Origin of the sequence: Actinoplanes sp. NPDC049316, assembly GCF_040677315.1 — a bacterium.
Classification (GTDB): Bacteria; Actinomycetota; Actinomycetes; order Mycobacteriales; family Micromonosporaceae; genus Actinoplanes.
This window is the reverse complement of sequence record NZ_JBFAQM010000011.1, coordinates 35,579-147,482: the sequence shown is the minus strand read 5'-3', so window position 1 is coordinate 147,482 and position 111,904 is coordinate 35,579. Positions and strand designations below refer to the sequence as shown.

Genomic DNA, 111,904 nt, shown 5'->3' with positions numbered 1-111,904 from the left:
GACCCGCCGCAGCCGCTTCAGGTAGTCGCCCTTGTCCGTGATGTATCCGTGCGCCATGACTCCGCTCCCGTCGCCGATCCGTACCGTACCCCCCTATGGTATCTCGCGCCAGCGGCGCCGCGGCCGGTGTGACGCGACGCGCAACGTGGCAGAAGCCTTGACGGCGTATACCCCCTGGGGGTAACAATGGCGACCGACGCCAGATACCCCTAGGGGGTACTAAGGAGGTTCGGACATGTTCCGCAGTTCTCTACGGTGGTGGGCCCTCGCGCTCATCGCCCTCGCCCAGTTCATGGTCATCATGGACACCTCGATCATCGGCGTGGCCCTACCGCGCATGCGCGAGGACCTCGGGTTCTCACCCGGCGAGTTGTCCTGGGTGTTCAACGCCTACGTCGTCGCCTTCGGAGGCCTGCTGCTGCTCGGCGGGCGCCTGTCCGACCTGTTCGGCGCCCGGCGCATCTTCGCCACCGGCTGGGCGGTGCTGATGGCCGGCTCGGCCGCCGCCGGCCTGGCCGGTACCGTCGAGGTCGAACTGGCCGCCCGCGCCGTGCAGGGTGCCGGCGCTGCACTGATCGCCCCGTCGGCCCTGACGTTGCTGATGATGCTGTTCGGTGGTGAACCGAAGGAACTGACGAAGGCTCTGGCCCTGTACGGCGCGGCCGCCCCGGCGGGCGGCACCGCCGGTGTGTTCCTCGGCGGCGTCATCACCGAGTACGCCAGCTGGCCCTGGGTGTTCTACCTCAACATCCCGATCGCCGCGCTCGCCCTGATCGCCACCCCCGCGCTGATGCCCGCCGGTGGTGCCCGCCGCGGCAGCCTCGACGCGGCCGGCGCGCTGAGCGTCACCGCCGGTCTGGCCACCGCCGTCTACGCCATCGTCCGCGCCCCCGAGATCGGCTGGAACTCCGGACGGATCTGGACCGCGCTCGCCGGCGCGGCGGTCCTGCTCGCCGCGTTCCTGGCCATCCAGGCCAAGCGGCGCGAACCGCTGATGCGGCTGTCGCTGTTCGCCAACCGCAACCTGTCCGCCGCGAACCTCGCCCAGCTGCTGCTCGGCGCGGCGTGGATCCCGATGTGGTTCTACCTCAACCTCTACCTGCAGCAGGTCCTCGGCTACAGCGCCTTCCCCAGCGGCGCCGCCCTGCTGCCGATGACCGTCCTCATCATGATCGGCATGATCGCGGTCGCACCCCGCGCGATCGCCCGGTTCGGTCCCAAGACGATGATCGTCGCCGGTCTGGCCGTGCTGGCCGCCGGCCTCGGCTGGCTCGCCTTGATCCGTCCGACCGGCAGCTACCTCGTCGACGTGCTGCCCGCCTCGCTGGTCGCCGCGATCGGCATGGCGCTGGCCTTCATCCCGTCGCTGGGTACCGCGCTGTCCAGCGCCCGGCCCGAGGAAGGTGGCCTGGCCTCCGGCATCGTCAACACCAGCTACCAGGTCGGCTCCGCGCTGGGCCTGGCCGCCATGACGGCGCTCGCCGCCGCCCACGGCGCCGATGAGCTCGGGGACCTACCCGCCCTCACCAACGGCTACTCCGCGGCGCTGCTCGGCGCCGCCGGTATCGCCGCAGCGGCCGCTGTCCTGGCCGCCATCACTCTCAAACCCCACCCGACGCCGACCGCCGCGCAGGCCGAGACGGCTTCGGCGACCCGATGACCCACGACGGCTGTCCCGAGGTACTCCGCTGATCCGTCGGCATGCGGTTCAGCGGAGTACCGGACACCGCGCCCGCTCCGCTGCCTTCTCACCAGAATGACCGTGACGAAAGAGATGATCGGCATGTCCAGTCTCGCGACAACCGCCTCCATCGCCCCATCCACCACCGCGGTTAACCACCCCTCGAACATCGGCAAGCGCGCCGCGCACGCCGGACTGTGGGCACTGCCGGCCTACGGGCTGCTGCTGGGCCTGAGCACGCTCACCCACCAGCCACCGGTCGCTGACTTCGACGCCTACGCCCGCTACACCACCACCGGCGTGTTCCTGCTCAGTCACCTCGGCGCCAGCATCTTCGGCGCCGGCCTGGCCATCATCGGCGCGATCGCCGTAACAGCACTGATCGCGCACGGCCGCGCCGCCCGCACCGCCATCGCCGGGTTGGCCCTGACCACCATCACCAACGTCTTCATGGCCTCCACGTTCGGCAGCGCCGCCTTCGTACAGCCCGGCATCGGCCGCGCTCACCTCGCCGGCGTCCCCGGCATGCCCGCCCTCAACGCCGACACCGCCTACGGACCCGCCTTCTTCGCCACCGCCCTGACCGCCACCGCCTTCCTCATCGCCTCCGCGATCGTGCTCGGCACCGCCATCGCCCGCAGCCACCGGCGACTGCGGCCCTACGGCGTCGCCTACGCCGTGCTGATCGCGGTGTTCGCCCTGTCGGGATTCGTCCTGCAGCCGATACAGGCGGCAACCGGCTTCGCCCTGGCCGTGGCGACCGCGGTGCTGGCCGTACGGCTACCACGAATCGCCGTACCCCCGGCGAAGCCCGAGGGCCGAGGGCCACGCGACTTCCGCCAGGCGTAGCCGTCGCAGCTGAGCGCGATGCCGGCAGACCGCCCAGACGACACCAGCGCAGAAAAGCTCGCCCCCGCGCAACCATGACGTTGGTCGAGCGTCCGCCCCCGGGCGATCACCCGGAGCCAGAGCCCGAGCCCACCCGGCCTTGCGCCGGAGGGCTCGAGCGCATGCCCCGCCCCGGAGGCCGCGGCACGCGGCGCCCGCGTGCACATGGGGCCGGTGGTGGTGGCGCGACGTCACGGCCCTGTCATGACGTGGGTTTGAAACCCCAGTGCCAGGGCTCACGAGGGGTGTCCTCGTGGAACCCGAACTTCGGGCCGTTGGCGCGCATCCACGCCTGCGCCCTGGCGTTGAGATCCAGGTCAGCCGCCATGCCCCACCCGTGGTCGCTGGTGCCCGGCTTCGCGGCGAGGCCGCCCTGGGAGTAGAGGCCCTTGCGGCGCACCAGGTCGACCTGCTCGGCGTAGGGCCGGTAGGAGTCGGTGATGCCGATCGTCACGCCGTCACGGCGCGCCGCGGCAATCAACCTCTCCAACGACTCGGCAGCGGGTGCCCACAGGCGGTGGCGGGTGTTGCCCACTTGGCTCAGAGCATGTTCGGGCACCTTGCCGTTGCCGTACACGGCGGGGCTGGCCGGCACACCGTCGGCGTTGATGGCCGTCGACCCGCTCGTGGCGGTGGTAGAGGCGAGGGCGTTGTTCAGGGCAGCGGCGAACGAGGTATCCGAGGTGCCCGACATGGTCGGTGGTGCGATCGCGGGCGGCGCTATCGCCGCCATGGTTGCTTGAATGTGTGCGATGCGGGCAGTGACTCTTTCGATGCCTTGCAACAGACCTGACCTCCGGCAGCGATCTATCCCAGGTACCTCATCGCCGGTTGCGTGCTGCGGCTGAGGGTGGCGCTCGTCGCAGGATCACGGATGATGCTGCTGCTCGGCGTCGGCGTTGGAGGCGCGACGGATGACGGTGCGTGCGCCGAGCAGACCCCCGGCCGCCAGGGCAACGGCGGCGGCGGTCGAGGCGATGAACGCCGGTGATGTGGGCGCTGTGGCGTTGGCCCCGAGCACGGCGTACAGCGTGGTGCCGGGGACGATGCCCAAAAGTGTGCCGAGCACGTACGTCCATACCCGGACACCGGTAGCCCCTAAGGCGTAGCTGACCAGCCCGAACGGGGCGATGGGCAGCAGACGCAGAATCAGCACGCTGAGAAGACCGCGCCGTTGCAGGAGCCGGTCGACCGCCGCGCCACGCGTCCGAGAGCGAACGAAGTCGCGCCCCAGAACCCGCCCGGTGCCGAACGCGATGACGGCACCGAGCAGCGCCCCGGCCAGCACATACACGGCGCCCTCGGCCGCCCCGAACACCGCGCCCGCCGCAGCGGCCAGCACGGTCCGGGGAACCATGGCCGACAGCAGCAGTGCTGTTCCCCCGACAATGACCAGCGGGGCGAAAGCCCCAGCACGCTGCGCCAGGTCCGCCACCGTGGCGGCGCTCGGCGTCAGACCGGACATCACGGCCGTGACCAGCCCTACGATCAGCGCCACCAGCAACACGAAGCGCCACGTCACTCGTGTGGGCTTCCCCGTGCTCGAGGGCTCATCCTCCTGGGCGTCAACGACGCTCGTGGTGCCGGTCATCGCTCAAGCATGACGAGTGCTCAGCCGGCACCCGCCGCCCCGGTCCCAGATCCTCGTACCCCTGTGACTGGTGGTGCTGCTGGGCTGACCAGGCCGGCGTGAGCAGCGACCTACCGGGCCACAGGCACACCCGCAGGTGTTCGCACGCGGCCTTCTACCGTCCCTGTCTAAGTGCCCGCCCTGCGGCCGAACGTGCGCACCGTGGCACCCATGTGCAGCTGATTCCACATTTCAATGGCGTCTTTGCGGAGCAAGTTGACGCAGCCGTGCGAGCCGAGTGTGGCGTCGTGGATGTAGGTCGTCGACTCGTGGAAGCCGATGCCGCCGACGAAGCGCTGCCAGTACGGCAGCCAGACCTCGTACGGATCCGACCACTCGCGGAGCTCCCGCTTGTTGATCTTGTAGGTGCCCGCAGGTGTGGCGTATCCGCGGAAACCTGTCCGTACGACAGTCGGTCCGAATACCGGTTTTCCGTCTCGGAGCACCCACACGGTTTGCAGGCTGAGGTCCACGCACGCGGTGATGCCCGGGCCCGCGCCGCATCCCTGCAGGTGCTGTGGGGTGGAACTGGTCGCGATCCGGCGGGCGACGTCCGCCGTGGTCGCATCGGCACTGCCGTTCGCCGGCTCGATACCGAAGCGCTGCTGGAAGCGACGGATGACGGCGCAGTCGCCGGGCGACTGCCGCCCGTCGACCGTGACGTCGCGGTAGGCCTCAAGCGACGACAGGGCGGCTTCGACCTCGCGTTGACGCACCGTAGTGGCACACGGCGCGGCCGCCGGGGAGGGCTGTGTCGCGGTGCGCCCGTCGTCCGTTGCGGTGGTCTTCGAGCCCACGACCTTGATGAACGGGGCGGCCGCTTTACGCGATGGTGAGGACGCAGGCCTCGGAGCTTCCGCGGTTGCAGCTGCCATCTGCGATTGGATCGCGCCAGGCACGTCAACGGCGTACGCGGTGGCGCCCAGTCCGAGAAGCGCCGCGAGGACCCCCGCGATGGCTCCCACTCCGGACATCAACACCCCCTCCATCGCACGGCGACTCATCTGCTCATGCAGCTGAATCGACCGCCCGGCTGGCCGCTTCAAGGGGTTCTCGGTAGCGAGGCAGTATCAGCCGTGCACCGCCGAAGCGGGCTGGAGCGCCTGCTCCAGCCCGCCTAGCCGATACCGCCGGTCGATCAGCGCCGCGCTGCGCCGACGACTTGAACGGCTGGCGCACCCTCAGCCGATGGGCTGCTCAAGTGACCGCGCCGGTTCAGTGAGGCAATCGCCGCGGCACAGATCAGGCCGGTCAGGGTGAGTGCCATCCATGGCAACGCGGGAATGCCGTGATCACGGCCGGTGTCCAACGCCAGGCCGGTGAGCAGGTTGCCGGCCGCGATCCCGATCCCGGCCAGGGTGTTGTAGAAGCCGTAGTAGGTGCCCACGGTTCGTTCACCGGCGAGATTCACGATGGTCGCCATCTCGAACGGATACACGATCATGGTGGCCAGGGTGAGCAGGACCGTGCTGATCATGACTGGCGCGACGGCGACGACGTAGGACCACCCGCTCGGCGGTCCACTGGTGCTTGTCACGGCCGCGGTCAGGGCCAGCGGCAGGAACGCTGCAGCCATGAGAAGCAGGCCTCGGCTGATTGCTTGCGCCGGCGTCCATCGGGCTTTCGCCCACGTGGTGAGCCTGACCTGCCCGAGCACGGTGAGCAGCCCGGAGACGGCGAACAGGACCGCGACGCCGGCCGCGCCCCCGGTGACCCGGCGCACCTCGATGGGTAAACCCAGGTAGACCTGGAAGTTCAGCACGTACGAGCCGATCATGGCCAGCGAGAACAGCAGGAACGATCGGTGGCCGACGACGTGGCGCCAGTCGGCCAGCATGCTGCGCCCGGGCCGCTCGCTACCGCCGCGGCGTGCGGGCAGCGCTCTGGACTGGGCAATCAGCAGCATCAGGAACAGCACCGCGGCGACCAGGCACACCCAGCGGAACGCAAAACCGAGCAGGGCCAGGCCGATCAGCGGGCCGACGAGGATGCCGGTCTGGTAGAAGACGTTGAACAGGGCGAACGCTTCCACCTTGCGGTCCCCGGCCTCGGCGGCCAGGTAGGCGCGTACGGCGGGGTTGAACAACGCTCCGGCCAGCCCGGTCAACGCTGAGGCGACGATCAGGCCGGGCAGGGATTCGACCAGGCCGAGCATCGCGAACCCGACGACGCGCAGACCCAGCCCGGCGAGGATCATCGGCTTGTAGCCGATGCGGTCGGCGAGGCTGCCGCCGAGCAGGAACATGCCCTGTTGGCTGAGGTTACGCATGCCAAGAATCAAGCCGACTGTCCAGGCTGCCAGAGCCAGTTCGTTGGACAGGTAGCCGGCCAGGTACGGCATGAGCATGTAGAAGCCGATGTTGATGGTCAGCTGGTTGACCAGCAGCAGCTGCACCGGCCGGTTGAACGAGCCGATCTGGGTCATGGTCGCCTTCACACCGCCTCCCGCGCGGGTGTGTCGGCTGCCGGGTCGACCACGGTGGTGCACCGGGTCCAGCGGGTCACCTCACGCTCGGTCGGGTGAACGATGCGGTCCGGGTGACGGGCCGGTGGCCGGTCGAGCAGGTTGTGCTGGCGGCAGTAGTCGTCGCTGTAGACGGTCTCGGCGTAGCGCTGCGGGCCGTCCGGGAACACCGTGGCGATGCGGGTGTCATCCGGCAAGGTGTCGGCCAGCCAGGACGACACCAAAGCGACCGCGCCGACGCTCCAGCCGCCGCTGACGTAGCGGGCAGCCGCCAGCCGCCGACACGCCCACACCGATTCGTTGGGCGCGACCCAGTGCACCTCGTCGAATGCGGCGTAGTCGACGTTGCGGGGGTGGATGCTGCTACCCAGCCCGCGCATGAGCCGTTTGCGGGCGGGTTGGCCGAAGATCGTCGAGCCGATGGTGTCGACCCCGACGAGCCGTAGCTTCGGGAAGAATTCCCGCAGTACCCGCGAGACGCCGGCGCTGTGCCCGCCGGTACCGACGCTGCAGACCAGCACGTCGACACGCCCCAACTGCGCGGCGAGTTCCAGGGCCAAGCCCTGATAGGCGTCGACGTTGTCGGGGTTGTTGTACTGGTCGGGGCAGTAGGCGCCGGGGTGCTCCGCGAGCAGTTGCGCGACGCGGTCGCGGCGGGCCTGCTGCCACCCACCCGTCGGGTGCGGCTGATCCACCAGGTCGACCCGGGCGCCGTAGGCGGTCAGCAGGTTGAGCATCAGTGGTTCCATGCCCGGGTCGGTGACCAGGGTGACCGGATGCCCGTAGACCTGCCCGGCGAGGGCCAAGCCTAGGCCCAGGGTGCCGGACGTGGATTCCACCACAGGGGCGCCGGGGGCGAGGTCGCCGCGTTCCCGGGCTCGGTTGATCAGGTGAAGGCCGGGGCGGTCTTTGATGCCGCCGGGGTTGTGGCCTTCGATCTTGGCCCAAAAGCCGCGCGGCGAGCCTCCCCGAATGTCCGCGGTCCAGAGGACCGGGGTGTTGCCGACCAGTTGGTCGAGTTCGTGGCAGGTGGAGCTGGAGATCAGCTGGCTCGGGGTGGGCAGGCCAGCCGGACGGGTGGAAGCAAGGTTGACCACGGGGGTCCTTTCTGCGACGTGACAGTGGCGGCGCGTTCTCACGCTGGGAGCAGGCGAGGGCGGCGCACCGGTCATGGGCAGCGCTGAGGTGCATGTGCCGGTAATTGCGCCGCGGGATGCGGCGTCGACGGCACACGCAGACGTCGGAGCGGGGTGTTAGGAGAGCCCGGCTCCGGCCAGAGAACGCTTACCGGTCACGTGCGGCTGATGCATTGCAGCAGCAGCAGACATCGCCCTGATGCCGCGGCTTGGGTGCAGGCAGCCGGTGTGTCGGCTTCGGCCGGCGGAGCCGGCGAGCCCGTGTGCACCAGCGGTAGGACCACCACGGCCTGGGAGCGGTCAACGGACGACCGCGGATCGCAGGAAGCGCCGTGCGGGTGGTGGTGGTCGTGGGCGTCCGCAGCTGCGGACGGGATCTCGTCGCCGGCGGCTGTGGCGTCGGCGGCGGAGAACATCGGCGAGTGTCCGGACGTCGCCGCAGCCGACAGAGGGGCGGCGTCGTCATGCCACCCATGCGCGGTGAGGACGCAGACCAGCACAGCGAGCACCATGGCGACTCGCACGAACGGTCGATGCATCGAAGACCTTTCGGTCACGGTGTCCTCATCCGGATGGCGCGCCGCCGACTGTATCTTGTCATTTGTCCGTCGCCAACAGACGGCGCCGATCGTGACAAGTTGTCATTTTCTCGGCGTCGGCCGCAGTTCCGACCGTATGGGTCACTGCGGGCCACAGCCCAGCGCTTCGACTGCCTTCGCGGCGCATCGAGCGGCGCCTAGGCAAACGCCGGTGCCGGGGTGTCGCGGGCGCCAAGCCTGCCGGCCTCGGCGGCCCTGTCGTCCAGACGCCTCCGCCAGACGGTGCCAGGTTGCCGGCTCAACGTAATCGGTCGGTCGCCACCGACGCCGAGAACTCCCGCCTCCAAGGGGCCAGGGGCGGACGGGGGTGACGGCATAAGTGCGGCGTAGCCGGTCGATTCGGGCTCAAGGGGACTGGTTCATCCCCGGACCGGAGACGGGAGTGCCGATGCTCCGCTTCGCCACGCCGCGCGGGATCTGGGCACAGGCTGCCAAAGCCGCTCAGTGGTGAGGATGGCGGGGCAGCACCGCGGATGGGGCACCCACGCGATCGCTATGAAGCGAGGCGGCCACTCTGTCGGAGTTCGTCCTCGAACTCACCGAGGACCAGTTCGACATAGTCGGCGATGCGGTCGAGGGTTGCCATCAACGGGCGGCGCTCCACCAACGCAACTGAGGGCATGACCGCGCCGGCCTCTTCAATGCTGACTCGCTGCGCATGTTCGCTGGTCATCCTGTAGCGGACCACTTCAGCGCCGATCTCGACGAGGTAGGAGGTGTGGTCGAAGTTCGGCGGCGCGGCGTATGGGTTCGGTTCGTTAATCTTCTCTACGTCCATCGTCCATTGACCAGCTCTCTTCACAAGCCATGGCGGATGGCCGCCCTCTACCGGGATGGTGGAGAACCGCGACGACGTCAGAAGCACCAGAGACAGCTGGCGATGCTTGTCGGTGTTAGAGAGCTCTTGCAGGTGGGCGAGTTGATGGACGTACGCGCCGGAGTACGAATCTGACCGCCCGTTCAATCCAAGGAAGGGCTGGTACGTCTCGACCCGAGCCCAGTCGGCAGGCTCGTAGCAGCCAGCCGTCCGATTACCCCGGAACTTCGCCGGGTCATCGTGGATCGGAAATTGGATAGCCCGTTCCTGCTGCTCCGTCATCGGGCCGTGTGCGCATGCCAGCTGCCACGCGAGGTGGTCGAGGGCGCCACGCAATCCGTGGACGATGTCACCAACGTGGAGGCTGATTGCCTCGATCACTGTGCTGTAGTCGGGAACGGCAGTGATGCGGAAGATGTGCTCGCCAGTGTCGGGTTCCAAATCGGCGCTCAGTAGAGCCCAGGCTGTCGGATCCTTGAACGCCTTGTCGATGTACCCGTGCAGGCGATCGCGGTGTTCACGCGCCCACCGGAGCTTGGCCTTACCGCTGGCAAGATCAACCTTCGTCATGTCGAACTGCGACCTCCAATGCACGCCGGCGCTTCGCACACACTGTACGAAAGGTCGCGGCGACAATCCGCGTCGCTACCTGGGTCATTACGCCTGTACATCGGTCTCGGGAATCCCAAATCTCCGCCGGCGGACGGAACCAGGTTCTGGGCAGCATGAGCTTCCCTCCCGTCGTGGAGTCTGGGGTTCGGCATGTGAAGACGGATCCAGGCAAGCTGAACGGCCGCCAACGTGGGAACTCGCCTCGGGCGGCAGGGCCGGGCAGCGGTGGCGTTCCGGGAACATGAATTACGCCGTCACCGGCCTCGCGGCTCAGATCGCCGAGAAGAACCTGACCGTCACGGTCGACGTCCCCGAGCACCTCGACCTGTGCGCCGACAGCAGCCGCTGCAACAAGTCGCCGACAACCTCATGTCCAAAGCCGTCAATCGTTTGCCGCATCGGCCACGTCCAACAATGCCCGGACCACGCGCGGGTCGAACCGCTCGTCCCACCGCCAAGGTGGCACCTCAGTCGCCTTCATGTTCCCGAGGTTGCCTGCCGACGATCTCAGTCGCTGCCCGGAATCGGCGAGGCGAGACGCCTACACCACGGCGCGCAAGCGTTGCCTTTCAGGACCGTGGGCTGACCTCGGGAGAGTTGCAGAGGGGATGATCAGTTACGCCTGCCGTCGGCCGGGTACGTTGTCATCGTGGGCGACGCAAGGGTCCGCACAGTGCGGCCTCTGACAGCCCGCGAAGGAGCAGACATGACTACAGGCACCGTGAAGTGGTTCAACGCCGACAAGGGCTTCGGCTTCATCACGCCGGACGACGGCGGCGCCGACGTCTTCGCCCACTTCTCGGCGATCTCGACGAGCGGCTACCGCAGCCTCGACGAGAACCAGAAGGTCGAGTTCGACATCACCCAGGGCCAGAAGGGCCCCCAGGCGTCGAACATCCGCCCGCTCTGACCCACACTCCGCGAACGGCGGCCCGACTGATTCAGCGGACCGCCGTTCGGCGTCTCATTCAGTCACTCGACGGCTCGGCCGTCCACGGTGGCGGCTCGCAGCCCGGAGGGCTGCGGTGCACCTTCGGCGCTGGCCAGCTGCTGCACGTCGAAGACGTCGAGGATCTTGCGTACCGGCGCGCTGGGCGCCATCTTTAGCTCCCGCCCCGCGTGGCGAAGACGAGCGTCGGCAGCTACTCCTCCCAGGCCATGGAGACGTAGAGGTGCCGGGTAGAAAAGGACCCGGCGAAGCTGAGCAGTCAACAGCGCCTCGCCTTGGCCGCGGTCACGGGCACCGGGCAGCGGTGGTGCTTCGGTAACCTGAGCCATCGGCCCCGCGATCAGGCCATCGCCGCCCTACGCGAGGAAACCACGGACCCGGTCGTCCTCGGCTTCGCCATGGGCAGCGCCCTGGCGACGCTGGAGATCGATGAGTGCGATGCAAACCCCCGATGGGTGGCGTGTCGAGGTCGTACGTCGGGGCCGCAGCCGCTGGTACCCATCGTGCACGGCGACGACGTGATCGACTGGCTTTCGATCGCCGGTGTGCAGCGCATCCTGACCGAGGCCGGCGTCGACCTCGCGGAGCTGGAGACCGTTGCGGACAAGCCGACGGACACCATCACGGCGCCGCTTGAGCCGGTTCAGCTGTGAGGCGGTCAGGCGGCGGGCGCGGCGGCCGACAGCCGAAGCACGGCGTTCCCGGCGTACCGGTACTCTTCACCCCAGAGACCCGAGCAAGTTAGATCTACGGAACGTGACCTTCGGCTGATGTGGCCGTGCTCAGCAGCGATGGCCTGGCCATCGCCTCGCCCCGCGCCGTGTCGTATACGTGTCGTTGGCCGATCTTTATACTCGGGGCTCGTGGCTGCTAACGCAGCTCAGGAGGGCTCGCCTAGTGGCCGATGGCGCCGGTCTTGAAAACCGGTGAGGCGTTCCGCGTCTCCGTGGGTTCGAATCCCACGCCCTCCGCCCTGTGATGTCTCAAGACATTGGAACCCCTGAACCCGAGGTTGTGGGTTCAGGGGTCTTCTTTCCGGTGCGGGTCCGGGTGGTCGGCCGGTGGGCTGGTAGCGGGCGAAGCCGGCCTGCCAGCACTCGTTGGGCTGCTCGGCCTGGAACCGGATGTGGGGACGCTTTGGTCCTTTATCTCCCTCGGTCACGATCAGACCCTGGGCGGCCAGGTGCCGCGCGATCGTGGCCTGCGAGGCGGTGACGTGGTGAGTGTGGTGCAGGTGCCAGCTGATCGTGTCCGGGCCGGCGTCCAGGCCGCGGTCGATCTCCGAAAACGCCCGGCTGACCCGAACGTCCCTGGACCGCGTCGCTTCCGGTGAGGACCTCATCGCGTCGCGATCCGTGTTGTGGGCGGCCGGCGTGTGGTGCGCCCCCGGTTTCGGGTGCCTTCGCCGGGATCGCCGCCAGCCTTTGCGTCTCGGTCAGTGCCTCGGCCACCGGCGATCGAGGCGACTTCGGAGAGCAGCGTCACCGCCGCCGCGATCGGTTCGTCCGCGACCCGGACGCTGAACTGCCCGAACGCGTGGCCGGCCGACACGGCAGCCGGCCCGGCAGTGCGGTGTCGTTCGCCGACCGGGCCCAGCTGACCGCCAGCGAGACCCGCGAGTAAGGTCCCGGCTCGGGCCAGCGCATATCGCGAACCAGCGCCGGGTCGCCCCGGTACGAATGCGTCCGTCCGCAGCCATTACTCGGACCGTATGAGGCCCAGTGGCGGCGAACAAAGTGATGGAAAGTGGATCACCGCGCAGGATCCGGGCGGTCAGGACTCCGGCGCACGCCCCGAGGCGATCGCGACGGCCAGCGCGGACATGGCATTCGCTATCGCGAGCTGGGCGTACACCAGTCCGGAGTTCCCGGAGCCGGCGATGGCTCCCGTGGCGTTCTTGCGCGCCTGCGAGGCGAAGTCCTCCGCCCGATCCAAATACTTCCGCAGTTCCTCGTCCCCCGTAGCCGTGTCTGCCACCGTGGCCTCCGATCGTTGCCGAGCAATGGTGTCGAACGTCCGAACGGCATAATCTTGCGCCGGACGTGGCCGGAACGCATCGGGGCAAAACCTTAGGGGTCGTACACCAGCGATCGGTGGCGACGAACTCAGGCGAGAGAGCTCAACCCGCCGCGCCGAACGGACCTGAGGAATGCCACCGCCGCAACGATCGCCCAACAGGCGGCGACGATGAACATCTCCTCGCTCGTGACCGAGATGGTGAACCTGCCGGTCACCTCGACCGGGAGGGCGGACCACAAGGGTGCCGGCGGGCTGAAATGGGCGATGCCGGCCACGGCGCTCTGCGGTCCGAAGGCGAGCAGGACGAAGAAGACGACGATCAAGCCGTAGTTGGCGGCAAGGCCGCGCAGCCGCCCGCTCGCATTGACCGCGATGCCGGAAGCCAGGGCGAACGTGTAGGCCGAGGTCGCAGTCAATGCGATCAGCGGGAGGACCAGCCGCCCGACGCCGCCCACCGGATCGGACATCCGCAAGCCGTCCCCCAGCCCGGTGAATGCTCCAGCCACCAGGGCGCCGGCGACCAGCACGCCCCATTGCAGAAGCGCGACACCACAGGCACCACCGCGAAAACGCGCCGGTGCAACTCCACTCAGGAAGTAGGCGACGGTAATCCGGTTGTCGTCCTCCTTACCCACGGCGGACGACACCAGAAACGGCAGTATCAGCGGCGCGCACACCGCTGAACCCGCACAGGCCGCGCCGATGCCGCCGAAGAGACCTGCTCCGCCGGGATACACGGTGAAGCCGGACGGCACCAACGCCGACAAGAATCCGAGGATCGCGCCCGCAGCGGCCAAGCTCCGGCGGAGCCGCAGCGCTTCCGACGCGCGGCAGGCGAGCCAGGAATCACCAGCCATCAGCGAAATCCTTGCACTGCAGGTTGGGCCGCATCGCGATGATCCGCCAGCCGCTTTCGTCACGGTTGAGGCACGCGACCAACTCCTCGCCGTTCCCGGAACTCGGCAGGATCGCCACCTCGCCCGGCCGGTCAGCACCCGTGACGTCGAAGATTTCGTGCCCAGGGTCGAGGGATTTGAGCTGCGCGACATACTGCCGCGCCTGCCGATATCCAGCGGCAGCGAAATAGCGCTGATCGAGTTTCCCGCTCTCCCGGAGGTTGTCGACCATGTCTCGGGTGACATCGGCGGGGGCTAAGTGGGCGGCCACGTCGTGGCGCCAGTCGAAGGTGTATTGCCAGGGAACCTGCCGGGCGGCCAGGGGCGGCACCAGCCAGCCACCTGCGATCATCGCCGCCGCCACAGGCGGGAGGCCGACCAGCCACGCGGCGCGGCGCGGGACTGAGCGGGCCGTTGCGGATGACGGCTTGCGGCGACCGGCGCCCTCTCTGAACCGCAACCTGGTCGCCGCACAGAGCAGCAGAACCCAGACGACGAAGCAGGCGAAACCGACGGCCGGGTTGGCTGAGCTCTGCGGAAAGTCCGGGATGCCACGGCCGGTGAGCACGACATTGGCAGCTCCCCAGGGCGAGAGCTGCCATATCGCGCGAACTGCCGGGTAGGTGACGGCGGTGCGTTCGAGGATCTCACCGGTGGCGAAGAACAACAGCGCTGCGGCCGTCCCTGCCGATCGGCTGCCGACAACGGTTCCCAGCGCGGCGCCGAACAATGTCCACAGCGCCGAGCCGATGACAAGGGTCAGCGCCAGATCGACGGACGTCGTCGCGACAGCCGGATGCAGCACGGGCATTGCGGCTACGGGAACAGCAGACCGGATGAACAACGACGCCGCTAGGCCCAGGGCGCACGCAAGGCAGAGGACGGCGCACACCATCAGGAAGCAGGCGCCAGCTCCGTACCCGACGATGTCGCGGCGTCTGGCCGCGGCGAGGTACAGCGTGTGGCGGGCCGTCGATTGCGAATGCGCGCCGATCAGCAAGGCGGCGGAAGCAGTCGCCGCCACGGCGGAGGCGACGCGCACACCGTCGGTCAGGTCGGCGAGGATGTCGCCGAAAGTCACCGACCCCGTGGCTTCGCGCGTGCGAATCAACACCTGCCCGACAATCCAGATGGCTGCGCCGGCATTGATCGCGAGGACGATGCGGCTGCGGACCAGCAGTCGGGCGTGGGCCGACGTCGCCAGGAGCGCGCTCATCGGGTACCGGAGTCGATGAGGTCGAGGTAGACGCTCTCGAGGCTTTCGTATCCGGAGCAGACGGACCCTGTCTCGCCGGCCAGGAGGACCCGCCCGGCGGAAACGATGACCAGCGTATCGGCGATCAGTTGGAGCTCGTGGAGCAGATGACTCGAGACGACGATCGTCGTGCCCGAGCCGGCCAGGTTACGCAGAAGATCCCGAAGCCAGCGGATGCCCGCGGGGTCCAGCCCGTTGGTGGGCTCGTCGAGCAGGATGAGCCGTGCCCGGCTGAGCAGCACCCGGGCGAGACCGAGCCGTTGCCGCATCCCCTGCGAGTAGGTATTGACTGCCTTGTCTGCGGCGCCGGCGAGTCCCACCTCGTCCAGCGTGGCGTCGATCCAGTTGACCCGGTCGCGGTCGCTGCCGGCGGCGAGCCGGAGGTTGTCCCGCCCCGATGCCCAAGCGTAGAAGCCGGGCTCCTCGACCATGGCCGTCGTCCCGGCGGGCAGGTGGCCGGGGCGTACCGGGACACCGTCGATCTCGATCGCACCGTCGTCGACAGTCGCCAGGCCGGTGACCATCCGAAAGGTGGTGGTCTTTCCGCTTCCGTTCGAGCCGACAAGGCCGACGATCTGACCGACCCGTGCGGTGAAGGAAATCGGTCCGATCTGCCGGCCGCCACGGTAGTTGTGGACGGCGCCATCAATCGCGAGGCGAACCGGCGCGGTCGCGGAGTCGGTGGTCATCGCCGCGACACCGTCGCATCCGGATGTAGCAGGACCAGGGACCCGTCCTCGGCGTACCGCGCGCCGACGACGCCGTCCACGGCCTGCTGGTCCTCCGCGGTGCGAATCGTCGCGACGTGGCCCTGGACGACTACCGCCTTCGTCCCGGTCGGGTCGAGATCGGATGACACACTGTCGGCGCTGTTCACCGTCCAACCGGTTCCCTTGCGGACGTCCCAGTAGCGGACGACCGAATTGCGGCCCGCCGGTCCGGTGCTCATGGTCTCCGCCAGCAGGCTCGTCCCGGCTACGTGGCAGGCTCCGATGTGCGGCTGGTCGAGGACCACGGTGTGCCCGGACAGCTCGTCGACGAAGGTCGCACGCTCGGCTGAGGCCACGGCGTGTACATCGGGCCCCGCGCAGCCGACCTGGGCCGTCCGGTCCGGGACCGGCGTGATCTTCCAGCCGGCGGAGCGCCGGGCCACGACGAACGTCGCCGTCCCGGAGGAACTGCGGCTGACCACGGCGAGCGCGCCGCCGGGGCCCGGGTTGATCTGTGGCATGCCTGGACCCGGCAGGGCGAAGCGCTGGGTCTGTTTGCCTTTCTGATAGCTGATGATGGCCGGGTTCGCAGCCTGAAGATCGAGTTCGACGCGAGTGCCCGGCTCCTTCTCCAGAAGGATGACGCCGTTCTGATTCGCCCGAGTGGTCACCGCTGCCCCTGACCGCACGATCCTCGGCTCGCCGACGGTGTTCTGGTCGAGGAGGGACCCCGATGCGACGACGTTCGGACACGTCGCCACGCAGGTGACATACGCACTCTTCGCCATTGCGGCATCCTGCCAGACGGACTTTCCAGCGCGGTCATACCCGATGATCACGTTCCGCTCGAGGTCGAAAACCACGGAACCGTGCGAGTCGGCGGCCAGGATGAAAGGCGCGGGCGTCGGTGGAACCGGCATCGACTGCCTATCGGACGACGAATGGTTTCGTGCGAGACCGTAAGTCCCCCCGGTCAGGGCGACTGCCGCGACAACGCCCAGCGTCACATATTTCAATCGCACATTCATCCCGATCGTCGTGCGCTCCAGATGAGTGGCCGCCGCTCAGCGGGCGCCTTGCGGCAGCCACTCACCGGCAGCTACATGTAAGCGTAGGTGCTGCAGTTCGGGTCCGAACCCGACTGGTCGAAGATTGCGTTCGTCTTCATGTACGGGCTGCCGCTCTTCGGGACGTTCTCGTTCACCGCGTACTGATACGACTGGCCGCCGTGGACGTCGTCCCCGCTGGTGAACGCCCAGTAGGTGTTCGCCCCGCCGTTGTTGCGAAGACGCATGTAGACGTTGTTGTGCTGCGCCGTGTTGTCGGACAGGTTGAAGCTGTTCGACTCGACGAACCAGTAGCTGCCATTGGAGGAGTAGTACACCGTGGTGTTGAGCTCGTCTCCGCCCGCCGAGCACTGCTTGTAGATCGAGCTCGCGTTGGCGGGCGCGGCCACCGTCACAAGCGAGACCACCGATACGGAGAGGGCGACGAAGCCCAATCGCACGGCCCGCCGGATACTACGTCTTGAAGTCATGCGTAAAGCCTCCTGAACTGGCCGATCTCTCGAAGTCAGACTGGCCTCGAGGACTTGCCTTGCAGGGGGATGCGGCGACTTTCGAACAATGTCGACATAATCGATCAACGCTAGAATCCCCCGTGATTCACATGCAGCGCTGCTGGGTGATGACTATATTCGCGACCATCACTTGACCGCGACCCCCTTTGTGCGTCGGCAATGTGATACACATCACTTTTTTAGGTTCGATCTTGACTGTGCGGCGAGACCGGGGTCGCTCGTTCTCTGGACCGAGCCTGCGTCCCCGGCGGACGACGAATCGCATCCCTTCCGGCCATTTCGCCAAGGTGAGCAGGCCGGTCAGTTCGGCCACCTCGGCCTCACACACGCTGCCGTCGGCGGCCTGCGCCGGCGTCCAGGGTGGGGCGATCGGAGGTGGGCCGTCGCGCGGCGAGTGTCAGCTCACGACATCGGAAACCCCTGAAGCCGCATTCGCGGGTTCAGGGGTGCTCCCGGCCGGACGGGCCGGTGAACCCAGGTCGTCAAGACACCGGCGAAATCCCCTTCAGAAGCCCCTTGAAGGCGGATGGACCGAACCGCTGCCGAGGGTCGCGCCGGCCCGTGCGATGCGCTCCTCCGGCGAAACGGTGTTCGGGTCGGGGTACAACCGTTCCATTTCCTCCTGCCCGTGACGCAACCAATGGAGCCATCCGCGGGCCTTGTGCCAGGCGCTCCGCCCGCTCTCAGTCAGCCGAGTCATCGCCAACCGCCTCGCTTCAGCTGGACCGGTCGTCCAGGCCGAGAGTGACCTGGGCGAGGCGAGTGGCGACAGAGCCCAAGTGCCCCATCGACCGCGGGATGTCAGGATTGTCAGCCGCGCGGCCAGGCACCTTGTGGATCGGCTGGTGCGGGCCGCGGTCGGCTGAGCAGGGCGTGGGCGTGGCTCAGCACGTCGTCGGTGCGGAAGGGCTTGAACAGGAATTCGTCGGCGCCCGCGGCGAGGCCGGCTTCGATCTCGCTGGGCACGGCGCACGCCGAGGTGAGGATGATGGCCGCGGTGGCGCTGCCGGGGTCGCCTCGGATCGCCCGGCACAAGTCGACGCTTCGCAGGGCCGGGGAGCAGGCGTCGAGGATCACGAGGCCGGGCCGGGTGCTGCGGACCAGTTGCAGGGCGGCGAAGTGATCGCCGGTGGTCACGATGTGGTGGCCCACCCGGGTGAGGACACGGGTCAGGGCCTGGCGCACCTCCGTCGATTCGTCGGCGATGAGCATGATCACCATCTCACGGCCCCCTTCAGCTCGCTTGTGGGGGTTTGACCGGTAGTTGAATCGTGAACGTCGGCCCGCGCGATGCGTGGCGGTGATGTCATGGGCGAAGGCGTGGAAGATCGGCCCGGCGGGGGAGTCCGTCCGAGTCTGAGTCATCTCGATGCGATGTACGCCTCCAGCACCGCCGCGAGCACCGCGTCGGCGTCGTGGAACACACGGTCATCACAGCTCACGTCCCCGCCCCGCTTTGTGTCATGGTGTCCCCTCACGGGATCTGAGCGGCCGGCGCGCGAACGGCGCGAGCGCTTATGGCGCCGCACTGCAAGCAGGGCCGCATCCCTCTGACGTTTCTCCCTCTCGTCGGGAGGCGGCGTGACTTCCCCTGAAAACACAACGTAAACCCGCAATTTGCGTCGGCCCGGCGGCGCGGCGATCCGCACGGCGCCCCGTCCACGGGCGGTGCGGGATCTCGGTCACCCTGAGGCCAACGCATCGATGCCTGCCGACGCCCGTTCGGTACCCTCTTACACGCTCTGGCACCGTTTGACGACGGCTTCTGACATGGGGGACGGATGGAAGACCAGCGTGCTGCTGCCGGGTCCATTCAGGACGGTATGGCCGCCGAGAGGTTCGCCGAACAACTCCGTACGTTGCGGACCGCCGTAGGCAATCCATCCTTCCGGAGGATGGCCGGTTTGTCCGGCCGGATCTCCCACACCACGCTGCACGAGGCCGCCGCCGGGACGAGGTTCCCCTCCTGGGAGACCACCCGGGAGTTCGTCCGGGCCTGCGACGCCGACGAGACCGAGTGGCGGCGGCGGTGGGAAGACGCTCAGCCCGGCGAGAACGACCTGAAGGTGACGAAGGCGCCGGCTGCGAAGGAACAACCGGCCGAGGACCCGCCGGAGGACGAGGTCGCGGGCCCGCGACGCCACCGGCTGCCGTGGCTCGCCGCTGCGGCCGTCGCGGTGGTGGTCACCATGGCCGCCGCCCTGGGCTTCGCTCTGCGCGGCCGGTCGGACGCCGACGGCTCCGCCGGCGCGGCGTCGGTGCCGCCGTCCTCGCCGGCGTTCTCCGATTCGATGATTCCCGGGGACGCGAGCAAGTTCGTCGCCGACGTCACAATCCCGGACGGTACGCGCGTGAAGGTCGACTCCCACTTCGTGAAGGTGTGGGCGCTGGCGAACGTCGGGACCGTGGCGTGGCACAACCGCTTCCTCGAGCGGATGAACCCCACCGGTGACGAAGAGGGGTGCCGCGTGCCGGACCGGGTCGCGATCGGCGACACGCCGCCCGGCGAGCAGGTGATGATCAGCGTGCCGGTGACCGCGCCGAAGCGGCCGGGGAAGTGCTGGGTCAGCTGGAAGATGGTCGACGAGCACGGGCAGGCGTTCTTCCCGAGCCGCCGGCCGGTGTACTTCATGGTCACCGTCACCGCCTGACCATCTGACAACACCGCGTCCGCGCAGGTCAGCGGCCGCCTGACGGATCTGACAGTACGACCGGGTACCGAACACGAGGCCCCTCCTCGCAGGGTGATGTCCGTTCAGCAAACGCGACTCACCACCTACGAGGAGGATCGGCGATGCGCCGTCCCTGGTCAGCCGTCGGGTTCGCCGCGCTCTGCGTGGCCCTCGGCGTCCCGGCCCATGCGTGGGCCTCGACATCCGGCCCACCCGCAGAGCGAGCTTTCACCACGGCCGCGCGGCCCGTGGTCGACATGGAGGCCACCGTCCTGGCCGCCCAGATCGACCCTCGCCGCGCCGACCACACCCTGACCCCGGGGGCGAAGAGCTCCGTCCTCGCCGTCGAGCAGGCGCTGCAGGACCGGAACCTGCTCAACGCGCAGTGGGTCGACGGCTACTTCGGCACGGAGACGATCTCGGCGTACGCGGCGTACCAGCGTTCGCTGGGCTACACCGGTCTGGCCGCGAACGGGCTGCCCGGCACGACGTCGCTGACGAAGCTCGGGCAGAACCGGTACACCGTCGGCAACACCATCGGCCCGGGCGCGAAGGTGCAGCGTGACGGGTACGTCGTGGACGCCCGTACGCAAGCGATGCTCGCGGAGGCCCAGCGACTGATCGGCACGACGCTCGTGCTCGAGCAGGGCTCGTACAACCCGGGTGGCGACCCGACGTCGGCCGGCACGCACGACGGCGGCGGCGTGGTGGACATCTCCGTCGCCGGCATGACCTCGGCCAAGCGCACCGCCGCCGTGCGCGCGCTGCGGCAGGTCGGTTTCGCCGCCTGGCTGCGTGACCCCAGCCAGGGTGACTGGCCGTGGCACATCCACGCCGCGGCGATCAACGACACGGACCTGTCCAGCCAGGCGCAGCACCAGGTGGGCGACTACTACCTCGGCATGAACGGCCTGGCCGACCGCGGTCCGGACGACGGTCCCCGGATCCCGATCAAGACCTGGGAGCAGTACCAGCGCGGGCAGTGACCCGCACCCGACCGACCGACCATCACTCACTGTTCACGAGGGGAACCATGAACATCCGGAAGAGTCTCGCCGTCGTCGGCGCCGCGCTCGCCATGGGCACGTCCGTCCTGAGCTTCGCCTCGCCGGCCTCGGCCGCGGCCCGTGACGGGGACTGCGACAGCGGCGAGTTCTGCTACTACTACAACAGCAACCAGGCCGGCTCGGTCTCGGACTTCACCGAATCGATCGAGGACTACGGCACGACGCAGCCGTCCTGCTACGAGTTCAAGGGCGACGGCGCCGGCAAGGGCGTCTGCGTCAAGAACAACGCCGCCTCCGTCTGGAACCGCACCGGCAAGACCGTACGCGTCTACTTCAACAGCAACTTCGGCGGAGCCAGCCAGGACTTCGCCTCCGGCGCCAAGGGCAACCTCAACGCCACACTGAAGAACAACAACGCCTCGCACGACATCGGCGGCTCGGCCGGCGGCACGTACCCCGCCGACCCGCGCGCTTCCGAGGCGGTCGCGTTCGCGAAGGCGCGGCTGGGCCACACCGACTGGAACAACGAGTGCGAGCTGTTCGTCGAGCGGGCGTTCGGCACGAGCGGCCGGTTCGCCACGGCCCGTACGCACTACCAGTGGCAGAAGGACAACGGCCGCATCCACACCGGCTCGGTGCCGCCCGCCGGTACGGCCGTGTTCTTCACCTCGACCACCTCGGCCGGGCACGTCATGCTCTCGATCGGCGGCAACAGCGCGATCAGCACCGGGCCGACCGTCTACCAGACCAACACGTTCCGGCAGCGCGACGACTACCTGGGCTGGGCGTACGTCCCGAGCAGCTGGTGACCGCGATGATCAGCATGAGAAGGGTTCCGGCCGTGCTGGCCGTCCTCGTGGCGGCGCTGGTCGGCGTGACGGTGGCGCCGGGCGCGGCATCCGCCGCAGACCGTGACGGCGACTGCGACAGCGGCGAGTTCTGCTACTACTACAACAGCAACCAGGCCGGCTCGGTCTCCGACTTCACCGACTCCCTGGACGACTACGGCGCGACCCAGCCGTCCTGCTACGAGTTCAAGGGCGACGGCGCCGGCAAGGGCGTCTGCGTCAAGAACAACGCCGCCTCCGTCTGGAACCGCACCGGCAAGACCGTACGCGTCTACTTCAACAGCAACTTCGGCGGAGCCAGCCAGGACTTCGCCTCCGGCGCCAAGGGCAACCTCAACGCCACACTGAAGAACAACAACGCCTCGCACGAGCTGGTGAGCTCCGGCGGACCGTCGGGCTGCAGCACCGACGGCACCAACACCAAGCTGCCGAGCACGATCCTGGTCTACCGGACCGGTCTCGGACGGGTCGACCGGGTGGACTTCAAGACGTACGTCAAGAACGTCCTGCCGAACGAGTGGGTGACGAGCTGGCCGGACGCCTCGCTGGAGGCCGGCGCCATGGCCGTGAAGAGCTACGGCTGGTACTGGGCGCTGCACTCGACCCGCAAGACCTCCGGCGGCCAGTGCTACGACGTCCGTGACGACACCGCCGACCAGGTCTACCGGCCGTCGTCGGCGCAGTCGTCGACGTCCTCCGCGGTGGACCGGACGTGGTCGGCGCGGATGACCCGCAGCGGCAACATCCTGCAGGCGCACTACTGCTCGACCACGACGGCGTGCGGCGGCTGGGTCGACGGGGACTGGCTGTCGCAGTACGGCTCCCGCGACCTGGCGAACGCCGGCAAGAGCTACCAGACGATCCTGCGCCACTACTACGACGACGTCGCTCTTTCCTGAGCGGACCACGTGCCGCCCGCCGCAGCCCGCGGCGGGCGGTGCGCGCGTCGTCAGGCCGGCGGATTGACGATCATCTGGGCGCCCTGCCCGCGTTCCGCCAACCGGTCCTTCGGGTTGATGAGGTTGCACCGCTGCAGCGACAGGCACCCGCACCCGATACACCCGGTCAGCTGGTCCCGCAGCCGTTCCATCATCGCGATCCGGTCCTCGAGCTTGCGCCGCCACCGGGCCGACAACCGCGCCCAGTCGGCCTTGGTCGGGGTCCGGTTCTCCGGTAGCGCCGCCAGCGCCTCGCGGATCTCCTCCAGCGACATCCCGACCTGCTGGGCGATCCGGATGAACGCCACCCGGCGCAGCTCGTGCCGTTCGTAGCGGCGCTGGTTGCCGCCCGTACGGGTCGAGCGGATCAGCCCCTCGCGCTCGTAGAAGCGCAGGGCCGACGGGGCGACACCGCTGCGGGCCGCCATGTCGCCGATCGTGAGGAGCTCCACACCCGCATCCCTTGAGTTGAAGTGAACTTCAAGTTGCACCGTGAGCGTATGACCGTGACCGCCGTGGAACCAGAGTTGTTGACCCGCATCACCGGGGACGAGAAGCACTCGCCGAGCGCGTACTCGACGCTCGATGTCCTGTGGGTCCTCTACGACCGCGTGTTACGCGTGTCGCCGGAGACCGTCGACGAGCCGGACCGGGATCGTTTCCTGCTCTCCAAGGGGCACGGGCCGGCCGCCTACTACGCCGTCCTCGCCGCCAAGGGCTTCTTCCCCGTCGAGTGGCTGGACGACCTCGCCGGGCCGCGCAGCCGGCTCGGGCACCACCCCGACCGGGTGCTGATCCCCGGGGTGGAGATCGGCACCGGGTCGCTCGGGCACGGACTCGGCCTCGCGGTCGGGACCGCGCTCGGCCTGCGCGCCCAGGGGTATGACGAGGCGCGGACCTTCGTGCTCGTGGGCGACGCCGAGCTGGACGAGGGCTCGAACCACGAGGCGATCGCGTACGCGGCGGCCGTCGGGCTGCCGCTGACCACGATCGTCGTCGACAACCAGTCCGCCACGCACGGCTGGCCGGGCGGGATCGCGAGCCGCTTCGTCGGCTGGGGGGTGTCCGTCGTGGACGGTCGCGACCACGCCGCGCTGGAGGCCGCCCTGCTGCCGCGCCGCGACCGCCCGCACGTCGTCATCGCCGTCGTCGAGCCGAAGGGAAGCTGATCATGCGAGAGACGTTCGTCGCCACCACCACCGCGCTGCTGGAGGAGGACCCGCGGACCGCCGTCGTACTCGCCGACATCTCCTCCGACGCCTTCGGGCCGGCGATGCGGCGGCACCCCGACCGGGTGATCAACGTGGGGATCCGGGAACAGCTGATGACCGGCGTGGCGGGCGGGCTAGCGCTCACCGGGATGCGGCCGTACGTGCACTCGTACGCGCCCTTCGTCGTCGACCGCGCATACGAGCAGATCAAGCTGGACCTCGGTCACCAGGACGCCGGGGCGGTGCTGGTCAGCATCGGCGCCTCGTACGACGCGTCGGCCGAGGGCTACACCCACCAGTCACCCGGAGACGTGGCGCTGCTCGACACGCTGGACGGCTGGACCGTGCACGTCCCCGGGCATCCCGACGAGGTGCCGGGCCTGCTGCGGGCGGCCGCGCACCACGACGACCGGGTGTACGTACGCCTGTCCTCGCAGCAGAACAGCCGTGCCCACCCGGGCGACGACCTCAAGGTCATCAAGCGCGGGCGTACGAGGGCGGTGGTGGTCGTGGTCGGCCCGCTGCTCGACGCCGCGCTGGAGGCGACCCGCGACCTGGACGTCACCGTCGCGTACACGCACACGCCGCGGCCGTTCGACACCGACGGGCTGCGCGCCCTGCGACCGGCCGAGGTGGTGATGGTGGAGCCCTACCTCGCGGGGACGTCCAGCCGGATCATCGCCGCGGCGCTGGCCGACGTACCCCATCGCGCTCTGCATCTCGGCGTGAGCCGGGCCGAGGAGCGGCGGTACGGAACGCCGGCGGACCACGCCCGGTGGCACGGTCTCGACGCGACCGGCCTGCGCCGATCGATCACCGGGTTCCTGCGCTGAGGCTTACGCCGCGATCTGCAGGCCGGAGCGGCGCTCACGGAAGACCTGCTTGAATCGGGCGTCGAAGTGCCAGACCCGATCGGGTTCGCCGACGCGCACGCGGAAGCGTTCGCGGACGCCGTCCACGGCGGTCGCGGCGACGTCCACGGCGGCGAGCCGCAGGTCGGTGTTCCAGGTGACCTCGCTGAGGTGGCGGAGGTTGGCGTTCAGGTGCAGCCGCAGCCGGTGCAACAGCCGGGTCTCCTGCGTGATGACCAGCCGGCGGTACGTCAGCAACATCAGGTACTCGCCGGACATCGGCCGGTCCGGGTTGACGCACCGGGTCACCAGGACCGTGGAGTCGTCGGGCTCCACGCAGCGCCGGAAGATCGGCATGTGCCGGCTCACGGTCGCGATGGCCACACCGGCTTCGGCGGCGGCGGGAAGGAACGTACGGGAGAACACGTCCATGTGGCGTTTAACGGCGACGTCCGGGGGAAGGCGCGGCCATGCCACGATGAATATCGAATTACAGGATCTCGACGATCGTGGCGTTGGCCATTCCCCCGCCCTCGCACATGGTCTGCAGGCCGTACCGCACGCCGGTCTGCCGCATGTGGTGCAGCATCGTCGTCATGATCCGGGCACCGGACGCGCCGAGCGGGTGTCCGAGGGCGATCGCGCCGCCGCGCGGGTTGAGCCGGGACGGGTCCGCGCCCGTCTCGGCGAGCCACGCCAGCGGTACGGGCGCGAACGCCTCGTTCACCTCGTACACCCCGATGTCGTCGAGGGTGAGCCCCGACTTCGCGAGCGCCTTCTCGGTGGCCGGGATCGGCGCGGTCAGCATGATGACCGGATCGTCGGCCGCGACGACCGCGGTGTGAATCCGCGCGAGCGGCGTCAGGCCGTGCGCGGCCGCCCAGCGTGAGGTCGTGACGGCCAGCGCGGCCGCGCCGTCGGAGATCTGCGACGCCGAGCCGGCCGTGACGACGCCGTCCTCCTTGAACGGCGTCTTGAGCCCGCCGAGCTTCTCCAGCGTGGTGTCGCGCCGGATGCCCTCGTCACGGGCCGCCTCACCGACCGGCGAGATCTCGGCGTCGAACTCGCCGGCGTCCTGCGCCTTCGCCGCGGCCGCGTGGCTGGCCAGGGCGTACTCGTCGAGCTGTCCCCGGGAGAAGCCCCAGCGCGCCGCGATCATCTCGGCGCCGACGCCCTGGTTGAACCCGGTCGTGCCGTAGCGCTCCCGGATCGCCTCGCCGTACGGGTCCTGCCCGGCGGCGCTGGACCCCATCGGCACCCGGCTCATCGATTCGACGCCGCCGGCCACCACGAGGTCGGCCTGGCCGCAGAGCACGGTCGCCGCGGCGAAGTGCAGGGCCTGCTGGCTGGAACCGCACTGCCGGTCCATCGTGGTGGCGGGCACCGACTCCGGCCAGCCCGCGGCCAGGACCGCGTTGCGCCCGATGTTCCACGACTGCTCGCCCACCTGCGACACGCAACCCCAGAAGACATCCTCGACGTCTGCCGGGTCGAGCTTCGAGCGTTCGCTCAGGGCCCGGAGCACCTCGGCCGACAGATCAACCGGGTGTACGCCGGAGAGCCCGCCGTTACGCCGTCCCACCGGGGTCCGCACCGCTCCCACGATCACCGCATCACGCATACTGCCGACGGTACGCCGGGCTGCCATAGTGGTGCCCATGCCGAATCTCGAGTGGCGGGTGAAACCCGCGCTGCCGGTGACGAAAATCCTCGGCGCGGTCGCGCTCATGGTGCTCGCCGCGGCGTTCGGCGACGGCGACCCGGTGCGCTGGGCACTGGCCCTCGTGGCGGCGGCCGGCCTGACGAGCTGGGCGGCCCGCGATCTGATCCGCCCGGTCCGGCTGACCGCGGACGCCGACGGCGTGACGGTGGTCAGCGGCTTCGCGGCCCGCCGGCGCCTGCCCTGGTCGCGGATCGAACGGGTACGCGTCGACAGCCGCACCCGCCGCGGCCTGCGCAGCGAACTCCTGGAGATCGACGCCGGCGAGAGCCTGCACCTGTTCAGCGGGCACGAGCTCGGCACCGACCCGCAGGAAGTCGCGCAGGCCCTGAACGACCTGCGCGCCGCCGCCCTAGCTCAGGGAGATCGTCCGTAGCACCGCTAGCACCAGCAGCACCACGAACACGGCCGCCAGGCCCACGCCCTGCACGACGTTGCGGATCCGGGCCGGAGCGTACGCGAGGATCGCCGCCGCGATGAAGCCGGTGACCAGGCCGCCGAGGTGGCCCGCGACCGAGATGCCGGTCACCGCGAAGGTGAACACGACGTTGATGACGATCACCGGGAGGATCGGCGCGACGCTGAGGTTGAGCCGGCGCAGCAGCACGAACATCGCCGCCATCAGGCCGAAGACCGCGGTGGAGGCGCCCGCCGTCATCTGGTTGGGCGCCGAGAAGACGTACGCCGCCACGTTGCCGCCGAGGCCCGCGAGCACGTAGAGGCTCACGTACCGCAGCGGGCCCAGGACGCGTTCGAGCTCGCGACCGAGGATCCACAGGGCGTACATGTTCATCAGCAGATGCAGCACGCCGTAGTGCAGGAACATCGCCGTGACCAGGCGATACCACTCGCCGTTGCCGGCGATGCCGTGCAGGGTCGCCGCGCCGACCGGGCCGTACACGGCGCGGCCGAGCACCGCGCCCCACTCGGTGAGCGGGGTGCCGCTGCCCAGCAGGCCGCCCCAGCCGCCGCCGGCCACGGCGGTGGAGCCGCCGGACAGGATCGAGACGAGCATGACCAGGACGTTGATGCCGATGAGGGTCTTGGTGGCCGTCCCGGCGCGGCCGGCCGCGCTGCCGCCGAAGGCGGTGCGAGCCGGCCGCTGTGTGCGTCGCCCCTGAGCCACGCACTCCGGGCACTGATGGCCTACCGAGGCCTCGTTCATGCAGTCCGGGCAGATGTACCGCTCGCAGCGGGTGCACCGGACATAGGTCTCCTTGGACGGGTGTCGGTAGCAGACGGGAGCCGTCACCGGAGACTCACTCATGGTTCAAAGGTACCGGGACGGGTGATTAACCGGCGACCCGCTCGATCTCCACGCGCTCGATGACGACGTCCTCGCGCGGGCGGTCGCCCGGGCCGGTCGGCGTGGTGGCGATGGAGTCCACGACCTTGGCCGACTGCTCGTCGGCGACCTGGCCGAAGATGGTGTGCCGCCGGTTGAGGTGCGGGGTCGCGCTGACCGTGATGAAGAACTGCGAGCCGTTCGTGCCCGGGCCGGCGTTCGCCATCGCGAGCAGGTACGGCCGGTCGAACTGCAGCTCCGGGTGGAACTCGTCGGCGAACTGGAAGCCGGGCCCGCCGCGACCGGTGCCGGTCGGGTCACCCATCTGGATCATGAAATTGGCGATGACCCGGTGCGAGATGGTCCCGTCGTAGTACGGGCCGCTGCCCTTCTGGCCGGTCCGGGGGTCGACGTAGTCCTTCGTTCCCTCCGCGAGCTCCACGAAGTTGCGCACGGTGGCCGGCGCGTGGTCCGGGAAGAGCTGGAGCCGGATCGGACCGTGGTTGGTGTGCAGGGTGGCGTAGAGCGTCTCAGCCACGGGTACTCCTAACGGGTGTCGCGGTCGCCGGTCAGCGGGTCGCCGACCGGCGCTGGACAGTTCTTTACGGTTCGGATCCTCCCCCATGTGTCTGAACCGCCTCCGCGGGGGTACCCCGAGGAGGCAGCATTGAACTCGGGACGAGACCACAGGAGGTGGGCACTGGTGTTCGCAACCATGCGACGGAAGAACCGCAACGCGAAGATGAAGAACGAGCTCAGCCAGAGCGTTGATCACTTCAAGCGCGCGGCCTCACTCGCCGCACAGGAGACCAGCGCAACCGTGGGGCCCAAGTTCTCCGCAGCTCGCGACCGGGTGCAGCCGGCGGCTGCCAAGGCCAAGGGTGCGGCGACCGACGGCTGGGGTACGGCCGTGGCGACGCTCGGCCCGCTGGTCGCGGCCGCGAGCGAGAACGTGAAGAAGACGGGCAAGAAGGCTCAGAAGGCGAACAAGAAGGCCGTGCAGGCCAACAAGGAAGCCGCCAAGGCCAACAAGAAGAACGCCAAGAAGCTCGAGAAGCGGGCGAACAAGGCGATCGGCCGCAAGCAGGGCAGCACGGGCGGCAAGCTCGTGAAGCTCGCCCTGGCCGGTGCCGCCATCGGCGCTGCGGGTGCGTACGTGTTGCGCAAGCGCAGCAACGAGCAGTGGGACGAGTACGACCCCAGCGGCCCGGTGAGCACCACCGTGCCGGCCGGGTCGCAGGATGCCGCGTTCCAGCCGGCGGACCTTTCCGGCCCGTCCGGTTACGTGACGCCGGCCGGCGCGAAGAGCCCGGCCGCCGGCACGGTCGCGTCCGACCCGTCGCTCGCGGCCGACGCCGACCCGGACCTCATGCCCAGCGGCGACCAGACCGACTCGGTGCTGCACAGCCCCGAGGTGGCGCGGATGGCCAACGGCAAGAACAAGAGCTGACCCCCGGTTGCAGAACCACACGGCGGGCGGACGGTCCCATCCCGGGGCGTCCGTCCGCCGTTCTGCAACCGCAGGTTACGGGTTCTGCTCGACCCCAGGCTCGGACTGGCGGGCCCGGGCGGGATCCAATGCCGGCCCCACCGGCAGCAGATCGACCAGCTGGCCGGGGATCTGCTGCGGCTGGACACCGCCGTATCCCAGCTTCGCCATCACGTCCCGGTCGGCCAGCGGAAAGCTGCGGCCGGTGTCGGTGACGACGCTGACCGTGCCGGCGCCGGCGGGTGCGGTCGGAGAGGCCATCGAGACCACGAGGGCACCTTTGCCGCGGGGCACGTACACGCGGTCGGCCTGGTCGTCGCCGGAGGCCGCCGGCTCGCCCGCGACCGCGGTCCCCGCCGGCACGGACGGGCCGATGCGGATGCTGACGCCACCGCCGGGCGCCGAGCCGTCATAGCTGAGGCAGACGCTGTCCGGGCCGTTGAGCAGCACGGGTACGGCGGGTGGCAGACCGGCGGCGTTCGCGGCGCTGACCAGCTGGGTCTTCGAGCGGGGCAGGTTGCCGTACAGGGTGAGGTCCATGTCCTTGACGCCGTACGCCTCGGGGTCGGCCTGCATGAGGGCGGCCTGCACGTCGGTCAGGTCGGCGACGCCGTCGCTGAGCACCACGCCCCACTGAGCGGCGGTGTTGCCGTCGCTGTGGATGCGCAGCACCTGACCGACCTCGAAGTCGTTGATCTCCGCCGACGGGTCGCCGAAGTCCGGGATGGCCGGCGGCTTGAGGTCCGGGCCGATCGGCACCGCGTTCACCCACGCGGACGAGACCGAGAGCGCCGCCTGGGACCACCGGAACCACACCCGGGTCTGCTGCAGCCGGGACGCGGGGATCAGGAAGCGCTTGTTGTTGTAGACCAGGAAGGTGCGGTCGGCGGTGTCGCTGACCAGCAGGCCGCGGAGCTCGCTCGCGGGGGTGTCGGCCCGCGGCACGGGCAGCGGCGTGCCGCCCGACACCGGCGTGCCGACGGCCAGCACGCTCTGCGGGGCCTCGCTGTCGGCCACCTGCGAGCAGACCGTCCACACGTTCTCGACCAGGCCGCCCTTGGCCGGCGGCAGCGAGTCGGGCGCGCCCGGGATGCCGAGCGGGTCCCCGAGCGGCACCTTGGCCAGGCTCTCCCGCGAGGCGTTCCTGAGCTCCGGCGCCGGCGCGTTGGCGGCGAGCAGACCCGAGGCGTAGTTGAGCACCGGGTGCATCTTGTCGTCCGACTTGAGGTAGACGTACCGCGCGCCGGTGCCCTTCTCGAGGAACACCACGGCCTCGTTGCGCGGGTCGACGCTGCTGCGGCCCTTGATCAGGCCGTAGACCGCGGCGCCGCCGACCGCCAGCGCGGCCACCACGATGCTGATCAGCACGGTCGTGCCGGCGCGCCGCAGCGGCGAGCGGTGCGGGTCGGGGTCGTGCGTGACCAGCGCGGCCACCACCCGCTGCTGCGAGTACTGGTACGAGTGCAGCTGATCCTGCCGAGACGGCACGCGACTTCCCTCCCCGGTGCGACGGCCTCACTTTAGAGGTCGGCGGCCGGCGACGGGGGGCGGGTCAGAGCCAGCCGTTGCGGCGGAAAGCCCGGTAGAGCAGCACGGAGATCACGACCATGATCGTCAGGACGGCGGGATAGCCGTACTGCCACTTGGTCTCGGGCATGAACTCGAAGTTCATCCCGTACACGCCGGCGATGGCGGTCCAGACCGCGGACATGCCGGCCCAGGCGGCGATCTTGCGCATGTCGTTGTTCTGGTCGACGGTCACCTGCGCCAGGCGCGCCTGCAGGATCGAGTTCAAAAGATCGTCGTACGAGGAAACCTGCTCGACCGTCCGCGTGAGGTGGTCCTGCACGTCGCGGAAGTAGCGGCGGATCTCCTTGGGCACGATCCGGCTCTGCGACGCGGTGATCGTGGCGAGCGGGCGCTGCAGCGGCACCACGGCCCGGCGGAACTCGACGATCTCCCGCTTCATCTGGTAGATCGCCTGCACCGGGGCTCCCCGGTCCCGGGAGAACGCGCCCTCCTCGATGATGTCGAGGTCGGCCTCCACCTGGTCGGCGACCGCGATGTACGCGTCCACCACCCGGTCGGTCACCGCGTACGCCACCGCCCACGGGCCCTGGGCGAGCAGATCCGTCCGGCCCTCCATGTCGGCCCGTACCGGAGCGAGCTTCGTGGCGTCGCCGTGCCGGACGGTGATGACGAAGCGCTCGCCGACGAACAGCATCATCTGGCCGGTCTCGACGATCTGCGAGTTCTCGGTGAGCTCGCCGTGCGGCACGTAGCGGGCGGTACGCAGCACGAGGAACTGCACGGCCCCGAACTGCTCCAGCTTGGGCCGCTGCTCGGCCTTGACGGCGTCCTCCACGGCCAGCTCGTGCAGGCCGTACGTGGTCGCGACGGCGGCCATCTCCGCCTGGGTGGGCTCGTGCAGGCCCAGCCAGACGAATGCGTTGTCGCGGCTGCACGCCTCGCGCAGCGCCTCGTCCGGGGTGAAGTCACCCGGCTCGCGCTTGCCCTCCACGTACACGCCGCAGTTGACGACGGCGCTGCCGTGGAACTCCTTGCCCGCACCGGATTCCTGGCCGTCGGCGGTGCCCAGGAAGCGGTTCATCGCCCGTACGGGGGCCGTCCACGCTCGCGACAATGACCGGTTCACGCCGGTGGACCTGCTGCGGCGCACGCTGCTGTCGCTCATGACTGCCTCCCCCAGGGGTGATCGTGGCCCGGACCGCGGTGGCGGGCCCGCACGAGGTTACGCCCGCGAGGTTGCCCAGTCCTTACGCGCCACATGCCCCGCGCCGCGTGAACATGCCGTTCACGCACGCCGCCCGCGGCGGGGCGCGGCACCACATCGTCGCCGCGGCGGCAAGGTGGCGCCGGACGGACCGGCCGCATTTCGGGGGGTGAAGGGTGCGAGCGGCCCGCCCGGCGCCGGGGGGCGGGGGTGGGTGTCGACGCGTCGCACCGCATGGTCATGCAGTTTGACGCAGCAAGCATTGTGGGCCGTGCGCCGGTTCCGGGGGAAACCCAGAACCGGCGCGAGGCCGTAACTGTCGGGAATCCGACAGTCGGGCAGGTTTCAGGCGCGGGTTTCGGCGATCGCCTCGGCCAGCCGCCGGACACCCTCGTCGATCTGGTCGACGGTCACCGCCGAGTACGCCAGCCGCACCGAGTGCTTGCCGCCGTCGAGCAGGAAGTCGCTGCCCTTGACGATGGCCACGCCCTTCTTCATGGCGACCGGGAACAGCTTGTCCACGTCGACGTCCTCGGGCAGATCAACCCACAGGAAGTAGCCGCCGTCCGGCTCGGTGAAGGTGGCGCCGGGGATGTGCGTACGGATCGACTCCGCCAGGACCCGGGCCCGCTCGGAGAGCGCCGCGCTGACCGTCTGGATGGAGCGGTCGATGTCGCCGGACACGCAGAACTGATGCACGATCGCCTCGGACACCATGCCGGGCGAGATGTACAGGTTGGTGGCCTTCTTGGCGATCGCGTCGATGAGCGCCGCCGGTCCGACCAGGTAACCGACGCGGACGCCCGGGCACACGGTCTTGGTGAAGCTGGACGCGTGCACGACCGAGTTGTTCTCGTCCATCGACAGCATCGAGGGCAGCGCCTCGCCGCGGAAGCGGATGTCGGCGTACGGGTCGTCCTCGAAGATGGTGAAGCCGTACTGGGCCGCCAGGCCGAGCAGGACCCGGCGCTTCTCCAGCGACAGCGTGACACCGGCCGGGTTCTGGTAGTTCGGGATGATGTGGGCGATCTTCGGGCGCAGCCCCGACTCGAGCAGCCCGCGCAGCTCCTCCACGTCGATGCCGTCCGGCTGGATCGTGACCTGGTGCACCTTGCCGCCGAGGTTCTGCAGGCTCAGCAGCGTGCGGTCGTAGGTGGGCTTCTCGACGACCACGTCGTCGCCGGCCTGGACCAGGTGGTTGAAGAGGAACGCGTCCGCCTGCAGCGAACCGTTGGTCACGATGACCTGCTCCGGGGCGACCCCGTGCTTCTCGGCGATCCACTTGCGCAGCGGGATGTACCCCACGGACGTGCCGTAGGCGGTCACACCGGCCGGATCGGCGTCGAAGGCCCGAGCGGCGGCGGCCTTCAGGCCCTCCACGTCGACGATGTCCAGGGACGGGGCGCCTCTTGCGAATGAGATCAGCTGCTCAGCGGTCATGCCCACAAGCTTACGAGCAGGCTCTATATCATTTTTCCGTGCACCCGACGGCCCTTGCGGCTCGCCGGTGCTCCTGTCCCGCACGACGACGGCCGCATTTTCTCCCCGCGGCGGCGCGGCTGAGCGCAAGCTTTACCGGACGGTCCGCCATCGGGACTTAACGGACATCCGGGCTCCGGCGCGTGCCGTCCTGTCCGGCTCCACGCCCGGTATGTGAACGCACCGCTATCCTCGGCTGGCACCCCCTCGACTCGGAAGGAACCACCCCATGATCGGTCTGGTACTCGCCGCCGGCGCCGGACGCAGGCTGCGTCCGTACACGGACACGCTGCCGAAGGCGCTCGTCCCCGTGGACGGGGAGACCACGATCATGGACATCTCCCTGCGCAACCTCGCGGCCGCCGGGCTCACCGACGTGACCGTCGTCGTCGGCTACTGCGCCGGCGCGGTCGAGGAGCGCAAGGACGCTTTCGAGGACAAGTACGGCGTGAAGATCACCCTCGTGCACAACGACAAGGCCGAGGAGTGGAACAACGCGTACTCGCTGTGGCTGGCGCGGGACCGCTTCGCCGAGGGCGCGCTGCTCGTCAACGGTGACACCGTGCACCCCGTGAGCGTCGAGCAGAACCTCCTCGCGAATCGGGGACCGGGCATCCTTCTCGCCGTCGACAATGTGAAGAAGCTGGCTGACGAGGAGATGAAGACGATCTTCTCGGAAGATGGCCGGCTGACGAAGATCACGAAGCTCATGGACCCGGCCGACGCCTTCGGCGAGTACATCGGCGCCACCGTGATCGAGGCGTCCGCCGCCGCCGAGCTGGCCGACGCGCTCAAGACCACCTGGGAGCGCGACCCCAACCTCTACTACGAGGACGGCTACCAGGAGTACGCGAACCGCGGCGGCGAGATCCGCGCGGCCACCATCGGCGACATCCCGTGGGTCGAGGTCGACAACCACGAGGACCTGGCCAAGGCGCGGGACATCGCATGCCGTTACTAGCCCGCAGCGTCCAGACGCCCCTGCACATCGACGTGCGGCGGGGCGCGGTCGCGGACCTGGGAAGCATCCTGGCCGACGGGCGGATCTCCTCCGGCGGCGACGTCGCGGTGGTCGTCGGCCCCGGCCAGGGTGAGAAGATCGCCGAGCTGATCCGCCCGTCGCTGCGGTCGGCCGACGTCTACATGACCTCGGGCGGCACCCTCGACGCCGCCATCGAGCTGGGCGACAAGCTGCGGTCACGGGCGTACGACGCGGTGGTGGCGATCGGCGGCGGCAAGACGGTCGACACGGCCAAGTACGCCGCCACCCGGTACGCGCTGCCGATGGTCTCGGTGGCCACGAGCCTGGCCAACGACGGCGTCGCGTCCCCGGTGGCCAGCCTCATCCACGACGGCATCAAGGGCTCGTACGGCGTGCACATCCCGATCGCCGTCATCGTCGACCTGGACTTCGTCGAGAACGGCCCGGAACGCGTCAACCGCTCCGGCATCGGCGACGTGATCAGCAACATCAGCGCGCTCGCCGACTGGGAGCTGGCCCGCGAGGTCCGCGGCGAGCCGGTCGACGGGCTCGCCGCCTCGCTCGCCCGGATGGGCGCGGAGGCCGTGCTCACGATGCCGGGCGACATGACCGACGACGCGTTCGTCACGGTGCTCGCCGAGGCCCTGATCTCCAGCGGGCTCGCCATGGCCGTGTGCGGCAGCAGCCGGCCGTCCAGCGGCGGCTGCCACGAGATCATGCATGCCACCGACTCGCTGTTCCCCGGCACGGCGTCGCACGGCGAACTCGCCGGGATGGGCGCGCTGTTCTGCACGTTCCTGCGCGGCGACGAGCGGCGCTTCAAGCAGATGTCGGAATGCCTCGCCCGGCACCAGCTGCCGCGCACGCCGGCCGACGTCGGCCTGGACGCCGAGCAGTTCGTGCAGATCGTGGAGTTCGCGCCGAAGACGCGGCCGGACCGGTACACGATCCTCGAGCACCTCGCGATGACACCGGACGAGATCCGCAGGAAGCTGGCCGAATATGTCGATGCCGTCGCCGGCTGCTGACCCCCGCGGCTCCGCGCCCGGCTCCGGCCGGCCCGGCCCGCAGGGCTCCGGCCCGGCCGGAGCCGCACGCTCCGGCCCTCCGAACGCGACCGGGCCGGGCGGCCCGAACGGGACCGGTCCGGTCAGCCCGAACGCGACCACCGTGGCGGGGACGGCGCCCACGGCGGCCGACTACTACGCGGTCAACCGGGGCGGCGGGCTCTTCAGCGAGGCCGTCAGCCAGCGCATCGGCGCGCACATCGCGGTGTTCGCGCACAAGCGCCGCCTCGCGCCGACCGTGCTCACCGTCGCCAACCTCGGCCTGAGCTGCCTGGTGTCGTTCGTCGTCGTGGCGGCGGCCCAGCCGATCGCCGACGGCCGGGTGTGGGCGTGGCCGGTCGGCCTGCTGGCGCTGGCCGGTTGGCAGTTCGCGTACGCCCTGGACTGCTCGGACGGGCAGCTGGCCCGGGTCACGGGCCAGGCCGGCCCGGCGGGCGCGCGGGTCGACGTGCTCTGCGACGTGGCGGCGCAGATCGCGCTGGTGGCGGCCCTGTCCGCGACGGCCGAGGCGCAGGTGCCGGCCACCCCGGCGTGGCTGCTGGCGGCGTTCGCCGGCACGTGGATGGTCAACCTGGTGACGTCGGTGATGCAGAGCGGCGCGCAGGCGGCCAGCATGGTCACCAGCCGCTCGCTGCCCGTACGCATGGTCAAGCTGGTCCGCGACTACGGCGCGGTGATCGCCCTGGCCGGGGTGGTCCTGACCGTCGCGCCGCAGTGGACGATCTGGGTGGTCGGCGCGTTCACGCTGATCAACGGCGCGTTCCTGGCGGCCAGCATCGCGTTCGCCGGCCGCCAGGCCCTGCGCGGCTGAGCCGGCCCGCCCGGGCCTGCGCCGCTGAGCCGGCCCGCCCCGGGCCGGCGGGCCGAGCGGCGCGGGTTCAGACGCGGACCGGCACGGCCGAGGACGTCCCCAGCACCGCGCCGGAGGCGTCCAGCGCCTCCGCGACCACGTACTCGGGCGTACCGGGCAGGGTCAGGGTGGTCTCGAAGCCGGTCCGCGGCGCCTCCACCGCCTGGTCCAGCGCGCCGGGCCGGCCGCCGCCGCGGGCCCGCCACTTCACCACCCGCGTCATGCCGTTCCAGCTGGCGCTGACGATCACGTTGCCGCCGTCGACGTGCAGGCCGATGGCGGGCTGGTCCAGCGGCACCCCGGCCCACTCCGCCTTGTACGCCCGGTACGACTGGTTGTCGAGCGGCAGGTGCCCGTCGAGGCGCACAGTGCCGTCCGGGGCGTACTCGGTGAAGTAGGGCATCTGCCCCCAGCCGATGAACGAGCCGCCGTCGGCGAGCTCGCGGAAGCTGCCCTGCGTCGGCGCCGACAGCTTGCCGGGGTGCAGGAACTCCTGCACGAACGTGACCCGGCGGGCCTGCTCGTCGACCTTGAAGATGAGGCCGCGCGACTGCTCCCGGTCCTTGGTGATGCCGGCGGCGTTGTCGAAGACGCTGTACGAGCCGTCGCGGCGCCGCCGGAAGTCGTGCTGCCAGCTGAACTTCGCGCGGTCCTCGACGGCGAAGTCGGACTTCTTGCCGCCGATGCGCCACATGACCTCGCCGGTCCTGCGTTTGATCTTGTACGTGGCCCACGTGTGCCGCGCGGAGATGATGATGTCGCCGTCGGCGTCGAGCCCCACCGAGTTCGCGTGGAAGTAGTCGTACGGCAGGTGCGCCGACTCCCCGACCGGCAGCGGCGCGTACGACTCGTCGAGGCCGACGTGGTCGCGGGCGCGCCACTCGAACAGCCGCTTGCCCGTCCTGATGTCCACTTCCTGGATGACACCGTCGTGCAGGACGCCGTCCTTGGGGCCGCCGACGGCCGAGAGGTCGTACGGGACCGGGTCGTACACCCAGAAGATCGCGGTGTCGTCCGGCGTGATCACGAAGTCGTGCTGGTCGGCCTGTTCGGTGCCGAACGCCCGGACCCGGGTGATCTCCCGGTACGCGGTGTCGACGACGACGAACTCGCCCTGCCCGACACCCTGCCCGCCGGTGCCGCCGATGGTCCCCTCCCACCAGGTCAGCACCGGCTTGTTCCGGTATTGCTGCGCCTTGAAGTCGATGGCCACGGTCGCCGGGTCGGGCACCTTGCGGAACCAGACCGGCGAGCCCTTGTCGTCGACCATGAGCGGCCCCCACAGCCCGGCGCCGGAGGCGGGGGTGAGGTAGATGTAGCCCGGCGCGGTGGCGTTCGCCGGGGTCGTGATGGTCACGTCGGGCAGGGTGCGCAGGTCCGGCCGGGAGCGGTATTTGGCCGGGCCTGCCTGGGCTGCGGGGGCGGCCGCGGGCTCGGCGTCATCGGTGCGCCCGATGGCGTAGCCGACACCGCCGCCCGCCGCGGTCAGGGCGGCGGCGCCGCCGATACCCAGCAGAACGGTGCGACGAGAGGTCATGGCGGGGGGCATTCCCCAATTCGACCATCGTCTACCTAGGTGTGGCGTGGGAGTTCTCTGTGAGTTCGGTATAGATGTCGATGAGTTGCCGGGTCACCACGTCCGGGTGGAACGCCCGCAGATACCGGTCCCGGGCCGCGCCGGCGAAGCGCGCCGCCTCGGCCCGGGCGACCGGGAGGGCGGCGGCGAGGGCTTCGGCCTCGGGCGGCACGGCCCAGCCAGCCGGTGCGACCGGCTCGTCGAGGCCCAGCAGGTACGGAATCCCGCCCACGTCGGTGCCCAGCACGGGCCGTCCGGCCGCCATCGCCTCGAGGATCACCGTGGGCAGGACGTCGTTCCAGGTCGGCACCGCCACGACCACCGAGGCGTCGCGCCGCGCGGCTTCCATGCCGGCCCGGTCCAGGGGACCCAGGTACGTCACGTCGGCCCGCTCGGCGCCGGCCCGCTCCGCCAGCGGCCGCAGTTCCCCGTCGCCCGCGATGCGCAGGTGCCCGAGCGCCCCGACAGGATGCCGCCGCCAGGCGTCGAGCAGGAGCGCCAGACCCTTCTCCGGGGACAGGCGGGCGGCGTACAGGAATCCGTCGCCCAGCGGGGCCGGCTCACCCGGGTCCGGTAGGCCGTTGGGCTTGATGACGATGCGGTCGTCCGGAATGCCGTAGTCGCGCAGGTGCGCGGCGATGCGCCCGGTGAGCGCGATGTAGCGGTCCACGGATTTCCACGTCGGCCGGTGCACCGCCAGCGTCGTGGCCATCAACGCGCTCTGCGCCGCGGAGCCGCGGTAGCACTTGTGCTGCACGGCGGGCCAGCCGAAGGCTTTTCCTCGGCAGTCGTGGCAATTGTGCCCGTCGCGGAAGTACAGCCCGGACGAGCAGACCTGCCGGTAGTTGTGCACGGTCTGCACGACCGGAACCCCGTGGGCGTGCGCGGTGCGGATCACCGCCGGCGAGAGCAGCGGGTACGGGTTGTGCAGATGCAGCAGATCCGGCCGCTCCCGGGACAGCAACTCGGCCAGGTCCCGTTGCGCCGCCCGCCCCCAGATCGGTGACACGGGCAGCAGCGCCTTCTGGGCGAGCGGCAGGTCGCCGATCGAGTCGGAGGATCGCTGGAACGGCAGCACCTCGATGCCCGCCGCGGTGAGCTGGGCGATCTCGGTGTCGACGATGACGTTCTCCCCCGAGGGGATCGCCTCGCGGTACCGGTTGTGCGCAACGACGACCTTCACGGCGACAAACGCTACATTGAGGTCGTGCCCGAGTTGCCCGAGGTCGAGGCGCTCGCCGCGTACCTGCGGGAGCGTGCGGTCGGCCATACCGTGCAGCGCTTCGAGGTGTCCTCGTTCAGCGCGCTGAAGACGTACGACCCGCCGCCGAGCTCGGTCGCGGGCCTCACCATCACGAACGCCGGCCGGCACGGCAAGTTCCTCGATGTGTCCCTCGGCGCCGACCTGCACCTCGTGGTGCATCTCGCCCGGGCCGGCTGGCTGCACTACCGCGACTCCTTCAAGTCGCCCGCGCAGCTCAAGCCGGGGAGCGGGCCGATCGCTCTGCGCGTACGCCTCGACGACGGCTCCGGCTTCGACCTGACCGAGGCCGGCACGCAGAAGTCGCTGGCCGCGTACCTGGTGCGCGACCCCGGCGAGGTGCCCGGCGTGGCCCGGCTGGGTCCCGACGCGCTCGAGGTGGACCGCGACCAGTTCGCCGAGCGCATCCGCAGCCGCAACGGGCAGATCAAAGGTGTGCTCACCGACCAGGAGGTGCTCGCCGGCATCGGCAACGCCTACTCCGACGAGATCCTGCACGTGGCGAAGATGTCGCCGTTCGCGCTGACCAGCAAGCTGACCGACGAGCAGATCACCACGCTCTACGAGGCGACCCGGCAGGTGGAGACCGACGCCGTCGCGCGGTCGGTGGGGCAGAAGGCGGCCGAGCTGAAGGGCGAGAAGCGGGCCGGGATGCGGGTGCACGCCCGCACCGGGCTGCCCTGCCCGGTCTGCGGCGACACGGTGCGCGAGGTCTCGTTCGCCGACAAGAGCCTGCAGTACTGCGCCACCTGCCAGACCGGTGGGAAGCCGCTGGCCGATCGACGCCTGTCCAAGTTGATCCGCTAGTCACGCAGCGTAGGCGGGTCGTCTCCCGGGGGAAAGCGGCCACAACGTCACCTTCTTCTCCGTCGTTCCATCGGTATAGTGGCCCGGTCCCGTGCTTCGTCCGCGGCGTACCGGGGACCGGCGACCCCGCCGGAGCCCTCGGGGTCGTGGCGGTGCGTAATGTTCTCGGTGTGGGCGGTACGTGATGCGGGAGGACTTAGGCGAGGTGACCACGAGCCTCCATCGCCCGGCTTCCAGCCCCAGTAAGAGCCGGAGCGGCATGCCGTACGACAGCTTCGAGTGGCAGCAGGAGCCGCCGCCCAGTAACGGCGTGCCCCGGTCCGCGTGGACCCGGTCCCATCGTCGGCTGTCGACCTGGCACCGGCCGTACACGGCGATCCTCGTCCTGCTGGACCTGCTCTCCGCGATCCTCGCCAGCTGGCTGGCCGTCACCTTCATCGAGAAGGCCATCTCCGGCTTCCAGGGCCAGCGGACGATCTTCTACCTGGTCGCGTTCGTCGGCCTGCCGCTCGGCTGGGTGATCATCCTCTGGGGCAACGGCAGCTACGACCGGCGCTACCTCGGGCTGGGCAGCGAGGAGTTCAAGCGCGTCGTCCGCGGCTTCGTGACCGTAGTGGCCTGCGTGTCGCTGCTGTCGTTCGCCACGAAGACCCAGCTGTCGCGTGTCACCATCGCGTACGTCACGACCGCGTCGCTGATCTTCATCCTCTTCTGCCGCTACTCGGCGCGGCAGATCCTGCACGTGGCCCGGAAGAAGACCGGCTACGGCGCACACCGGATGATCCTGATGGGCACGCTGCCCGAGGCCCTCGAGGTCTACACCGCGGTCACCCGCAGCCCCGCCGCCGGCCTCATCCCGGTCGCCATCCACATCACCGACGGCTACGCGGCCTCCCGGGGCATCGAGACCCCGGTCCCCGTGTACGCGGCCCGCGACGTGCTGACGCTCGTGCGGGAGGTCGGCGCGGACACCATCGCCGTCTGCGGCTCGGCCAGCGCGGAGCCCGGCGAGTTGCGCCGCCTCGCGTGGCAGCTCGAGGGCACCGGCGTGGACCTGGTGGTCGCGCCGCAGCTCACCGACATCGCCGGCCCGCGCGTGCACATCCGGCCCATCGAGGGCCTGCCGCTGCTGCACGTGGAGGAGCCGACCCTCTCCGGTCCCGGCTGGCTCGCGAAGAACCTGCTCGACCGGGTCGTCGCGTTCTTCGGCCTGCTCTTCCTCGCCCCGGTCCTCGCCGTGATCGCGATCGGCATCCGCCTGTCCGACCCCGGTCCGGTCTTCTTCCGCCAGCCGCGCGTCGGCCACGAGGGGCGCACGTTCCGGGTCTGGAAGTTCCGGACCATGTACGTCGACGCCGAGGAGCGCAAGGCCAGCCTCGAGGAGCTCAACGACTCCGACGGCATGCTGTTCAAGATGAAGAACGACCCGCGGATCTTCTCCTTCGGGCAGAAGCTGCGGGCCACCTCGCTGGACGAGCTGCCGCAGCTGATCAACGTGCTCCGCGGTGAGATGTCGCTGGTCGGACCGCGCCCGCTACCCGCCGACGACGGCGACTACCTGGGCGACGTGCGGCGCCGGCTGCTGGTCCGGCCCGGCATCACCGGCCTGTGGCAGGTCTCGGGCCGCTCCGACCTGTCCTGGGACGAGGCGGTCCGGCTCGACCTCTACTACGTGGACAACTGGTCGCTCACGTACGACCTCAGCATCCTGTGGCGCACGATCGGCGTGGTCGTCAAGCGCAAGGGCGCGTACTAGCACCGGTCCGTCCTGGCGTTCCGGGGCGCTTGCGGTCAGGATGCGTGCGTGAGTGGTCAGGCCGGAAGCATCCTCGCCGTCATCGCGGTGCTCGCCGCGCTGGCGGGCGCCGTCGTGGCCGTGCTGCGCCTGCGGGCCCGCCGGGGCATCGCGACGGCCGGTCAGCGCGCCACGTACGAGGTGCTGCACTCGGCCTCGCTGGCCGCCGAGCCGCTGCGCACCGGCCTGACCGCGGCGACGGCCGCCAAATCGGCCCGCCACCTGCGCCGGCTCGTCGGCGCCGTGGGCCTGGCCGTCTCCGACGGGGAGCGCTGCCTGGCCTTCGACGGCCGCGGCGGGCACCACGACGACCAGTTCGTCGCGGCGGCGCGGCGGGCCACGGCGAACAACCGCTCGATCGTCCTGGGCATGGCGGAGCTGCCGTGCGACCGGATGGACTGCGTCGTACGGGGCGCCGTCATCACCCCGCTCACCGGCACGGACGGACAGGCGCTCGGCGCGCTGGTGGCGGTCGCCGAGGATCAGCCGGCGCCGGGGCTCGTACAGGCGACCATGGAGACCGCCCGGTGGGCCGGGTCCCAGCTCGCCCTCGCGGAGCTGGACTCGTCCCGCGAGCGGCTCGCCCGTGCCGAGGTACGCGCGCTGCGGGCCCAGATCAGCCCGCACTTCATCTACAACGCGCTGACGGCGATCGCGTCGTTCGTGCGTACGGACCCCGAGCGGGCCCGGGAGCTGATCCTGGAGTTCGCCGAGTTCACCCGCTACTCGTTCCGGGCGCACGGCGAGTTCACCACGCTCGCCGAGGAGCTGCGCTCCATCGACCGTTACCTGACGATCGAACGGGCCCGCTTCGGCGACCGCCTGCAGGTCCGGCTCCAGATCGCGCCCGAGGTGCTGCCGGTCGGCCTGCCGTTCCTCTGCCTGCAGCCGCTGGTGGAGAACGCGGTCCGGCACGGACTGTCGCGCAAGCCGGGCGTCGGTATGGTGAGCATCGAGGCGCGCGACGCCGGCGCGGAATGCCACATCACGGTGGAGGACGACGGGGTCGGCATGGACCCCGCGGCCCTCGCGGAGGGTGTGGCGGAGGCGGCCAACGGCAAGGGGGACGACGCGGGCCAGCACGTCGGCCTCTCCAACGTCGACGAGCGGCTGCGCTCGGTGTTCGGCGACCATTTCGGCCTGGTGGTGGAGACGGCGCCGGGAGCGGGAACGAAGGTGAGCATGCGGGTGCCGAAATTCCACCCGGGGGTACGGGCATGAGCGGTGCTGCCGCGCGTCCGCCCGCCCGCCGCCGATGCGCGGGGGCTCGCGGATGAGCCTCGTCGTGCTTGCCGTGGATGACGAGCCACCGGCGCTGGACGAGCTCGCGTACCTGTTGAACGCCGATTCCCGGGTGGCGTACGTGCACCGCGCCGGGGACGCCACCGAGGCGCTGCGGGTCCTGCGCGACACCGAGGTCGACGCGGTCTTCCTCGACATCCGCATGCCGGGGCTGGACGGGATGGAGCTGGCCCGCATCCTGCGCCGGTTCGCGCGGCCGCCGTCGATCGTGTTCGTGACCGCGTACGACGACGGCGCGGTGGACGCCTTCGACCTCGGCGTCACCGACTACGTCCGTAAGCCGGTCCGCGCCGAGCGCCTGGGCGAGTCGCTGCGCCGGGTCGCCGGCCTGCGTGCCGTGCCGCCGCCCGCCCCGCCGAAGCGGGAGGACGAGCCGACCATTCCCGTCGAGCTGGCCGGCACCACGAGGATGCTGCCCCGCTCGTCGGTGCGCTGGGTGGAGGCCCAGGGCGACTACGCCCGGCTGCACACGGCCGACGCCTCGCACCTGGTCCGCGTGTCGCTGGCGACGCTGGCCGAGCGCTGGGCGGACGCCGGGTTCGTGCGGATCCACCGGTCGTACCTGGTGCAGCTGCGGCTGGTCGCCGAGCTGCGGTTGACCCAGTCCGGGTACGTGGTGACGATCGACGGCGCGGAGCTGCCGGTCAGCAGGCGGCACACGCGCGAGCTCAAGGACAAGCTCATCCGGGCCGCGAAGAACGACTGGACCCGCTGAATCCACAGCGTTGTCCACAGGTCCACAGGTTTGTCCCCAGAGTTATCCACAGGTCGCCGATCTTCACGAGTTGTCCACAAGTCCACCCCCGCGCCTGCACGCCTGATCAATAGGCTCCTTGCGTCCGCCCAGCACGATGCGGGTCGGCAGCAGCGGGAGGCACGGGATGAACGGCACGGCGGCGCGCAGGATCCTCCTGGTCGAGGACGAGCGGACCATCGCGGACGCGGTGGCGGCCCGGCTGCGGGCCGAGGGCTTCGAGGTCGCCATCGCGTACGACGGGCCCGCGGCGGTCGAGGCGGCCCGGCGCGATCGCCCCGACGCGATCGTGCTGGACGTCATGCTCCCCGGCTTCGACGGGCTGGAGGTCTGCCGGCGCATCCAGGCCGAGCGGCCCGTGCCGGTGCTGATGCTCACCGCCCGCGACGACGAGACGGATCTCCTGGTCGGTCTCGCGGTCGGCGCGGACGACTACCTGACCAAGCCGTTCTCGATGCGCGAGCTCACCGCGCGGGTGCACGCCCTGCTGCGCCGGGTGGCCAAGACGGCGGCGCCCGCGCCGCCGGAGACGCTGCGGTTCGGCGACCTCGAGATCAACCTGGCCGAGCGCCGGGTGCACCGGGCCGGTCGCGAGGCACACCTGACCCCGACCGAGTTCGACCTGCTGGTCCATCTCGCCGGCCGGCCCCGCACGGTCCTGCCCCGCGAGCGGCTCCTGGCCGACGTCTGGGGCTGGGCCGACGCCTCCGGCACCCGCACGGTGGACAGCCACATCAAGGGCCTGCGGCGCAAGCTCGGCGCCGACCTGATCCGCACGGTGCACGGCGTCGGCTACGCGCTGGAGGTCTCGCGATGACGCTGCCGGCCCGGATGTTCGGCTGGCTGCCGCGCCCGCTCGACCCCGTACGGTCCATCAAGGCGAAGCTCTCCGTCGCGCTCGGCCTGGCCGGCGGGGTCGGGTTGCTGATCTTCTGGTGGAGCCTCGACTGGATGCGCGTCGAGCTGTCCTGGTTCGCGATCGCGGTGGCGCTCGGCCTGGTCACGCTGCAGGTGGCGGCGCACGGCGCGACCGTGCCGCTGCGCGAGATGACCGTGGCCGCCAAGGCCATGGCACGCGGTGACTACACGCGCCGGGTGCGCGCGACGTCCCGCGACGAGGTGGGCGAGCTCGCCACCGCGTTCAACCAGATGGCCGCGGACCTCGCGGCCGCGGACCGGCAGCGGCGCGAGCTGATCGCCAACGTCTCGCACGAGTTGCGGACGCCCATCACCGCCCTGCGCGGCCTGCTGGAGAACATCGTCGACGGCGTCTCCAGCGCCGAGCCGGACACCATGCGCGCCGCGCTGGCCCAGACCGAACGCCTGGGCCGCCTGGTCACCGAGCTGCTCGACCTGTCCCGGCTCGACGCCGGCGTGGTGCCGCTCGCCCACGACCCCATCGACCTGCACGACTTCCTCACCGACGTGGTGCGCGAGGCCCGCGTCAACGCCGACGGCACCGGGCACGACGTCCGGTTCGAGGTGGCCACCCCGCGGATCCGCCTCACCGGCGACCGGGAGCGCCTGCACCAGGTCTTCGCCAACCTGCTCGACAACGCGGCCCGGCACAGCCCGCCCGGCGGCACGGTCACGGTCCGCGCGGAACGCCACGACCAGTACGTCCGCATCGCGGTGACCGACGAGGGCGACGGCATCCCGCCCGCCGAACGCGACCGTGTCTTCGAGCGCTTCACCCGCGGCGACCGCGCCGAGGGCGGCGGCACCGGCCTGGGCCTCGCGATCGCCCACTGGGTCGTGCAGCTCCACCGCGGCACGATCGCCGTCGTCGACCCGCCTCCCCTCCTGCTCGACGACGGCGCCAGCCGCCCGGCGGCGGTCCGCGTGCGGTCCGGCTGCCACATCCACGTGACCCTGCCGCTGCAACCGGCCTGATCCGTACGGGGGACGACATGGTCTCGACGAACAATGCCGCACCGAGACGCCCGGAGGCGTCCGGCCCGGTGGGTGGCTGGCAGGCCACGCCGCTGCACGGGCCGTGGGCCGACCTCTCGCTCTTCGGGCGCCGCTGGCCCGGTCCCGGCCGGCCCGCCTCCGCGGCCACCGTCGCCGCCGTCGGCGCGGCGGGCGTGGTCGCCGCGCTCAGCGTGCCGCTGGACCGTGGCGGCGTCGGATGGGCGGTCACGGCGATGGCGGGCGTCGCTGCGCTGGTCGTCGCCCGGGTCGTGCCGGGGCGGCCTGCGGGGCCGGCGCCGCTGGTGCCCTGGCAGCCCCGGACGCTGGGCCCGGAGCGGTTCGGCTGGTCGGCGGCGACCGTGGCGCTGCTGAGCGTCGGCACCGTCCGGGCCGCCGGATGGCTGATCGTGCTGTGCCTGCTCACCGCCCTGCTCACCGGCGCGCTCGCGGTGACCGGCGGCCGGTCGGCGCGGGGCATCGCGCTGGCCGCCCTGATGGCCCCGTTCGCCGGCATGCGAGGGCTGCCGTGGCTCGCCCGCGGCGCCACCGTGCTTCGCCGCACCGGCGGTGGGCTGCGGGTGACGGCGACGATCGGCGTGTCCGTGGCTCTGCTTCTGGTGTTCGGGTCACTGTTCGCCTCGGCCGACGCGGCCTTCGCCGGCCTGGTCGCCTCGGTCGTCCCGGACCTCGACGCCGGCACGGTCGCCCGCTGGGTCTTCGCCTTCTGCGCCGCCGTCTGCGTGCTGGGCGGAGCGGCCTTCCTCCGCGCCGCCCCTCCGGATCTGTCCGGACTGGACGGTGGTGGCAACCGGCGGGTCGCGCGGCTCGAATGGGCGATTCCCCTTTCCCTGCTGGTGCTGTTGTTCGGCCTGTTCGTCGGCATTCAACTGACCGTCCTCTTCGGAGGGTCCCGGCACGTCCTGGACACCGACGGCCTCACCTACGCCCAGTACGCCCGCAGCGGCTTCTGGCAGCTGCTCGTCGTCACCGGCCTGACCCTGCTCGTCCTCGCCGGCGCCGCTCGCTGGGCGCCGCGGGAGACGCGTACGGACCGGGTGCTGATCCGCTCGGTGCTGGGGACGCTCGCCCTGCTCACCCTGGTCGTCGTCGCCTCGGCGCTGCACCGCATGAACGTCTACTCCGACACGTACGGGCTCACCCGCCTGCGTGTGCTGGTGGCGCTCTGCGAGCTGTGGCTGGGCGTGGTGTTCCTGCTGGTCCTGGCCGCGGGCGTACGGCTGCGTGCCCGGTGGCTGCCCCAGGCCGTCATCGCCGCCGGGGTGCTCGCGCTGCTCGGGCTCGCCGCCGCCAACCCGGACCGCCTCATCGCCGACCGCAACGTGACCCGGTACGAGCAGACGCAGAGGATCGACACCGCGTACCTGTCGAACCTGTCGGCGGACGCCGTACCGGCCCTGAACCGGCTCGGCCGCCCGCACCGCGACTGTGCCCTCGACCCCATCAACCGGCGGCTCGAGAGGCAGCCGGACGACTGGCGCGGCTGGAGCCTGGGCCGGGAAGAGGCCCGTGACGTGCTGGCGGAGAACCCACCGGCCTTCTCGCTCACCTGCCCTCGCCCGTACGCCGGCGAATAGCTGAACCGAACGGGCCGGCTCGCGCCGCTGCAGGCGAGATGCCTTGACTTTGGTGGCCGAGCGGCAAGACTGCCGGTCATGAACGGCGACACGGGCGACGCAGCCGGCACCCCGCGGCCCGCCCGTGCCGAGCCAGGCGACGCGGCCGGCACCCCGCGGGCCGGCCGCCCCGCCGGCGCCACCGCCTTGCCGCCGCTGCGTACCCGAGTCGTGCTCGGGGAGGCCGCCGCGGCCCGCCGGGCCTCCCCCGACTCGGTTCGTGCCGAGCTGGCCGAGCAGACCCCGGTCGGCGAGGCGCTGGTCAAGGGCCTGGTCCGGGCCCAGCTGGCCCTCGCGGTCCGGCTCAGCCTGGTCGTGGTGGCCGGTCTGGGCGCCTTGCCGCTGCTCTTCGCGGTCGCGCCCGCGGTCGGGCGGGTCAAGGTGCTCGGCGTCAACCTGCCGTGGCTGCTGCTCGGGCTGCTGTCCTTCCCGTTCCTGCTCGGCGTCGGGTGGGCGTACGTGCGCTGGGCCGAACGCAACGAGCAGGACTTCACCGCCGTCATCCGCAGGCCCGAAGCGTGAACCCGTACGTCGTCCCCGGGCTGGTCGTGGTCGTGCTGGTCACGGTCGGCATCGGGGCGTACGGGCTGCGCTTCGCCCGGACCACCTCCGATTTCCTCGTCGCCTCCCGCTCGGTCAGCCCGGCGTGGAACGCGGCGGCGATCAGCGGCGAATACCTGTCCGCCGCCTCCTTCCTCGGCGTCGCGGGTCTCGTGCTGCGGTACGGCCTCGACGTGCTCTGGTATCCGGTCGGGTTCGCCGCCGGCTACCTGGCGCTGCTGCTGTTCGTGGCGGCGCCACTGCGCCGGTCCGGGGCGTTCACCCTGCCCGACTTCTGCCAGGTACGGCTGCGGTCGCCGTTGTTGCGCCGCCTCGCCACGGTGTTCGTCGTCTTCATCGGCTGCCTCTACCTCGTGCCGCAGCTGCAGGGCGCCGGCCTCACGTTCACCACGGTCACCGGCGCCCCGTACGAGTGGGGCGCCCTGCTGGTCGGCGTGGTGGTCACCGCGAACGTCGCACTGGGCGGGATGCGGGCGATCACGTTCGTGCAGGCGTTCCAGTACTGGCTGAAGCTGACCGCTCTGGCCGTACCCGTCATCTTCCTGATGCTGCAGTGGCAGTCGGACGGGCGACCGGCCGTCACGCCGCCGGCCGGTCCGGTCTTCGCCACCGCGACCACCGTCGTGGTGCAGCAGGACGCCGTGCTGGACGGCACGGTGAAGGTGCGCGCCGGGGAGGAGCTGACGTTCGCGGCGGGCGAGCGGGTGCCCGAGGTCAGTTCCGTCGACGACAACCGGGGCGTCGCCTGGTTGCTGCCCGGCGGGGATTCCAGCCTCTTCGCCACGTATTCGCTGATTCTCGCGACGTTCCTGGGAACCATGGGGTTGCCGCACGTCCTGGTGCGTTTCTACACGAATCCGGACGGCGCCTCGGCCCGGCGGACCACGCTGGTCGTGCTCGGCATGGTCGGCCTGTTCTACCTGCTGCCCACCATGTACGGCGTCCTCGGCCGGGTCTACACCCCGCAGCTGCTGATGACCGGGCAGACCGACGCGGTGGTGCTGTTGCTGCCGGAGGCGGCGCTCGGCGGCGGTCACCTGGGGCAGTTCCTCGGCGCCCTGGTCACCGCCGGCGCGCTCGCCGCGTTCCTGTCGACCTCGTCCGGCCTGCTCACCAGCGTCGCGGGCGTGGTCTTCACCGACATCCTGCACGCCGAGCGCGGTGGGTCGGTCCGCGACTTCCGGCTCGCCACCGTGCTCGCGGCGGTCCTGCCGCTGGGCCTGTCCCTGTACGTGTCCAACATGGACGTGTCCCGGGTCGTCGGGCTGGCGTTCGCGGTGGCCGCCTCGAGCTTCTGCCCGCTGCTCGTGCTGGGTATCTGGTGGCGGGGCCTGACCGACGTGGGTGCGGCCGCCGGGATCCTCGCCGGGGGAGGTGCGGCGATGACCGCGGTGCTACTGACCGTGATGGGCCCGCCGCTGGACGGCTGGTACGCGCAGCTCATCGGGCAGCCCGCGGCGTGGACCGTACCGCTGGCCTTCGTCGTGATGGTGGCCGGTTCACTGCTGACCAAACGCCGGATACCACCTGATATCGGCTCGACGATGCTGCGCCTGCACGCCCCGGAGGAGCTCCGGCTCTAAATTTTTAGCAAAGTTACCTGAACCCTTCGGTGTGGACGCTCCGTAGATAACGATGCTGCAACGCCGCAGCTCGTCGACATCCGAAGGAGCGGTGCATGTACCGGAGAAGCAGACTGACCGGCCGGACGCGCAAGGTGATCATCGGCGTCGCGGCGGCGGCCCTCGCGGGCGGCGCGTTCGCCGTCAGCACCGGGATGAGCAGCGCGGGCGAGAGCTGCGCCGGGCTCGACACCGCGCTGCAGAACAACCTGAACTTCATCGCCGGCCAGAAGGCGAACCCCGACGCGCTGTCCGACGCCCGGATCGCCAACCGCCAGGCCGTCGTCGACCTGATCAACCAGCGCCGCGCTGCCGCCGGCTGCACCGGCAACGTCCAGGCTCAGCCGCCGGCGCAGCAGGCCCCGGCCCAGCCCCCCGCCCAGCAGGGTGGCGGGCAGCAGGCCGGCGGGCAGCAGGGCGGCCAGCAGGCCGGGGGACAACAAGGCGGCCAGCAGGCCGGCGGGCAACAAGGCGGCGACGTCGTCTGCAAGGGCAGCACCGTGACCCTCTCCGGCGAGGGCGGCGCCCCGGCCGCGTCCAGCGGCACCTTCCCCATCGGAACCACCCTCAAAGTGACCAATCTGGACAACAACAAGAGCATCACGGTCAAGGTGGCCACCCCGTCCGGCAGCTGCGTGCTGCTGAACAACGCGGCCTTCGAGCAGGTACGCGAATCGGGCAAGTTCCTCATCCGGCGCGCCGTGATCGAACGCGTGGGCTGAAAGCCGCACAAGCCGAGCGGCCCGGGCCCCACACGGGGTGGCCCGGGCCGCTCGCCACCCGCTAGGTTCAGGGGCATGACCGTCCCCCACCAGCGCTTAAGCCCCGATCCGGCGCTCGCGCTGCACGGTCTGATCAAGCGATTCGACACGAAGGTCGCGGTTGCCGGGATAGACCTGGATGTCCCGGCTGGTTCCTTCTTCGGCCTGCTCGGCCCCAATGGCGCCGGCAAGACCACGACGCTCTCGATGGCCGTCGGCCTGCTGCGGCCCGACGCGGGCACGGCCCGGATCCTCGGGTACGACGTGTGGACGGACCCCGCCGCGGCCAAGGCGAGGATCGGCGTGCTGCCCGACGGCGCCCGCCTGTTCGACCGGCTCACCGGTGGCGAGCTGCTCGCGTACCACGGGTTGTTGCGCGGCATGGACGCCGACGTGGTGAACAAGCGCAGCGCCGAGCTCATGGACGTGCTGGAGCTCGGCGCCGGCAACCGTACGCTCGTCGTCGACTACTCCGCGGGCATGAAGAAGAAGATCGGGCTGGCCTGCGCGATGCTGCACGCGCCGCGGCTGCTCGTGCTGGACGAGCCGTTCGAGGCCGTCGACCCGGTGTCGGCCGCGCTGATCCGCGACATCCTCCACCGGTACGTGGCCGGCGGCGGCACCGTGGTCTTCTCCAGCCACGTGATGGCCGTCGTCGAGCGGCTCTGCAGCCACGTGGCGATCATGGCGGACGGCACGATCCGGGTGCGCGGCACGCTGGCCGAGGTCCGGGGCGACCGGTCGCTCGAGGACGTCTTCGTCGAGGTGGTCGGCGGGCGCACGGCGACCGGCTCGGAGCTCGCGTGGCTGTGAGCCTCCGGCACTTCGTACGGCTGAAGCTGCGCCTGACCGCCAACGGCCTGCGCGGACAGTCCTGGCGGGTGGCGCTGTTCGTGCTCGGCGCGGTCCTCGCGGCGATCGCGGCGGTCGGCGGGTACGTGGCCTTCAGCGCCGCCGGCCTGCTGGGCGAGGAACGCGCGGCCGAGGCGGTGCTGCCCCTCGGCGGCGCCGCCGTGGTGCTGGGCTGGCTGTTCCTGCCGCTCGTGTTCTTCGGCGTGGACGAATCGCTGGACCCGGCGCGGTTCGCCCTGCTGCCGCTGCGCCGCCGCACGCTCATCGGCGGCCTCTTCGTCGCCTCGCTGGCCGGGGTGCCGGCCGTCGCCACGTTCGCCGGCACCCTCGGCATGGTCCACACGGCGGCCCGGCTGGGCGGTCCGGTCGCCGGCGTCGTCGAGTTCGTCGGCGTGGTGACCGGCCTCCTGCTGTGCGCCGCGGTGAGCCGGGCGGTGACCAGCGCGTTCGCCACGGCGCTGCGCAGCCGCCGGGCCCGCGACCTCGCCACGGTGCTGCTCGCCGTCACCGCCGCCCTGCTCGGTCCGCTCCAGCTCGCGGCCCTCGCCGGCGCCGAGCGCGCCGACTGGGGTGGCGTCGCCCGGGTCGCCGACGTGGTCGCGTGGACGCCGTTCGGCGCGCCGTACAGCATGGGTCCGGACGTGGTGGCGGGCCGGGCCTGGGCCGTACCGGTCAAGCTCGCCATCGTCCTGGTCTCGATCACTCTGCTGCTGTGGTGGTGGTCGGCCACGCTGGAGCGCGCGATGCTCGGCGCCGCCGCGAACGCGCGGCCACGACAGCGCTCGGCCCCCGAGCGCACGCCCGTCGAGCAGCTCGTCCCGCGCTGGCTGCCGGCCAACCGCTTCGGCGCGCTGACGGCGCGCGAGATGCGCTACTGGTGGCGCGAGACCCGGCGACGCGCCAGCCTGATCACTTTCAGCGTGATCGGCGTCTTCCTCCCCGTCATGCTCGCGGTGAGCTCCGGCTCCCGCAGCTTTCCCACCGGCATGCTGGTGTTCGTGGGCGCGCTGGCGGCGGTCAGCCTCGCCAACCAGTTCGGCTTCGAGGGCAGCGCCTACGCGGCCAACGTCGTGGCCGGCGTCCCGGGGCGCGTCGAGCTGGCTTCCCGGGTCGCCGGCTTCTCCGTGTACGTCGGCCCGGCGTTCGTGGCCATCGCCGTGGTGGTCGGCGTCGTGACCAACCGGCCCGCCGCCATCCCGGCCACGGTCGGCGCGCTGGTCGCGGGCTACGGGATGGCTCTGTCGATCGTGCTGTCGATGTCGATCCGGGCGGCGTACGCCCTGCCGGAGACGGCCAACCCGTTCGCGATGTCCTCGGGCGGCGGCACGGCGAAGGGGCTGCTCAGCTTCGTCGCCCTCATCGCCGCGGCGATCGCCACTCTCCCGCTGCAGCTCGGCGCCCACTTCCTCCCCGGCGCCTGGCTGTGGGCCGGGCTTCCGGCCGGGATCGCGTACGGGGCGGCCGGGTTGCTGCTCGGGCTGCGGCTGGCCGGCCGTACCCTCGACCGCCGCATGCCCGAACTCCTCGCCACCGTGAGCGCCGCTCAGTAGAGGGTGCCCATCGCGGCGCGCACCTCCTGCAGTGTCTGGTCCGCGATCGCGTTGGCCCGGGCGTTGCCGGTGCGCAGCACGTCGCGCACGTGGCCCAGATCCTTCGCGTATTCGGCCCGCCGCTCGCGCATCGGGGCGAGGAACTCGTTGACCGCCTCGGTGACGGTCCGCTTCAGCGCCGCGGCCCCCGCGTGGCCGATCGAGGCCGCCACCTCGTGCGGGTCGCGGTCCAGGCAGAGCGCCGCGAGCTGGACCAGGCCGGACACGCCGGGGCGGCGGTCCGGGTCGTAGGTGATGGTGCGGTCCGGGTCGGTGGTGGCGCCCTTGATGAGCCGCGCCGTCTCGTCGGGGGTCGCGGAGAGCGCGATCGCGTTGCCGCGGCTCTTGCTCATCTTCCGGCCGTCGGTGCCGGGCAGGACGGGGGCGATGCTCAACAGCCCTTCGGGTACGGGGAAGACCGGGCCGTACCGCTCGTTGAAACGCCGGGCGACCGTACGCGTGACCTCGATGTGCGGCATCTGGTCCTGGCCGACGGGCACGAGGTTGCCCTTGCAGAACAGGATGTCCGCGGCCTGGTGCACCGGGTACGTGAACATCAGCCCGCTGACCGTGCTCTGCCGCGAGTGCACGATCTCGTCCTTGACGGTCGGGTTCCGTTGCAGCTCCGGCACGCTGACCAGGCTCAGGAACGGCAGGAGCAGCTGGTTGAGCGCCGGCACGGCACTGTGCGTGAAGATCGTCGCGTGGTCGGGGTCCAGGCCGGCCGCCAGGTAGTCGAGCAGCAGCCCGTCCACGGTCTCGCCGAGGCGCTCGGCGACGTCACGGTCGGTCAGGACCTGGTAGTCGGCCACGATCACGAACATGTCGACGCCGCGCTGCTGGAGGCGTACGCGATTGCGCAGAGTCCCGAAGTAGTGGCCGAGATGCAGCGGCCCGGTGGGCCGGTCGCCGGTGAGCACGCGGAAGTCGTACGGGGCCGCGTCGATCCGGTCCTCGAGCGGGACGGTGGTCGTGGTCATGCTCTGTTCTCCTCGAGAGTCGTGGACGGCCCTGAGGGAGACACAGAGGCGGGCCGTCCGATCGGACGGCCCGGGCGCGCGGGGTCAGCCGTCCTCTAGGACGGCCACCAGCTCTGCACGCGCGCGGAATTCATGGCCCCAGCATATCCAGGGTCGCGGGTGGCCGCCCGTGGTTACCGTGTGGGCATGTCGGTGATCGACCCGGATTCGCCGACGGAGCGTTCCGGGCGGCTCTTCCTCACGTCGTGGTTCGGCGCGTGGGCGGCGGCGTCGGCCCTGGAGAAGCTCACCGCAGGAGCTCTGCGCGGCCTGGTGTTCCTCGCGGCGGCCGCGATCCTGGTCGCCGTGGCCGCCGCCATGCTGCGCACCGACTCCCGCCGCGACGACCCCGGCTGGACCCGCCGGGACACGTACGCCGTCCTGGCGGTGTCGGTCGGAGCCGTCACTCTCATCCTGCGCGGCCTCTTGCGCGCCCCCGACTCCTGGGCGGCGGCCGCCTCCCCGATCTGGATCGCGCTCGCCGTCGGATACGTGGTGCTCCGGCGCCGCACCGTCCGGCGGCAGAATGTTTCACGTGAATCCTGAGCCCGGCGCGCACATCCATTCGAGCGACCCGTTCGCCACGCCCGACCGGGACAAGTCCCCGGTACGCCGGCTCCGCGGGCGGCTTGCCGCGCCGGTGACGCTCTGGACCGCCCCGGGCCCCGCCGGCCTCACGGTGTCGTCGATGCTCGTGGCCGACGGCGATCCGGGCCGCGTGCTCGGCCTCGTCGACGAGGAGAGCGACTTCTGGGACGCCGCCGCCACCGCCAAGCGCTTCGCGGTCACCCCGTTGCGCCCGGGTGACCAGCAACTGGCCGACAAGTTCGCCGGGTTGATGCCGGCTCCCGGCGGGCTCTTCGCGGCCGGGGAGTGGGTGGAGACCGATTACGGGCCCGTACCGGCCGGCGCCGGAACGTGGGCGGGCTGCCGGCTCGACGGGGAGCGCCCGTACGGCTGGGCCCTGCTGGTCGAGGCCACCATCGAGACCGTGACCTTCGGCGACGCGGACGCCGTACCCCTGATGCATTTCCGGGGTCGTTATCGATCACTCGACCGGTAAGCGCACCCTGACTGCCGCTCGGCGCACCTGCCGACCGGCGGCCAGTGATCGACGCCACTGCTTCGTACGGTGCCGGAAAGACCCGCCCCTACGAAGGTGGTGAGCCACGTTGACAACCGAAACGACTTCGACCGACAGGTATCTCGAGGTCCAGCGTTCCGAAGAGTTCGCGGGGTTGCGCCGCAAGCTGCGCAACTTCGTCTTTCCCATGACGATCGCTTTCTTCGTCTGGTACGCCCTGTACGTCCTGCTTTCCGCGTACGCCCGCGGCTTCATGTCGGTGAAGCTGGTGGGCAACATCAACGTCGCGCTGCTGTTCGGCCTGCTGCAGTTCATCTCGACGTTCCTCATCGCCTGGTACTACTCGCGCTACGCGGCGCGGGAACTCGACCCGATCGCCGACAAGATCGGCGGCGAGCTGGACGACGCCCTCGCCGGTCGCACCCGTGAGCCGGAGGCCACCGTCGGCGCCGAACCCGCGGCGACCACCCCGGCCGCCGAGGCCACGACCACCCCGGAGGCGACGGCCACCACCACGACCACGGACCCGGAGGCGGCCAAGTAATGGAGAGTCACTTCCTGCTGGCCGCGGAGGCCTCCTCCTCGACCAGTCGCACGCTGACCATCACCCTGTTCCTCGTCTTCGTCGCCATCACGCTGGGCATCACGGTCTGGGCCAGCCGCCAGACCAAGACGGCCACCGACTTCTACGCCGGCGGGCGGCAGTTCTCCGGCTTCCAGAACGGCATGGCCATCGGCGGCGACTACATGTCGGCGGCGTCGTTCCTGGGCATCGCCGGCCTCATCGCCCTGTACGGCTACGACGGCTTCCTCTACTCGATCGGCTTCCTGGTCGCGTGGCTCGTCGCGCTGCTGCTGGTGGCGGAATTCCTGCGCAACTCGGGCCGGTACACGATGGCCGACGTGCTGGCGTTCCGCATGCGGCAGCGCCCGGTACGCACCGCCGCGTCCGTCTCCACCATCGTGGTGTCGATCTTCTACCTGATCGCCCAGATGGTCGGCGCCGGCGCGCTCGTCAGCCTGCTGCTCGGCATCAAACCCGGCACCACCTTCCTGGGCATGGACGCCGACACCGCGAAGATCGCGACGATCATCCTGGTCGGCGCGCTGATGATCGTGTACGTGGTGGTCGGCGGCATGAAGGGCACCACGTACGTCCAGATCGTCAAGGCGTTCCTGCTCATGAGCGGCGCCCTGGTGATGACCCTGCTGGTTCTCGCGCACTACAAGTTCAACCTGTCCAGCCTGCTGGGCGACGCCGCGCAGCAGTCCGGCAAGGGCACCGCCTTCCTCGAACCCGGCCTGCGGTACGGCGTCGAGACGGCGGGCGACGCCGCCAAGACGTTCTACAGCAAGATGGACCTGCTCTCGCTGGGCATCGCGCTGGTGCTGGGCACGGCCGGCCTGCCGCACATCCTGACCCGCTTCTACACGGTTCCGACCAGCCGGATCGCCCGCAAGAGCGTGCTCTGGGCCATCGGCATCATCGGCACCTTCTACCTGTTCACCCTGGCGCTGGGCTTCGGCGCGGCGGCCCTGGTGGGCGGCAAGGCGATCACCGCGCAGGACAAGGCGGGCAACACGGCCGCCCCGCAGCTGGCCCAGAAGCTCGGCATCGACTACCTCGGCGGCGACACCGGCGGCGCGGTGCTGCTGGCGATCATCGCGGCGGTCGCGTTCGCCACGATCCTCGCCGTGGTGGCGGGCCTGACGCTGGCGTCGTCGTCAAGCGTCGCGCACGACTTCTACGCCAACGTCATCAAGCGCGGCCAGGCCGGCGAGCGCGACGAGGTGAAGGTGGCCCGCATCTCGGCGTTCGTCATCGGCGCGATCGCGATCGTGCTGTCGATCTTCGCGCAGAGCCTGAACGTGGCGTTCCTCGTAGCGCTCGCGTTCGCGGTGGCGGCCTCCGCCAACCTGCCGGCGATCCTCTACAGCCTGTTCTGGAAGCGGTTCAACACCTCGGGTGCGCTCTGGTCGATCTACGGCGGTCTGATCAGCGCGGTGTTCCTGGTGTTCTTCTCGCCGGTCGTGTCGGGTTCGCCCACCGCGATGTTCCCGGACAGCGACTGGCACTGGTTCCCGCTGTCCAACCCGGGCATCATCTCCATCCCGATCGGCTTCCTCTGCGGCTGGATCGGCACGGTGATCTCGAAGGAGACGGACGCCGACAAGTACGCCGAACTGGAGGTCCGGTCGCTGACCGGCCACGGCGCCCATTAACGGGCGAAGGTGAACGCCCAGGGGCCGACGCGCGAATTGCGCGTCGGCCCCTCTCGCCTAAAGTAGCCTGCATGTCAGTGCAGCAGCGGTTCGGCGAGGGACATCGGATTCTGGTCAGCGGCGGGGCCGGTTTCGTGCCGTCCCATCTCGTCGACGCGCTCATCGCCCGGGGCTGCACCGTCGTCGCGCTCGACAACTTCGTCACCGGCTCCGCCGAGAACGTCGCGCACCTCGCCGCCGAGCCGCGGTTCACGCTCATCGAGGCGGACGTCGCCGAGGGGCTGCCGGCCCACCCGGCGATGACCGAGCGTTTCGACGCGATCCTGCACATGGCGTCCCCGGCCAGCCCCACGGACTTCGCGAAGATGCCGGTGGAGATCCTCAAGGTCGGCTCGGCGGGCACGCTCGCGCTGCTCGACCGGGCCGTCGCCGACCACGCCCGCTTCCTGATGGCCTCGACCTCGGAGGCGTACGGCGACCCGGCCGTGCACCCGCAGCCGGAGAGCTACTGGGGCAACGTCAACCCGATCGGCGTCCGGGCGGTGTACGACGAGTCCAAGCGCTTCTCCGAGGCGGCCACCATGGCGTACCACCGCTTCCACGGGCTCGACACGGCCATCGTGCGCATCTTCAACACGTACGGCCCCCGCATGCGCCCCGACGACGGCCGGGCCATCCCCACCTTCATCAGCCAGGCGCTGCGCAACGCCCCGATCACCGTGCACGGCACCGGTGCGCAGACCCGCTCGATCACGTACGTGGACGATCTGGTCCGCGGCATCCTGCTGCTGCTGGACTCGACGGAGACCGGGCCGATCAACTGCGGCACCGAGCACGAGCTCACCATGCTGGAGCTCGCCGAGCTGATCGTGAAGCTGGCCGGCAGCGACTCGCGCATCGAGCTGATCGAGCGTACGGCCGACGACCCGGAGAAGCGCCGCCCCGACCTCACGCTGGCCCGCACGCTGCTCGGCTACGAGCCGCAGGTGAGCCCGGAGGAGGGCCTGCGCCGGACGATCGAGTTCTTCGCGAAGTGAGTAATTCTTCGCAGTAGTGAACGTTTCACGAACGGTAATTGTCTCCTACGTTCGTGCCGAGCCGGTGTGGATGCACGGTTTGCGTCGATCCCGGCTCGTAATCTGAACTCATGTCTGCGATCTCGTCCCCTTGGGGTGGCCCCGCCGGCCGGGCTTCGGTGCCGGGCTCGATGGGTATTCCGGGCGCCATGAACCGCGCCTCGATACCCGGCTCCTCCGGTCGCGTGGGTACCGGCCGTCCCGGCTCCGGCCGGACGTACGGCGACCGCCCCACGTCCGGCGCGGGTCGTGCGTACGGGGGCAGCGACCGCCCCGCCGGGCGCTCGTACAGCGACGGCGTGGACGACTGGCCGCCGCGCGGCGCCGGGGGCGGACCGGGCGGACCGGCGGGACCGCCGCGCGGACCGGGTGGCGGACGACCCGGCGGCCGGCCGTACAAGGGACGGCGCAAGCCGCGCTGGGGCCGCATCGCCCTGGTCGCCGGCGCCGCGGTGCTCGTGCTCGGCCTCGTCGCCGGCATCTCGCTCTACGGCTACGCCAACGGGCTCAACGGCGACCTGAAGCGCACCGACGCCTTCTCGGACCTCACGAACGGCAGGCCGGTCAAGACCGTCGACGGGGCGCTCAACATCCTGCTGGTCGGCAGCGACTCCCGGGACCCGGACGCCTCCAAGGAGACGACGAACGCCTGGCGCGCGGACACGCTGATCATCATGCACATCCCGGCGGACCACAAATCCGCGCAGCTCGTGTCGATCCCCCGCGACCTGTGGGTACAGATCCCGTCCGCCAACGACGCCGACTGCAGCAGCGGCAGCCGGGCCAAGATCAACGCGGCGTTCGCGTTCGGTGGCCTGCCGCGCGCCGTCCGTACGGTCGAGTGCATGACCGACGTGCACCTGGACCACGTGCTCGCCATCGACTTCGGCGGCTTCAAGGAGGTCACCGACGCCCTCGGCGGCGTGGACCTGAAGGTGGAGCAGTCCATCACCTCGATCCACAAGCCGCACCGCAAGTTCACCAAGGGCACGATGCACATGAACGGTGCGGAGGCGCTCGACTGGATCCGCCAGCGCAAGCAGTTCCCGCAGGGCGACTTCGCCCGGATGCGCCACCAGCAGGAGTTCCTCAAGGCGCTGATGGACAAGGCCGCCAGCACGGGCACGCTGAGCAACCCGGCCAAGCTCAACAACTTCCTCAAGGCGGTCACCAACGCCGTCACCGCCGACCAGGACTTCTCGCTCACCGACATGGCGCTGCAGTTCCGCAGCCTGCGCGGCGACAACCTCACCTTCATCACCAGCCCCAACAAGGGCAGCGCGACCATCGCGGGACAGAGCGTCGTCGTCTCCGACCGGGAGAAGGCTTTGGCTATGTACAAGGCGATCGCTGCCGACAAGATGGGCGAGTGGATGACGGCGAACAACCCGAAGTCCTCGCAGACGGGCGGCTGATACCCCAGAAATCAGGCAAACGGCGCGGGTCGGCGGTAATCGCCACCCGCGCCTTTGCATGAACACCGGGTGTCATCGATCTGAAACTCTCAAGGCCTCGCACGAGATCGAAGTTGAACGTACAGTGACATCCGCCGTTGGCCCCGAGCGCTTATTGGAGAGCACATGACCGTCCAGACCACCCGGCGTCCGTCGTCGCCGGAGCGGGACGGCAGTCGTACTCCCCAGCGCAGCACCCGGGCCCCCGTGGTGGCGGCGCCGCCGAAGCGGAAGAAGCGCAAGGACCCGCTCTGGGCCAAGGTCACCGTCGTGTTCGGCGCGGTGCTCATGATGGGCAGCGGCGCGGGCGTCGCCGGCACCAAGTGGCTGGTCAGCAACGCCACCGACGCGGTCACCCAGGAGAACCTGCTCGGCGGCAACCAGAAGGGCACGGCCGAGGGTGGCGGCGACATCAAGGGCCCGATCGACATCCTGCTGATGGGCGTCGACGCGCGTAAGCGCTGGGCGGTGGACGACCTGCGCTCCGACACGATCATCGCGCTGCACATCCCGGCCAGCCACGACCAGGCTTACCTGGTGTCGATCCCGCGGGACACCGAGATGCAGGTCCCGGCGTTCCCCAAGGCGAAGTACGCGGGCGGCACGGCGAAGGCCACCGAGGTCTTCTTCCACGGCGCGCAGAACGGCGGCGGCTGGGCGGGCGGCGCCCAGCTCATGGCGCAGACCATCAAGGCCAACACCGGGATGACCTTCGACGGCGCGGCGATCATCGACTTCAACGGCTTCAAGAGCGTGATCGACGCGCTCAAGGGCGTGCACATGTGCGTCGACCAGGAGGTCAAGTCGCACCACATGCAGATCGTCAACGGCAAGCCGATGTACCTCGCCGAGGCTCGCAAGACCCCCGGCACCCACGAGCCCGTCGTGCACAAGAAGGGCTGCCGTGACATGGAGGGCTGGGAGGCCCTCGACTACGCCCGCCAGCGGTACGGCCTCAAGAACGGCGACTACGACCGCCAGCGCCACCAGCAGCAGCTGATCAAGGCGATCGCCAAGAAGGCGGCGAGCAGCGGCGTGCTCACCAACCCGCTCAAGGTGAACAGCCTCATCAAGGCGGCCGGCAAGGCGTTCGTGCTGGACACCGGCAACGTCCCGGTCGTCGACTTCATCTTCGCGCTCAAGGGCGTGGCGGCCAACGACATGGTGCTGCTGCGCACCAACAACGGAACCTTCGCCGGCAACGGCAACGGCCGCGAGACGATCACGCCGAAGAGCATGGAGATGTACAAGGCGGTCCGGCAGGACAAGCTCTCGCAGTTCATCCTGGCCAACCCGGACGTCGTCGCCAACGAGAAGTAGTTCTACCCTGGTGGCGTGTTCGGACCTCAGGTACCCAGCGTGACCCCGGCTCAGGTCGAGCCGTCGGCCTACCTGCTCGACGTGCGCGAGCCCGACGAGTGGCAGGCTGGCCACGCCCCGCACGCCCACCACCTGCCGATGATGGAGGTGCCGGCCCGGATCGCCGAGATCCCCGCCGACACCGAGGTCGTGGTGGTCTGCCGGTCCGGCGGCCGCTCCGGCCAGGTGGTCTCCTATCTCATGGGCAACGGCTGGGACAACGTCCGCAACCTCGACGGCGGCATGCAGGCCTGGGCCGCCCAGGGCCGCGAGGTCGTCAGCGAGAACGGGCAGCCGGCCCGCGTGCTGTGACACCGCAGCGTCCCCTGGTCTTCGCGCACCGCGGCGGCGGCGACGCGCTGCCCGAGCACACGCTGGCCGCGTACCTTCGGGCACTTGCCGACGGCGCCGACGGGGTGGAGTGCGACGTCCGGCTGACCCGCGACGGGCACCTGGTCTGTGTGCACGACCGGCGGCTGAACCGGACCAGCAACGGCACCGGACGGGTGAGCCGCAAGACCCTCGCCGAGCTGAACGAGCTGGACTTCGGCTCCTGGCACGCCGCCGCGGCGGAGCTCGCCGAGGAGGAGCTGGTCGAGCACACCCGCCTGCTCACCCTGGACCGGTTGCTGACGACGCTCTGCGAGCGCAACCGCCCGGTCCGGCTACTCATCGAGACGAAACACCCGTCACGGTACGGCGCCGAGGTCGAACGCACGCTGGTGGAGACGCTGCGCCGGTACGGGCTGGCGGAGCCTTCCCCGGCGTCGCCCGTACAGGTGACCGTGATGTCCTTCGCCGCGCTCGCCCTGCGCCGGGTCCGCGCGCTAGCCCCCGCCCTCCCGACCGTCTACCTCCTGGAGATCCTGCCGCCGGGGGTGGGCCGGGGCCGGCTCCCGTTCGGCGCCCGGATCGCCGGCCCGGGTGTCGGGCTCGTCCGCTCGCGGCCCAACCTCATCCCGACGCTGCGCGCCGCCGGGCTGCAGACGTACGTGTGGACCGTGAACGACGAGCCGGATCTCGAGATGGTGCTCGCGGCCGGTGCGGACGGGATCATCACCGACCGCCCCCGGTTCGTGATCGACAAGCTGGAAGACGCACGGCCGGTGTGACACGGGACACTCCCCGCCCGATCAGCGGCAAGATCCACACTCTCCGCCCTGCCCAAACCGCCGGAAGCGAGGCACACTCGCAGACATGCCGGATGGACCCGACTACACCGCGCTGACGCGGGGGCAGCTCGCGCTCCTGAGACGGATCGACACGGGCGAGACCGGCCTCGCCGCGCTGCACCACCTCGTCCGGCTCGCGCTGGACGTGCTCGGCGGCAGCGGCGCCGGCTTCGCGGAGTGCGGCGCCGAGGACGGCCGCATCGTCGCGGCCGCCGGCGTCTGCGAACACGCGCTGGGCCGCCGGGTCGGCCACGACCGGCTGACCGCGGACGCCGCCACCTTCCTGCCCGTCGAGCCGGCCGAGGACAGCACCGGCACGGACCACCTGCTCATCACGCGCTGCGAGGTCGGCGACGTGCTCGTCGGCTTCCTGTACGTGGCCTACACCGAGCTCGACACCGACCCCGGCCCCGAGTACCACGCGGTGCTCGACCTCCTCGCCGCGCACGCCGCCCACCTGTACGGCGACCGCGCCGGCCTGCCCGTGCACGGCGACAGCCCGGAGGCGGCCGGCGCCTGGCTCACCGCGACGGGCGTTCCGCAGCTGCCGGCCACCCCCGAACGCACCCACGAGGACCGCGACCTGTTCGTGGCGGTGACCAGCCACGAGCTGCGGACGCCGGTCACGGTCATCAAGGGGTACGCGGACACGCTGACCAACCACTGGGAGTCCCTCGGCGAGGAGGGCCGTCGCGAGGCGGTACGCGTCGTCGGCGCCCGCGCCGGTGAGCTGGCCCGCCTCGTCGACCGGCTGCTCTCGGCCACCAGCGACGACGGCGGCATCGGCGGCTCCCCGCCGGGCCCGTTCGACCTCGTGGACGCGTTGCGGGCGGCGATGGGCGAGCTCCCCGAGGACCTGCGCCGCCGGCTCGTCGCGGATCTGCCCGCCGAGCTTCCCAAGGCGTTCGGCGACCGGGAGTCGCTCGCCACGATCCTCACCGAGCTCGCCACCAACGCGGACAAGTACTCGCCGGACGGGACCGAGGTGACCGTGACCGCGGCCGCCGACGACACCACGGTCACGTTCCGGGTCGCCGACCGCGGGATCGGCGTACGGCCCGAGCACGTCGAGCGGGCCTTCGAGCGCTACTGGCAGGGCGAACCGGACGACGACGGGCGCAACCCCGGCGCGGGTCTCGGGCTGTATCTCGTACGCCGCATCGTGGAACGCCAGCGGGGGTGGGTGTCGTTGCGGCCCCGTGCGGGCGGCGGCACAGTCGCCGAGGTCAGCCTGCCCCGGGCGTGACGCTCACTGTGGACACGGGTGGCCCGCGTCACCCGCGCCGGCCCCGTACCGCCTAGGCTGGTTCGCCGTGAGCAAGCGTCGAAAGAACCCCCGAGCCGCCGCAGGCGCGGCGCCCAAGACCAAGGTGCGTGACGTCTTCGTCGCCCGGCCGTTCGAGGGCCTGGCCGACGAAACCGAGTGGATCGCCCTGCGTGAGCTCGTCCCGGCCGCCTCCGCGCCGCTGACCCTGAAGCCGGAGATCGTCGAGGAGTACGGCGACCGCCCGGTCACCCTCTCGACGGTCCTGCCGATGGCGTGGCCGGCCATGACCCGCCAGGACGGCCGGGTGTTCGTCGGCCTCCAGCGCCACCTGCAGTCCGGTGACGTGTCGCGGGACATCGCGGAAGCCGTCCTGTGCGCGCTGCGTACCCAGCCGGGCGGCACCGTGGCGGTGCCCGCGCTGCCCGGCGAGGGTCCCCGCCTCCAGGACATCCTCGTGGACGGCCCGCTCGACATCAGCATGCACGAGGGCTTCGAGTACTGGCTGGACGCGGAGCAGGCCGAGGACGCCAACGTGAAGGCATCGCTCGAGCGGGCCAACGCGTCGATCTACCCGACCGTCCGCATGGCCGCGGCGCACGCGGCGTACTGGTGCCGGGTGCCGGACAAAGCGCACGTGCGCTGGGTCCTGCCCGACCAGGAGGACGCGGCGCTGGACGCGCTGGCCCGCCTGTCGGCCGCCGGTGACCTGCTGCTCGGCGAGGGCACGAAGTTCGCCGGCATGTTCCGCGCCCACGGCCTGCTCGTCCCGGTGTGGGACGTCCCGGGCGAGCCCGAGGCCGGCGACTGGGAGGCGCCGCTCGCCGACTTCGCCAAGCGGTACGCCGACACCCTCGCCGAGACCGCCCCGCTCGACGCCGCCGCGCGCCGCGCCAAGCAGGGTCTCGTCGGCCGCCAGCTCACGCTGCGCTGAGATGGACGACTCGTTCGGCGGGCATGACCTCGACCGGGACGTGTGGCTGCCGTACTACCTGCCGCATTGGAGTTCGCGGGAGGCGTCGGCGGCCACCTACCGGGTGCGCGACGGCGAGTTGACGCTGAGCATCCCGCCCGGGCAGGGCCTGTGGTGCGAGGGTACGCACGCCGAGCCACTGCGGGTCTCGGCCGTGCAGAGCGCGAGCTTCTCCGGGCCGGTGGGCAGTCCCGTCGGCGGCCAGCCGTTCCGGGAGGGGCTGCTGGTCGCCGCCGAGGAGCCGGGCTTCTTCGGGTACACGCCGCTCTACGGGCACGTCGAGGTGCGGGCCCGGGCCGTCGTCACGCCGCGGTCCATGGTCGCCTTCTGGATGTCCGGGATCGAGGACAAGCCCCAGCACTCCGGCGAGATCTGCGTGATGGAGATCTTCGGATCTTCCGTACGGGACGGCTCGTGCGAGGTCGGTATGGGGCTGCACAAGTTCCGCGATCCCGGCCTCAGCGAGGACTGGGCGGCGCCCCGCCTCGAGATCGACGTCACGCAGTTCCACACCTACGGCGTGGACTGGGCGCCCGGTTCGCTCACCTTCACGGTCGACGGCGAGGTCGTCAAGCGGGTCGCCCAGTCACCGAACTATCCGATGCAGCTGATGCTGGCCGTCTTCGACTTCCCCGCCAAGGGCGGTCCGGCGGCCGTGCCGGAGCTCATCGTGTCGCACGTACGGGGGGATTGAGCGGCGCCCGCTCGACCGGGCAGGACATGCAGCGCGGGCCGCCCCGGCCGGAGCCGAGCTCGGAGCCGCTGATCGCGATGACCTCGATGCCGGCGCGTTCCAGCTGCGCGTTGGTCTCGACGTTGCGTTCGTACGCCACGCACAGCCGCGGGGCCAGGGCGAGGGTGTTGTTGCCGTCGTCCCACTGCTCGCGCTCGGCGGTCACCGGGTCCAGTCCGGTGTCGATGATGCGCAGCCGCTCGATGCCCATCGCCTCCGCCGCGGCGACCAGGAACGGCCGGCCCTCGCCTACCACCGGCTCACCGTCGAAACCCTTGGTCACCGGGTACGCCCGCAGCGTGTCGGCGACGTTCGGGTACATCACCACGGCGTCGACGTCGACCATCGTGCAGACGGTGTCGAGGTGCATCGTGGCGCGCTCCTGCGCGATCGGCACCACGAGGATCGTCTCGGCCAGGCCGGCCGCGAAGACCCGGCGGGCCAGCCGCTCGGCCCCGGCCGGCGTGGTGCGCTCCCCGACGCCGATCGCGAGCACCTCCGGGGCGAGCAGGAGCACGTCGCCGCCCTCCACGTGCTCCAGGCCCGGCGTGTAGAGCAGCTCCGTGCCGGCGAACCGGGGGTGGTGGGTGTAGATCGCCCGGGTCAGCGTGGTCTCCCGGCCGCGGGCGGGCATCGCGAGGCTCGTGACCGCCGCCTTGTCGCGTACCCACACCGACGAGTCGCGGGTGAACAGCAGGTTGGGCAGCGGGTCGATGACGAAGTCGTGCCGGTCCATCAGCTCGTACACCAGGCCGCCGGCCCGGCCGGGCCCCGGCTTGACCTCCTCGTGCGCGAGGCCGGCCATGAGGACGTGGGCCAGCTCGCGCGGGGCGAGGTCGGCGAGGTGCGCGGCGACGCGTTCGCGGAGGGTGTCGCCCAGCCGGGGGGACTCGAGGACGCTGCGGGTGAGCTCGGCACGGGCCTCGGCCACAGTGAGCGTCTCCTCCAGCAGCCTGCCGAGGTAGAGCACCTCCACCCCGCGGTCGCGCAGGGCCTGGGCGAACCGGTCGTGCTCCTCCTGCGCGCGGCCCACCCACGGGATGCCGTCGAACAGCAGGGAGTCGTTGTTGCGCGGGGTGAGGCGGGCCAGCTCGGCGCCGGGCCGGTGCAGGATCACGGTGGCGAGGCGGCCGACCTCGCTGTCGACATATGGGGCCACGTCGTCGAGCCTAGGTCCTGCGCTCCGATCCAGCGCGGCGAGCCGATTTTGTCCCCACTGTCCGCATCCGTCCTGTGACGTAGCGCCAAGATCCGGGAGACGGATGCGGACCTGCTAAGGGTCGGCTAACTTGACGGAGGACGGATCGGATCACAGGGGAGCCCTAGGTCGCGTGATGCACCATACGGAAAAAGAACTCGTGCGTGAATGCGGCATTCATCCCCACTCATTCCGCTTTCAGTCCCGTTCCATGGCTTGCTTGAGTACCGGGTCCAACACTTACCGTAGTGGAAAGAGAGCCCGATGGACCTTTTGCCGGAGGTCGCAGTGACTGTCTTCCCCGCCCGCCCAGCCGCCCTTCCCGCTCCGCACCGCAACTATCCCCCCGCTCTGGAACCCCGTCGCGACGCGCCACCCGCCGCGCTCGAGCCGGTCCGGCCGAGCCCCGTCGAGTGGGCCCGCCGCCGCCGCGCCGAACGCGACGCCCGCCGCCTCGAGGCCGCCGGCGCCCGCGCGCTGACCCGCCTCGACCGCCTGGGCCCCACGTGGCACATCGTCGACTGGCCTCGTACGGACTCGCAGGCGTACGAGTACGACCCGAGCGACAACCGGGCCGGCTTCCTCGCGATCGGCCCCGGCGGCGTGTACGCCGTCACCGTCGCCGACCACGGCCGCGCCCGCGTCCTGATCGCCGGTGACGTGGTGCAGATCAACGGCAAGCGCCCGGCGTACGTGGCCGAGGCCCGCCGCGACGCCAAGCGCGCCGGCCGGGCGATGAGCTCCGCCGTGGGCATCACCGTGCCGGTCACGCCCGTACTGGCCTTCGTGGGCTCCGGTGTGATCAGCGTGCACGGGCTGCCCAAGGACTGTCTGGTCGCCACGCACAAGGAGCTCGACCGGCTGCTCATCGCCGGGGGCGCCCGCATCTCGCCGGCCACCGCCGGCAAACTCTCGGCCGTGGCACAGCACCCCGCCACCTGGGCCAACGCGCCGTACCGGCCGGCCGGCGACTACCGCTGGTACCCGGGCAGCCAAACGGCCGCTGACAAGCGGGCAACCCGCCGGTAACGTTCCCTGCAGTGCACCGCTCGCCGTCGAGGCTTGACGCGAGCGACGCCGGCCGGACACTCGAGGTGTGAGACCGTGGAGTCTCGGCTCCTCGTCGGTCCGGCCGGAGTCGGGTCCGCCGGACGGCACGAAGATCAGGGAGGTGCGGGTGGCGCACGTCGAGCTCTCACTCTCGGGAGCGTTCGTGCCACAGGCGCGTACGCCGGTCGAATCGGAGTTCGTCTCGAACATCGACCGGTGGGCCGCGACGGTCTGGCAGGCCGTCGAGCCGTGCCTGGTGATCGACGTGAGTCACACCATCGTCGCCGTCTCGCCGTCCGCCAGCGACCTGCTGGGCCTGGCCAAGGGCGCGGAGGTGGTCGGCCAGCCGCTGCTCGGCGGCGACGGCGCCCTGCACCTCATCGACTTCACGGCCGGCGGCGGCAGCCTCACCGACCAGGAGATCGAGAAGATCCCGCCGCTGCTGGCGCTCACGTCGGAGCGGCTCGCCCGGGGCCTGATGCGCATCCAGCCGCCCAAGGGCAAACGGCACGTCACGGTCGACGCGATCGCGACGCCGCTCGCCGAGAACGGCCACGTGGTCGCCTCGCTCACGTTCTTCTCCGCCATCCGCTACTGATCCGCGGTCGATCATGTGGTGATCGACGCACCGGTCACCCATTGGGGTGACGGGGGTTCGGACCGTAGTCTGCCCTCATGCTCGATCTCGACCTGCTCCCGGAGGAGTACGCGGTGTGCCGGCTGCCGGCCGGTTCCCCCCTGCCCGCCTCCCTCGGCAACGGGCCGGACGACAAGAGCGTCATCTCGGTGACCTGGGCACCGGACGAGATGTCGATCATCTGCCCGAGCGACCGGGTGCCGCAGGATGCCACAGTGGAGGCCGCCTGGCGCTGTCTGCGCGTGGTCGGCCCGCTCGACCTCGCGCTGACCGGGGTCCTCGCCTCGCTGGTGACGCCGCTGGCCGACGCCAGGGTCAACATCATCGCTTTCTCGACGTACGACACGGATTACCTGCTCGTGCCGCGGGTGCGCTTGAGCGAGGCGATCGACACGCTGACCGCTGCGGGCCACCGCGTCACGGTCTGACAGCTCCTTCCCGGCGCCCCGCGCGACAGCCTGCCGGCCGCTTTTCGTGGCCGCTGCGTTGACGGCTCGGCGGTCGGCGCACTGCGACCGGATCGAGACCTTTGTCCGGGCCGTTCACGACCTACCATGAGCGCGTGCTGCGGGATGTTCGACGTCTGGCCGCCCGAGGGCTGCTGCCTGTCGTGGGTGCGCTGATGGCGCTCGCCGCGTGCGGGGAGCCGCCCGCGCCGCCGTCCACGTCCCCGCCCGAGCCCACCGGCAGTTCGGGCGCCGGGGCTTCGGCATCGGCGTACGCGCCGGGTGTGGTGCCGGTCGTGCCGACGACCCTGCCCACGGGCGGTGTCCTCCCCCCGGGAGGCGTGTTGCCCACCGGTGGGGTGCCACCGCCGTACACGCCGTACACGCCGCCGGCGACCACCGTGCCCACGCCGGCGACCACGACGCCCCGGACGCCCGGACCGCCGCCGGCCCCGAAGTGCACCGCCGGCCCGAGCGCCGCGCAGGTCGTCGCCGTCGTGAAGGGCACCCCCGGCATCCCGAACCGCGAGCTGAAGGTCATCGACGGGCCTTTTTGCTCGGGCACGTGGCAAATTGCGACCATCGAGATCGTGGCGCGGCACGCCGAGCAGAAGTACGAACCACTGTTCGTGGTGACCACCGGAGCGCCGTCCGCCCTCCAGCTGATCGAGGCGGGCACCGACGTGTGCAGCCAGCAGGTGCAGAACGACGCCCCCACCGGCATCCGCGTGCGCGCGTGCGGCGCGTGAGGGGCGGTTCGCAATAGGGTGGTGGGCATGCCCGGCACGCCACCGACCCGATTCGTCTACCTCGGTCCCGAGGGGACCTTCACCGAGCAGGCGCTGCGGACGATCCCCGCCGCCGAGCGGGGGATCCGTACGCCGGCCCGCAGCGTCCCCGAGGCGCTGGAGGCGGTGCGCTCCGGCGAGGCGGACGCCGCCCTCGTGCCGCTGGAGAATTCCGTCGGCGGGGCGGTGCCGGTCACGCTGGACGAGCTGGGGACGGGCAGCCCGCTGGTCATCACGCGCGAGGTGGTGCTGCCGGTCGAGTTCGTGCTCGGATCGGCCTCGCTGACGTCGCTGGCGGCCATCCGTACGGTCGCCGCGCACCCGCAGGCCTCCGCGCAGTGCCGCAACTGGCTGCGCGCCAACCTGCCCGACGCCGTCGTGGTCGACATGCTGTCCAATGCGGCTTCCGCAGCGGCCGCCGCTGCGGGGGAGTACGACGCCGCCATCTGCGCGCCGATCGGGATTCCGCGCAACAACCTCACCGTGCTGGCCGAGAAGATCGCCGACCACGCCGACGCGGTCACCCGCTTCGCGCTGCTGTCACGTCCGGCCCCGCCCGCGCCGCCCACCGGGGACGACGTGACGTCGCTGGCCGTGATGATCGCCCACGACCGGGTCGGCGCCCTGCTGTCGGTCCTGACCGAGCTGGCGGTCCGCGGCATCAACCTGTCCCGCATCGAGTCGCGGCCGACCGGCGAGCAGCTCGGCGTGTACGTCTTCTTCCTCGACTGCACCGGCCACGTCGCGGAGCCGCGCCTGGGGGAAGCGCTGCAGGGGCTGCGCCGGATCTGCGCGGAGGTGCGCTTCCTGGGGTCGTACCCGCGCCACCGCTGGTCGAGGCAGGCGCAGGACGAGCCGCTGCCGACGCAGCCGGGGCTGACCAACAAGGACTTCGCCGACAGCGCGGCGTGGCTGGCCCGGCTGCGGTCCGGCGAGCCCTCGTAGGCCACGCACGCAGGCCTCGTAGGCCACGCACGCAGGCCTCGTAGGCCACGCACGCAGGCCTCGTAGGCCACGCACGCAGGCCTCGTAGGCCACTCACGCAGGCCTCGTAGGCCACGCACGCAGGCCTCGTAGGCCACGCACGCAGGCCTCGTAGGCCACTCACGCAGAATGAAGGGCCAGGGCCAGCGAATGCTGGGCCCCGGCCCGGCCTCGACGGGAGTTGCGGTCCGCACCACCCACCGAGCTACGACATGAAGCTCTTGATCTTGATTTTGATCTAGTTGCCCAGCAGGTTGCCGAGGATGCCGCCCTGCTGCTGCTGGCCCTGCGCGGCGCCGGCGAGACCGCCCGGCGGCTCCTCCGACGGCTGCACGACCACGAAGCCCTGGCCGGCGAAGCTCATCGTGAAACGCTCGCCGGTGGTGCGGCCCAGCAGCGTGCCGAGGCCGAGCTGCTCGGCGCGGTGGTAGCCGGTCTGCAGGCTCGCCGACCAGCAGATCGCCGCCTGCGGGTCCACGTAGGTGGGCTGGTCGACGGAGAGCACCACGGGCGTGCCCTTCGTCGTCACCGCGATCCGGCCGTGGCCGGTGAAAACGCAGTTGAACAGGCCGGCGTTGGACAGCATGCCGGCGCCCTGCACCATCTTGATGTCGTAGGTCAGCGACGAGTCGAAGGCGAGCACGTTGGCGCCGTTGATCGACAGGGCGTCACCGGGCTCGAGGTCGATGAGGTGGATGTCGGCGGCGCGCTCCGCGAGGAAGACGTCGCCGCGACCGCTCACCTTCATCAGCGGTACGCCCTCGCCGGTGAGCTTCTGCTTGAGGAACTTGCCGAGGCCGCCCGAGCCGAGCGCCTCGAACTGCACCTGTCCCTGGTACGCGACCATCGAGCCGACGCGGGCCATGAACTCGCCGTTCAGCTCCGCCTTGAGCAGTTTCGAATTCTGCAGCCGGAGGCCGGGCTGGGCCGACTCCTTCTCGAGGTTGTCCGCCGAGAACAGTTCGCTGCGCATGAAGGTCCTCCTGTAAGCGTGGAGTATCAGGGTAGGACCGGACGGCAACGCCGAGGGCTCGGACGTTCAGCCCCATCCCAGCTCGTGCAGCCGGTGGTCGTCGATGCCGAAGTGGTGCGCGATCTCGTGCACCACCGTGATGGCGACCTCGTCGATGACGTCCGTCTCGGTCTCGCAGACGTTCAACGTGGGCAGCCGGTAGATCGTGATGGTGTCGGGCAGCACGCCGGCGTAGTCCCAGCCGCGGCGGGTGAGGTCGATGCCCTGATAGAGCCCGAGCAGGTCCATGCTGCCGTCGGGTGGCAGGTCCTCGACCAGGATCACCACGTTGCTCATCGTCTTGAGCAGCTCGGGAGGCACCTCGTCGAGGGCCTCGCCGACCAGTTCCTCGAAGCGTTCACGGCTCATCTCGACCGGCACGCCGCCCATTGTGCTCCACCGGCGGCTGCGGCCGCCGCCGTGCGCTCCGCCCGCTTCGGCAGCGGGCGGAGCGGGCGGGTCGTCAGGCGAGGGTGGCGTTGAGGGTGATCTCGGCACCGGGGGAGAGCAGCCGCGAGATCGGGCAGTTCTCCTTCGCGCCCTCGGCGAGCTTCTGGAAGGTGTCGGCGTCGACGTTCGGGACGTTGCCGACGGTCTCCAGGTCGATGCGGGTGACGCCGAAGCCGGCGTCGGTCTTGTCGAGGTGCACCTTGGCCGTGGTCTCGACGGAGGTGGGCGTGAAACCGGCGTCCGCAAGAGCCTTCGAGAACGCCATCGAGAAGCAGCCGGCGTGCGCGGCGGCGATCAGCTCCTCCGGGTTCGTCCCCTCGCCCTCCTCGAAGCGGGACTTGAAGGAGTAGTTCCCCTCGTACCCGCCCTTTCCGGTCTTGACGGTTCCGGAGCCCTCGGTGAGGTTGCCCGACCAGCGGGCGGAAGCAGTGCGAATAGGCATACCGACGACGCTAGTCCATGTCCCGCACCGGTGGTCGGCGGACGGCCCGCGGGACATGATGGGTGTCATGTCCCAGAGCCAGGAAGCCGTGGTCGAATTCGGCCCCGCCGACGGCGACGAGCCACCGCGCCGCAGCCGGGCCGGCGTGAGCAGCTTCCTCAGCGGCATCACCCGGGACCGCCGGCTCGTGCCGATCGCTGCGGCGCTCGGTGCGCTCGCGCTCTTCGCCTCGCTCGTCTCGGAGTGGCAGACCACCGCCCTCGACGCGACGATCCTGCGTCAGGCCGACGCCGGGGACCGCCCGTTCACGACCACCATCGCGGACCTCGGCGGCTGGGGCGGCGGATACCTCGCCGGCCTGTTCCTGCTGATCGCCGCGACCGTGCTCACGCTGTTCGGCCCCGCGCCGGGACGGGCGTACGCGCGGCTCACCGCGCTCAGCGCCGGAGGCCTCCTGCTGGCCATGGTGGCGACGCTGTGGTCGTACCTGGGGGAGACGAGCCGGATCGTCGGGCAGATCGACGCGACGACGCTCGACGACGACCAGATGCAGGTGGCGGTAGGCCGGGGCGTCTGGTGCGCGGGAGCCGGGGTCGCGCTGGTCATGCTGTCGGCGTGGCTGGCGGGGCGACGGGCCGTGGCGCCACCGGCCGGGGAGCAGGCCGCGGACGTCGCGGCGGGTGAGGAGCCCGCGGAGCCCGTGTGGTCGTGGCGGCGCCCGCCGGCCGAGGACGAGACCCCGGAGGCGCCGTTCGACCTGACCGTCGCGCCGGTGAAGCCGTGGACCGCGTCGGACGACAGCCGCGACAAGGCGGACCCCGGCATATCCGGGTGAAGATCGGACAGGCCCGCCGGTAGGCTCATCAATCGTGATTGACCTGCGTCTGCTCCGCGAGGACCCCGAGCTGTTCCGTGCCAGCCAGCGGCTGCGCGGCGAGCCCGCCGACAAGGTGGACGAGCTGCTGCGCGCCGACGAGGAGCGCCGATCGGCCACCCAGCGCTTCGAGGCCGTACGGGCGGAGCAGAAGTCCCTCGGCAAGCAGGTCGCGAAGGCCTCGGGCGACGAGCGGGCGGCGCTGCTGGCCCGCACCAAGGAGCTCGCCGCCGAGGTCAAGACCGCCGAGGCCGCGGCGAGCACGGCCGACGAGGCGCTGCGCCGGGCCCACCTGGCCGTGCCCAACCTGGTGGAGGACGGGGTGCCGCCCGGTGGCGAGGACGACTTCGTCGTGCTCCGCGAGGTCGGCGAGCTCCCCACGATCGACAAGCCGCGGGACCACCTCGAGATCGGCGAGTTGCTCGGCGCGATCGACACCGAGCGCGGCGCCAAGGTCTCGGGGTCGCGGTTCTACTTCCTCACCGGCGTCGGCGCGCTGCTGCAGCTGGGCATGCTGCAGATGGCCATCGCCCAGGCCGTCGAGCACGGCTTCACCCCGTCGATCACGCCGTCGCTGGTCCGCCCCGACGCGATGGAGGGCACCGGGTTCCTCGGTGCGCACGCCAGCGAGGTGTATCGGCTGGAGGCCGACGACCTGTACCTCGTCGGCACGTCGGAGGTGGCGCTGGCGGCGTACCACTCGAACGAGATCCTCGACCTGGAGGCCGGCGCGGAACGGTTCGCCGGGTGGTCGTCGTGCTACCGCCGGGAGGCCGGTTCGCACGGCAAGGACGTCCGCGGCATCCTGCGCGTGCACCAGTTCGACAAGGTCGAGATGTTCTCCTTCTGCAAGCCCGACCAGGCGCAGGCCGAGCACCAGCGGCTGCTCGCCATGGAGGAGGAGATGCTCGCCAAGGTCGAGGTGCCGTACCGGGTGATCGACGTGGCGGCCGGGGATCTCGGCTCGAGCGCGGCCCGCAAGTACGACTGCGAGGCGTGGGTGCCGTCGCAGGGCCGCTACCGCGAGGTGACCTCGACGTCGAACTGCACCACGTTCCAGGCGCGGCGGCTCAACATCCGCTACCGGGACGCCGACGGCAAGGCCCAGACGGCGGCGACGCTGAACGGCACGCTCGCCACGACGCGCTGGCTGATCCCGATCCTGGAGAACCACCAGCAGCCGGACGGCTCGGTGCGCGTACCGAAGGCGCTCCAGCCGTACCTGGGCGGCCGCGACGTGTTGGAACCGATCCGCTAACTCGGAATACACCGGCCCGCTACCAGAAGTCATAGCCGCTGGTCGCCGGGCCGGTGTACCGTTTTCCTTCCGCCCTCCGCGGGGGTCCTGCGACCCACGGAGGTTCTCATGGCGAAGCCCGGTCTGCCGAAGCTCATCGCGACCGACCTCGACGGCACCCTGGTCCGCAGCGACGACACGGTGTCCGCCTACACCCATGAGGTGCTCGACCGGGTCCGCGCCGCCGGCATCCGCATCGTCGGCGCCACCGGCCGCGGACCGCGGCTGACCGAGCTCACCCGCAACGACATCCGGGCCGCCGACTTCCTCGTGCTGGCCCAGGGCGGCTGGGTGATCGACCAGAACGAGTCGCAGCTGCTGCGCAGCGCCCGGCTGCCCGGGCGGGATTTGGCCGTCGCGCTGGAGAACCTGGAGGCCGAGGTCGGCCCGCTCTCGGTCATGGTCGAGGCCCTGGAGCACGACGACGCCCCGCTCTGGGGCGACTACGACCCGACCTGGCGCTACCCGGTGACCCTCGAGCGGCGGGCGCGGGCCGAATGCCTCACCGGTGACGTCATCAAGGCGTTCGCCCGGTCCTTCGACCGCGACGTCGACGACCTGCTCGCGGCCGCCCGCCGGGTCGTGCCCGCGCACGTGGCATCGGTCACCCAGGCCGGCCTGAACTACGTCGAGATCTGCCCGCCCGAGGTCGACAAGGGCACCGGTCTCGCCGTGGTCGCGCAGGCCGTCGGTGTCGACCCCGCGGACGTGCTCGTCTTCGGCGACATGCCCAACGACCTGCCCATGTTCGCCTGGGCCGGCTGGGGACGGGTGGCTGTGCGCAACGCGCACCCCGAGCTGCTGGCGGTCGCCGACGAGGTCACGCTCACCAACGACGAGGACGGCGTGGCCGTGTTCCTCGACCGGCTACTGTCGAGGTGATGCATGCCCCATTCCGCCTCGTCGCCTCGGACATCGACGGCACCCTGATCCGCGGCGACGGATCGCTCAGCCCGCGTACCACGGAGATCCTGGACCGGCTCCAGGATCGCGGCGTACCCACCGTCCTGGTCACCGGCCGGCCGGTGCGCTGGCTGCGCCAGCTCTACGACCAGATGGCCGAGCCGCTGCCGGCCGTCTGCGCCAACGGCGCCGTGGTCTACGACCCCGACACCGACGAGATCCTGCGGGCGGCCCCGCTCACCACCGAGCTCCTGCTCGACGTCACCGAGCGGCTGCGCGAGGCCGTGCCCGACGTCACCCTCGCCGTCGAGGTCGATGACGGCAGAAGCTTCTGGTACGAGGAGAAGTGGCCGCTGCACTGGGACGGCGAGCACCACACCGTACGGGTCCTCAGCGCGCCGGAGGAGCTGACGAGCGTACCGGCGGTGAAGCTGCTGGCCCGGTCCGCGCGGCACGAACCGGACGAGTTCGCGGCGCTGGTCAGCCGTACGCTCGGCGACCTGGCGACCGCGACCCACTCGTCCTCGTCGGCGCTGGTGGAGATCTCGGCGGCCGGGGTGACCAAGGCGGCCGGGCTCGCCTGGCTCTGCGAGCGCGAGGGCATCGAGGCGGGCCAGGTCGTGGCGTTCGGGGACATGCCGAACGACCTTCCCCTGCTGGCGTGGGCCGGCCGTTCCGTGGCGATGGGCAACGCCCATCCCGCCGTCAAGGAGGTCGCCGACGAGGTGGCGCTCACCAACGACGAGGACGGGGTCGCCGTCTACCTGGAGAAACTCTTCCAGCTGTAGCGCAAAGCCGGCCGTCCCGGCCGGCTTTGCGCGGCGGCCGGGACCAGGCTTCGCGGCAGCGGTGGGATCAGAGGTACTGGCCGGTGCGGCCGCTGCCGTCGCCGCCGCCCTGGCCGGGCATTCCCGGGATGATCCCGTTGGGGCCCATCGGCAGCGCCGGGCGTCCCTGGCCACCGCGCATCTGCTCGAGCTGCAGACGCGCCGCCATCTGCTGCGCGACCAGCGCCGCCTGGATGCCGTGGAACAGCCCCTCCAGCCAGCCGACCAGCTGGGCCTGCGCGATGCGCAGCTCGGCCTCGCTCGGCGGCGTCTCGGACTCGAACGGCAGCGACAGCCGCTCCAGCTCCTCCTGCAGCTCCGGCGCGAGGCCGTCCTCCAGCTCCTTGATCGAACGCTGGTGGATCTCCCGCAGCCGCCCCCGGCTCGCTTCGTCCAGCGGCGCCGCCCGGACCTCCTCGAGCAGCTGCTTGATCATGCTGCCGATCCGCATGACCTTCGCGGGCTGCTCGATGAGGTTGCCGGGCTCCTCGGCCTTCATCGTGCCGTCGGCCTCCACCGTGCCCATGGGGCGGCCGTCCGGGCCCACGACGATGACGGAGCCGTCGTCCTGCTTGTCTGCGCTACGGGTCTCGTCGGTCATGCGAACCATCTTCCCTCGCATGGTCTACGACGCCTCCCCAGGCCCCCCGCGTCAGGGGCGGAGTTCGGCCACCGCGCACTTCACGCTGCCGCCGCCGCGCTTGAGTTCGCCCAGCTCGACGTGCACCGGGGTGTAGCCGGCCGCGCGTACCTTCTCGCCCATCGCGGTGGCCTCGGTGTTGAGCACCACATGGCGGCCGTCGCTGACCAGGTTGAGGCCGAAGGCCTCGGCGTCGGCGCGGTCGGCGATGACGGCGTCCGGGAAGAGCTGGGCCAGGACGCGCTGCGACGCCGGGGAGAAGGCCTCGGGGAAGTACGTGACGTTGCGGTCGTCGAGCGCCGCGAGCGCCGTGTCGAGGTGGTAGTACGCGGGGTCCACGAGCTGCAGCGAGATCACCGGACGGCCGAGCACCTCCTGCGCCTCGGTGTGGGCCACCGGCTCGGTGCGGAAGCCGTGGCCGGCGAGGATCAGGCCGCCGTACGCGCCGGGCAGGTACGCGAAGTCGCCCTCGCCCTCGTTGACGTGCTCCGGGTCGGTGAACTCCCACGAGCCGGAGACGTAGAAGTGGCGGTGAGCCGCGGCCTCGGCGGCCCGTTGCGGGTACGCGAACCGCGCGCCGTAGACCTTGCCGTCGACGGAGAACGCGCCGTTGGCGGCGTACACCATGTCGGGGAGGTCCGGGCGGGGCTCCAGGACGTGGACGGTGTGGCCGAGGTCCGTCAGGGTGTCCTTGAGCAGCTGCCACTGCTTGAGCGCGAGGGCCGGATCGACCGGGACTGTGGTGTCCATCCACGGGTTGATGGCGTACTCGACCGTGAAGTGCTCGGGCGGACACATGAGATATGTCCTGGTTCGCGGCAAGCGCTCCGTGTGGCTCATAGAGGTAAAGCGTAGGTACGCTGGCACGCAGGAAACAGCTCAATCCCTTGTCCGCGAGAGGCTAATCGTTGCGCATGGACGCGGTGGATCAGCGAATCATTGCGTTGCTCGTGGCCGACGCGCGCTCCTCGTACGCGGACATCGGCGCCAAGGTCTCCCTGTCCGCGCCGGCGGTGAAGCGCCGGGTCGACCGGCTCCGCGCCAGCGGGGTCATCAAGGGATTCACGACCGTCATCGAGCCGGCGGCGGTCGGCTGGACCACCGAGGCGTTCGTCGAGCTCTTCTGCACCGGGCGGACGACCCCGGCGCAGATCACCGTCGCGACGCGCCGGCACCCCGAGGTGGTCGGGGCCTACACGGTCTCCGGCGAGGCCGACGCCCTGGTGCACCTGCGCGCCGCGGACATCGGGCACCTCGAGCAGGCCCTCGAGAGGCTGCGGGCCGAGCCGTTCGTGACGTCGACCCGCAGCATGGTGGTGCTGTCCCGGCTGGTCGAGACGCCTACCCCGGTGCCTGCCCCGAGCTGAGCCCGCGACCGGGGAACCCGGCGTGGTCGCGTGGCGTCCCACCCCCATGTCGCGCCGTTCACTGCTCTGCATCACGCTCGCCGTCGCGATCCCGCTCGCCGGATGCACCTCCGGCCGGGGACCGGAACCGCTGCCGCCGCCGGCGCCTCCCGCATCAGGGGCGATGCGGCTCGTCGCCTTCGACTCGTGCGAACGGCTCGCGGCCGACCTCAAGCAGGCGGCCAAGGCGAGCGTCGGACCGTACGGATTCCCGGGTAGCGCCCCGGTCCCGGAGGCGGTGTCCGTCGGTGGAGCGCGCACGATGGCCGACAGCGCCGGCGCGGCGGCCGACAGCGGCGGCGCGGCAGCGCCGGCCCACTCCAGCACCAACAACCATGAGCAGGACGCGGACGAGCCGGACATCGTGAAGACCGACGGCCGGCGGATCGTCACGGTCCAGCACGGCACGCTACGGGTGATCGATGCGGCGACCCGGCGACTCACCGGGAAGTTGAACCTCGGCCTCCCGCTCGCCGGCGACCAGCTGGACCTGCTGCTCTCCGGGAACGTGGCATTGGTGCTGGCCTCCGGCGGCATGGGCCGGTACATCGCCGACAAGGGTGCACCGGCCCCGGTCGGACCGCAGGTGCTGTCGGTCGACCTGAGCGGACCGCCGCGCATCATCAGCCGCTACAAGGGCGAGGGAACGCTCGTCGACGCCCGCCTCACCGGCAGCACGGCACGCGTCGTCCTGAGGACCGCCCCGCGCATCACCTTCCCGCTGAGCTCGGGCGCTGCCGACGACGCCGACCGGGTCGCCGCCAACCGCAAGACCATCGACGGCGCGTCGGCCGATGCCTGGCTACCGACCTGGGAAGTCACCACCGACGGCACGACCAGCAAGGGCACGGTCGACTGCGGCCGGGTCAGCCGGCCCACCGACTACTCCGCCGCCTCGATGGTCAGCATCCTCACCTTCGACCTGACCCGTCCCGCGCTCGGCAGCGGCGACCCGGTCACGGTCGTGGCGGACGGCGACACCGTCTACGCCACCGGCGAAAGCCTGTACCTGGCCGCCGACCAACGCTGGCGCCTCGACTGGTTCAAGGGCCGCGCCGCCGCGCCGGTCCGGCAGGAGACCGACCTCTACCGCTTCACCACGGCAGGAAACCAACCCCCGACCTACGCCGCGGCCGGCCACGTCCCGGGCTTCCTGATCAATCAGTACGCGCTGAGCGAATGGAACGGACACCTGCGCGTCGCCACGACCGACGAGACCAAGGGGCAGTCCGCCGTACGCGTGCTCCGCCAGGACGGCGACAAGCTCGTGCAGACCGGCGAAGTCGACGGCCTCGGCAAGGGCGAACGCATCTACTCCGTACGCTTCATCGGCCCCCGCGGCTACGTGGTGACCTTCCGCCAGACCGACCCGCTCTACAGCGTCGACCTCAGCGACCCTTCGCACCCGCGCGTGACCGGAGAGCTGAAGATCACCGGCTACTCGGCGCACCTGCAGCCGGCCGGCGAGAACAGACTGATCGGGGTCGGGCAGGAAGCAGACGGCAACGGCCGCGTCCAGGGCACCCAGATCTCCCTCTTCGACGTCACCGATCCGGCCCACCCGGCCCGGCTCGCCCAGCACCAGATCCCCGCAGGCCAGTCCGAAGCCGAGTACGACCCGCACGCGCTGCTGTGGTGGCCCGCGACGAACCTGCTGGTGGTGCCGGTGACGGCATGGCCGACGTTCGATCGCGGGCTGCCGACGGGAGGGGCGGTGGCATTGCGGGTCACCGCGACCGGGATCGAGCAGATCGGGATGATCGACCAGGGAACCGTACGGCGGTCGCTGGTCGTGGGGGATGTGCTGTGGACGCTGTCGGACGACGGGATCCGGGCTTCGCGGCTGTCCACGATGGAACGGGTGGCCTGGCTGCCGAACGTTTAGCGTTCCGGGGTTCGGCCGGGAGGCGGGGCCCAGGCCTCGCCGGCTGTGTTCGTGGGCCTACAGGTACATGCCGGGGCGGTGGTCGCCGGGTTCCGGGGCCACCTTCGCCGGGGCGGGTTTGTCGCCCTCGCCGAAGAACCGTTTGCCGCCGAACTCGCCGTGCAGGCGGTCGTCCAGCTCGTCGGCAAGCCCGGTCATCACCTGCACGGCCAGCATCAAGTGGGTCGCCTGGAAGTTGCGGCCGAACACCGGGATGGATGCCCACACGGTGTCCTGGGCGCAGTACAGGCGGCCGATCGGCATGCGGTTGGTGAGCTCGGACAGCTTCACGTACAGCTGCTCGGTGGGCTCGACCTCGGTGAGGATCGGCGAGAAGACGTCCACCAGCGGCGGGTTGTCGCGCACCCGCACGAAGACCATCGCCGAACCCGCCCGGATGCCGATGTCGCCGTCGGTGTCGACCTGCAGCTGGTCCACCGTCGTCTTGGACATGGTCGCGACGACGGTGCGTACCCGCTCGTCCAGCGGCACCACCTCGTCGGCGGCGTTGGCGAGCGCCTCGGAGAGCACGCCGTCCTCGTCGAGGTCGTCGAGGCTGAGCTCCTCATCGATCGAGGGCTCGTGCCGGGCGGTGGCCAGCGGGGCGGTCTCGATCGGCTCGTCCTCCTCGTCGTGCACCAGGTACACGAGGAAGGCCGGATGTGGGGCGCCGTACACGTCACGCAGGGTGCGCGAGACGACGGTCGCGAGCTGCTTGGCGGCGCCGGCCGTCGTCCGCAGCCCGAACGAGTCACCCGAGCCCGGCAGCACACCGGGGGGCGACCAGCCGAGCGCGACCAGGCCGGCCACGGAAGAGCGATCCATCCGGTAGCCCTCGGGCAGACTGGCGTTGCCGACCGCCAGCGCCTCGATGACGCCGCCGGGCAGCACCCGGATGCTCACCGAATACACGGCGGTGCCGGTCCCCGAAGCGGTCGGGTCGAGGGTGAGATCGACGTGCGCACCGGGCTCCAGGGTGGGCAGCAAGGCAGCCAGCGCCGCGGCGAACTCCCGCCACGCCTCGGTCACCTTGGCCCGCAGGTCGGCCGTGGTCGGCTCATCGAGCAGCACGCCTTCAGGCTGCTCGGCCATGTTCTCCGCCGTCATGATCGTCACCTCCGCCCCGCCACCCTATCGAGCGAACCGCAAGCCCACCGGCCGCGTCTCATTCCGACGGTCGCCCGGACTGCCGATGCTCACTCCGGGTGGTCGTCCTGGACTGCCGATGCTCATTCCGGGTGGTCGCCCGGACTGCCGATGCTCACTCCGGGTGGTCGGCCGGCCAGGCGAGCGCCAGTTCGCTGAGCCGGGCCGCGGCCACCGCCGGATCGGCGCCCCGCCCGACCGCGATGCCCATCAGGTACGCGGTGACCGGAGCGCCGGGCCGCACGACGTTGTGCGCGACGTCCCGGGCGACGTCGAGGACTGCCTTCTGGTCCAGGTCGGCGGGGGCTAGTCCCAGCTCCGCGGACGCAAGTTTGATCCACTCTTCGAGCACGTTCATCGCGCCCACTCCTCCGCGGTCCGCAGGTCGTCGTCGGTGTCGCAGTCGAACCAGGGCGGCGGCCCGGGCCGGCGCCACGACACCTCGATGAAGCGCAGATGCTCCAGCAGGGCGTGCATCGACGCGCCGTGCAGACTGCCACGCTCCTCGGCGAGCTTGCCGACCGCCTCGCGCAGGGCGGCCGTACGCCACACCCCGCAGAGCGTCTGCCGCCGGCCCTCCGCGTCCCGGTAGAGAGCGCCCTGCATCGGCGCGGCCTCCACCGTGAGCCGCAGCACGTCGATCGCCTCACCGGTCAGCAGGGGCAGATCGGCGGCGAGCAGAGCCGTGAAGCTGACGTCCTCGGGAACCAGGGCGAGCCCGGCCGCGGTGGCGGCCACGGGTCCGCCACCACGCGGCTCCTCGCTGGTGGAGGCCACCTCGACGGGCAGGTCCGGGGGTACGCGACCGACGACCACCTGAGGCTCGGCGTCGTGCACCGCGGCGAGCACCCGGGTCAGCATCGACTGCCCCGCGACCGGGATGGCAGCCTTGTCCGCCCCACCCATCCGACGCGCTGCACCGCCTGCCAGCACCACCGCCGCGAATCCCCCCACGTACGTACCGTATCCCGCCGGGCCGTCGAGCGTGACTGCGCGGAGCCCGACACTGCGCGGGCCTGGGACTTCACCGGGGTTTCGCGCCGGCCGCCCGTGTCCGGCGTTGCCGGGCAGGTCCGGCCTCGCCGGGCAGGTGTCCGGCCTCGCCGGGCAGGTGTCCGGCCTCGCCGGGCAGGTGTCCGGCCTCGCCGGGCAGGTGTCCGGCCTCGCCGGGCAGGTCCGGCCTCGCCGGGCGCGTGGGCGCGGTCGTCAGGCAGGTCGGCGGCGGGCAGGTGTCCGGCGTCGCCAGGCAGGTGGGCGCGGTCCGCAGGCAGGTGAGCGGCGGAGGGCAGGTGAGCGGCGGCGCTTTGCGGCGCACGGTGGAATGAGGCGCACGGGCCTACGCTCGACGGATGGCACGCACGATGAACCGGCGACCGGTCATGAAGATCGACCTGGACGGGACGGGCGTGCCTCGGCGGCGGCCCGATGACCTCGCGGCCGAGGAGCCGCTCGAGATCCGGCTGCGTAAGGAGCCGCTCGCGGTCACGATGCGTACGCCGGGGCAGGACATCGACTTGGCGATGGGCTTCCTGCTGACCGAGGGCATCATCCGGGCCGCGGACGACGTGGTGACGGCCCAGCTGTGCGCCGGCACGGACACACCGAACACGTACAACGTGGTGGATGTCGTGCTGGGCTCTCATGTGCCGCCGCCGGACACCGACCCGAGCCGCAACTTCTACACCACGAGCTCGTGCGGGGTCTGCGGGAAGGCCAGCATCGATGCCGTGCGTACCCGTTCGCGGTTCGACGTGACCACCGACCAGGCGACGGTCGCTGCCGCGACGCTGGCGGCCTTGCCGGACAAGCTGCGGGCGGCGCAGCGGACCTTCGACCGTACGGGCGGACTGCACGCGGCCGCGCTTTTCACCACGACCGGCGATCTCGTGGTTCTCCGGGAGGACGTCGGACGGCACAACGCGGTCGACAAGGTGATCGGATGGGCGCTGCGTGAGGGGCGGCTGCCGCTTGCCGGGCACATCTTGATGGTGTCCGGGCGAGCCAGTTTCGAGCTCACCCAGAAGGCGTGGATGGCGGGGATTCCGCTGCTCGCCGCGGTGTCCGCCCCCAGCACGCTCGCCGCGGAGCTGGCCGAGGGGGCGGGCATGACGCTCGTCGGCTTTCTGCGCGGATCGTCGATGAACGTCTACACGGGAACGCAGCGAGTGACCGTCTGAGTTCGTTCCCTCTTCGACGGGCATTAATCCGCGGCACCCGGCCCGGACATTCACGGTCATGAGGCTTTCCAGCGTCCGTACCCCCGGAATCGCTGGGAGCCTCACATGGCACTGTCGCGACGTACCCTCCTGCTCAGCGGCGCGGCGGTCGGCGCGGCCACCGCCGCCACGACCTGGCCGCTGGCCGCCTCCGCGGCCCCGTACCGCGGCCCTCTGCGCAGTGATCCGTTCACCCTCGGCGTCGCGTCCGGCGACCCGGACGCCGACGGCTTCGTGCTCTGGACCCGGCTGGCCCCCACCCCGCTGGCGGAGGACGGACTCGGCGGGATGCCGTCGCGGGACCTGCCGGTGCATTGGGAAGTGGCGACGGACGTCCGCTTCCGCAAGATCGTGCGACGTGGCGTCGCCGCGGCGCGCGCCTCGGCTGCGCACACCGTTCACGTGGAGCTGAACGGTCTGCTGCCGGCCCGGGAGTACTTCTACCGATTCAAGGCCGAGAAGTACGTGTCGCCGGTCGGGCGGACGCGTACGGCCCCGGCTCGCTGGGCGTTCCCCACGGCGCTCGCCATGTCGTTCGTCTCGTGCTCGCAGTACGAGCACGGCTACTTCACCGCGTACCGGCGGCTCGCCGAGGACGAGCCGGATCTGGTGCTGCACCTCGGCGACTACCAGTACGAGTACGCGCCGCACACCTACAACTCGCCGACCGGCAACCCGCGTGATCACGCCGGCCCGGAAACCGTGACGCTGGCCAACTACCGCCAGCGCCACGCGCAGCACAAGACCGATCCCGACCTGCAGGCGGCGCACGCCGTGGCCCCGTGGGCGGTGGTGTTCGACGACCACGAGGTCGAGAACAACTGGGCCGACGAGGTGCCGGAGCAGCCGGACCCCACCTTCCTCGCCCGCCGCGCCGCCGCCTTCCAGGCGTACTACGAGAACATGCCGTTGCGCCGTACGTCGGTTCCCCGCGGGATCGACATGCAGCTGTACCGCCGCCTGCATTGGGGACGCCTCGCCACCTTCCACATGCTCGACACCCGGCAGTTCCGCGACGATCAGGGCTGCGGCGACGGGTACAAGGACTGCCCGGCCGCCACCGACCCGGCCCGGTCGATCACCGGCCCGCAGCAGGAGGCGTGGCTGATCGACGGCTTCCGCCGCTCGTCGGCCCGGTGGGACGTGCTCGGCCAGCAGGTCTTCTTCGGCCAGCGCGACAACAACTCCGGACCGGCCAAGGTCGTCAGCATGGACAGCTGGGACGGGTACGCCGCCTCGCGCGATCGCATCACCCGGGGCTGGGTGGACGCGGGCGTACGGAACCCGGTCGTGCTCACCGGTGACGTCCACGCGCACTGGGCCGACGAGCTGAAGCTGGACTGGTCGGACCCGACGTCCCGTACGGTCGGAACCGAGCTGGTGTGTTCCTCGATCACGTCGACGGGCGACGGCGCGGACGTGGTGCCCGGAGCCCACCCCTGGGCGGCCTGGAACCCCCACCTGCGCTTCTACAACAACCAGCGCGGGTACGTCCGCACGACGATCACGCCCGACTCGTTGACGGCCGACTTCCGGGTCGTGCCGTACGTGACCCGTCCCGGCGCGCCGGCTCACACCCGGGCGACCTTCGTCATCGAGGACCGGGTGCCCGGCCTGCACCAGACCGCCGACGACCCGACGCCCGGCGGCACGATGTCCGCCTTGCGCACGGGTGACCTCGACTCGGCGACCGTACGGCAGGAGACGGAGCGCCCCTGACAGCCGGATCCCTCTCTTCGCGTCAGACACGGCGGCGGGTGCGGTAGCGAGCTTTGCGGGCTGCCGATCCGTCGTCGGGTCTGCGCTTGAGACGCGTCTTCCGGTGCTCGACCCGTTTCTTGCGACGGCTCGGCTTCTCGCCGGGCGCAGGCCAGCGGGTCAGCGCGGACGGTGGGACGGCGGCGTGCAGGGTTGCGATCATCGTCTGCGCCATCGAGTAAGCGCCGTCGGCGTCCAGGGCGCGCTCCACGGCGATGGTCGCCAAGGCGCCCATGCCCGCACGCCACGCGATGAAGGCGAGCAGGGACGCCGGCGCGGGCACCCGCAGCGGGTCGACCCGGCGGACCACGTCCGACCAGAGCGAGATCTCCCAGTCCGCCGTACCGCTGCGGATCCACGCATAGTCGCGGACCTGAACGGATGTCATGAGGTGGCCCAGCCAGGCGATCTCGTCGTCGGTGAGGCGTTCACCGGCTCGGGCGGTGCGCTCGGCGTGGCGGATCGCTGCCCGGCCCGCGCGTACGAGCTCGAGGTCGCGCTTCGCCGTGGGTGAGCTGCTCGGTTCCCGCTTCGCCGCGGCAGGACCGCTCAGTTCACGGAAACGGGACAGCGCTCGTCGGTCCGCCTCGTCCATCGCTTGACGTTCGTCGCCCGTCGCGGCGGCCAGCCGGTCCTCGAGGACCCTCCGGCTGGCCAGTGCGACCGCCCCCGCGAAGGTCGCCTCCACCGCGAGCACGCTGTCCGGCGGGTCGCACGGCTTGCCCTCTTCCGGGCAGCAGGCCGGTTCGGTGCACAGGTAGGACCAGTAGCGACCGTCGGCCACCCGGAACTCGTCGAGGATCTTCACCCCCGCGCCGGCCAGCGTCCGGGACAGGTGCTGGACGGACGGCGTCACGCGGTCGCGGTCCCCGTACCCGATGATCGTGACTCCCTCGGGCTCCTGCTCGGCCACGACGGTGGCCAGGTGCAGCACCGGCGCACGTGCCTCGGTGTCGGGCACGCCGGCCTCGGGCAGGTCGATGCGGGCCGCGAAGGCCAGGCGGCTGCCCTTGACCACGGCCACGACCAGGCTGTCCGAGGGGTGGAAACCGATCAGGTACGGGACCGCGGTGATCAACTCGGCCGGCGTGCGGACCTTCAATGTCGTCATGCCGGGCAGCGTGGCGCAAACCCGCCGGGCGCCGCGTGCCGAAGCCGCCGCCTTGTGGATAACTCCAAGATCCAGACAAGCGGCCAGCCCTGTTGTGGATAACCCGCGAACCCTCCGCCGGACCTGGCAGGCTGCCCGGGCAGAAGCAGCGGCCCGCCGGGCCCCCGGGAGTCAGGAGCGGAATTGAAGTTCGTGCAGCTCCAGGCTGTCCTGCTGCCATTCGTGCGAGTGGCGGTCCAGGTCCATCGTGAGCTCGATCGACGACACCACGTCGTAGCCGGCGGCGTGCAGGCTGCGGATCGCGTCCACGTTCCTCGAAGCGGGCGAAATGGTGAGCGACTGCATGCTGCGCTTCTTCGCTTCCTGCGCGACGTGGCGCAGCAGCTTGCGGCCCACACCCTTGTGCCGGTGCGAGGCCGTGACGACCACAGGCTCCACCTCGCCGGCACGCCCGCGGATGATCAGCCCGACAAGCCCGATCACGCCGTCGTCCGCATGGTCGGCGACCCAGAGTCCGCCGAGGTCCAGCCGGGTGAGGTATTCCTCGAAGCCGGCGCCGCCGTCGTCGGAGGCGTCGCCGTACATCCGGTTGTGCTGAGCCGTCAGCTCGGCCCACAGGCGGCGGCCGGCACTGTGGTCGCTCGGCCGGTACGAACGCACAGCGACAGGTGTCATGCCGACATTTTGACTCCGATTCGAGGGCTCCGTAACCCGAAGTGGAAGATAAGGCGGTGGATCTGCCGTACTTGCGCGCGCACCCGCAGCACCTCCCGACATTTCTCACGCACCAGCGGATTCGTGAGACCCCTGTCGGAGGGGGTCACGTATGCGCCGCATCGTGCCTGACCTTGGACGACGGCTTCTCGCTGTTCGCCAAGACGTGGCCGTCCGGCCGGCCGCCGGAGCAGTTCTTCGCCGCCGAGGCAGCCGGATTGGCCTGGCTGCGGGAAGCGGGCACGGTGCCCATTCCCGAAGTGTTCGTCGCGCTGGACGAGATGCTCGCCCTGGAATGGGTGGAACCCGGGACGGCCACCCCTGCTGCGGCGGAACGCTTCGGGCGGGACCTCGCCGCGATGCACCGCGCGGGGGCCGACAGCTTCGGTGCCTCCTGGCCCGGATTCATCGGTCCGTTGATCCAGGACAACACCACCTCGGCGGGGCCCTGGGGGACCTGGTTCGGCGAGCGCCGGCTGCGACCGTACCTCCGGATGTCAGCGGATCGGGGTGCGCTCTCGCCGGCCGACGTCGCGGCGGTCGACCGCATCATCGAGCGCATCGACGCGTACGGCGGGGACGAGCAGCCGGCGCGACTCCATGGCGACCTGTGGCCGGGGAACGTGCTCTGGGCGGCGGACGGGCGTGCCTGGCTCGTCGACCCGGCGGCGCACGGCGGACACCGGGAGACCGACCTGGCTCAGTTGGCGCTCTTCGGTGGGGCCCCACACCTGGCGACGATCTTGTCGGCGTACGAGGAGGTGTGGCCGTTGAGCGAAGGATGGCGAGATCGTGTCGCGCTGCATCAGCTGCACCTGGTGCTCGTGCACACGGCGGCGTTCGGGGAGGCGTACCGAGGCGCGGTGCGTTCGGCGGTCGACTCGGTGCTGGGCGGATAGTCCCTCAGCCGGCCCGCGGTGCGTTCGGCGGTGAACTCGGTGCCGGGGGGCGGTGCGTTCGGCGGCGAACTCGATGCTGGGCGGATAGGTCCTCAGCCGGCCGGCGCTCTCCACGGCGGCTTTGTCGATGCCGAGGCCGCATGACATGCGCCGCAGTACGGATCGGGCGGCGGCAATTGTCGTATCCAGGCGCTAGGTTCGAGCGGTGACCGAGCTTGCCGTACCTGCCGTTCCGCAGCGGGCGTCCGAGCACGGAGACATGCCGGAGCTTTCCCCGTCGGTGCCGCAGCGGCCCGGGCGGGGTGGCATGCTCGCCGACCGTTTCGGGCGGGTGGCGACCGACCTCCGCGTCTCGCTGACCGACCGCTGCAACCTGCGGTGCACCTACTGCATGCCCGAGGAAGGGCTCGCGTGGATGCCGAAGGAACAGCAGCTGACCGACGGTGAGGTCGGGCGGCTCCTGCGGATCGCCGTCGAGCAGCTGGGGGTCACCGAGGTCCGGTTCACGGGCGGCGAGCCGCTGATCCGGCGCGGCCTGCTGGGCATCGTCGCCGCCGCGGCCGAGTTGCATCCCCGGCCGAAGCTGTCCATCACGACGAACGGGATCGGGTTGGAGCGGCTGGCGCGGCCGTTGCGAGACGCCGGGCTCGACCGGGTCAACGTCTCGCTGGACACGTTGTCGCCCGAGCGCTTCGAGCAGCTCACGCACCGCGACCGACATGCCGACGTGCTGAAGGGCCTCGCGGGCGCCGCTCGGGCCGGGCTCACCCCAGTCAAGATCAACACCGTGCTGATGCGGGGCATCAACGACGACGAGGCTCCGGCACTGCTGCAGTTCGCACTGGACCACGGGTACGAGCTGCGGTTCATCGAGCAGATGCCGCTGGACGCCCAGCACCAGTGGGACCGGCAGGAGATGGTCACCGCTGCGGCGATCTTGGAGTCGCTGGAGCCGTACGGGCTGATGCCTGATCCGGTTTCACGTGGAACAGCGCCGGCCGAGACCTGGCTGGTGCCGGGTTACGAGGATGCGGCCGGGAAGCCCGCGCGGGTGGGCGTCATCGGCAGCGTGACCAGGCCGTTCTGCGGGGACTGCGACCGTACGCGGCTGACGGCCGACGGCCAGGTGCGCAACTGCCTGTTCGCGACCGGTGAGTCGGACCTGCGTGGCCTCCTCCGCGGCGACGCGTCCGACGAAGAGGTCGCCGACGCCTGGCGGGCGGCCATGTGGGGCAAGAAGGCCGGCCATGGGATCGACGATCCGTCCTTCCTCCAGCCGGTACGCCCGATGTCCGCGATCGGAGGCTGACCGGCATGCCCCAGGTTCGATACTTCGCGGGAGCCCGCGCCGCCGCCGGCGGTGTACGCGAGGAGCTCGCCGATGCCACGTCCCTCGACGAACTGGTGACAGAACTGACGACGCGGCACGGGGAACGACTCGCTGTCGTCCTCAAAGCCGCGAGTTTCCTCGTCGACGGGCTCGCCTGCCATGATCGGCAAGCGGCGCTGCCCGCCGGGGCGACCGTCGACGTCCTGCCCCCCTTCGCCGGAGGCTGAGCTTGTTCGGGTTAGTCGGGTTGGTCTTCGTCGTCATCGGCCTGATCCACCTGTACCTGTGGAAGCGCCTCGTACGGGACCCCTTCGGCAAGGGGCGCGCGTCGCGCATCGGCGCCGTCGCGGCGGTCGTGTTCGCGTTGCTGATCCCGGCCACCCTGATCGGTACGCGCGCCGGCTTCGCGAAGTGGCTGGCCTGGCCCGGCTACCTGTGGCTTGCGCTGATGTTCTACCTGCTCGTCGTGCTGGCGGTGCTGGAGATTCCACGCCTGATCGCGAACCTGTGGCTGGGGGCCCGGGAGAAGCGGACCGGCGGTGAGCGGCCGAACTCGGATGAGACTGCCGACCACGGCGACCCGCGGCACGCCGCAACGGCGGCGACATCATCTGCGCCGGCGAAGGCCTCGCCGGGAACGCCAGCCGCGGGAACGCCAGCCGCGGGAACGCCAGCCGCGGGAACGCCAGCCGCGGGAACGACGACCGCAGGAACGACGACCGTGGGAACGCCAGCTGCAGGAACGACGACCGCGGGAACGCCAGCCGCAGGAACGACGACCGCGGGAACGCCAGCCGCAAGGACGACGACCGCGGGGACGACGACGGCCGCGGCGGAGGCGACTGCGCCGGCGCCTGCGGGGACCCCACCCATGGGACCTGACGGGCGGCCCGGCGTCGACCGGCGGCTGGTGCTCGCCCGCGGCGCCGCGATCTTCGCCGGGCTCACGGCCGCCGGCGTCACCGGCTACGGCGTCAAGACGGCGACCGGCGGACCTCGCCTGGACCGCGTTCAGATCCCGATCGCGAAGCTGCCCCGGGGCATGGATGGCACGCGGCTGGCCGTCGTGTCCGACATTCACCTCGGGCCGCTGACCGGCGTACGGCACACCGAGCGGATCGTCGACCTCATCAACTCCGTCGACGCCGACGTGGTGTGCGTGGTCGGCGACCTCGTGGACGGCAGCGTGGCCGAGCTCGGGCGGGTCGCCGCCCCGCTCGCCGGGATCCGGTCGCGGCGGGGGGCGTACTTCGTCACCGGGAACCACGAGTACTACTCGGGCTACAAGCAGTGGGTGGACGAGGTCGCGCGCTTGGGGGTTCGGCCGTTGCGCAATGAGCGGCTGGAGCTGGACGGGCTGGACCTGGCCGGCGTGAACGACCTGGGTGGGACCGAGTTCGGTGACGGGCCCGACTACGAGCGGGCGCTCGGCAACCGGGAGCCCGATCGCCCCGTCGTGCTGATGGCCCATCAGCCCGTCGTCGCGCGGGACGTCTCGCGGTACGGGGTGGACCTGCAGGTGTCGGGGCACACCCACGGCGGGCAGATGGTCCCGTTCAACCTTCTCGTCAAGCTCGAACAGCCGGTCGTGAGCGGCTACGGCAAGGTCGACGGGGTCCCGGTCTACGTGACGAACGGCGCGGGGTTCTGGGGGCCGCCGGTCCGGGTCGGCGCGCCGCCCCAGGTCACGCTGATCGAGCTCCGCGCGCCCTGACGAAGCGGCCGCGGGTACCTCTTGGAAGTGAATCCTGGGCTGTTCCGCCGAGCCACGATCATCACCTCCGCCCGATTCAATCGTGGATCGGTTATGTCACTTCGCGCGTGGCGGCTTCATGCGTGCCGGGCGGTCGTGACAGGATGCAGCGTGCCCTCGGACAGCGCAGGGTCCTCGGTTGCCGCGGACATGAAGGTGGCGCCGTTGCGGTTCGCCGGCGACGGCGGTGACACGATGACCACCCGCGGCGTCATCCCCGCCGGAGCCAGCCACAAGACCGCCGGCAAGCACGAAACCTCAGCCCCGCCCAGGGCGACCGGACCGGTGACCCCGTGACCACCCCCGGCCCCACCTACGTCGCCGACCTGCACATCCACTCCCGCTACTCGCGCGCCTGCAGCCGGGACCTCACCCTGCCCAACCTCGCCTGGTGGGCCCGCCGCAAGGGCATCGCCGTGCTCGGCACCGGCGACTTCACCCACCCCGCCTGGTTCGATCATCTGCGCGAGAGTCTCCGTCCCGCCTCCGAGCCGGGCCTGTTCCGCCTGGCCCCTGAGGCCGAGAAGGACGTCACCCGTCGCCTCCCCGGCTCGCTGCAGGCAAGCGCTCCCGCGCGGTTCATGCTCAGCGTCGAGATCTCGACGATCTACAAGCGGGACGACCGTACGCGCAAGGTGCATCACCTGATCTACATGCCGGACCTCGAGGCGGCCGCCCGCTTCAATGCGGCGCTGGGGCGGATCGGGAATCTCACCGCGGACGGGCGGCCGATCCTCGGGCTCGATTCGCGGGATCTGCTGGAGATCGTGCTGGAGGCCAGCCCGGACGGCTATCTCGTGCCGGCGCACATCTGGACGCCGTGGTTCTCCGCGCTGGGGTCGAAGTCGGGGTTCGATGCGATCGCCGACTGCTACGCCGACCTGGCCGGGCACATCACCGCCGTCGAGACCGGGTTGTCGTCCGATCCGGAGATGAACTGGCGAGTGTCGAGCCTGGACCGGTACCGGCTCGTCTCCAACTCCGACGCGCATTCGCCGGGTGCGCTGGCCCGGGAGGCGACGCTTTTCTCCGGTACGCCGGACTACTTCGCGGTGAAGGACGGCCGCACCCTCGCGGGGACGATCGAGTTCTTCCCGGAGGAGGGCAAGTATCACGCCGACGGGCATCGGGCGTGCGGCGTGAACTGGGAGCCTGCCCGGACCCGGGAGGCCGGTGGGCGGTGTCCCGAGTGCGGTAAGCCGTTGACCGTCGGGGTGCTGAGCCGGGTCGAGGACCTGGCCGACCGGGAGGCCGGCCTGCCGCGCGGGCAGTCCGTGGAGCATCTGATCCAGCTCGCCGAGATCCTCGGGGAGATCAACGGGGTGGGGCCGAAGTCCAAGACCGTGGACGGGCAGCTCAACCACCTGGTCGCGAACCTCGGCGCGGAGCTGGACATTCTGCGTACGGCGCCGGTGGACGAGATCGGCCGGCACGGCGGCGAGAACCTGCGGGAGGCGATCGCCCGGCTGCGGCGCGGCGAGGTGCGGCGGGCTGCCGGGTACGACGGCGAGTACGGCGTCATCACGCTGTTCGAGCCCGGCGAGCTGCGGACGAAGCAGAGCGCTCCGCAGGCCGAGACGCTGTTCGACATCACGCCGGTGCCGGTGCCGCAGCAGCGGCGCAGTGAGCCGGCGGTCGGCCGGGCCACCGTGCCCAAGGTGAAGGAGCCGGTGCGGAAGGCCGCTCCGCCCATTCCGCCGCCGCCGTCACCGCACGAGCCGTTCGAGCCGATGCTGGCCGGCATGGAGGAGGTCGGCACCGGGCTGCTGGACCGCCTCGACGCCATGCAGCGGGTGGCCGCGTCCGCACCCGGCGGGCCGCTGCTCATCGTGGCCGGTCCGGGCACCGGGAAGACGCGGACGTTGACGCACCGGATCGCGTACCTGTGTGCGGAGATGAACGTGTTCCCGCACCGCTGCCTGGCGATCACCTTCACCCGGCGGGCGGCCGAGGAGATGCGGGCGCGGCTGGATGCGCTGATGGGCGACGCCGCCGAGGACATCACGGTGGGGACGTTCCACGCGGTGGGCCTGACGATCCTGAAGGAGAACGCGAAGGCCGCCGGGCTGGGCGCGGGCTGGCGGATCGCCGACGACGCCGAGCGGGCCGCCGCCCGCGAGCAGGCCGGCGACGACGACGCCTCGTACACGAAGGTGCTCCGCCAGCAGGACCTCGTCGACCTGGATGATCTGCTGACGCTGCCGGTCGCGCTGCTGCGCGACGATCCGGCGCTGGTGGAGCGGTACCGGCGGCAGTGGCAGTGGATCTTCGTCGACGAGTACCAGGACGTCGACGACACCCAGTACGAGCTGCTGCGGCTGCTGAGCCCCGCGGACGGCAACCTGTGCGCGATCGGGGACCCGGATCAGGCGATCTACTCGTTCCGCGGCGCCGACGTGGGCTACTTCCTGCGGTTCGGCGAGGACTTCACCGATGCGCGGCTGGTTCGGCTGACCCGCAACTACCGGTCGTCCGCGCCGATCCTCGCGGCGGCCGTGCAGGCCATCGCGCCGAGCTCGCTGGTGAGCGGCCGGCGGCTGGATCCGGCGCGGGTGAATCCGGAGTCGCCGCTGATCGGGCGCTACTTCGCGGCGAGCGTGGCGGACGAGGCGGACTTCGTCGTGCGTACCGTCGACGAGCTGGTCGGCGGGCTGTCCCACCGGTCGCTCGACTCGGGGCGCGTCGACTCCCGGGCGGTGGCCCCGGGCACGCTGTCCTTCTCGGACATCGCGGTGCTGTACCGCACGGACTCACAGGCGCAGGCCGTGGTGGACGCGCTGTCGCGGGCGGGCGTACCGGTGCAGAAGCGGTCGCACAACCGCCTGCGGGACCGGCCCGGGGTGCAGGTCATCGCGCGCGAGCTGCGGCACGCGGACGGCCCCGGCGGGTCGCTGGCCGCGCGCGTCAAGGGGAGCGCGCAGGTCCTGGCCCAGCGGTACGCGGCCCCGACGCTGGACGCGGAACAGCTGGACCCCGAGGACATCTGGACGGCGGCGGACCTGCTGATGCCGCTTGCCCAGCGGCTCGGCGACGACCTGCCCCGATTCCTGCAGGAGATCGCGACGGGCGCCGAAGTCGACGCGCTGGATCCGCGCGCGGAAGCGGTCAACCTGCTCACCCTGCACGCGGCGAAGGGCCTGGAGTTCCCCGTCGTGTTCCTGGTGGGCTGCGAGGACGGGCTGTTGCCGCTGCGCTGGCCGGGCGGCACCCCGACCGAGGAGGAGACCGCCGAGGAACGCCGGCTGTTCTTCGTGGGCCTGACCCGCGCACAGGATCGGCTGTACGTGAGCCACTCGGCGCGGCGCTTCCGGCACGGCACCGAGCGGGAACAGTCGCCGACGCCGTTCCTGGAGGCCATCGACGCCGGGCTGTTCGAACGCATGGGCGACGCCGTGCCGGCCCGTCCCAAGGACCGCCAGCTGCGGCTTCTCTAGACCGCGAGTCCCAGGAGCGCCCCCGCGAGCAGGGCCGGTCCGAAGGGTAGCGCGGTGCGCCGGCCGGCCCGGCGGGCCGCCAGCAGCGCCACCGCGATCGGCCCGTTGATCAGGTGCGGCGCGAGCAGACCGACGGCCGTCGCCGGCCAGCCGGCGAAGCCGAGGACGAAACCGAGGACCGTCGCCAGCTTCACGTCGCCGAGGCCCAGGCCGTGGCCGGGCAGCAGAGCGATGATCAGGTACGCCGCGGCGCTCAGCCCCGCCGCCACGACCGCCCGCCCCAGCCGGCCGGGCTCCCCGGCGAGCAGCGCCGCCCCGGCCAGCGGTGGCACCGTGACAGCCGCCAGCGCGGCCACGAGGCGGTCGGGCAGGCGCAGGCACCGGATGTCGATCACGGCGAGCAGCACGCCGAGGACGGTGGCCGGCAGGGCGACGAGCAGCAACGGCGACGGGCCGATCGTGGCACCGAGCATTCCGGCGGCCAGCGCCCCGGCGAGGACTGTCCACACCGGCGCCCCCGCGCAGGCGCATGCCGCTCCCGCGCGTACCCAATCGGTGAAGGGTGTGGCGCAGTGAGCGCAAGCCGCCCGGGCCGGCGTCCCGCGCGGGACGGCCAGGCGGTGCGCGACGCGCGGCACGAACGCGGCCGCGGCCGCACCGAAGACGGCCGAGCAGCAGACCAGCCAGACGGACATGGGCAGGAACGGTATCCGCCGGGAAACGGGTGCCGCGCGTCTTGTTGCCGACAGATACGGCGATGTCCGCGGTCGTCGCCACGTTGAGACCATGGTCGGCGCGATTCCGGGAGGGAACGCGCCGGTGGTCCACGCTACGGTTGCCTACAGCGAACCCCGCCTGGAGGAATCCGATGTCGCAGAACGGCCCGTACCCCGGCCAGGGCTGGTCGCCCGGGGGTTCGCCGGGGTCCGGCGAGCCGTACACGGAGCCGGCCGACCCGTGGGGGGAGTCGGCGACCCCTCCGGCCCCGGAGCCCGCCTGGGGTGGGCAGCCGATGTCGGTGCCGCCGCCCGACCGCGGGTACACGCCGCCCCCGTATCAGTCCGCGCCGCTGAACACGCCGCCGCCGGCGTGGCACCAGCCGCCGGCGCCGCTGCCGCAGAAGCGGCGCAACGGTCCGATCGTCGCGCTGCTCGTCGTGTTGGGGCTGTTGGTCTGCGGTGGTCTGGGTACGACAGCGGTGCTGCTGTCGCGGTCCAGCACCTCCGACGCGAACGGCACGCGCGTCCCGGTGACCCCGACCGGGCGCGTGACCAACGACGTCTCCGTTCCCGAGCCGCAGTCCAGCGAGGGCGCGCGGTTCGTCAAGCAGGGCCAGTGCGTCCGCAACGAGGGCAACGCCGACGACAGCCCCGACCTGAAGATCGTGGCGTGTGCCAGCGGGACGTACGAGGTGCTCAAGCGGGTCGACGGCCGGACGACCGGCGAGGCGGACGCCGAGAACAAGTGCGGCAAGGTCGCCAAGTACACCAAGTGGTACTTCTATGACAGCGAGCTGGACAGCCTCGACTTCGTGCTCTGCCTCCGCGAGTATGGCGGCAACTAGCATCGTCTACTGATTTCGCTAGACATCGCTATAGGCGACTCGAATACCCGACTCTAGCTTTGGAGCTAGACAGCCCGATACGGTGCTATCCGTGGATCCGGTGCGGAACCCGTACGCTCCCGGCGCCGGCCAGCGCCCACCCGAGCTGGCCGGGCGCGGCCGTGAGCTGGACGCGTTCGACGTCGTCCTGGAGCGGGTGGCCCGCGGCCGTCCCGAGCGCAGCCTCGTGCTCACCGGGCTGCGCGGCGTGGGCAAGACGGTCCTGCTCAACACGCTGCGGTCGGCCGCGATCGGCCGGCTGTGGGGCACCGGCAAGATCGAGGCCCGGCCGGACCAGTCGTTGCGGCGTCCGGTGTCGGCCGCGCTGCACATGGCCATCCGTGAGCTGACGCCGCACCACCGCAACCCGGAGCGGGTCGACGAGGTGCTCGGCGTGCTCAAGGCGTTCGCGCTGCGGGCCAACGACGCGAACGCAAAGCTCAAGGACCGCTGGGCGCCGGGGATCGACGTGCCGCCCGCCCGCGGCCGGGCCGACTCCGGCGACATCGAGATCGACCTGGTCGAGCTGTTCACCGACGCCGCGTCGCTGGCCACCGACGTGGGCACCGGCATCGCCCTGTTCATCGACGAGATGCAGGATCTGGGACCGGCCGACGTGTCCGCGCTCTGCGCCGCCTGCCACGAGTTGTCCCAGCTGGGGGCCCCGCTGATCGTCGTCGGCGCCGGGCTGCCGCACCTGCCCGCCGTGCTGTCGGCGGCGAAGTCGTACTCCGAGCGGCTCTTCCGCTACCAGCGCATCGACCGGCTCGACCGGATCGCGGCGGACCTGGCGCTGGGTGCTCCCGCCGCCCGCGAGGACGTCGAGTACGAGCCCAAGGCGCTGGACCTGCTCTACGAGAAGTCCGGTGGCTACCCGTACTTCGTGCAGGCGTACGGGAAGGCCACCTGGGATCACGCACCCACCTCGCCGATCACCGCGGAGGACGTCCGCGTCGCCGCGCCGGAGGCGGAGGCCGAGCTGGCGGTGGGCTTCTTCGGCTCGCGGTTCGAGCGTGCGACGCCGGCGGAGCGCGAGTACATGCGGGCCATGGCCGCGCTGTCGGGCGAGACGGACAACGACATGGACGCCGCCGTTGCCACCTCGGAGATCGCGGCGGCGCTGTCCCGGCGGCCGGCCAGCCTGTCCCCGGCGCGCGACGCGCTGATCAAGAAAGGGCTGATCTACTCGGGTGAACGCGGCACGGTCGCCTTCACCGTGCCGCATTTCGGGCGCTACCTGCGTACCCAGCCATAGTTCCCCGGTGGACATCGGCGGACGCGGGTATAACGAGGCTATGAAGCCCGTACGTGCCGCCGCCCGCGCCATGCTCGGTGCCATCTTCGTCGTCAGCGGAGCTCGCATCGTGCTCAACCCCGACTCCAAGGTCACCGCCGCCAAGCGGGTGACCGACAAGGTCGGCCCGATGATCGAGAGGATGGACCCGCGGCTGCCCAGCGACGCCCGGGCCCTGGTCCAGCTCAAGGCGGGCGCCGACGTGGCCGCCGGGCTGCTGCTCGCCACCGGCCGCTTCACCCGTCCGGCCGCCGCGGTCCTGGCCGCCGGGCTGGTGCCGACGACGATCGCCGGGCACCCGTTCTGGGCGTACCCGAAGGACGAGCGCGCGCAGCAAGAGACGCAGTTCCTCAAGAACCTGGGGTTGCTCGGCGGGCTGCTGCTCGCGGCCGCCGACACGCAGGGCAAGCCGGGCCTGAAGTACCGGACCAGCCACGCGCTGGACCGCTCGCAGCGCTCGGTCAGCCGCGCCGTCGACCGGTCGGCGCGGTCGGCGCGCCGCGCGGTGCGCACCGCCAGGCGGGAGGCGAAGATCGCCGCCGCCTCCGCCGCGGTCGCCCGCAAGCTACCCGGCTGATCCTCGCCGCAGGCCGCTGACCTGCGGCGCGTCGCTACCGGCGACGCAATCACCAAACCGGCCGTCCCGCCGTTAAGCGCATCGGAGCGCCTGGGACGAGCACGGGAGGTCGGGCATGCCCGCGATGCGGACACCGGCACGCCCGGCAACGTCCCGGACCCTGGTGGTCACCCTGGTGTGCGTCGGCGTCCTGGCCGCGATGACCACGATCGCCCAACGGTACGGGTTCAGCACGCTGGACCTGGACCGCGCGGCGGCCGGCAGCTGGCTGGGCGGCGACGGGCTGTACGCGTACCGGTCGCCGGTGAGCCATCTGGGCACCGCCCTGCCCCCGCCCGCGGCCGTTCTCACCGCCCCCGCCGCGTTCCTGCCGCTCGCGGTGGCCGGCTGGGCGCTCGGGCTGGCCGGGCTCGCCGCGCTCGCGCTGGCCCTGGTGGCGCTGGCCGGCCCGGTCGCCCGCCGGTACGGCCGCCGCCGCTGGCCGGTGGTGCTCGCCGTGGGCGCCCTGGCCCTGACCATCGAGCCGGTCCGCGCCTGCCTCGGCCTGGGCACGCTGGACCTGGTGGCGTTCGGGCTGGTCACGGCCGACATCGTGGCGCTGCGCCGGGGGGCGTGGGCGCGCAGCCGGGAGTTGTGGTGGCCCGGGCACCGTCCCTTCGCCGGGTCGCTGCTGCAGCGCCTGCGCGCCACCGGCGGCTGGGCCGGGGTGGGGGTGGGGCTGGCCACGGCCCTGACGGTCGGCCCGGCGTTCTTCATCGCGTACCTGATGCTGACCCGGCAGTGGCGGCCGGCGCTGACCGCGCTGACGACGGCGGTGACCGCCGCGACGGCCGCGCTGCTGATCACGCCGCACGAGACCGCCGCCTGGTTCGGCGAGGTGCTGTGGCGCATCGACCGCATCGGGCCGGTCGACGCGCCGGCCAACCAGTCGCTCGGCGGCGTGTTCGCGCGGCTGTACGACTCGGCGAGCACACCATTGCTGGTCTGGCTCTCGTTCGCCATGCTGCTCGTCGCGGTCGGCATGATCCGGGCCCGCTCGGCGCACGCGGACGGCGACGAGGTCACCGCGTTCACGCTGGTCGGGCTCACCGCCGCCGGGACGGGCCCGGTGACCGGGACGCACGAGGTGCTGTGGATGCTGCCGGCGATGCTGGTCCTGGTCGACACGGCCGCGCGGCGGCGGGCGGAGGTACGCGGCGCGCTGCCCGGCCGCCCGCGGTTCCCCGGGGCCGGCCTGGCGACGGCCGCCGGGCTCACCTACCTGCTGCTCGTGCTCGCTCCGATGTGGAGCCTCACCGACGCGTTCTCGCGGAACTCGTACGCGCTCGCCATGATCATTCTGGTCAACGCACTGCCGTGGCGGCCCGCGGCGGCGCCGGCCTTCCCGGTGAACCGGTGGCTGGACCGGCGCCCGGCCACGATCCCGCCACCACGGGAGCCGCTGGTCAGGGGCAGTTGACCCATTCCTCGGCGCCGTCGGCGAAGACCTGACGCTTCCAGATCGGCAACCGGGCCTTCGCCTCGTCGACCAGCCGGGCGCACGCCGCGAACGCCGCCGCCCGGTGCGCGGTGCTGACCGCGGCGACCAGGGCCACGTCGCCGATCTGCAGCGTGCCGACGCGGTGCGAGACCGCCACCGCGTACACGTCCGGGTCGGCGGCGATCTCCTCGGCCACCTCGCGGATCACGGCGGCCGCCGTCGGGTGACCCTCGTATTCCAGCAGCGTGACGCCCCTGCCGTGATCGTGGTCGCGCACGACGCCCTGGAACGACACGACCGCCCCGGCACGCGGATCCGCGACCGCCTTCTCGTGCGCGGCGAGGTCTAGGGCGACGTCGCCCACCTCCGCGATGCGGACACTCTCGGTCATGGGCGTTCTCCCGGATACAGCGGAAGGGGCAGGAAGGGTACGAGGTCACCGGCCGCGGCTTGGCTGTCCGGGCGTACGACGACGAAGCCGTGGGACCGGGCGAGCCCGCGCAGCATCGACGAGCCCACGTGACCGGCCGGGGTGGCCCGGCGCCCGTCGGCGTCCACAGTGGCCAGCGCCAGGTGCGTGAAGCCGCCGCGGCCCGGGACGGGAGCGGTCAGCTCGACCCGGGGCAGCGCCGGCAGGTCGCGCCCGTGCAGACCGGCGAGCAGCGGCGCGACCAGCGACACCAGGGCGATCACCGCGGACTGCGGGTTGCCCGGCAGCCCGGCGAGGAACCGCGGCCGGCCGTCGGGGCCCGGCACGCGGGCGAGCAGCATGGGGAAGCCGGGCCGTACGGCGACGGTGTTCACCACGTAGTCGGCGTGGAGGCGGGACAGGGCGGGGTGCAGGTGGTCGACCGGCCCGTGCATCGTGCCGCCGGTCGTGCAGACCACGTCCGCCACGGCCAGGCCCCGCTCGATCGCCTCGACGTGGGCCTCGAGGGTGTCGCGCACCGGGCCCTGGACGGCCGCGGGGTCGACGGTGGCCCCGTACCGGCGCAGCCACGCCGGGACCAGCGGGCTCAGCGAGTCACGGACCCGGCCGTTCCCCGGCGGCCCGTTGGTGAGCAGCTCGTCGCCGAAGACGAGCAGCGCCGCGCGGGGCCGGGGCCGTACGGGAATCGCGTCGTAGCCGCAGGTGGCCGCCATGCCGAGCACAGCGGGGTCGACCGGCGTCCCGGCCGGCAGCAGCTCCTCGCCGCGGCGGGCCTCGTCGCCGGGCAGCCGCCACTCCGGCTGCGGCCGCGGGGTGCCGCTGACCAGGCCCTGCGCGTCGCGGGCCGACTCCTCGACCCGGATCACCGCCGCCGCCCCCGCGGGGACCATCGCGCCGGTGGCGATCTCGACGCACGTGCCGTCCTCGGTGAGCGGCTCCGCGGTGTTGCCGGCCAGCACCCGGCCCACCGGACGCCACGGGCCCGGACCGCGCACGGCCCAGCCGTCGATGCTCGAGGTGGGGAAGGCGGGCAGGTCGGCGAGGGCGACGAGGGGCTCGGCGAGCGTACGGCCGTCCGCCCCCGCCAGCCCCACCCGCTCGGCGGGGCCCGCCGCGGCCCGGCCCGCCTCGTACGCCAGGCTGCGGGCCTTGTCCCAGTCGACGGGCATGCTGTCAGCGCTCACCCGTGCAGCTTATGGTCGCCGCCGCCGATCTGCTCCACCGTGTGGACGAGGATCGGGCCCAGGACCGCCAGGCCGTCGCGGGCGCCGCCGGTGGAGCCGGGAAGGTTGACGATCAGGGTGCGGCCGGCCACCCCGGCCAGACCCCGGGAGAGCGCGGCGGCGGGCACCTTGTCCCGGCTGTACGCGCGGATCGCCTCGGCGATGCCCGGGATCTCGAAGTCCAGCAGCGGCCGGGTCGCCTCGGGAGTCCGGTCGGTCGGCGTCACCCCGGTGCCGCCACTGGTCACGACGACCTGCACACCGTCGGCCACGGCCGTACGCAGCGCCTCCGCGACCGGCTCACCGTCGGGCACCACGACCGGCGCGGGTTCCACCGCGCAGCCGAGCTCCCGCAGGCCGGCGACGAGCAGGGGGCCGCTGGTGTCCTCGTACACGCCGGTGGCGGCGCGGTTGGAGGCGACGATCACCCGCGCGCGGATCACGGACGGTCCTCCGGGCGTACCCAATCCCCGGTCTTGCCGCCCTCCTTGCGCAGGACGCGGACGGCCTCGACGCTCGCCGCGGGGTCGACGGCCTTGACCATGTCGATCAGGGCGAGCCCGGCGGCGGCGACCGCGGTCAACGCCTCCATCTCCACGCCGGTGCGGTCGGCGGTCTTGGTGGTGGCGACGATGTCCACGCCGGCGTCCGTGACGGTGAGGTCGACGGTGACGCCGTGCAGGGCGATGGGATGGCACAGCGGGATCAGGTCAGGCGTCTTCTTGGCACCCATGATGCCCGCGAGCCGGGCCACCGCCAGGGCGTCACCCTTGGGCAACCCGTCGCTGCGCAGGAGCGCCACCACCTCCGGGCTGGTGATCACCCGGCCGGCGGCGACGGCACGCCGGGTGGTGACCGTCTTGGCCGACACGTCCACCATCCGGGCGGCGCCGGCGGCGTCGACATGGGTCATTTTCGCTGCGTTCGTCACACCGGTCAGCGTATCGACCGCCGGATGGTCTTGGAATTCGCCGCGCCCGGCAATGGCGGAAAGTCAGCATCCCTCCACTTTCCGTAGCCATTTTCGGCACGCAATCCGATCTACGCGGCGAATTGATCCACGCGACGCTTACGGATTAGCACGAACGGCGGCGGCCGTCGTACATTCAACCCGCTCCGTACGGGCGACAGCAGGAGTTTCGGCTGTTTACAGGCCCCAGAACGGGGCATACCGCCATTGCGCAGCGTCATTACCTGGTCACGCATTCGGTACAAAACGAGCAATGCTCGCATTTCGTGAAACGAGCGACAAATCATTCTTCCGCCCCGGCCGTTCCTTTCCTAATCTCTTGGCAGAGAGACACGGAACGCCCAGCGGCGAACCCGATTTGCCGCCGGCGGGAAGTAATGAATCCAACTATTCACGAAAGCGAGGTGCGAGATGCGTGACAACGACTGGCACTGACTCGGCCGACCAGGGTTCGCTACCTTGGGGCAACCAGGCATTGACAGACAGTGCGGGCAACGAGGGACCATGGAGGCATGGGGCGTCCGCAGTGAACGACGCGAGGACCGACAAGCAGCTTGAGCTGTACGTCGGTCTAGTCGCGTTTGTGGGGGTCGGTTGCCTGCTCACGTCCGCGGTGACCGTAACCACCGTTTCCCCCAGCAAGCTGCTCTTCCTCGCCGCGACGACCGTCATCATCGCCTTCGCCAGCGGCCCGATCATCAAGCTGCGGGTCCGCTCCGAGACCCGGGTCTTCGCGGCGACCTCGGCATCGATCCTCCTCGCCATCGCGACCGTGCCGGTTCCATGGGTGGTCATCTGCACCGCGCTGGGCGTTCTCGCCTCCAAGATCTTCATCCGGCAGCCGATCAAGATCGTCTTCAACGTCGCGAAGGACGTCATCGCCGCCGCGGCAGCGGCCTGGACCGCTTCCTTCGTCGGCGTCCGTCCCACCGCTGATCCCCACATCCACCTGCCCAGCCCTCAGGTGCTGGTTCTCGGTCTTGCCGCAGCGGTGATCGTCTACGCCATCGTCGACGACCTTCTCGGCAACACGGTCGTGACGTTGGCGACGGGCACACCCTGGCGCCAGGTCGCCGGCCAGAACCGTGACGTCATGCTGCGCAGCCGCGCCGTGAACCTCGTGCTGGCACTGCTCACCGTGCTGGTGGTCCAGCAGGAACAGCTGCTCATCCTCACCATGGTTCCGACGGTCGCGGCGTTGCAGCTGGCCGCCAAGAACGAGGTCCGGCAGCGGGCGGACCGGGAGGCCTGGCACCGCCTCGCCAGCACGACCGACCGGCTCAACGTCACCGATCTGACCTCCGTCCTGCACGTCGCCGTGACGCGGGCGCCGGACCTCTTCTCCGCTGACGAGGCCGAGATCCAGCTCGACGACACGACCCCGCCCCGGCTGATCCGCGGATCGGACGGTCACCTGCATTTCGAGGGATCGGTGACCGGCTCCGCCCCGCGGGAAGGGTTCATTCTCGAAGCGTGGCTCGACAGCCCGGACGGCCGGATCGGCGTGCTACGGCTGCGGTTCCGCAAGCCCGTGAAACTGAACGAATCCGAGCAGTACAAGCTGCAGACCTTCGCCTCGTCGCTGTCCACGGCCATCGGCAACGCGCGGGCGTACGCCGAGCTCAAACGGATCAACGCGGAGAACGCGTACGCCGCCTCCCACGATCCGCTGACCGGGCTGGCCAACCGCCGCGAGCTGATGGACCAGGCCAACCGCACGTTCGGCCGGCGCGCGACCGACGGCATGTTCGCCATGCTCCTGATCGACCTCAACCACTTCAAGGAAGTCAACGACACGCTCGGTCACACCGCGGGCGACGAGGTGCTCCGCGTGGTCGCCCGCCGGCTCGAGGACGCCGTACGCCCGGGCGACCTGGTGGCCCGTCTCGGCGGCGACGAGTTCGCGGTGCTCCTGTCCGGTCTGCCGGCCCCCGCGGTCGCCACCCACCGGGCCACGGACCTGCTCGCAACCCTCGAACAGCCCATCGAGGTCGACGGTATGCAGCTCACCGTGGAGGCCGCCGGGGGCATCGCCCTGGCACCCGGCAGCGGCGGCGTCCAGGAGCTGATGCGCCGCGCCGACGTGGCCATGTACGAGGCCAAGCGCGGCGGCCGCCGCACGGCGACGTACGCGCACGCCCGGGACACCGCGGACATCGGCCGGCTCGTGCTCGGCGGCGAGCTGACCCGGGCGGTCACCCGCCGCGAGTTCGTCGTCGACTTCCAGCCCATCGCCGATCTCAGCAGCGGCGAGGTCGTCTCCGCCGAGGCCCTGGCCCGCTGGCACCATCCGGAGCACACCAGCCTCACGCCGCTGCAGTTCCTCGAGACGGTCGAGCGCTCCGGCCAGCTGCCCGCCTTCGCCGACGCCGTCCTCGAGAAATCGCTCACCGCGGTCGGCATGTGGCGCGACGCCGGCTTCGATCTCTCCATCGCCGTCAACGTCTCTCCGCGCAGCCTGCTCGACCCCACGTTCCCGGCCGGCGTCCTCAACCGGCTGTCGGCCCTCGGCGTACCGGCCGACCGGCTCGTGCTCGAGCTGGCCGAGTCCCTGACCCTCAGCCAGCTCGAGGTCGTCGACCGCGCCCTGCGCGAGCTGCGCGACGCCGGCGTCAAACTGGTCCTCGACGACTTCGGCACCGGCGTGTCGTCGCTGCCCGTCCTGTCCCGCATCCCGGTGCACCAGCTCAAGATCGATCGCGAGCTGGTGGTGGCGGTGGAGACGTCCGCGGAGGCTGCCGCGGTCATCCGCTCGACCGTCGACCTCGCCCGCAGCCTGCACCTCACGGTCATCGCGGAAGGTGTCGAGAGCGAACCGCAGCGGCACGCCCTCTGGGAGATCGGCTGCGTCGCCGGCCAGGGCCACCTCTTCGCCCGCCCGATGGCGGCGGGACGCTTCCTCGCCGCCCTGAAGCGCGGCTCCGGCGGCCGCCCCGGAACGCTCGCCGAGCCCCTGCACACCACCGGCTCCGTCGTCCGCATGCCGCGTCGCCGGCCGCCGAGAAGGTCTCTGCCACACTTGCCCGCGTGAGGTTCCCGGCGCAGACCACCCGGGCCGGCGAGGCTCCTCCCCGCGTGAGCCTGCCGGCGCGCATCAACCGCTCGGCCGGTGGCCTGGCGGCGGACGTGGCGCTCTACGGGATCTCGGCCGTCTTCGCCTCGATCACCGCGCTCACCTCGACGCTGCTGCCGCACCGGGCGTGGGGCTCGATCGCCGCGTGGGCGTACGTCGCCGCGTTCCTCGTGACCGGAACGCAACTCCTCCTGCGCCGGCCGATCTTCCGGACGGCCCTGACGTGGGCGGCCTGGGCCGGCGTCGCGCTGCTCCCGCTCATGGTGCAGGCGGTGCAGCGCGCGGACGGGCGCACCGACCGGGCCCAGGAGGAAGTGCTCGTCGTCGAGCACATGGGACAACGGTTGGCGGAGACGGGAACCCCCTACCTCGGACCGGAGGCGATCGGCGCGCTGCCGCCGGGGGAGCAGTTGCTGGGCTATGCCCCGTACCAGCCGGGAATGGCCGCTTTCGGCCTGCCCCGCGCCGCCTTCGGCGACGCCTGGTGGACGGACGCGCGGATCTGGTTTGCGCTGGTCACCGCGGCCGCTCTGGTCACGGCGGTCCGCCTGCTGCGCTCCCATCCGGTACGCGCGGTGCAGTTCGCCACCGTGCTGCCCATCTGCGCCCTGACGGTGGCCACGGGCGGCGACGACCTGCCCGTGCTCGCCCTGTCCCTGCTGGCGCTCGCCTGCTGCGCGACCGTCCGCTTCACCGCCGCGGGCCTCGCCATCGGGGCAGCCGCCGCGCTGAAGCTGTTCGCCCTCCCGGTGCTGGCCGTGCTGCTGGTACTCGCCTACACCACGGGCAACCTGCGCCGCTTCGCGCCGTTCGCGCTCGGCGTACCCCTGATCGCCCTGCTTCCGGCAGCGGTCGACAGCGACGCCTTCGTCGAAAACGTCATCCGCTTCCCGCTCGGCCACGGCATCGTGACCAGCCCGGCCCAATCACCCTTCCCCGGCTACCTGATCACCCAGGCGGTCCCGGGCGGGCGCTACGTCGCGGCGGGACTGCTGGTCGCGGCCGGCCTGGCGATCGCGGTGCTGCTCATCCGCCGTCCGCCGCGCACGGCCGCGACCGCGGCGCTCTTCTGCGGGTACGGCCTCCTGGCCGCGATCCTCCTCATGCCGACGACGCGGTTCGGCTATCTGCTGTACCCGCTGGCGCTGTTGGTTTGGGCTCACGCACTCCGTTCACCTTCTGCGGTGGGCGGCGCTCCGGCGGCAGGTGGTGCTTCGGCGGTGGGCGGAGCTACACCCGCTCGCGGGAGCTGACGGCCCCTTCACCCGGGTCGGGGTCGCTTCCTCGCTCGCTTCCGCTCACGGCCTTCGCTCGCGCGACGCTCGACGTCGCGCTGCCCCTCGTCGCTGCCCTCTCGTCGCGCGCCGCTCCTCGTCGCGTGACCCCCCGCTTGTGCGAACCTCTCGCTCGCCCGATCCTCCTCGCGCGCTTCGACGCGTACGCGGGCTTTCATCCGCGCCGCAGCCGGTCCTCAGCAGACCCACAGCTACGAGGGCGCCACGCCGTGACCCGGGCTTGTACCGTTTGTGACATGCAGATGACCTGTCCCAAGTGCCACGGCGAGATGCGGGTGTACGAGCGCAGCGGCGTCACGGTCGACCAGTGCACCGAATGCCGCGGGATCTTCCTGGACCGCGGCGAGCTGGAGAAACTGTTCGAGGCCGAGGCCAACTGGAACAGCCGCCAGGCACCGGCCGCACCCCCGCGCCCGGCCCAGGCCCCGCCGGCGCCGGGCGGGTACGCCGCACCGCCCCCGCCGCCCCCCGGAGGTGGCTACGCCCCGCCGCCCCCGCCGCAGCCGGGCTACGGCCAGCCCGCCTACCCGCCGGCAGCGGCCGCGTACGGCGCCCCGCAGTACGGCCACGGTGGCGGCTACCACGGGCACTACCGGCACGGGCACGGTGGCTACCACGGCCACTACCGCCGCCGGAAGAGCTTCCTGGGCGAGCTCTTCGACTAAGGCCTTCGCATCGCGGCGCGACGCCTGGGCAGCCGGGCGTCGCGCCGGGACGGCGAGTTCCCGGATCGTCTCGTCATGTCTTGCTGCGGCCCGTCGTCGCGCTGCGGCCTGTCGTCGCGCTCCAGGCTTTCGTCGCTCCTCGGCCTTCGTCGCTCTTCGGGCTTCGTTGCGCTTCGGGCATTGGTCCCCGCTCCGGGTTTACTCGCGCTCCGGGTTTACTCGCGCTCCGAGCTTTCCTCGCGCGCCGGTGACCAACTCAATCCCGCACCAACCTCAGCGGCCGGCCACCGACAAGCTCGCCCCCGCGCCTCACCGGCCACCGGCCCGCCGCCCGCACGGCGGCATCCCCGGCCGGCGACCAGCTCTCCGCGGGGACCGGACCGGCCGACCTCGCCGGCTGCCGCTACACGATCGCCATGTCGACGAAGCGGGACAGGTGCAGCTGCGCCGCCACCGTCACCGTGTCGGTCGGGCCGTTACGGTGCTTCGCCACGATGAAGTCCGCCTCGCCCGCGCGCGGCGACTCCTTGTCGTAGTAGTCGTCGCGGTGCAGCAGTAGCACCACGTCCGCGTCCTGCTCGATGGAACCGGATTCGCGCAGATCGGACAGCTGCGGCCGCTTGTCCGTACGTTGCTCCGGGCCTCGGTTCAGCTGGCTCACCGCGATCACCGGGCACTCGATCTCCTTGGCCAGCAGCTTGAGGCCTCGGGACAGCTCGGAGACCTCCTGCTGGCGGCTCTCCGTCTTCTTGGGCGACGTCATGAGCTGCAGGTAGTCGATCACCAGGAGCTTGAGGTTGTGACGCTGCTTGAGGCGGCGGGCCTTCGCGCGGATCTCCATGAGGTTCATGCTCGGCGTGTCGTCGACGAAGATCGGGGCCTCGCTGATCTCGCCCATGCGGCGGGCGAGCTTGGTCCAGTCGTCGTCGGAGAGCTGGCCGGAGCGCAGCGAGTGCAGCGGTACGCGCGCCTCCGCGGAGAGCAGACGCATGACCATCTCGATCTTGCTCATTTCGAGCGAGAAGATGGCGCTGGCACAGTTCGACCGAATCGCGGCATTTCGAGCAAAATCCATACTCACCGTTGATTTGCCCAAGCCGGGGCGTCCCGCCACGATGATCAGCTGGCCGGGGTGCAGGCCGTTGAGGAGCCGGTCCAGGTCGGCGAAGCCCGTGGGTACGCCGGTCATCATGCCGCCCGAGGCGCCGACGGCCTCGATCTCGTCCAGGGTCGGCTGCAGCATGTCGCCCAGCGTGGCGAAGTCCTCGCTGACCCGGTTCTCCGTCACGTCGTAGATCGCCTGCTGGGCCAGGTCGACGATGTCGTCCACGTCCCGGCCGCCGTGGCCGTTGGCGCCGTAGCCCAGCTGAACGATCTTGGTGCCGGCCTCGACCAGCCGGCGCAGCACGGCGCGCTCGGAGACGATCCGTGCGTAGTACGCCGCGTTGGCCGCGGTCGGCACGCTCTCCATGAGGGTGTGCAGGTACGGCACCCCGCCGATGCGCTGCAGGTCACCGGAGTCGGCCAGCGCCGCCGCGACCGTGACGCCGTCGGCGGGTTCGCCGCGGCCGTACAGGTCGAGGATGATGTCGAAGATCGTCGCGTGCACCGGGCGGTAGAAGTCGTGGGTCTTCAGGATCTCCACGACGTCGGCGATGGCGTCCTTGGACAGCAGCATGCCGCCGAGCACGCTCTGCTCGGCGGCGATGTCCTGTGGCGGCGTCTTGTCGAAGCCGCCGTCGGGCGGGGGCCCGCCACCGGGAGGCCGGCCGCCGCCACCCGGTCGCCCACCGCCGGGCGACTGCTGCCGGGACTCCGGCCGTGCGTCATCGGTGATCGACACTCCGACCTCTCCTCCTCGTGTGCAGCGTCCGGCTCGGCGCCACGCCCGGCACCGGGCTCGGCGTCACGCCGGCGCCCGGCTCGGCACCGGGCTGGCCCCACGCGGCGCCAGGCTCGGCCTCATGTGCGGTGCCCAACGCAACCTTCCCTGCGACACCAGGCCGGGCCGCAAACGCGACACCAGACCAGGCCGCAAACGCGACACCAGACCAGGCCGCAAACGCGACACCAGACCAGGCCGCAAACGCGACACCAGACCGGGCCGCAAGTGCGATACCAAGCCAGGCCGCGCCTGCGGCACCAAGCCGGCCGAACCCGCGGCGCCCGGCCGGGCCGCACGTGCGGCATCGAGCCAGGCACTCGGCTCGGCGACCCGGGCCGGCCACGCCCGTGCCGCGCAAACCGAACCACCCTGCGCCTTCCGAGTCGATCAAACAACCCGGGTACGACACTTTCGGGTGAGCCGGTCCACCGCCGGGTGATCCATCCCACCGAACCGCCCGAAACGTCGCTTCGCGCGTACCGGATCGGCCCTGAGGCGTGATCCGGCGCGGGTAACCATACGAAGCCGCACGTCATCGGCCCAAGCAGGCCGGTGGACGAGTCTCGGGACAACTTGTGGACAATGCCTCCGTACCTGTGTGCAGCCCTGTGCACAGCCTGTGTATAACGCCTGGGGATGCTGCCCGGCGTACCCCAATGACCTGGGTTTTCGGTGTCCCCAGCGTGTGGAGGGAATAAAAAGGTGCGGCCCGTGACGAAGCCATCGCCCCTGGGCGTTGCAGATCCGGGGAACGCACGTCACGCTTTTCAGGTGGACCAACGGGAGTGGGACTACGGCGCCCGCCTGCCGCGGGAGAGGAGCGCCGCGGAGCCCTGGTCCACCCGTGAGGGCCCGGAAAGTACCGATTCGCCCCAGGTAGCGGAGCCGGGCGCACCCGTGTGGGGCACCGGGTCGGTGACCGACACCGGCAGCATGCAGCCGATACCCGAGGCCGTCGCCTGGTCGTTGCGGGCCGAGGCCTGGGCGCAGAACGAGGACCAGGCGGTCGAGCGGTCCGGATCCGGCACGGTCAGCCGCTGGTCCGACGTCGCGGCGACCGGCCGGCCACCGATCCCCGCCGACGGCGTCGGATGGCGCACGTCGACAGCGGAGTGGCGGTCCACGGACAGCGCCCGCTGGCGTCAGACGACGGAGTGGCGGTCCGCGTCCGGCACGCACGGATGGCGTACGACGACCGAGGCGTGGCAGACCGGCGGGGACGCCACCGGTTTCGTCCCGCCGGTCGACCCGCCCACGCGGCTCCCCGCGATCTCCGGCACCGCCTGGCCCACCCCGGAGAACGGCGACCCGAGCGCGACCACCCCGCCCACCTCGGCGGTGCCTAGCTGGCAGCAGCCGCCGACCACCTCGGTTCCCGGCTGGCAGCAGCCCGACGACACGCCGAGCTGGCAGCGCGAACGGCCGGCAACCGAGGCCACCCCGTCCTGGCAGCAGCGACCCGCCGACGCAGCACCGTCCTGGCAGCAGCGACCCGCCGACGCGGCGCCGAGCTGGCAGCAGCCACCTGCCGATGCCACACCGAGCTGGCAGCAGCGTCCGGCCGACGCAGCTCCGTCCTGGGAGCGCCCCGCCGACCCGGCGCCGTCGTGGCAGCGTCGTCCCGACGATCCCACCCCCTCCTGGCAGCAGCGACCCGCCGACGCGGCGCCGAGCTGGCAGCGTGCCGACGACCGCCCGTCGTGGCAGCAGTTCGCCGGGCCGCCGGCGACACCGGCGGTCCCGCCGGCTCCCTCGTGGCAGCCGGCCGACGCGCCGCGCCCGGACCGCCCGTCGTGGGACAGCCGGCCGAGCTGGCAACAGTTCGCTGAGACCACCCGCCCGTCGCGGGGAAACGGCGCCGACCGTGAGACCCCTGCGGACCGGCCGGGGGAAAGCTCGCCCAGCTGGCGAAATCCGCAGCCGCCCACCGCGTACACCGGGAGCCGGTCGGCACCGGGCACCTTCGACGACGGCCGCCACCTGGTCCGGGAGGACGACCGGGCGCAGTGGCGCCGCGAGACGGGCTTCGACGACGGGTCGCGCCAGGCGGGCCGCCGCCGGGCCACGGAGCCGGGATCGCGTACGAGCGGAGGCACCGGCTGGACGGTTCGCTCGGACGCCGACAACTGGGCCGGACACACCGACACCGGCAGCATCCCGGCGTTCCAGGACCCGGTCGCCGACAGCCCAGGCTGGCGACGCGACGCCGGGGAGCAGCCGGACAGCTGGCGGACCAGTTCGACCACGAACAGCTGGCAGAGCAGCGCGCCGACGACCGGCAGCCGCCGTGGCACCGACCCGGCGGACAGGTGGCGCAGCGGGGACGAGACTTCCGGCAGCGGCCGGACGGACAGTTGGCGCAGCGGCGACGAGGCCGGCACCGGCTGGCGGTCCCAGGAGCCCACCCGCGACTCCTGGCGCTCCGCCGAACCGCCCGCCGACGGCTGGCGCAGCGGCGACCAGACCCGTGATGGGCGGCGGGACACCGGTTCATGGCGGCGCGACCCCGATCCGGGACCGCCCGTGGACCCGTGGGCACAGAGTGCGGGGGAGACCGGCGTCATCCCGCTGCCGCTCCAGCCCCGCGACCGCGAGGGTGGCGGCTGGCAGAGCCGTACGGACACCGGTTCCTGGCAGCGCGACCTCGCCGGCCGGCCGGACGACGGCGGCCGGCGCAGCCGCGCCGACCGGGCGGACACCGGTTCCGGACGCCGCGAGATCGAGTCGGGGGCGCGGTCGGAGAGCGGCTCCTGGCAGCGCGACCAGGACGGCCCGGACACGGGTACGTGGCAGCGCGGCGGCCGCCGCAGCTCGTGGCAGTCCGACGACGAGGCCTCCGCGGACGCCCGCCCCGACACCGACTCCCGGCGGCGTGGGGACGAACCGCGCAGCCGCACCGACACCGGCTCCTGGCAGCGCGAGGACGAACCGCGCAGCCGCACCGACACCGGCTCCTGGCAGCGCGAGGACGAACCGCGCAGCCGCACCGACACCGGCTCCTGGCAGCGCGAGGACGA

109 protein-coding genes, 1 tRNA gene and 2 pseudogenes (1 of these 112 only partly in view) are annotated in these 111,904 nt (G+C 71.2%); 67 read left to right on the top strand and 45 right to left on the bottom strand.

All coding sequences use genetic code 11. From position 1 onward, the window contains the following. A protein-coding gene (locus AB0K03_RS19155; protein ID WP_364686501.1) for a metal-sensitive transcriptional regulator crosses the window boundary here: on the bottom strand, positions 1 to 57 show its 5' portion. 228 nt of this gene lie to the left of the window's left edge; 57 of the gene's 285 nt are visible here — the first part of the coding sequence; it begins with the start codon at positions 55 to 57; its stop codon lies off the left edge, out of view. A gap of 178 nt (positions 58 to 235) precedes the next feature. Between AB0K03_RS19155 and AB0K03_RS19150 the strand changes: the two genes are divergently transcribed. Together AB0K03_RS19150 and AB0K03_RS19145 are read left to right on the top strand one after the other, a co-directional pair. Next, on the top strand, positions 236 to 1,660 hold the full coding sequence (locus tag AB0K03_RS19150; protein WP_364686498.1) for an MFS transporter: 1,425 nt from the start codon (positions 236 to 238) through the stop codon (positions 1,658 to 1,660). A gap of 123 nt (positions 1,661 to 1,783) precedes the next feature. Then, entirely contained in the window at positions 1,784 to 2,530 is a 747-nt protein-coding gene (locus tag AB0K03_RS19145; protein ID WP_364686495.1) for a hypothetical protein, read from the top strand. 241 nt (positions 2,531 to 2,771) lie between these two features. Here AB0K03_RS19145 and AB0K03_RS19140 read toward each other — a convergent pair whose 3' ends face one another. From AB0K03_RS19140 to AB0K03_RS19110, 7 genes are all read right to left on the bottom strand, one after another. After that, on the bottom strand, positions 2,772 to 3,353 hold the full coding sequence (locus AB0K03_RS19140; RefSeq protein ID WP_364686492.1) for a M15 family metallopeptidase: 582 nt from the start codon (positions 3,351 to 3,353) through the stop codon (positions 2,772 to 2,774). A gap of 84 nt (positions 3,354 to 3,437) precedes the next feature. Then, positions 3,438 to 4,160: a TVP38/TMEM64 family protein gene (locus AB0K03_RS19135; protein ID WP_364686489.1), complete on the bottom strand. Its 723-nt coding sequence runs from the start codon at positions 4,158 to 4,160 to the stop codon at positions 3,438 to 3,440. A gap of 167 nt (positions 4,161 to 4,327) precedes the next feature. Further along, a complete protein-coding gene (locus AB0K03_RS19130; RefSeq protein WP_364686486.1) occupies positions 4,328 to 5,173 on the bottom strand; it encodes a L,D-transpeptidase family protein in 846 nt (281 codons plus the stop codon). Positions 5,174 to 5,337: 164 nt separating this feature from the next. After that, a complete protein-coding gene (locus AB0K03_RS19125) occupies positions 5,338 to 6,636 on the bottom strand; it encodes an MFS transporter (protein ID WP_364686483.1) in 1,299 nt (432 codons plus the stop codon). Then, positions 6,633 to 7,760 carry a PLP-dependent cysteine synthase family protein gene (locus AB0K03_RS19120; RefSeq protein WP_364686480.1) on the bottom strand — a complete coding sequence of 376 codons (1,128 nt, stop codon included), beginning with the start codon at positions 7,758 to 7,760 and terminating at the stop codon, positions 6,633 to 6,635. Before AB0K03_RS19120 ends, AB0K03_RS19125 begins: the two co-directional genes overlap by 4 nt. A gap of 194 nt (positions 7,761 to 7,954) precedes the next feature. Continuing rightward, on the bottom strand, positions 7,955 to 8,311 hold the full coding sequence (locus tag AB0K03_RS19115; RefSeq protein WP_364686477.1) for a hypothetical protein: 357 nt from the start codon (positions 8,309 to 8,311) through the stop codon (positions 7,955 to 7,957). A 580-nt stretch (positions 8,312 to 8,891) separates the two neighbouring features. Then, a complete protein-coding gene (locus AB0K03_RS19110) occupies positions 8,892 to 9,785 on the bottom strand; it encodes a hypothetical protein (RefSeq protein ID WP_364686474.1) in 894 nt (297 codons plus the stop codon). Between the two features lie 748 nt (positions 9,786 to 10,533). Here AB0K03_RS19110 and AB0K03_RS19105 point away from each other — a divergent pair. Then, entirely contained in the window at positions 10,534 to 10,737 is a 204-nt protein-coding gene (locus AB0K03_RS19105) for a cold-shock protein (protein ID WP_364166529.1), read from the top strand. Positions 10,738 to 10,799: 62 nt separating this feature from the next. On the opposite strand, the gene AB0K03_RS19100 is transcribed toward AB0K03_RS19105, so the two are convergent. Further along, a complete protein-coding gene (locus AB0K03_RS19100; protein ID WP_364686471.1) occupies positions 10,800 to 10,928 on the bottom strand; it encodes a hypothetical protein in 129 nt (42 codons plus the stop codon). 123 nt (positions 10,929 to 11,051) lie between these two features. On the opposite strand from AB0K03_RS19100, the gene AB0K03_RS19095 reads away from it, so the two are divergent. Together AB0K03_RS19095 and AB0K03_RS19090 are read left to right on the top strand one after the other, a co-directional pair. Beyond that, positions 11,052 to 11,429, top strand: a complete 378-nt coding sequence (locus tag AB0K03_RS19095) for a hypothetical protein (protein WP_364686468.1) — start codon at positions 11,052 to 11,054, stop codon at positions 11,427 to 11,429. 230 nt (positions 11,430 to 11,659) lie between these two features. Beyond that, positions 11,660 to 11,747: transfer RNA gene (locus tag AB0K03_RS19090), tRNA-Ser, on the top strand. Between the two features lie 802 nt (positions 11,748 to 12,549). On the opposite strand, the gene AB0K03_RS19085 is transcribed toward AB0K03_RS19090, so the two are convergent. From AB0K03_RS19085 to AB0K03_RS19055, 7 genes are all read right to left on the bottom strand, one after another. Further along, the gene (locus tag AB0K03_RS19085; RefSeq protein ID WP_364686465.1) at positions 12,550 to 12,753 is read right to left on the bottom strand and encodes a hypothetical protein; all 204 of its coding nucleotides are present in this window, start codon (positions 12,751 to 12,753) and stop codon (positions 12,550 to 12,552) included. A gap of 128 nt (positions 12,754 to 12,881) precedes the next feature. Continuing rightward, positions 12,882 to 13,652 (bottom strand): hypothetical protein, encoded by a 771-nt coding sequence (locus tag AB0K03_RS19080; RefSeq protein WP_364686462.1) that lies wholly within the window; start codon positions 13,650 to 13,652, stop codon positions 12,882 to 12,884. Beyond that, positions 13,642 to 14,907 (bottom strand): hypothetical protein, encoded by a 1,266-nt coding sequence (locus AB0K03_RS19075; protein ID WP_364686459.1) that lies wholly within the window; start codon positions 14,905 to 14,907, stop codon positions 13,642 to 13,644. The genes AB0K03_RS19080 and AB0K03_RS19075 overlap by 11 nt, the downstream gene beginning before the upstream one ends. Continuing rightward, on the bottom strand, positions 14,904 to 15,635 hold the full coding sequence (locus AB0K03_RS19070) for an ATP-binding cassette domain-containing protein (protein ID WP_364686456.1): 732 nt from the start codon (positions 15,633 to 15,635) through the stop codon (positions 14,904 to 14,906). The genes AB0K03_RS19075 and AB0K03_RS19070 overlap by 4 nt, the downstream gene beginning before the upstream one ends. After that, entirely contained in the window at positions 15,632 to 16,684 is a 1,053-nt protein-coding gene (locus AB0K03_RS19065) for a hypothetical protein (RefSeq protein ID WP_364686453.1), read from the bottom strand. Before AB0K03_RS19065 ends, AB0K03_RS19070 begins: the two co-directional genes overlap by 4 nt. Positions 16,685 to 16,755: 71 nt before the next feature. Next, a complete protein-coding gene (locus AB0K03_RS19060) occupies positions 16,756 to 17,163 on the bottom strand; it encodes a hypothetical protein (protein ID WP_364686450.1) in 408 nt (135 codons plus the stop codon). Between the two features lie 882 nt (positions 17,164 to 18,045). Then, positions 18,046 to 18,456: a response regulator gene (locus AB0K03_RS19055; protein WP_364686447.1), complete on the bottom strand. Its 411-nt coding sequence runs from the start codon at positions 18,454 to 18,456 to the stop codon at positions 18,046 to 18,048. Between the two features lie 560 nt (positions 18,457 to 19,016). Between AB0K03_RS19055 and AB0K03_RS19050 the strand changes: the two genes are divergently transcribed. From AB0K03_RS19050 to AB0K03_RS19035, 4 genes are all read left to right on the top strand, one after another. Next, on the top strand, positions 19,017 to 19,886 hold the full coding sequence (locus tag AB0K03_RS19050; RefSeq protein ID WP_364686444.1) for an NBR1-Ig-like domain-containing protein: 870 nt from the start codon (positions 19,017 to 19,019) through the stop codon (positions 19,884 to 19,886). Between the two features lie 143 nt (positions 19,887 to 20,029). Next, a complete protein-coding gene (locus tag AB0K03_RS19045) occupies positions 20,030 to 20,893 on the top strand; it encodes a peptidoglycan-binding protein (protein WP_364686442.1) in 864 nt (287 codons plus the stop codon). 47 nt (positions 20,894 to 20,940) lie between these two features. Then, complete coding sequence (locus AB0K03_RS19040) at positions 20,941 to 21,723, top strand: peptidase inhibitor family I36 protein (RefSeq protein WP_364686439.1); 783 nt, start codon at positions 20,941 to 20,943, stop codon at positions 21,721 to 21,723. Between the two features lie 14 nt (positions 21,724 to 21,737). Continuing rightward, positions 21,738 to 22,661, top strand: a complete 924-nt coding sequence (locus tag AB0K03_RS19035; protein WP_364686436.1) for a peptidase inhibitor family I36 protein — start codon at positions 21,738 to 21,740, stop codon at positions 22,659 to 22,661. Positions 22,662 to 22,711: 50 nt separating this feature from the next. Here AB0K03_RS19035 and soxR read toward each other — a convergent pair whose 3' ends face one another. Then, the gene (gene soxR, locus AB0K03_RS19030) at positions 22,712 to 23,152 is read right to left on the bottom strand and encodes a redox-sensitive transcriptional activator SoxR (RefSeq protein WP_364686433.1); all 441 of its coding nucleotides are present in this window, start codon (positions 23,150 to 23,152) and stop codon (positions 22,712 to 22,714) included. 48 nt (positions 23,153 to 23,200) lie between these two features. Here soxR and AB0K03_RS19025 point away from each other — a divergent pair, with 48 nt between their 5' ends. Both AB0K03_RS19025 and AB0K03_RS19020 read left to right on the top strand, forming a co-directional pair. Then, the gene (locus tag AB0K03_RS19025; RefSeq protein WP_364686430.1) at positions 23,201 to 23,869 is read left to right on the top strand and encodes a thiamine pyrophosphate-dependent enzyme; all 669 of its coding nucleotides are present in this window, start codon (positions 23,201 to 23,203) and stop codon (positions 23,867 to 23,869) included. 2 nt (positions 23,870 to 23,871) lie between these two features. After that, entirely contained in the window at positions 23,872 to 24,744 is an 873-nt protein-coding gene (locus AB0K03_RS19020) for a transketolase (protein WP_364686427.1), read from the top strand. A gap of 3 nt (positions 24,745 to 24,747) precedes the next feature. Here AB0K03_RS19020 and AB0K03_RS19015 read toward each other — a convergent pair whose 3' ends face one another. Both AB0K03_RS19015 and AB0K03_RS19010 read right to left on the bottom strand, forming a co-directional pair. After that, on the bottom strand, positions 24,748 to 25,194 hold the full coding sequence (locus AB0K03_RS19015; protein ID WP_364686424.1) for a hypothetical protein: 447 nt from the start codon (positions 25,192 to 25,194) through the stop codon (positions 24,748 to 24,750). Positions 25,195 to 25,252: 58 nt separating this feature from the next. Further along, positions 25,253 to 26,383: an acetyl-CoA C-acyltransferase gene (locus AB0K03_RS19010; protein ID WP_364686421.1), complete on the bottom strand. Its 1,131-nt coding sequence runs from the start codon at positions 26,381 to 26,383 to the stop codon at positions 25,253 to 25,255. 106 nt (positions 26,384 to 26,489) lie between these two features. Between AB0K03_RS19010 and AB0K03_RS19005 the strand changes: the two genes are divergently transcribed. Continuing rightward, positions 26,490 to 26,858, top strand: coding sequence for a PH domain-containing protein (locus AB0K03_RS19005; protein WP_364686773.1), 369 nt, complete (start codon positions 26,490 to 26,492; stop codon positions 26,856 to 26,858). Here AB0K03_RS19005 and AB0K03_RS19000 read toward each other — a convergent pair. Together AB0K03_RS19000 and AB0K03_RS18995 are read right to left on the bottom strand one after the other, a co-directional pair. Further along, the gene (locus AB0K03_RS19000; RefSeq protein WP_364686418.1) at positions 26,835 to 27,749 is read right to left on the bottom strand and encodes a rhomboid family intramembrane serine protease; all 915 of its coding nucleotides are present in this window, start codon (positions 27,747 to 27,749) and stop codon (positions 26,835 to 26,837) included. The two genes, AB0K03_RS19005 and AB0K03_RS19000, sit on opposite strands and share 24 nt — an antisense overlap. Before the next feature lie 25 nt (positions 27,750 to 27,774). After that, positions 27,775 to 28,305 (bottom strand): peptidylprolyl isomerase, encoded by a 531-nt coding sequence (locus AB0K03_RS18995; protein ID WP_364686415.1) that lies wholly within the window; start codon positions 28,303 to 28,305, stop codon positions 27,775 to 27,777. A gap of 165 nt (positions 28,306 to 28,470) precedes the next feature. Between AB0K03_RS18995 and AB0K03_RS18990 the strand changes: the two genes are divergently transcribed. After that, positions 28,471 to 29,217, top strand: coding sequence for a hypothetical protein (locus tag AB0K03_RS18990; RefSeq protein ID WP_364686412.1), 747 nt, complete (start codon positions 28,471 to 28,473; stop codon positions 29,215 to 29,217). Positions 29,218 to 29,292: 75 nt separating this feature from the next. On the opposite strand, the gene eccB is transcribed toward AB0K03_RS18990, so the two are convergent. The 3 genes from eccB to AB0K03_RS18975 form a co-directional block, all read right to left on the bottom strand. Next, positions 29,293 to 30,744, bottom strand: a complete 1,452-nt coding sequence (eccB, locus tag AB0K03_RS18985; protein WP_364686409.1) for a type VII secretion protein EccB — start codon at positions 30,742 to 30,744, stop codon at positions 29,293 to 29,295. A gap of 64 nt (positions 30,745 to 30,808) precedes the next feature. Continuing rightward, a complete protein-coding gene (gene corA / locus AB0K03_RS18980; protein ID WP_364686406.1) occupies positions 30,809 to 31,951 on the bottom strand; it encodes a magnesium/cobalt transporter CorA in 1,143 nt (380 codons plus the stop codon). 384 nt (positions 31,952 to 32,335) lie between these two features. Further along, on the bottom strand, positions 32,336 to 33,430 hold the full coding sequence (locus AB0K03_RS18975) for a PLP-dependent aminotransferase family protein (protein WP_364686403.1): 1,095 nt from the start codon (positions 33,428 to 33,430) through the stop codon (positions 32,336 to 32,338). A 268-nt stretch (positions 33,431 to 33,698) separates the two neighbouring features. On the opposite strand from AB0K03_RS18975, the gene AB0K03_RS18970 reads away from it, so the two are divergent. From AB0K03_RS18970 to AB0K03_RS18960, 3 genes are read left to right on the top strand one after another with little or no spacing between them, the layout of a single operon-like run. Then, positions 33,699 to 34,430, top strand: a complete 732-nt coding sequence (locus AB0K03_RS18970; RefSeq protein WP_364686400.1) for a phosphocholine cytidylyltransferase family protein — start codon at positions 33,699 to 33,701, stop codon at positions 34,428 to 34,430. Continuing rightward, positions 34,418 to 35,479, top strand: a complete 1,062-nt coding sequence (locus tag AB0K03_RS18965; protein WP_364686397.1) for an iron-containing alcohol dehydrogenase family protein — start codon at positions 34,418 to 34,420, stop codon at positions 35,477 to 35,479. Before AB0K03_RS18970 ends, AB0K03_RS18965 begins: the two co-directional genes overlap by 13 nt. After that, on the top strand, positions 35,454 to 36,329 hold the full coding sequence (locus tag AB0K03_RS18960) for a CDP-alcohol phosphatidyltransferase family protein (RefSeq protein WP_364686394.1): 876 nt from the start codon (positions 35,454 to 35,456) through the stop codon (positions 36,327 to 36,329). The genes AB0K03_RS18965 and AB0K03_RS18960 overlap by 26 nt, the downstream gene beginning before the upstream one ends. A gap of 67 nt (positions 36,330 to 36,396) precedes the next feature. On the opposite strand, the gene AB0K03_RS18955 is transcribed toward AB0K03_RS18960, so the two are convergent. Both AB0K03_RS18955 and AB0K03_RS18950 read right to left on the bottom strand, forming a co-directional pair. Next, complete coding sequence (locus AB0K03_RS18955; RefSeq protein ID WP_364686391.1) at positions 36,397 to 37,905, bottom strand: arylsulfotransferase family protein; 1,509 nt, start codon at positions 37,903 to 37,905, stop codon at positions 36,397 to 36,399. Between the two features lie 31 nt (positions 37,906 to 37,936). Next, positions 37,937 to 39,127, bottom strand: a complete 1,191-nt coding sequence (locus tag AB0K03_RS18950; RefSeq protein WP_364686388.1) for a glycosyltransferase family 4 protein — start codon at positions 39,125 to 39,127, stop codon at positions 37,937 to 37,939. Positions 39,128 to 39,151: 24 nt separating this feature from the next. On the opposite strand from AB0K03_RS18950, the gene AB0K03_RS18945 reads away from it, so the two are divergent. The 12 genes from AB0K03_RS18945 (at position 39,152) to AB0K03_RS18890 (ending at position 52,757) form a co-directional block, all read left to right on the top strand. Next, a complete protein-coding gene (locus AB0K03_RS18945) occupies positions 39,152 to 40,012 on the top strand; it encodes a DNA-formamidopyrimidine glycosylase family protein (protein WP_364686385.1) in 861 nt (286 codons plus the stop codon). A 259-nt stretch (positions 40,013 to 40,271) separates the two neighbouring features. Continuing rightward, a complete protein-coding gene (locus tag AB0K03_RS18940; RefSeq protein ID WP_364686382.1) occupies positions 40,272 to 41,768 on the top strand; it encodes a sugar transferase in 1,497 nt (498 codons plus the stop codon). Between the two features lie 48 nt (positions 41,769 to 41,816). Further along, positions 41,817 to 43,028 carry a histidine kinase gene (locus tag AB0K03_RS18935; RefSeq protein ID WP_364686379.1) on the top strand — a complete coding sequence of 404 codons (1,212 nt, stop codon included), beginning with the start codon at positions 41,817 to 41,819 and terminating at the stop codon, positions 43,026 to 43,028. Positions 43,029 to 43,080: 52 nt separating this feature from the next. Next, positions 43,081 to 43,824, top strand: a complete 744-nt coding sequence (locus tag AB0K03_RS18930; protein WP_364686376.1) for a LytTR family DNA-binding domain-containing protein — start codon at positions 43,081 to 43,083, stop codon at positions 43,822 to 43,824. Positions 43,825 to 43,990: 166 nt separating this feature from the next. After that, a complete protein-coding gene (locus tag AB0K03_RS18925) occupies positions 43,991 to 44,680 on the top strand; it encodes a response regulator transcription factor (protein ID WP_364686373.1) in 690 nt (229 codons plus the stop codon). Next, entirely contained in the window at positions 44,677 to 45,756 is a 1,080-nt protein-coding gene (locus AB0K03_RS18920) for a HAMP domain-containing sensor histidine kinase (RefSeq protein WP_364686370.1), read from the top strand. The genes AB0K03_RS18925 and AB0K03_RS18920 overlap by 4 nt, the downstream gene beginning before the upstream one ends. Before the next feature lie 17 nt (positions 45,757 to 45,773). Beyond that, positions 45,774 to 47,372 (top strand): DUF4173 domain-containing protein, encoded by a 1,599-nt coding sequence (locus AB0K03_RS18915; RefSeq protein ID WP_364686367.1) that lies wholly within the window; start codon positions 45,774 to 45,776, stop codon positions 47,370 to 47,372. A gap of 78 nt (positions 47,373 to 47,450) precedes the next feature. Beyond that, positions 47,451 to 47,933, top strand: coding sequence for a hypothetical protein (locus AB0K03_RS18910; RefSeq protein ID WP_364686364.1), 483 nt, complete (start codon positions 47,451 to 47,453; stop codon positions 47,931 to 47,933). Next, positions 47,930 to 49,555: a cation acetate symporter gene (locus AB0K03_RS18905; protein WP_364686361.1), complete on the top strand. Its 1,626-nt coding sequence runs from the start codon at positions 47,930 to 47,932 to the stop codon at positions 49,553 to 49,555. The genes AB0K03_RS18910 and AB0K03_RS18905 overlap by 4 nt, the downstream gene beginning before the upstream one ends. Positions 49,556 to 49,650: 95 nt before the next feature. After that, positions 49,651 to 50,316 (top strand): hypothetical protein, encoded by a 666-nt coding sequence (locus tag AB0K03_RS18900; protein ID WP_364686359.1) that lies wholly within the window; start codon positions 49,651 to 49,653, stop codon positions 50,314 to 50,316. A 75-nt stretch (positions 50,317 to 50,391) separates the two neighbouring features. Further along, a complete protein-coding gene (locus AB0K03_RS18895; protein ID WP_364686356.1) occupies positions 50,392 to 51,168 on the top strand; it encodes an ABC transporter ATP-binding protein in 777 nt (258 codons plus the stop codon). Then, positions 51,165 to 52,757 (top strand): ABC transporter permease, encoded by a 1,593-nt coding sequence (locus tag AB0K03_RS18890; RefSeq protein WP_364686770.1) that lies wholly within the window; start codon positions 51,165 to 51,167, stop codon positions 52,755 to 52,757. The genes AB0K03_RS18895 and AB0K03_RS18890 overlap by 4 nt, the downstream gene beginning before the upstream one ends. On the opposite strand, the gene trpS is transcribed toward AB0K03_RS18890, so the two are convergent. After that, entirely contained in the window at positions 52,751 to 53,776 is a 1,026-nt protein-coding gene (trpS, locus tag AB0K03_RS18885; RefSeq protein ID WP_364686354.1) for a tryptophan--tRNA ligase, read from the bottom strand. The genes AB0K03_RS18890 and trpS overlap by 7 nt on opposite strands. Before the next feature lie 186 nt (positions 53,777 to 53,962). On the opposite strand from trpS, the gene AB0K03_RS18880 reads away from it, so the two are divergent. The 12 genes and pseudogenes from AB0K03_RS18880 (at position 53,963) to AB0K03_RS18825 (ending at position 65,114) form a co-directional block, all read left to right on the top strand. After that, on the top strand, positions 53,963 to 54,361 hold the full coding sequence (locus tag AB0K03_RS18880; protein WP_364686351.1) for a hypothetical protein: 399 nt from the start codon (positions 53,963 to 53,965) through the stop codon (positions 54,359 to 54,361). After that, entirely contained in the window at positions 54,342 to 54,878 is a 537-nt protein-coding gene (locus AB0K03_RS18875) for a flavin reductase family protein (protein ID WP_364686348.1), read from the top strand. The genes AB0K03_RS18880 and AB0K03_RS18875 overlap by 20 nt, the downstream gene beginning before the upstream one ends. 109 nt (positions 54,879 to 54,987) lie before the next feature. Then, positions 54,988 to 55,305 (top strand): annotated as a pseudogene (locus AB0K03_RS18870) (DUF485 domain-containing protein); the annotation flags it as partial. A 137-nt stretch (positions 55,306 to 55,442) separates the two neighbouring features. Next, on the top strand, positions 55,443 to 57,122 hold the full coding sequence (locus tag AB0K03_RS18865; protein WP_364686345.1) for a cation acetate symporter: 1,680 nt from the start codon (positions 55,443 to 55,445) through the stop codon (positions 57,120 to 57,122). Positions 57,123 to 57,193: 71 nt separating this feature from the next. After that, positions 57,194 to 58,159 (top strand): NAD-dependent epimerase/dehydratase family protein, encoded by a 966-nt coding sequence (locus tag AB0K03_RS18860; protein WP_364686342.1) that lies wholly within the window; start codon positions 57,194 to 57,196, stop codon positions 58,157 to 58,159. A 188-nt stretch (positions 58,160 to 58,347) separates the two neighbouring features. After that, positions 58,348 to 59,613, top strand: coding sequence for an LCP family protein (locus tag AB0K03_RS18855; RefSeq protein ID WP_364686767.1), 1,266 nt, complete (start codon positions 58,348 to 58,350; stop codon positions 59,611 to 59,613). 165 nt (positions 59,614 to 59,778) lie between these two features. Continuing rightward, positions 59,779 to 60,972, top strand: coding sequence for an LCP family protein (locus tag AB0K03_RS18850; RefSeq protein ID WP_364686339.1), 1,194 nt, complete (start codon positions 59,779 to 59,781; stop codon positions 60,970 to 60,972). 15 nt (positions 60,973 to 60,987) lie between these two features. Further along, complete coding sequence (locus AB0K03_RS18845) at positions 60,988 to 61,323, top strand: rhodanese-like domain-containing protein (RefSeq protein ID WP_364686336.1); 336 nt, start codon at positions 60,988 to 60,990, stop codon at positions 61,321 to 61,323. Continuing rightward, entirely contained in the window at positions 61,320 to 62,123 is an 804-nt protein-coding gene (locus tag AB0K03_RS18840) for a glycerophosphodiester phosphodiesterase family protein (protein ID WP_364686333.1), read from the top strand. The genes AB0K03_RS18845 and AB0K03_RS18840 overlap by 4 nt, the downstream gene beginning before the upstream one ends. Positions 62,124 to 62,208: 85 nt before the next feature. Continuing rightward, positions 62,209 to 63,429 (top strand): HAMP domain-containing sensor histidine kinase, encoded by a 1,221-nt coding sequence (locus AB0K03_RS18835; RefSeq protein WP_364686330.1) that lies wholly within the window; start codon positions 62,209 to 62,211, stop codon positions 63,427 to 63,429. Positions 63,430 to 63,496: 67 nt separating this feature from the next. Then, a complete protein-coding gene (locus AB0K03_RS18830; RefSeq protein ID WP_364686327.1) occupies positions 63,497 to 64,381 on the top strand; it encodes a DUF5926 family protein in 885 nt (294 codons plus the stop codon). 1 nt (position 64,382) lies between these two features. Continuing rightward, on the top strand, positions 64,383 to 65,114 hold the full coding sequence (locus AB0K03_RS18825; RefSeq protein WP_364686324.1) for a glycoside hydrolase family 16 protein: 732 nt from the start codon (positions 64,383 to 64,385) through the stop codon (positions 65,112 to 65,114). On the opposite strand, the gene AB0K03_RS18820 is transcribed toward AB0K03_RS18825, so the two are convergent. Then, positions 65,086 to 66,312 (bottom strand): arginine deiminase, encoded by a 1,227-nt coding sequence (locus AB0K03_RS18820; RefSeq protein WP_364686321.1) that lies wholly within the window; start codon positions 66,310 to 66,312, stop codon positions 65,086 to 65,088. The genes AB0K03_RS18825 and AB0K03_RS18820 overlap by 29 nt on opposite strands. 303 nt (positions 66,313 to 66,615) lie before the next feature. Here AB0K03_RS18820 and AB0K03_RS18815 point away from each other — a divergent pair, with 303 nt between their 5' ends. From AB0K03_RS18815 to pheA, 5 genes are all read left to right on the top strand, one after another. Continuing rightward, positions 66,616 to 67,380 (top strand): hypothetical protein, encoded by a 765-nt coding sequence (locus tag AB0K03_RS18815; RefSeq protein WP_364686318.1) that lies wholly within the window; start codon positions 66,616 to 66,618, stop codon positions 67,378 to 67,380. 148 nt (positions 67,381 to 67,528) lie between these two features. Continuing rightward, a complete protein-coding gene (locus AB0K03_RS18810) occupies positions 67,529 to 67,999 on the top strand; it encodes a hypothetical protein (protein WP_364686764.1) in 471 nt (156 codons plus the stop codon). 77 nt (positions 68,000 to 68,076) lie between these two features. Beyond that, the gene (locus AB0K03_RS18805) at positions 68,077 to 68,466 is read left to right on the top strand and encodes an ACT domain-containing protein (RefSeq protein ID WP_364686315.1); all 390 of its coding nucleotides are present in this window, start codon (positions 68,077 to 68,079) and stop codon (positions 68,464 to 68,466) included. Between the two features lie 134 nt (positions 68,467 to 68,600). Beyond that, complete coding sequence (locus tag AB0K03_RS18800) at positions 68,601 to 69,233, top strand: hypothetical protein (protein WP_364686312.1); 633 nt, start codon at positions 68,601 to 68,603, stop codon at positions 69,231 to 69,233. 27 nt (positions 69,234 to 69,260) lie between these two features. After that, positions 69,261 to 70,217, top strand: a complete 957-nt coding sequence (gene pheA / locus AB0K03_RS18795; RefSeq protein ID WP_364686309.1) for a prephenate dehydratase — start codon at positions 69,261 to 69,263, stop codon at positions 70,215 to 70,217. Between the two features lie 277 nt (positions 70,218 to 70,494). Here the strand turns inward: pheA and AB0K03_RS18790 are convergent, their stop codons facing one another. The 3 genes from AB0K03_RS18790 to AB0K03_RS18780 form a co-directional block, all read right to left on the bottom strand. After that, positions 70,495 to 71,229 carry an AIM24 family protein gene (locus AB0K03_RS18790; RefSeq protein ID WP_364686306.1) on the bottom strand — a complete coding sequence of 245 codons (735 nt, stop codon included), beginning with the start codon at positions 71,227 to 71,229 and terminating at the stop codon, positions 70,495 to 70,497. A gap of 66 nt (positions 71,230 to 71,295) precedes the next feature. Next, a complete protein-coding gene (locus tag AB0K03_RS18785) occupies positions 71,296 to 71,658 on the bottom strand; it encodes a metallopeptidase family protein (RefSeq protein ID WP_364686303.1) in 363 nt (120 codons plus the stop codon). Positions 71,659 to 71,731: 73 nt separating this feature from the next. Further along, entirely contained in the window at positions 71,732 to 72,160 is a 429-nt protein-coding gene (locus tag AB0K03_RS18780) for an OsmC family protein (protein WP_364686300.1), read from the bottom strand. Between the two features lie 67 nt (positions 72,161 to 72,227). Between AB0K03_RS18780 and AB0K03_RS18775 the strand changes: the two genes are divergently transcribed. From AB0K03_RS18775 to AB0K03_RS18760, 4 genes are all read left to right on the top strand, one after another. Beyond that, on the top strand, positions 72,228 to 72,995 hold the full coding sequence (locus tag AB0K03_RS18775; RefSeq protein ID WP_364686297.1) for a hypothetical protein: 768 nt from the start codon (positions 72,228 to 72,230) through the stop codon (positions 72,993 to 72,995). A 34-nt stretch (positions 72,996 to 73,029) separates the two neighbouring features. Then, positions 73,030 to 74,292: a serine--tRNA ligase gene (serS, locus tag AB0K03_RS18770; protein WP_364686294.1), complete on the top strand. Its 1,263-nt coding sequence runs from the start codon at positions 73,030 to 73,032 to the stop codon at positions 74,290 to 74,292. A 108-nt stretch (positions 74,293 to 74,400) separates the two neighbouring features. Then, positions 74,401 to 75,213, top strand: coding sequence for a Cof-type HAD-IIB family hydrolase (locus tag AB0K03_RS18765; RefSeq protein WP_364686291.1), 813 nt, complete (start codon positions 74,401 to 74,403; stop codon positions 75,211 to 75,213). Further along, entirely contained in the window at positions 75,213 to 76,022 is an 810-nt protein-coding gene (locus AB0K03_RS18760; protein ID WP_364686288.1) for an HAD family hydrolase, read from the top strand. Before AB0K03_RS18765 ends, AB0K03_RS18760 begins: the two co-directional genes overlap by 1 nt. 67 nt (positions 76,023 to 76,089) lie before the next feature. Here AB0K03_RS18760 and AB0K03_RS18755 read toward each other — a convergent pair whose 3' ends face one another. Then, positions 76,090 to 76,662, bottom strand: coding sequence for a bacterial proteasome activator family protein (locus tag AB0K03_RS18755; RefSeq protein WP_364686285.1), 573 nt, complete (start codon positions 76,660 to 76,662; stop codon positions 76,090 to 76,092). Positions 76,663 to 76,713: 51 nt separating this feature from the next. Continuing rightward, positions 76,714 to 77,541, bottom strand: a complete 828-nt coding sequence (gene ddaH, locus AB0K03_RS18750) for a dimethylargininase (protein ID WP_364686282.1) — start codon at positions 77,539 to 77,541, stop codon at positions 76,714 to 76,716. Between the two features lie 68 nt (positions 77,542 to 77,609). Here ddaH and AB0K03_RS18745 point away from each other — a divergent pair, with 68 nt between their 5' ends. Together AB0K03_RS18745 and AB0K03_RS18740 are read left to right on the top strand one after the other, a co-directional pair. Beyond that, entirely contained in the window at positions 77,610 to 78,068 is a 459-nt protein-coding gene (locus AB0K03_RS18745; RefSeq protein ID WP_364686279.1) for an Lrp/AsnC family transcriptional regulator, read from the top strand. Between the two features lie 22 nt (positions 78,069 to 78,090). Next, positions 78,091 to 79,992: a beta-propeller domain-containing protein gene (locus tag AB0K03_RS18740; protein WP_364686276.1), complete on the top strand. Its 1,902-nt coding sequence runs from the start codon at positions 78,091 to 78,093 to the stop codon at positions 79,990 to 79,992. A 57-nt stretch (positions 79,993 to 80,049) separates the two neighbouring features. Here the strand turns inward: AB0K03_RS18740 and AB0K03_RS18735 are convergent, their stop codons facing one another. The 4 genes from AB0K03_RS18735 to AB0K03_RS18720 form a co-directional block, all read right to left on the bottom strand. Further along, the gene (locus AB0K03_RS18735; RefSeq protein ID WP_364686271.1) at positions 80,050 to 81,138 is read right to left on the bottom strand and encodes a T3SS (YopN, CesT) and YbjN peptide-binding chaperone 1; all 1,089 of its coding nucleotides are present in this window, start codon (positions 81,136 to 81,138) and stop codon (positions 80,050 to 80,052) included. A 154-nt stretch (positions 81,139 to 81,292) separates the two neighbouring features. Beyond that, positions 81,293 to 81,535, bottom strand: a complete 243-nt coding sequence (locus AB0K03_RS18730; RefSeq protein ID WP_364686268.1) for a DUF6457 domain-containing protein — start codon at positions 81,533 to 81,535, stop codon at positions 81,293 to 81,295. Continuing rightward, positions 81,532 to 82,131, bottom strand: coding sequence for an NTP transferase domain-containing protein (locus AB0K03_RS18725; RefSeq protein WP_364686265.1), 600 nt, complete (start codon positions 82,129 to 82,131; stop codon positions 81,532 to 81,534). The genes AB0K03_RS18730 and AB0K03_RS18725 overlap by 4 nt, the downstream gene beginning before the upstream one ends. Before the next feature lie 70 nt (positions 82,132 to 82,201). After that, positions 82,202 to 82,492 carry a hypothetical protein gene (locus AB0K03_RS18720; protein ID WP_364686262.1) on the bottom strand — a complete coding sequence of 97 codons (291 nt, stop codon included), beginning with the start codon at positions 82,490 to 82,492 and terminating at the stop codon, positions 82,202 to 82,204. Positions 82,493 to 82,526: 34 nt separating this feature from the next. Here AB0K03_RS18720 and fdhD point away from each other — a divergent pair, with 34 nt between their 5' ends. Both fdhD and AB0K03_RS18710 read left to right on the top strand, forming a co-directional pair. Continuing rightward, complete coding sequence (fdhD, locus tag AB0K03_RS18715; protein WP_364686259.1) at positions 82,527 to 83,354, top strand: formate dehydrogenase accessory sulfurtransferase FdhD; 828 nt, start codon at positions 82,527 to 82,529, stop codon at positions 83,352 to 83,354. A gap of 105 nt (positions 83,355 to 83,459) precedes the next feature. Continuing rightward, positions 83,460 to 85,112, top strand: a complete 1,653-nt coding sequence (locus AB0K03_RS18710; protein ID WP_364686256.1) for an alkaline phosphatase D family protein — start codon at positions 83,460 to 83,462, stop codon at positions 85,110 to 85,112. Positions 85,113 to 85,134: 22 nt separating this feature from the next. On the opposite strand, the gene AB0K03_RS18705 is transcribed toward AB0K03_RS18710, so the two are convergent. Together AB0K03_RS18705 and AB0K03_RS18700 are read right to left on the bottom strand one after the other, a co-directional pair. Further along, the gene (locus tag AB0K03_RS18705; RefSeq protein ID WP_364686253.1) at positions 85,135 to 86,262 is read right to left on the bottom strand and encodes a DUF4192 domain-containing protein; all 1,128 of its coding nucleotides are present in this window, start codon (positions 86,260 to 86,262) and stop codon (positions 85,135 to 85,137) included. A gap of 171 nt (positions 86,263 to 86,433) precedes the next feature. After that, positions 86,434 to 86,937: a GNAT family N-acetyltransferase gene (locus AB0K03_RS18700; RefSeq protein WP_364686250.1), complete on the bottom strand. Its 504-nt coding sequence runs from the start codon at positions 86,935 to 86,937 to the stop codon at positions 86,434 to 86,436. A 56-nt stretch (positions 86,938 to 86,993) separates the two neighbouring features. On the opposite strand from AB0K03_RS18700, the gene AB0K03_RS18695 reads away from it, so the two are divergent. From AB0K03_RS18695 to AB0K03_RS18670, 6 genes are all read left to right on the top strand, one after another. After that, a complete protein-coding gene (locus tag AB0K03_RS18695; protein ID WP_364686248.1) occupies positions 86,994 to 87,875 on the top strand; it encodes a fructosamine kinase family protein in 882 nt (293 codons plus the stop codon). Positions 87,876 to 88,134: 259 nt separating this feature from the next. Beyond that, complete coding sequence (gene moaA / locus AB0K03_RS18690; protein ID WP_364686761.1) at positions 88,135 to 89,184, top strand: GTP 3',8-cyclase MoaA; 1,050 nt, start codon at positions 88,135 to 88,137, stop codon at positions 89,182 to 89,184. A gap of 5 nt (positions 89,185 to 89,189) precedes the next feature. Further along, complete coding sequence (locus tag AB0K03_RS18685) at positions 89,190 to 89,432, top strand: MoaD/ThiS family protein (protein WP_364686245.1); 243 nt, start codon at positions 89,190 to 89,192, stop codon at positions 89,430 to 89,432. Positions 89,433 to 89,452: 20 nt separating this feature from the next. Beyond that, positions 89,453 to 90,919, top strand: a complete 1,467-nt coding sequence (locus AB0K03_RS18680) for a metallophosphoesterase (protein ID WP_364686242.1) — start codon at positions 89,453 to 89,455, stop codon at positions 90,917 to 90,919. A 150-nt stretch (positions 90,920 to 91,069) separates the two neighbouring features. Next, positions 91,070 to 91,255 (top strand): hypothetical protein, encoded by a 186-nt coding sequence (locus AB0K03_RS18675; protein WP_364686239.1) that lies wholly within the window; start codon positions 91,070 to 91,072, stop codon positions 91,253 to 91,255. Then, positions 91,252 to 94,392, top strand: coding sequence for a UvrD-helicase domain-containing protein (locus tag AB0K03_RS18670; protein WP_364686236.1), 3,141 nt, complete (start codon positions 91,252 to 91,254; stop codon positions 94,390 to 94,392). Before AB0K03_RS18675 ends, AB0K03_RS18670 begins: the two co-directional genes overlap by 4 nt. Here AB0K03_RS18670 and AB0K03_RS18665 read toward each other — a convergent pair. Further along, positions 94,389 to 95,087, bottom strand: coding sequence for a prepilin peptidase (locus AB0K03_RS18665; RefSeq protein WP_364686233.1), 699 nt, complete (start codon positions 95,085 to 95,087; stop codon positions 94,389 to 94,391). The genes AB0K03_RS18670 and AB0K03_RS18665 overlap by 4 nt on opposite strands. Before the next feature lie 173 nt (positions 95,088 to 95,260). Here AB0K03_RS18665 and AB0K03_RS18660 point away from each other — a divergent pair, with 173 nt between their 5' ends. The 4 genes from AB0K03_RS18660 to AB0K03_RS18645 all read left to right on the top strand — a co-directional run bounded on the left by AB0K03_RS18660 (position 95,261) and on the right by AB0K03_RS18645 (position 99,325). Beyond that, the gene (locus AB0K03_RS18660) at positions 95,261 to 95,956 is read left to right on the top strand and encodes an LppU/SCO3897 family protein (RefSeq protein WP_364686230.1); all 696 of its coding nucleotides are present in this window, start codon (positions 95,261 to 95,263) and stop codon (positions 95,954 to 95,956) included. Between the two features lie 91 nt (positions 95,957 to 96,047). Beyond that, positions 96,048 to 97,250 carry an ATP-binding protein gene (locus AB0K03_RS18655; RefSeq protein WP_364686227.1) on the top strand — a complete coding sequence of 401 codons (1,203 nt, stop codon included), beginning with the start codon at positions 96,048 to 96,050 and terminating at the stop codon, positions 97,248 to 97,250. Positions 97,251 to 97,290: 40 nt separating this feature from the next. Beyond that, positions 97,291 to 97,866 carry a DoxX family protein gene (locus AB0K03_RS18650; RefSeq protein WP_364686224.1) on the top strand — a complete coding sequence of 192 codons (576 nt, stop codon included), beginning with the start codon at positions 97,291 to 97,293 and terminating at the stop codon, positions 97,864 to 97,866. A 115-nt stretch (positions 97,867 to 97,981) separates the two neighbouring features. Continuing rightward, positions 97,982 to 99,325, top strand: coding sequence for a glycosyltransferase 87 family protein (locus AB0K03_RS18645; RefSeq protein WP_364686221.1), 1,344 nt, complete (start codon positions 97,982 to 97,984; stop codon positions 99,323 to 99,325). Here the strand turns inward: AB0K03_RS18645 and AB0K03_RS18640 are convergent. Genes AB0K03_RS18640 through moaC form a run of 4 tightly spaced genes read right to left on the bottom strand, consistent with a single transcriptional unit; the run spans position 99,312 to position 101,930 of the window. Next, positions 99,312 to 99,737, bottom strand: coding sequence for a molybdenum cofactor biosynthesis protein MoaE (locus tag AB0K03_RS18640; RefSeq protein ID WP_364686218.1), 426 nt, complete (start codon positions 99,735 to 99,737; stop codon positions 99,312 to 99,314). The two genes, AB0K03_RS18645 and AB0K03_RS18640, sit on opposite strands and share 14 nt — an antisense overlap. Further along, complete coding sequence (locus tag AB0K03_RS18635) at positions 99,734 to 100,945, bottom strand: molybdopterin molybdotransferase MoeA (RefSeq protein ID WP_364686758.1); 1,212 nt, start codon at positions 100,943 to 100,945, stop codon at positions 99,734 to 99,736. The genes AB0K03_RS18640 and AB0K03_RS18635 overlap by 4 nt, the downstream gene beginning before the upstream one ends. Before the next feature lie 11 nt (positions 100,946 to 100,956). Then, positions 100,957 to 101,442, bottom strand: coding sequence for a MogA/MoaB family molybdenum cofactor biosynthesis protein (locus AB0K03_RS18630; RefSeq protein WP_364686215.1), 486 nt, complete (start codon positions 101,440 to 101,442; stop codon positions 100,957 to 100,959). After that, on the bottom strand, positions 101,439 to 101,930 hold the full coding sequence (gene moaC / locus AB0K03_RS18625) for a cyclic pyranopterin monophosphate synthase MoaC (protein ID WP_364686212.1): 492 nt from the start codon (positions 101,928 to 101,930) through the stop codon (positions 101,439 to 101,441). Before moaC ends, AB0K03_RS18630 begins: the two co-directional genes overlap by 4 nt. A gap of 652 nt (positions 101,931 to 102,582) precedes the next feature. On the opposite strand from moaC, the gene AB0K03_RS18620 reads away from it, so the two are divergent. The 3 genes from AB0K03_RS18620 (at position 102,583) to AB0K03_RS18610 (ending at position 107,002) form a co-directional block, all read left to right on the top strand. Further along, positions 102,583 to 105,000, top strand: a complete 2,418-nt coding sequence (locus AB0K03_RS18620; RefSeq protein WP_364686209.1) for a bifunctional diguanylate cyclase/phosphodiesterase — start codon at positions 102,583 to 102,585, stop codon at positions 104,998 to 105,000. 50 nt (positions 105,001 to 105,050) lie between these two features. Continuing rightward, a complete protein-coding gene (locus AB0K03_RS18615; RefSeq protein WP_364686755.1) occupies positions 105,051 to 106,295 on the top strand; it encodes a glycosyltransferase 87 family protein in 1,245 nt (414 codons plus the stop codon). Between the two features lie 278 nt (positions 106,296 to 106,573). Beyond that, positions 106,574 to 107,002 (top strand): zf-TFIIB domain-containing protein, encoded by a 429-nt coding sequence (locus AB0K03_RS18610; protein WP_364686206.1) that lies wholly within the window; start codon positions 106,574 to 106,576, stop codon positions 107,000 to 107,002. Between the two features lie 403 nt (positions 107,003 to 107,405). Here the strand turns inward: AB0K03_RS18610 and dnaB are convergent, their stop codons facing one another. Beyond that, positions 107,406 to 108,845: a replicative DNA helicase gene (gene dnaB, locus AB0K03_RS18605; protein ID WP_364686204.1), complete on the bottom strand. Its 1,440-nt coding sequence runs from the start codon at positions 108,843 to 108,845 to the stop codon at positions 107,406 to 107,408. Between the two features lie 813 nt (positions 108,846 to 109,658). Here dnaB and AB0K03_RS18600 point away from each other — a divergent pair. Beyond that, positions 109,659 to 111,904 (top strand): annotated as a pseudogene (locus AB0K03_RS18600) (hypothetical protein); the annotation flags it as partial.

Bases quoted from the DNA above. Each gene is read 5' to 3' on its own strand.
- AB0K03_RS19150 (WP_364686498.1), top strand. From the start codon at position 236: ATGTTCCGCAGTTCTCTACGGTGGTGGGCCCTCGCGCTCATCGCCCTC.
- AB0K03_RS19145 (WP_364686495.1), top strand. From the start codon at position 1,784: ATGTCCAGTCTCGCGACAACCGCCTCCATCGCCCCATCCACCACCGCG.
- AB0K03_RS19135 (WP_364686489.1), bottom strand. From the start codon at position 4,160: ATGACCGGCACCACGAGCGTCGTTGACGCCCAGGAGGATGAGCCCTCG.
- AB0K03_RS19130 (WP_364686486.1), bottom strand. From the start codon at position 5,173: ATGTCCGGAGTGGGAGCCATCGCGGGGGTCCTCGCGGCGCTTCTCGGA.
- AB0K03_RS19115 (WP_364686477.1), bottom strand. From the start codon at position 8,311: ATGGTGCTCGCTGTGCTGGTCTGCGTCCTCACCGCGCATGGGTGGCAT.
- AB0K03_RS19110 (WP_364686474.1), bottom strand. From the start codon at position 9,785: ATGACGAAGGTTGATCTTGCCAGCGGTAAGGCCAAGCTCCGGTGGGCG.
- AB0K03_RS19105 (WP_364166529.1), top strand. From the start codon at position 10,534: ATGACTACAGGCACCGTGAAGTGGTTCAACGCCGACAAGGGCTTCGGC.
- AB0K03_RS19100 (WP_364686471.1), bottom strand. From the start codon at position 10,928: ATGGCGCCCAGCGCGCCGGTACGCAAGATCCTCGACGTCTTCGACGTG.
- AB0K03_RS19080 (WP_364686462.1), bottom strand. From the start codon at position 13,652: ATGGCTGGTGATTCCTGGCTCGCCTGCCGCGCGTCGGAAGCGCTGCGG.
- AB0K03_RS19075 (WP_364686459.1), bottom strand. From the start codon at position 14,907: ATGAGCGCGCTCCTGGCGACGTCGGCCCACGCCCGACTGCTGGTCCGC.
- AB0K03_RS19070 (WP_364686456.1), bottom strand. From the start codon at position 15,635: ATGACCACCGACTCCGCGACCGCGCCGGTTCGCCTCGCGATTGATGGC.
- AB0K03_RS19065 (WP_364686453.1), bottom strand. From the start codon at position 16,684: ATGAATGTGCGATTGAAATATGTGACGCTGGGCGTTGTCGCGGCAGTC.
- AB0K03_RS19055 (WP_364686447.1), bottom strand. From the start codon at position 18,456: ATGGTGATCATGCTCATCGCCGACGAATCGACGGAGGTGCGCCAGGCC.
- AB0K03_RS19050 (WP_364686444.1), top strand. From the start codon at position 19,017: ATGGAAGACCAGCGTGCTGCTGCCGGGTCCATTCAGGACGGTATGGCC.
- AB0K03_RS19045 (WP_364686442.1), top strand. From the start codon at position 20,030: ATGCGCCGTCCCTGGTCAGCCGTCGGGTTCGCCGCGCTCTGCGTGGCC.
- AB0K03_RS19040 (WP_364686439.1), top strand. From the start codon at position 20,941: ATGAACATCCGGAAGAGTCTCGCCGTCGTCGGCGCCGCGCTCGCCATG.
- AB0K03_RS19035 (WP_364686436.1), top strand. From the start codon at position 21,738: ATGAGAAGGGTTCCGGCCGTGCTGGCCGTCCTCGTGGCGGCGCTGGTC.
- AB0K03_RS19025 (WP_364686430.1), top strand. From the start codon at position 23,201: ATGACCGTGACCGCCGTGGAACCAGAGTTGTTGACCCGCATCACCGGG.
- AB0K03_RS19020 (WP_364686427.1), top strand. From the start codon at position 23,872: ATGCGAGAGACGTTCGTCGCCACCACCACCGCGCTGCTGGAGGAGGAC.
- AB0K03_RS19015 (WP_364686424.1), bottom strand. From the start codon at position 25,194: ATGGACGTGTTCTCCCGTACGTTCCTTCCCGCCGCCGCCGAAGCCGGT.
- AB0K03_RS19010 (WP_364686421.1), bottom strand. From the start codon at position 26,383: ATGCGTGATGCGGTGATCGTGGGAGCGGTGCGGACCCCGGTGGGACGG.
- AB0K03_RS19005 (WP_364686773.1), top strand. From the start codon at position 26,490: ATGGTGCTCGCCGCGGCGTTCGGCGACGGCGACCCGGTGCGCTGGGCA.
- AB0K03_RS19000 (WP_364686418.1), bottom strand. From the start codon at position 27,749: ATGAGTGAGTCTCCGGTGACGGCTCCCGTCTGCTACCGACACCCGTCC.
- corA (WP_364686406.1), bottom strand. From the start codon at position 31,951: ATGAGCGACAGCAGCGTGCGCCGCAGCAGGTCCACCGGCGTGAACCGG.
- AB0K03_RS18975 (WP_364686403.1), bottom strand. From the start codon at position 33,430: ATGACCGCTGAGCAGCTGATCTCATTCGCAAGAGGCGCCCCGTCCCTG.
- AB0K03_RS18970 (WP_364686400.1), top strand. From the start codon at position 33,699: ATGATCGGTCTGGTACTCGCCGCCGGCGCCGGACGCAGGCTGCGTCCG.
- AB0K03_RS18965 (WP_364686397.1), top strand. From the start codon at position 34,418: ATGCCGTTACTAGCCCGCAGCGTCCAGACGCCCCTGCACATCGACGTG.
- AB0K03_RS18960 (WP_364686394.1), top strand. From the start codon at position 35,454: ATGTCGATGCCGTCGCCGGCTGCTGACCCCCGCGGCTCCGCGCCCGGC.
- AB0K03_RS18955 (WP_364686391.1), bottom strand. From the start codon at position 37,905: ATGACCTCTCGTCGCACCGTTCTGCTGGGTATCGGCGGCGCCGCCGCC.
- AB0K03_RS18940 (WP_364686382.1), top strand. From the start codon at position 40,272: ATGCCGTACGACAGCTTCGAGTGGCAGCAGGAGCCGCCGCCCAGTAAC.
- AB0K03_RS18930 (WP_364686376.1), top strand. From the start codon at position 43,081: ATGAGCCTCGTCGTGCTTGCCGTGGATGACGAGCCACCGGCGCTGGAC.
- AB0K03_RS18925 (WP_364686373.1), top strand. From the start codon at position 43,991: ATGAACGGCACGGCGGCGCGCAGGATCCTCCTGGTCGAGGACGAGCGG.
- AB0K03_RS18920 (WP_364686370.1), top strand. From the start codon at position 44,677: ATGACGCTGCCGGCCCGGATGTTCGGCTGGCTGCCGCGCCCGCTCGAC.
- AB0K03_RS18915 (WP_364686367.1), top strand. From the start codon at position 45,774: ATGGTCTCGACGAACAATGCCGCACCGAGACGCCCGGAGGCGTCCGGC.
- AB0K03_RS18910 (WP_364686364.1), top strand. From the start codon at position 47,451: ATGAACGGCGACACGGGCGACGCAGCCGGCACCCCGCGGCCCGCCCGT.
- AB0K03_RS18900 (WP_364686359.1), top strand. From the start codon at position 49,651: ATGTACCGGAGAAGCAGACTGACCGGCCGGACGCGCAAGGTGATCATC.
- AB0K03_RS18895 (WP_364686356.1), top strand. From the start codon at position 50,392: ATGACCGTCCCCCACCAGCGCTTAAGCCCCGATCCGGCGCTCGCGCTG.
- trpS (WP_364686354.1), bottom strand. From the start codon at position 53,776: ATGACCACGACCACCGTCCCGCTCGAGGACCGGATCGACGCGGCCCCG.
- AB0K03_RS18880 (WP_364686351.1), top strand. From the start codon at position 53,963: ATGTCGGTGATCGACCCGGATTCGCCGACGGAGCGTTCCGGGCGGCTC.
- AB0K03_RS18875 (WP_364686348.1), top strand. From the start codon at position 54,342: ATGTTTCACGTGAATCCTGAGCCCGGCGCGCACATCCATTCGAGCGAC.
- AB0K03_RS18865 (WP_364686345.1), top strand. From the start codon at position 55,443: ATGGAGAGTCACTTCCTGCTGGCCGCGGAGGCCTCCTCCTCGACCAGT.
- AB0K03_RS18860 (WP_364686342.1), top strand. From the start codon at position 57,194: ATGTCAGTGCAGCAGCGGTTCGGCGAGGGACATCGGATTCTGGTCAGC.
- AB0K03_RS18855 (WP_364686767.1), top strand. From the start codon at position 58,348: ATGAACCGCGCCTCGATACCCGGCTCCTCCGGTCGCGTGGGTACCGGC.
- AB0K03_RS18850 (WP_364686339.1), top strand. From the start codon at position 59,779: ATGACCGTCCAGACCACCCGGCGTCCGTCGTCGCCGGAGCGGGACGGC.
- AB0K03_RS18835 (WP_364686330.1), top strand. From the start codon at position 62,209: ATGCCGGATGGACCCGACTACACCGCGCTGACGCGGGGGCAGCTCGCG.
- AB0K03_RS18825 (WP_364686324.1), top strand. From the start codon at position 64,383: ATGGACGACTCGTTCGGCGGGCATGACCTCGACCGGGACGTGTGGCTG.
- AB0K03_RS18815 (WP_364686318.1), top strand. From the start codon at position 66,616: ATGGACCTTTTGCCGGAGGTCGCAGTGACTGTCTTCCCCGCCCGCCCA.
- AB0K03_RS18805 (WP_364686315.1), top strand. From the start codon at position 68,077: ATGCTCGATCTCGACCTGCTCCCGGAGGAGTACGCGGTGTGCCGGCTG.
- pheA (WP_364686309.1), top strand. From the start codon at position 69,261: ATGCCCGGCACGCCACCGACCCGATTCGTCTACCTCGGTCCCGAGGGG.
- AB0K03_RS18790 (WP_364686306.1), bottom strand. From the start codon at position 71,229: ATGCGCAGCGAACTGTTCTCGGCGGACAACCTCGAGAAGGAGTCGGCC.
- AB0K03_RS18785 (WP_364686303.1), bottom strand. From the start codon at position 71,658: ATGGGCGGCGTGCCGGTCGAGATGAGCCGTGAACGCTTCGAGGAACTG.
- AB0K03_RS18780 (WP_364686300.1), bottom strand. From the start codon at position 72,160: ATGCCTATTCGCACTGCTTCCGCCCGCTGGTCGGGCAACCTCACCGAG.
- AB0K03_RS18775 (WP_364686297.1), top strand. From the start codon at position 72,228: ATGTCCCAGAGCCAGGAAGCCGTGGTCGAATTCGGCCCCGCCGACGGC.
- AB0K03_RS18765 (WP_364686291.1), top strand. From the start codon at position 74,401: ATGGCGAAGCCCGGTCTGCCGAAGCTCATCGCGACCGACCTCGACGGC.
- AB0K03_RS18760 (WP_364686288.1), top strand. From the start codon at position 75,213: ATGCATGCCCCATTCCGCCTCGTCGCCTCGGACATCGACGGCACCCTG.
- AB0K03_RS18755 (WP_364686285.1), bottom strand. From the start codon at position 76,662: ATGACCGACGAGACCCGTAGCGCAGACAAGCAGGACGACGGCTCCGTC.
- ddaH (WP_364686282.1), bottom strand. From the start codon at position 77,541: ATGAGCCACACGGAGCGCTTGCCGCGAACCAGGACATATCTCATGTGT.
- AB0K03_RS18735 (WP_364686271.1), bottom strand. From the start codon at position 81,138: ATGACGGCGGAGAACATGGCCGAGCAGCCTGAAGGCGTGCTGCTCGAT.
- AB0K03_RS18730 (WP_364686268.1), bottom strand. From the start codon at position 81,535: ATGAACGTGCTCGAAGAGTGGATCAAACTTGCGTCCGCGGAGCTGGGA.
- fdhD (WP_364686259.1), top strand. From the start codon at position 82,527: ATGGCACGCACGATGAACCGGCGACCGGTCATGAAGATCGACCTGGAC.
- AB0K03_RS18710 (WP_364686256.1), top strand. From the start codon at position 83,460: ATGGCACTGTCGCGACGTACCCTCCTGCTCAGCGGCGCGGCGGTCGGC.
- AB0K03_RS18705 (WP_364686253.1), bottom strand. From the start codon at position 86,262: ATGACGACATTGAAGGTCCGCACGCCGGCCGAGTTGATCACCGCGGTC.
- AB0K03_RS18700 (WP_364686250.1), bottom strand. From the start codon at position 86,937: ATGACACCTGTCGCTGTGCGTTCGTACCGGCCGAGCGACCACAGTGCC.
- moaA (WP_364686761.1), top strand. From the start codon at position 88,135: ATGCCGGAGCTTTCCCCGTCGGTGCCGCAGCGGCCCGGGCGGGGTGGC.
- AB0K03_RS18685 (WP_364686245.1), top strand. From the start codon at position 89,190: ATGCCCCAGGTTCGATACTTCGCGGGAGCCCGCGCCGCCGCCGGCGGT.
- AB0K03_RS18665 (WP_364686233.1), bottom strand. From the start codon at position 95,087: ATGTCCGTCTGGCTGGTCTGCTGCTCGGCCGTCTTCGGTGCGGCCGCG.
- AB0K03_RS18660 (WP_364686230.1), top strand. From the start codon at position 95,261: ATGTCGCAGAACGGCCCGTACCCCGGCCAGGGCTGGTCGCCCGGGGGT.
- AB0K03_RS18650 (WP_364686224.1), top strand. From the start codon at position 97,291: ATGAAGCCCGTACGTGCCGCCGCCCGCGCCATGCTCGGTGCCATCTTC.
- AB0K03_RS18645 (WP_364686221.1), top strand. From the start codon at position 97,982: ATGCCCGCGATGCGGACACCGGCACGCCCGGCAACGTCCCGGACCCTG.
- AB0K03_RS18640 (WP_364686218.1), bottom strand. From the start codon at position 99,737: ATGACCGAGAGTGTCCGCATCGCGGAGGTGGGCGACGTCGCCCTAGAC.
- AB0K03_RS18635 (WP_364686758.1), bottom strand. From the start codon at position 100,945: ATGCCCGTCGACTGGGACAAGGCCCGCAGCCTGGCGTACGAGGCGGGC.
- AB0K03_RS18610 (WP_364686206.1), top strand. From the start codon at position 106,574: ATGCAGATGACCTGTCCCAAGTGCCACGGCGAGATGCGGGTGTACGAG.